The 115,343-nt window shown below is 28.5% G+C and carries 103 protein-coding genes and 1 pseudogene (1 of these 104 running past the window's edge); 31 read left to right on the top strand and 73 right to left on the bottom strand.

Going from position 1 to position 115,343, the window contains the following annotated elements:
• Positions 1-212 precede the first annotated feature (212 nt).
• Genes HRT41_05020 through HRT41_05035 form a run of 4 tightly spaced genes read right to left on the bottom strand, consistent with a single transcriptional unit; the run spans position 213 to position 11,732 of the window.
• Positions 213-887, bottom strand: coding sequence for a hypothetical protein (locus HRT41_05020; protein ID NQY23370.1), 675 nt, complete (start codon positions 885-887; stop codon positions 213-215).
• Positions 887-9,115: a hemagglutinin repeat-containing protein gene (locus HRT41_05025; protein ID NQY23371.1), complete on the bottom strand. Its 8,229-nt coding sequence runs from the start codon at positions 9,113-9,115 to the stop codon at positions 887-889. The genes HRT41_05020 and HRT41_05025 overlap by 1 nt, the downstream gene beginning before the upstream one ends.
• Positions 9,112-10,101 carry a hypothetical protein gene (locus tag HRT41_05030; GenBank protein ID NQY23372.1) on the bottom strand — a complete coding sequence of 330 codons (990 nt, stop codon included), beginning with the start codon at positions 10,099-10,101 and terminating at the stop codon, positions 9,112-9,114. Before HRT41_05030 ends, HRT41_05025 begins: the two co-directional genes overlap by 4 nt.
• A 2-nt stretch (positions 10,102-10,103) precedes the next feature.
• Positions 10,104-11,732, bottom strand: coding sequence for a ShlB/FhaC/HecB family hemolysin secretion/activation protein (locus HRT41_05035; protein NQY23373.1), 1,629 nt, complete (start codon positions 11,730-11,732; stop codon positions 10,104-10,106).
• A gap of 336 nt (positions 11,733-12,068) precedes the next feature.
• Here HRT41_05035 and fumC point away from each other — a divergent pair, with 336 nt between their 5' ends.
• Positions 12,069-13,466, top strand: a complete 1,398-nt coding sequence (fumC, locus tag HRT41_05040; protein ID NQY23374.1) for a class II fumarate hydratase — start codon at positions 12,069-12,071, stop codon at positions 13,464-13,466.
• Positions 13,467-13,477: 11 nt separating this feature from the next.
• On the opposite strand, the gene HRT41_05045 is transcribed toward fumC, so the two are convergent.
• Together HRT41_05045 and HRT41_05050 are read right to left on the bottom strand one after the other, a co-directional pair.
• Positions 13,478-14,422 carry a glyoxylate/hydroxypyruvate reductase A gene (locus HRT41_05045; protein ID NQY23375.1) on the bottom strand — a complete coding sequence of 315 codons (945 nt, stop codon included), beginning with the start codon at positions 14,420-14,422 and terminating at the stop codon, positions 13,478-13,480.
• On the bottom strand, positions 14,419-14,832 hold the full coding sequence (locus tag HRT41_05050; GenBank protein ID NQY23376.1) for a VOC family protein: 414 nt from the start codon (positions 14,830-14,832) through the stop codon (positions 14,419-14,421). Before HRT41_05050 ends, HRT41_05045 begins: the two co-directional genes overlap by 4 nt.
• Positions 14,833-14,981: 149 nt before the next feature.
• Between HRT41_05050 and HRT41_05055 the strand changes: the two genes are divergently transcribed.
• A complete protein-coding gene (locus HRT41_05055; GenBank protein ID NQY23377.1) occupies positions 14,982-16,403 on the top strand; it encodes a multicopper oxidase domain-containing protein in 1,422 nt (473 codons plus the stop codon).
• 1 nt (position 16,404) lies between these two features.
• On the opposite strand, the gene HRT41_05060 is transcribed toward HRT41_05055, so the two are convergent.
• The 6 genes from HRT41_05060 to HRT41_05085 all read right to left on the bottom strand — a co-directional run bounded on the left by HRT41_05060 (position 16,405) and on the right by HRT41_05085 (position 21,668).
• Positions 16,405-16,584: an entericidin EcnAB gene (locus tag HRT41_05060; protein NQY23378.1), complete on the bottom strand. Its 180-nt coding sequence runs from the start codon at positions 16,582-16,584 to the stop codon at positions 16,405-16,407.
• Positions 16,585-16,638: 54 nt separating this feature from the next.
• Positions 16,639-19,626, bottom strand: a complete 2,988-nt coding sequence (locus tag HRT41_05065; GenBank protein NQY23379.1) for a DEAD/DEAH box helicase — start codon at positions 19,624-19,626, stop codon at positions 16,639-16,641.
• Positions 19,626-19,913: a hypothetical protein gene (locus tag HRT41_05070; protein ID NQY23380.1), complete on the bottom strand. Its 288-nt coding sequence runs from the start codon at positions 19,911-19,913 to the stop codon at positions 19,626-19,628. The genes HRT41_05065 and HRT41_05070 overlap by 1 nt, the downstream gene beginning before the upstream one ends.
• 99 nt (positions 19,914-20,012) lie before the next feature.
• Positions 20,013-20,642, bottom strand: a complete 630-nt coding sequence (locus HRT41_05075; GenBank protein NQY23381.1) for a hypothetical protein — start codon at positions 20,640-20,642, stop codon at positions 20,013-20,015.
• A 66-nt stretch (positions 20,643-20,708) separates the two neighbouring features.
• Entirely contained in the window at positions 20,709-20,954 is a 246-nt protein-coding gene (locus tag HRT41_05080; GenBank protein ID NQY23382.1) for a hypothetical protein, read from the bottom strand.
• Between the two features lie 6 nt (positions 20,955-20,960).
• Positions 20,961-21,668, bottom strand: a complete 708-nt coding sequence (locus tag HRT41_05085; protein NQY23383.1) for a DUF445 domain-containing protein — start codon at positions 21,666-21,668, stop codon at positions 20,961-20,963.
• Between the two features lie 140 nt (positions 21,669-21,808).
• On the opposite strand from HRT41_05085, the gene HRT41_05090 reads away from it, so the two are divergent.
• Positions 21,809-23,515 carry a lysophospholipid acyltransferase family protein gene (locus tag HRT41_05090; GenBank protein ID NQY23384.1) on the top strand — a complete coding sequence of 569 codons (1,707 nt, stop codon included), beginning with the start codon at positions 21,809-21,811 and terminating at the stop codon, positions 23,513-23,515.
• A gap of 12 nt (positions 23,516-23,527) precedes the next feature.
• Here the strand turns inward: HRT41_05090 and HRT41_05095 are convergent, their stop codons facing one another.
• The 10 genes from HRT41_05095 to HRT41_05140 form a co-directional block, all read right to left on the bottom strand.
• Positions 23,528-25,138, bottom strand: a complete 1,611-nt coding sequence (locus HRT41_05095; GenBank protein ID NQY23385.1) for a cation:proton antiporter — start codon at positions 25,136-25,138, stop codon at positions 23,528-23,530.
• Entirely contained in the window at positions 25,139-27,229 is a 2,091-nt protein-coding gene (locus HRT41_05100; GenBank protein ID NQY23386.1) for a DEAD/DEAH box helicase family protein, read from the bottom strand.
• Positions 27,207-27,659, bottom strand: coding sequence for a polymer-forming cytoskeletal protein (locus HRT41_05105; protein ID NQY23387.1), 453 nt, complete (start codon positions 27,657-27,659; stop codon positions 27,207-27,209). The genes HRT41_05100 and HRT41_05105 overlap by 23 nt, the downstream gene beginning before the upstream one ends.
• A complete protein-coding gene (locus HRT41_05110; GenBank protein NQY23388.1) occupies positions 27,605-28,507 on the bottom strand; it encodes a M23 family metallopeptidase in 903 nt (300 codons plus the stop codon). Before HRT41_05110 ends, HRT41_05105 begins: the two co-directional genes overlap by 55 nt.
• On the bottom strand, positions 28,497-29,591 hold the full coding sequence (locus tag HRT41_05115) for a bifunctional folylpolyglutamate synthase/dihydrofolate synthase (protein NQY23389.1): 1,095 nt from the start codon (positions 29,589-29,591) through the stop codon (positions 28,497-28,499). Before HRT41_05115 ends, HRT41_05110 begins: the two co-directional genes overlap by 11 nt.
• A 50-nt stretch (positions 29,592-29,641) precedes the next feature.
• On the bottom strand, positions 29,642-30,154 hold the full coding sequence (locus HRT41_05120; protein NQY23390.1) for a hypothetical protein: 513 nt from the start codon (positions 30,152-30,154) through the stop codon (positions 29,642-29,644).
• Between the two features lie 15 nt (positions 30,155-30,169).
• Positions 30,170-32,635, bottom strand: a complete 2,466-nt coding sequence (locus tag HRT41_05125; protein NQY23391.1) for a leucine--tRNA ligase — start codon at positions 32,633-32,635, stop codon at positions 30,170-30,172.
• A complete protein-coding gene (locus tag HRT41_05130; GenBank protein ID NQY23392.1) occupies positions 32,635-32,979 on the bottom strand; it encodes a hypothetical protein in 345 nt (114 codons plus the stop codon). The genes HRT41_05125 and HRT41_05130 overlap by 1 nt, the downstream gene beginning before the upstream one ends.
• 118 nt (positions 32,980-33,097) lie before the next feature.
• Positions 33,098-33,676: a hypothetical protein gene (locus tag HRT41_05135; protein ID NQY23393.1), complete on the bottom strand. Its 579-nt coding sequence runs from the start codon at positions 33,674-33,676 to the stop codon at positions 33,098-33,100.
• 87 nt (positions 33,677-33,763) lie between these two features.
• The gene (locus tag HRT41_05140) at positions 33,764-34,312 is read right to left on the bottom strand and encodes a dihydrofolate reductase (GenBank protein NQY23394.1); all 549 of its coding nucleotides are present in this window, start codon (positions 34,310-34,312) and stop codon (positions 33,764-33,766) included.
• Positions 34,313-34,462: 150 nt separating this feature from the next.
• On the opposite strand from HRT41_05140, the gene HRT41_05145 reads away from it, so the two are divergent.
• Positions 34,463-35,290: a helix-turn-helix domain-containing protein gene (locus HRT41_05145; GenBank protein ID NQY23395.1), complete on the top strand. Its 828-nt coding sequence runs from the start codon at positions 34,463-34,465 to the stop codon at positions 35,288-35,290.
• Positions 35,291-35,324: 34 nt separating this feature from the next.
• On the opposite strand, the gene HRT41_05150 is transcribed toward HRT41_05145, so the two are convergent.
• The 6 genes from HRT41_05150 to HRT41_05175 all read right to left on the bottom strand — a co-directional run bounded on the left by HRT41_05150 (position 35,325) and on the right by HRT41_05175 (position 40,043).
• Positions 35,325-36,023: a hypothetical protein gene (locus tag HRT41_05150; protein ID NQY23396.1), complete on the bottom strand. Its 699-nt coding sequence runs from the start codon at positions 36,021-36,023 to the stop codon at positions 35,325-35,327.
• 13 nt (positions 36,024-36,036) lie between these two features.
• On the bottom strand, positions 36,037-36,510 hold the full coding sequence (locus HRT41_05155) for a redoxin domain-containing protein (GenBank protein ID NQY23397.1): 474 nt from the start codon (positions 36,508-36,510) through the stop codon (positions 36,037-36,039).
• 196 nt (positions 36,511-36,706) lie between these two features.
• The gene (locus tag HRT41_05160) at positions 36,707-37,255 is read right to left on the bottom strand and encodes a YbhB/YbcL family Raf kinase inhibitor-like protein (protein ID NQY23398.1); all 549 of its coding nucleotides are present in this window, start codon (positions 37,253-37,255) and stop codon (positions 36,707-36,709) included.
• 65 nt (positions 37,256-37,320) lie between these two features.
• Positions 37,321-38,172, bottom strand: a complete 852-nt coding sequence (locus HRT41_05165; GenBank protein NQY23399.1) for a helix-turn-helix transcriptional regulator — start codon at positions 38,170-38,172, stop codon at positions 37,321-37,323.
• A 97-nt stretch (positions 38,173-38,269) separates the two neighbouring features.
• Complete coding sequence (locus HRT41_05170; GenBank protein ID NQY23400.1) at positions 38,270-39,169, bottom strand: DMT family transporter; 900 nt, start codon at positions 39,167-39,169, stop codon at positions 38,270-38,272.
• 64 nt (positions 39,170-39,233) lie between these two features.
• The gene (locus HRT41_05175; GenBank protein NQY23401.1) at positions 39,234-40,043 is read right to left on the bottom strand and encodes a helix-turn-helix transcriptional regulator; all 810 of its coding nucleotides are present in this window, start codon (positions 40,041-40,043) and stop codon (positions 39,234-39,236) included.
• A 260-nt stretch (positions 40,044-40,303) separates the two neighbouring features.
• Between HRT41_05175 and HRT41_05180 the strand changes: the two genes are divergently transcribed.
• Positions 40,304-41,854 carry a BCCT family transporter gene (locus HRT41_05180; GenBank protein ID NQY23402.1) on the top strand — a complete coding sequence of 517 codons (1,551 nt, stop codon included), beginning with the start codon at positions 40,304-40,306 and terminating at the stop codon, positions 41,852-41,854.
• 139 nt (positions 41,855-41,993) lie between these two features.
• Entirely contained in the window at positions 41,994-42,488 is a 495-nt protein-coding gene (locus HRT41_05185; protein NQY23403.1) for a redoxin domain-containing protein, read from the top strand.
• 1 nt (position 42,489) lies between these two features.
• Here HRT41_05185 and HRT41_05190 read toward each other — a convergent pair whose 3' ends face one another.
• Complete coding sequence (locus HRT41_05190) at positions 42,490-42,849, bottom strand: RidA family protein (protein NQY23404.1); 360 nt, start codon at positions 42,847-42,849, stop codon at positions 42,490-42,492.
• A gap of 256 nt (positions 42,850-43,105) precedes the next feature.
• Between HRT41_05190 and HRT41_05195 the strand changes: the two genes are divergently transcribed.
• Complete coding sequence (locus HRT41_05195; GenBank protein NQY23405.1) at positions 43,106-44,221, top strand: hybrid sensor histidine kinase/response regulator; 1,116 nt, start codon at positions 43,106-43,108, stop codon at positions 44,219-44,221.
• Between the two features lie 4 nt (positions 44,222-44,225).
• Here HRT41_05195 and HRT41_05200 read toward each other — a convergent pair whose 3' ends face one another.
• The 3 genes from HRT41_05200 to HRT41_05210 are packed head-to-tail and all read right to left on the bottom strand — an operon-like array spanning position 44,226 to position 48,151.
• Complete coding sequence (locus HRT41_05200) at positions 44,226-45,485, bottom strand: response regulator (protein NQY23406.1); 1,260 nt, start codon at positions 45,483-45,485, stop codon at positions 44,226-44,228.
• A 36-nt stretch (positions 45,486-45,521) separates the two neighbouring features.
• Positions 45,522-47,411 (bottom strand): HAMP domain-containing histidine kinase, encoded by a 1,890-nt coding sequence (locus HRT41_05205; protein NQY23407.1) that lies wholly within the window; start codon positions 47,409-47,411, stop codon positions 45,522-45,524.
• A gap of 8 nt (positions 47,412-47,419) precedes the next feature.
• Positions 47,420-48,151: a transporter substrate-binding domain-containing protein gene (locus HRT41_05210; protein NQY23408.1), complete on the bottom strand. Its 732-nt coding sequence runs from the start codon at positions 48,149-48,151 to the stop codon at positions 47,420-47,422.
• Positions 48,152-48,429: 278 nt separating this feature from the next.
• On the opposite strand from HRT41_05210, the gene HRT41_05215 reads away from it, so the two are divergent.
• Together HRT41_05215 and HRT41_05220 are read left to right on the top strand one after the other, a co-directional pair.
• Positions 48,430-49,449, top strand: a complete 1,020-nt coding sequence (locus tag HRT41_05215; GenBank protein NQY23409.1) for a hypothetical protein — start codon at positions 48,430-48,432, stop codon at positions 49,447-49,449.
• Between the two features lie 243 nt (positions 49,450-49,692).
• Positions 49,693-50,445, top strand: a pseudogene (locus HRT41_05220) (tetratricopeptide repeat protein).
• 24 nt (positions 50,446-50,469) lie between these two features.
• Here HRT41_05220 and HRT41_05225 read toward each other — a convergent pair.
• The 6 genes from HRT41_05225 to yajC all read right to left on the bottom strand — a co-directional run bounded on the left by HRT41_05225 (position 50,470) and on the right by yajC (position 56,062).
• Complete coding sequence (locus HRT41_05225; protein ID NQY23410.1) at positions 50,470-51,030, bottom strand: DNA-3-methyladenine glycosylase I; 561 nt, start codon at positions 51,028-51,030, stop codon at positions 50,470-50,472.
• 17 nt (positions 51,031-51,047) lie between these two features.
• Positions 51,048-51,848, bottom strand: coding sequence for a DUF4197 domain-containing protein (locus tag HRT41_05230; protein ID NQY23411.1), 801 nt, complete (start codon positions 51,846-51,848; stop codon positions 51,048-51,050).
• Positions 51,849-51,967: 119 nt separating this feature from the next.
• Positions 51,968-52,612, bottom strand: a complete 645-nt coding sequence (locus HRT41_05235) for a small multi-drug export protein (GenBank protein NQY23412.1) — start codon at positions 52,610-52,612, stop codon at positions 51,968-51,970.
• Positions 52,613-53,190: 578 nt separating this feature from the next.
• On the bottom strand, positions 53,191-54,162 hold the full coding sequence (gene secF, locus HRT41_05240) for a protein translocase subunit SecF (GenBank protein NQY23413.1): 972 nt from the start codon (positions 54,160-54,162) through the stop codon (positions 53,191-53,193).
• Positions 54,162-55,730, bottom strand: a complete 1,569-nt coding sequence (secD, locus tag HRT41_05245) for a protein translocase subunit SecD (GenBank protein NQY23414.1) — start codon at positions 55,728-55,730, stop codon at positions 54,162-54,164. The genes secF and secD overlap by 1 nt, the downstream gene beginning before the upstream one ends.
• A 62-nt stretch (positions 55,731-55,792) precedes the next feature.
• Positions 55,793-56,062, bottom strand: coding sequence for a preprotein translocase subunit YajC (gene yajC / locus HRT41_05250; protein ID NQY23415.1), 270 nt, complete (start codon positions 56,060-56,062; stop codon positions 55,793-55,795).
• 114 nt (positions 56,063-56,176) lie between these two features.
• On the opposite strand from yajC, the gene HRT41_05255 reads away from it, so the two are divergent.
• A complete protein-coding gene (locus HRT41_05255) occupies positions 56,177-57,400 on the top strand; it encodes an apolipoprotein N-acyltransferase (GenBank protein ID NQY23416.1) in 1,224 nt (407 codons plus the stop codon).
• On the opposite strand, the gene HRT41_05260 is transcribed toward HRT41_05255, so the two are convergent.
• From HRT41_05260 to HRT41_05295, 8 genes are all read right to left on the bottom strand, one after another.
• On the bottom strand, positions 57,390-58,781 hold the full coding sequence (locus tag HRT41_05260) for a hypothetical protein (GenBank protein ID NQY23417.1): 1,392 nt from the start codon (positions 58,779-58,781) through the stop codon (positions 57,390-57,392). The two genes, HRT41_05255 and HRT41_05260, sit on opposite strands and share 11 nt — an antisense overlap.
• Positions 58,756-59,556, bottom strand: coding sequence for a mechanosensitive ion channel (locus HRT41_05265; protein ID NQY23418.1), 801 nt, complete (start codon positions 59,554-59,556; stop codon positions 58,756-58,758). The genes HRT41_05260 and HRT41_05265 overlap by 26 nt, the downstream gene beginning before the upstream one ends.
• Positions 59,557-59,668: 112 nt before the next feature.
• Complete coding sequence (locus HRT41_05270; GenBank protein ID NQY23419.1) at positions 59,669-61,375, bottom strand: proline--tRNA ligase; 1,707 nt, start codon at positions 61,373-61,375, stop codon at positions 59,669-59,671.
• A gap of 9 nt (positions 61,376-61,384) precedes the next feature.
• Complete coding sequence (locus tag HRT41_05275; protein ID NQY23420.1) at positions 61,385-62,656, bottom strand: glutamyl-tRNA reductase; 1,272 nt, start codon at positions 62,654-62,656, stop codon at positions 61,385-61,387.
• 2 nt (positions 62,657-62,658) lie between these two features.
• Positions 62,659-63,555 carry a polyprenyl synthetase family protein gene (locus HRT41_05280; protein ID NQY23421.1) on the bottom strand — a complete coding sequence of 299 codons (897 nt, stop codon included), beginning with the start codon at positions 63,553-63,555 and terminating at the stop codon, positions 62,659-62,661.
• Positions 63,556-63,631: 76 nt separating this feature from the next.
• Positions 63,632-64,924 carry a histidinol dehydrogenase gene (gene hisD, locus HRT41_05285; GenBank protein ID NQY23422.1) on the bottom strand — a complete coding sequence of 431 codons (1,293 nt, stop codon included), beginning with the start codon at positions 64,922-64,924 and terminating at the stop codon, positions 63,632-63,634.
• Position 64,925: 1 nt separating this feature from the next.
• Complete coding sequence (locus tag HRT41_05290) at positions 64,926-65,441, bottom strand: shikimate kinase (protein NQY23423.1); 516 nt, start codon at positions 65,439-65,441, stop codon at positions 64,926-64,928.
• A 65-nt stretch (positions 65,442-65,506) separates the two neighbouring features.
• Complete coding sequence (locus HRT41_05295; protein NQY23424.1) at positions 65,507-66,418, bottom strand: 1-aminocyclopropane-1-carboxylate deaminase/D-cysteine desulfhydrase; 912 nt, start codon at positions 66,416-66,418, stop codon at positions 65,507-65,509.
• Between the two features lie 47 nt (positions 66,419-66,465).
• On the opposite strand from HRT41_05295, the gene HRT41_05300 reads away from it, so the two are divergent.
• Positions 66,466-66,942, top strand: a complete 477-nt coding sequence (locus HRT41_05300) for a MotA/TolQ/ExbB proton channel family protein (GenBank protein NQY23425.1) — start codon at positions 66,466-66,468, stop codon at positions 66,940-66,942.
• The gene (locus tag HRT41_05305) at positions 66,939-67,322 is read left to right on the top strand and encodes a biopolymer transporter ExbD (protein ID NQY23426.1); all 384 of its coding nucleotides are present in this window, start codon (positions 66,939-66,941) and stop codon (positions 67,320-67,322) included. Before HRT41_05300 ends, HRT41_05305 begins: the two co-directional genes overlap by 4 nt.
• 19 nt (positions 67,323-67,341) lie before the next feature.
• Here the strand turns inward: HRT41_05305 and fbaA are convergent, their stop codons facing one another.
• Together fbaA and HRT41_05315 are read right to left on the bottom strand one after the other, a co-directional pair.
• The gene (fbaA, locus tag HRT41_05310; GenBank protein NQY23427.1) at positions 67,342-68,409 is read right to left on the bottom strand and encodes a class II fructose-bisphosphate aldolase; all 1,068 of its coding nucleotides are present in this window, start codon (positions 68,407-68,409) and stop codon (positions 67,342-67,344) included.
• An 11-nt stretch (positions 68,410-68,420) separates the two neighbouring features.
• Positions 68,421-69,230 (bottom strand): peptidylprolyl isomerase, encoded by an 810-nt coding sequence (locus HRT41_05315; protein ID NQY23428.1) that lies wholly within the window; start codon positions 69,228-69,230, stop codon positions 68,421-68,423.
• A gap of 301 nt (positions 69,231-69,531) precedes the next feature.
• Between HRT41_05315 and hsrA the strand changes: the two genes are divergently transcribed.
• Together hsrA and HRT41_05325 are read left to right on the top strand one after the other, a co-directional pair.
• A complete protein-coding gene (gene hsrA / locus HRT41_05320) occupies positions 69,532-70,224 on the top strand; it encodes a homeostatic response regulator transcription factor HsrA (protein NQY23429.1) in 693 nt (230 codons plus the stop codon).
• Between the two features lie 11 nt (positions 70,225-70,235).
• Positions 70,236-71,531, top strand: coding sequence for a HAMP domain-containing histidine kinase (locus HRT41_05325; protein NQY23430.1), 1,296 nt, complete (start codon positions 70,236-70,238; stop codon positions 71,529-71,531).
• A 3-nt stretch (positions 71,532-71,534) separates the two neighbouring features.
• Here HRT41_05325 and HRT41_05330 read toward each other — a convergent pair whose 3' ends face one another.
• From HRT41_05330 to moaA, 12 genes are all read right to left on the bottom strand, one after another.
• The gene (locus tag HRT41_05330; protein ID NQY23431.1) at positions 71,535-71,963 is read right to left on the bottom strand and encodes a CoA-binding protein; all 429 of its coding nucleotides are present in this window, start codon (positions 71,961-71,963) and stop codon (positions 71,535-71,537) included.
• Positions 71,964-72,024: 61 nt separating this feature from the next.
• On the bottom strand, positions 72,025-73,074 hold the full coding sequence (locus HRT41_05335; protein ID NQY23432.1) for a phosphoesterase: 1,050 nt from the start codon (positions 73,072-73,074) through the stop codon (positions 72,025-72,027).
• Positions 73,071-73,472 (bottom strand): Rrf2 family transcriptional regulator, encoded by a 402-nt coding sequence (locus HRT41_05340; GenBank protein ID NQY23433.1) that lies wholly within the window; start codon positions 73,470-73,472, stop codon positions 73,071-73,073. Before HRT41_05340 ends, HRT41_05335 begins: the two co-directional genes overlap by 4 nt.
• 206 nt (positions 73,473-73,678) lie before the next feature.
• On the bottom strand, positions 73,679-74,488 hold the full coding sequence (locus tag HRT41_05345) for an AraC family transcriptional regulator (GenBank protein ID NQY23434.1): 810 nt from the start codon (positions 74,486-74,488) through the stop codon (positions 73,679-73,681).
• Positions 74,489-74,582: 94 nt separating this feature from the next.
• The gene (locus HRT41_05350; protein ID NQY23435.1) at positions 74,583-75,755 is read right to left on the bottom strand and encodes a TolC family protein; all 1,173 of its coding nucleotides are present in this window, start codon (positions 75,753-75,755) and stop codon (positions 74,583-74,585) included.
• A complete protein-coding gene (locus HRT41_05355) occupies positions 75,755-76,471 on the bottom strand; it encodes a hypothetical protein (protein NQY23436.1) in 717 nt (238 codons plus the stop codon). The genes HRT41_05350 and HRT41_05355 overlap by 1 nt, the downstream gene beginning before the upstream one ends.
• Positions 76,471-79,548 (bottom strand): efflux RND transporter permease subunit, encoded by a 3,078-nt coding sequence (locus tag HRT41_05360; protein ID NQY23437.1) that lies wholly within the window; start codon positions 79,546-79,548, stop codon positions 76,471-76,473. The genes HRT41_05355 and HRT41_05360 overlap by 1 nt, the downstream gene beginning before the upstream one ends.
• Positions 79,545-80,177 (bottom strand): hypothetical protein, encoded by a 633-nt coding sequence (locus HRT41_05365; GenBank protein NQY23438.1) that lies wholly within the window; start codon positions 80,175-80,177, stop codon positions 79,545-79,547. Before HRT41_05365 ends, HRT41_05360 begins: the two co-directional genes overlap by 4 nt.
• Positions 80,167-80,574, bottom strand: a complete 408-nt coding sequence (locus HRT41_05370) for a hypothetical protein (GenBank protein NQY23439.1) — start codon at positions 80,572-80,574, stop codon at positions 80,167-80,169. Before HRT41_05370 ends, HRT41_05365 begins: the two co-directional genes overlap by 11 nt.
• 170 nt (positions 80,575-80,744) lie before the next feature.
• Positions 80,745-81,683: a DUF2860 family protein gene (locus tag HRT41_05375; protein ID NQY23440.1), complete on the bottom strand. Its 939-nt coding sequence runs from the start codon at positions 81,681-81,683 to the stop codon at positions 80,745-80,747.
• 304 nt (positions 81,684-81,987) lie between these two features.
• A complete protein-coding gene (gene rpsO, locus HRT41_05380) occupies positions 81,988-82,260 on the bottom strand; it encodes a 30S ribosomal protein S15 (protein ID NQY23441.1) in 273 nt (90 codons plus the stop codon).
• Positions 82,261-82,342: 82 nt separating this feature from the next.
• Complete coding sequence (gene moaA, locus HRT41_05385; GenBank protein NQY23442.1) at positions 82,343-83,311, bottom strand: GTP 3',8-cyclase MoaA; 969 nt, start codon at positions 83,309-83,311, stop codon at positions 82,343-82,345.
• A 252-nt stretch (positions 83,312-83,563) separates the two neighbouring features.
• On the opposite strand from moaA, the gene cobA reads away from it, so the two are divergent.
• A complete protein-coding gene (gene cobA, locus HRT41_05390) occupies positions 83,564-84,289 on the top strand; it encodes a uroporphyrinogen-III C-methyltransferase (GenBank protein ID NQY23443.1) in 726 nt (241 codons plus the stop codon).
• A gap of 6 nt (positions 84,290-84,295) precedes the next feature.
• Here the strand turns inward: cobA and HRT41_05395 are convergent, their stop codons facing one another.
• Genes HRT41_05395 through HRT41_05405 form a run of 3 tightly spaced genes read right to left on the bottom strand, consistent with a single transcriptional unit; the run spans position 84,296 to position 86,398 of the window.
• Positions 84,296-84,922, bottom strand: a complete 627-nt coding sequence (locus HRT41_05395) for a Crp/Fnr family transcriptional regulator (protein NQY23444.1) — start codon at positions 84,920-84,922, stop codon at positions 84,296-84,298.
• A complete protein-coding gene (locus HRT41_05400; GenBank protein ID NQY23445.1) occupies positions 84,913-85,476 on the bottom strand; it encodes a bifunctional precorrin-2 dehydrogenase/sirohydrochlorin ferrochelatase in 564 nt (187 codons plus the stop codon). The genes HRT41_05395 and HRT41_05400 overlap by 10 nt, the downstream gene beginning before the upstream one ends.
• Before the next feature lies 1 nt (position 85,477).
• Positions 85,478-86,398 carry a glycosyl transferase gene (locus HRT41_05405; GenBank protein ID NQY23446.1) on the bottom strand — a complete coding sequence of 307 codons (921 nt, stop codon included), beginning with the start codon at positions 86,396-86,398 and terminating at the stop codon, positions 85,478-85,480.
• Positions 86,399-86,591: 193 nt separating this feature from the next.
• Here HRT41_05405 and napA point away from each other — a divergent pair, with 193 nt between their 5' ends.
• From napA to HRT41_05440, 7 genes are read left to right on the top strand one after another with little or no spacing between them, the layout of a single operon-like run.
• Positions 86,592-89,387 (top strand): nitrate reductase catalytic subunit NapA, encoded by a 2,796-nt coding sequence (gene napA, locus HRT41_05410; GenBank protein NQY23447.1) that lies wholly within the window; start codon positions 86,592-86,594, stop codon positions 89,385-89,387.
• 2 nt (positions 89,388-89,389) lie between these two features.
• Positions 89,390-90,172: a ferredoxin-type protein NapG gene (napG, locus tag HRT41_05415; protein NQY23448.1), complete on the top strand. Its 783-nt coding sequence runs from the start codon at positions 89,390-89,392 to the stop codon at positions 90,170-90,172.
• Positions 90,165-90,980 (top strand): quinol dehydrogenase ferredoxin subunit NapH, encoded by an 816-nt coding sequence (gene napH, locus HRT41_05420; GenBank protein NQY23449.1) that lies wholly within the window; start codon positions 90,165-90,167, stop codon positions 90,978-90,980. The genes napG and napH overlap by 8 nt, the downstream gene beginning before the upstream one ends.
• On the top strand, positions 90,970-91,605 hold the full coding sequence (locus HRT41_05425) for a nitrate reductase cytochrome c-type subunit (protein ID NQY23450.1): 636 nt from the start codon (positions 90,970-90,972) through the stop codon (positions 91,603-91,605). The genes napH and HRT41_05425 overlap by 11 nt, the downstream gene beginning before the upstream one ends.
• Positions 91,605-92,075 carry a 4Fe-4S dicluster domain-containing protein gene (locus HRT41_05430; GenBank protein ID NQY23451.1) on the top strand — a complete coding sequence of 157 codons (471 nt, stop codon included), beginning with the start codon at positions 91,605-91,607 and terminating at the stop codon, positions 92,073-92,075. Before HRT41_05425 ends, HRT41_05430 begins: the two co-directional genes overlap by 1 nt.
• Entirely contained in the window at positions 92,068-93,018 is a 951-nt protein-coding gene (locus tag HRT41_05435; protein NQY23452.1) for a WD40 repeat domain-containing protein, read from the top strand. Before HRT41_05430 ends, HRT41_05435 begins: the two co-directional genes overlap by 8 nt.
• Positions 93,019-93,027: 9 nt before the next feature.
• On the top strand, positions 93,028-93,423 hold the full coding sequence (locus HRT41_05440; protein ID NQY23453.1) for a chaperone NapD: 396 nt from the start codon (positions 93,028-93,030) through the stop codon (positions 93,421-93,423).
• Between the two features lie 17 nt (positions 93,424-93,440).
• Here HRT41_05440 and hutG read toward each other — a convergent pair whose 3' ends face one another.
• Positions 93,441-94,397, bottom strand: a complete 957-nt coding sequence (gene hutG / locus HRT41_05445; protein NQY23454.1) for a formimidoylglutamase — start codon at positions 94,395-94,397, stop codon at positions 93,441-93,443.
• Positions 94,390-95,607 (bottom strand): imidazolonepropionase, encoded by a 1,218-nt coding sequence (locus tag HRT41_05450; GenBank protein ID NQY23455.1) that lies wholly within the window; start codon positions 95,605-95,607, stop codon positions 94,390-94,392. The genes hutG and HRT41_05450 overlap by 8 nt, the downstream gene beginning before the upstream one ends.
• 97 nt (positions 95,608-95,704) lie before the next feature.
• Between HRT41_05450 and HRT41_05455 the strand changes: the two genes are divergently transcribed.
• The 4 genes from HRT41_05455 to HRT41_05470 all read left to right on the top strand — a co-directional run bounded on the left by HRT41_05455 (position 95,705) and on the right by HRT41_05470 (position 101,103).
• The gene (locus tag HRT41_05455; protein NQY23456.1) at positions 95,705-97,018 is read left to right on the top strand and encodes a YjiH family protein; all 1,314 of its coding nucleotides are present in this window, start codon (positions 95,705-95,707) and stop codon (positions 97,016-97,018) included.
• 93 nt (positions 97,019-97,111) lie between these two features.
• The gene (hutU, locus tag HRT41_05460) at positions 97,112-98,770 is read left to right on the top strand and encodes a urocanate hydratase (protein ID NQY23457.1); all 1,659 of its coding nucleotides are present in this window, start codon (positions 97,112-97,114) and stop codon (positions 98,768-98,770) included.
• An 8-nt stretch (positions 98,771-98,778) separates the two neighbouring features.
• The gene (hutH, locus tag HRT41_05465; protein ID NQY23458.1) at positions 98,779-100,311 is read left to right on the top strand and encodes a histidine ammonia-lyase; all 1,533 of its coding nucleotides are present in this window, start codon (positions 98,779-98,781) and stop codon (positions 100,309-100,311) included.
• 72 nt (positions 100,312-100,383) lie between these two features.
• On the top strand, positions 100,384-101,103 hold the full coding sequence (locus HRT41_05470) for a UTRA domain-containing protein (GenBank protein NQY23459.1): 720 nt from the start codon (positions 100,384-100,386) through the stop codon (positions 101,101-101,103).
• 13 nt (positions 101,104-101,116) lie between these two features.
• On the opposite strand, the gene HRT41_05475 is transcribed toward HRT41_05470, so the two are convergent.
• The gene (locus tag HRT41_05475; GenBank protein NQY23460.1) at positions 101,117-101,299 is read right to left on the bottom strand and encodes a hypothetical protein; all 183 of its coding nucleotides are present in this window, start codon (positions 101,297-101,299) and stop codon (positions 101,117-101,119) included.
• On the bottom strand, positions 101,292-101,672 hold the full coding sequence (locus tag HRT41_05480) for a transcriptional repressor (protein ID NQY23461.1): 381 nt from the start codon (positions 101,670-101,672) through the stop codon (positions 101,292-101,294). The genes HRT41_05475 and HRT41_05480 overlap by 8 nt, the downstream gene beginning before the upstream one ends.
• Positions 101,673-101,774: 102 nt before the next feature.
• On the opposite strand from HRT41_05480, the gene HRT41_05485 reads away from it, so the two are divergent.
• Both HRT41_05485 and HRT41_05490 read left to right on the top strand, forming a co-directional pair.
• Positions 101,775-102,650 carry a zinc ABC transporter substrate-binding protein gene (locus HRT41_05485; protein ID NQY23462.1) on the top strand — a complete coding sequence of 292 codons (876 nt, stop codon included), beginning with the start codon at positions 101,775-101,777 and terminating at the stop codon, positions 102,648-102,650.
• Between the two features lie 2 nt (positions 102,651-102,652).
• Positions 102,653-104,065 (top strand): DUF1007 family protein, encoded by a 1,413-nt coding sequence (locus HRT41_05490; GenBank protein ID NQY23463.1) that lies wholly within the window; start codon positions 102,653-102,655, stop codon positions 104,063-104,065.
• A 40-nt stretch (positions 104,066-104,105) separates the two neighbouring features.
• Here the strand turns inward: HRT41_05490 and HRT41_05495 are convergent, their stop codons facing one another.
• Genes HRT41_05495 through HRT41_05505 form a run of 3 tightly spaced genes read right to left on the bottom strand, consistent with a single transcriptional unit; the run spans position 104,106 to position 106,943 of the window.
• Complete coding sequence (locus HRT41_05495; GenBank protein NQY23464.1) at positions 104,106-104,921, bottom strand: metal ABC transporter permease; 816 nt, start codon at positions 104,919-104,921, stop codon at positions 104,106-104,108.
• Positions 104,915-105,643 (bottom strand): ABC transporter ATP-binding protein, encoded by a 729-nt coding sequence (locus tag HRT41_05500; GenBank protein ID NQY23465.1) that lies wholly within the window; start codon positions 105,641-105,643, stop codon positions 104,915-104,917. The genes HRT41_05495 and HRT41_05500 overlap by 7 nt, the downstream gene beginning before the upstream one ends.
• A gap of 4 nt (positions 105,644-105,647) precedes the next feature.
• On the bottom strand, positions 105,648-106,943 hold the full coding sequence (locus tag HRT41_05505; GenBank protein NQY23466.1) for a zinc ABC transporter substrate-binding protein: 1,296 nt from the start codon (positions 106,941-106,943) through the stop codon (positions 105,648-105,650).
• 170 nt (positions 106,944-107,113) lie between these two features.
• Here HRT41_05505 and ribA point away from each other — a divergent pair, with 170 nt between their 5' ends.
• Entirely contained in the window at positions 107,114-107,689 is a 576-nt protein-coding gene (gene ribA / locus HRT41_05510) for a GTP cyclohydrolase II (GenBank protein ID NQY23467.1), read from the top strand.
• A 21-nt stretch (positions 107,690-107,710) separates the two neighbouring features.
• Here ribA and serS read toward each other — a convergent pair whose 3' ends face one another.
• Positions 107,711-108,955 carry a serine--tRNA ligase gene (serS, locus tag HRT41_05515; protein NQY23468.1) on the bottom strand — a complete coding sequence of 415 codons (1,245 nt, stop codon included), beginning with the start codon at positions 108,953-108,955 and terminating at the stop codon, positions 107,711-107,713.
• Positions 108,956-109,077: 122 nt separating this feature from the next.
• Here serS and HRT41_05520 point away from each other — a divergent pair, with 122 nt between their 5' ends.
• Positions 109,078-110,370, top strand: coding sequence for a TAXI family TRAP transporter solute-binding subunit (locus tag HRT41_05520; protein ID NQY23469.1), 1,293 nt, complete (start codon positions 109,078-109,080; stop codon positions 110,368-110,370).
• On the opposite strand, the gene HRT41_05525 is transcribed toward HRT41_05520, so the two are convergent.
• Entirely contained in the window at positions 110,363-111,514 is a 1,152-nt protein-coding gene (locus tag HRT41_05525; protein ID NQY23470.1) for a cyclic nucleotide-binding domain-containing protein, read from the bottom strand. The two genes, HRT41_05520 and HRT41_05525, sit on opposite strands and share 8 nt — an antisense overlap.
• A gap of 188 nt (positions 111,515-111,702) precedes the next feature.
• A complete protein-coding gene (locus HRT41_05530; protein NQY23471.1) occupies positions 111,703-112,857 on the bottom strand; it encodes a cyclic nucleotide-binding domain-containing protein in 1,155 nt (384 codons plus the stop codon).
• Between the two features lie 326 nt (positions 112,858-113,183).
• Here HRT41_05530 and HRT41_05535 point away from each other — a divergent pair, with 326 nt between their 5' ends.
• Positions 113,184-115,343, top strand: the 5' portion of a protein-coding gene (locus HRT41_05535) for a TonB-dependent siderophore receptor (GenBank protein ID NQY23472.1). The gene runs 75 nt beyond the window's last position; only the first 2,160 of its 2,235 coding nucleotides appear in the window; it begins with the start codon at positions 113,184-113,186; its stop codon lies beyond the right edge, outside the window.

Genomic DNA, 115,343 nt, shown 5'->3' on the forward strand with positions numbered 1-115,343 from the left:
AGAAGAACTTACGAATAAATCCTTTGTTTCAATAACTATATTTTCTTGGGCAACAATATTTGAGCCACTTATATTTATATTTGTATTTGTATATCTTCTTTGTTTATCACCCAATTTCTTGGCTTACGAGATTTATTATCATCTTGATAAACCCATATCCAATGTGCCTATTTTGTCGTTGTAAAGGAAATTTTTAGCTTAGCATTCCAGAGTTACATAACAGCATCTATCTCACTATTCAATAAATATTCATAAAGGTACTGTTCTTCATAAAATTTTATATGTAATTCCCAATTACTTTTATCTGGAGTGTCATTTGTTCTTTCAGGAAATATCCAATATTCAAATATCTTTTTTTCTTTATCAAAGAGCACTGCTCTTTCCCAGTAGGTTTCATTTTCTTCTTTTAAAATAGGAATAAGTTCTCCATATATATTTATTCCACTTCCACAATCTTCTTTCTTATTTATAAAAACAAGCATCTCTCCATATCTAGTAATATATTTTCTTTTTTTTATTTCTGATAACTCTTTTGTGGCTAAAAGTAGCCTTTCTTTAAATTCTTTAAAATTTTTCATTGGTGGTTTTACCATGAATTTCATTGATTCATATATCTCTGCTGAAGACCTCTTACTGGGATAATCATGTTTTAGATTTCTAGGTAGTAGTTCTGGGTGTTTTCTGTATTTTTTTAGGAAGAGCCATAGTATACTATACCCTCTACCTTTTGTAGATACATGAGTTAATTTCCCATTCTCATTTACATAAAGTTCATCTTCTTTTTCATTAACTAATTCAATAGTATCGTAAGATTTCCAATCACATTCTAAACTTTTGACTAATATGCCTTTCGAATCACCTAAATTATATTTTTCTACAATGCCCATTATTTATATTCTCCTATTAACTTTAATTTAGGGGTTTCAGTAAGTGATACTTTCGCCAACTCAGAAATACTCTTATCAAACTTATTCTGAACTCCACCACCAACTTGATCAAACCAAGGACTAACTAAACTCTGTTTTGTGGGTATATCTTCTAAGACTTCTATTTTATAAGCTACATAATCCTCTTTTTTACCTGGAAGAGATAAACTCTCCCAGCTTTCGCCTGGTTTTGTTGTATATGTACCATTTTTATCATTAGCTAAGTTATACTCACCATCATAGTGTTTTAAAGAATCTTTATTAACATACCGTACAAGTATATCTCCTTTTTGTAAAGTATTATCTTTAATAGTTCCAGGAATTGCATCGAAATCTTTTTTATTATTTGGATATATCCATTTTCCATTTCCATCTTTAAAGTTTGTTTTTTTTGCTTCTATATGTACTTTAGAAATTTCGAATTTTTTAGCTATTAGAACAGATTTTCCAACAACAACCTTCCCACCCACAACAGCTAACTTACCAATACCAGCACCTGCAATTGTAGTTGCCAAATCTGCTATTAAACTTGCTTCTGCTTGGGCTTGAGATTCTATTGCTTTGGAATTATTTGTGAGTAATCCTTTTCCTATATCTTTTGCATTGTCTCCTAGTTGTTTTATATACTGTACTATAGCTTCTTGTAAGAAACTTGGAAGTTTTTTAATCTCTTCTGGGTGATCATATAAAAAGGCTATTGTTTTGGGTAGATTTTTAGCCATCTCTATAACTTCTTTACCTTGGTTAAAAAGTTTTTTTCCTGTTAATTCTACAATTCGTATATCTTGTCTAGCTTCTTGATTAAGTAGTTCACTTACAGATACTTTTCCTCCAAGCGCAAGCCACCTTATATAAGCTGCTCCTGGGATTACACTGTCATCCATTTTTCCATTACTTACATCGGCTTTTGCTTTATCATTGAAGTAATCTTTTGTATTATCTACTAAGGTATCAACTGCTTGGGTTGTTCTTATAATTGGTTTTGAGGAGGGATTAGTATTTAAATTTACATTGTTGTATGTTTCTGAGCTAAACTCCATACCTTCAGAAGAATACTTTCCAAAAGTATCTCCATATTCTTCTGCTAAATCTCCTGTTCTTTCTCTTGTTTGTCCTTGATTTATTCTTACATGAGCTATTTCATGCCCCATAACATTTGCAGTGTCTAGGGCTCCTTTATTTTTAACATCGTCTATGAATATTTTTGAGCTACTATTATCTTGAGTTGCATACACTGCGCCATACTTATCAGATATTATTGCACTTTTTGCATTTTCTATACTAATTTCATAATGTTTTGCATAAATTTGAGCATATTCATTTATTGCAGAATCTCTTTCTTTTTGAGTATATTTATCTCTATTTTTATCATCAAGAATGGCAATAAGTTTCCCATTATCTTTTAATGAAAGTTCTTTTTGTACATCAAGATCTTTTTGCACATCAAGTATATGATCAAAGGTATCTCCTAATATAATAGAGTCTTTTGTGGCTACATCACCTATAGCTTGAAGCAATCGACTACTTCTTTCAAAATCTTCTTGTATACTAGCACGTCCCTCTTCACTTAATATTCTAGTATCCAAAGTAGCATCAACTTTAACACCAGTTGAGCTTTTATATAAATCTTTTACCAACTTCGACGTATCTGTATTTAAAGCACTTAAATCATCTGAGTTTTCTTTATCAGAGATTTGAATATTTCCCTTTCCTAAGGTTGCTAGAGATTTTGTTTTTGAAAAGCCTAATTCATTGTTTAGTTTTAAAGAGACAGTTGAATCTCCTGCTCCTACAGTCACACCTTGGCCTGAATTAAAAGTAGTATTGGATGAGTTTTCATAACTTAGTGTTTTTGTATTTAGATTAAGGTTTTCATTGTCTGCAAAGGTATTGTTTTTATCAAACAAACCTGCTGCTATTAGGGAGCCTTTGATATGAGTATTGTTTCCTACATTTATATCTACAGTATTTCCTGTCAGCGTTGATAATACGGTTTGTTTTGTTTTTGTTCTTCCTTGATTTACACCATAAGAAGCATTTCCTCCTGAGACTTCACCATTTCCTGTTCTTGCACCTACTTGTTGATTAGCTGTTGTTCTTGAAGCCACAGTAGAATTTCCGCTTGCATCTTGTCCTGCATCACTACTACTAGCTCCTAAAGACATACTCGCACTAACATTAAAACCTTTTGAGTTTGAGCTGCTTTGGTTTCTTTGTGATTTTAAAACTAAGTCATTTCCTACATTTACTACTAAAGCTTCATTAGCATCTATATTTGCGCCTTCAAAGATGGCATCATTTTTTGCTTCAATAGTAATATTCTTTGCTTTTAGTTGTGAGTTATTATGTTTTAAACTATCACTCTCATTGTTTTGTTTTCCAAATCCTAAGCTTATTGTAGGTCCAGAAGATGCTCCATACATAGTCATAGAAACAGAACCTGAAATATCTTTTGTTTCTTTTTTATTTTGAGTAGTATCCGTAGAAGAACTTACGAATAAATCCTTTGTTTCAATAACTATATTTTCTTGGGCAACAATATTTGAGCCACTTATATTTACATTTGTATTACTGTCTTTATCTGTAATGAGAACAATATTTTTAGCTTTTAATTGGGAAGCTATGCTTTTTATATTTTCATCTTCTGATTTTGTTTTTGAACCTTCTAAATCAAAAGATAAACCAGCTGAAAAACCATAAGTTCCTGAACTTTGAGCAGCTGTTGCCATTTGTTTAGCAACGCCTAAGGCTTTTGTTGTTACATCTACAGCAGCCGCAGCTATTGCCATGGTATAGAATTTTTTGTCATCGTTTAAATCATCTAATAAATCAATTAAGTCTGAAATATCGTCTTTATCAATTCCTACTGCTTTATTTTTATATTCTTGTTTTAAATTACTAAGAATATTGTTTAGTTTTTTTACTTCTTTTTTATAGTTTGAATAATCTTTTTTTACTTTTGAGAGTTGTTTTTTTGATTCAATTAATGCTTTTGCAGCTGTTGCTATTTCTGCATATTCATTTTGAATGGTTAGGTTTATTTCAGCTTTTGCATGGGTTTCTTTTTTGCTTATTTTCTTTGTATCAACATCTTCAATGATATTGATATTTCCAACTTCTGATTTAATAGCTATAGTTTCACCTGCACTTAAATTACTGGCAACTATATTTACATCATCCGTAGCATCTAATACAATATTCGCATCTTTTGAAGTGATATTTGATTTTATATTTGTGCTTTGACTTGTAACTTCTGCTTCTTTATCATAAGTAGCAGAAGCAAGATTGATTTTAATTTTTGTATTTTCAGTATCTCCTGCTTGTTCAAAAAGGCTACTTACCATATCCATGATATTAGATATTTTAATTTCGATTTTCTTTTGTAACGTTGAAACATCCAGTTTTTCTTTTCCACTTAAAATTTCAATTTTTCCCGTATCTGCTAAAATTTTTACATCATCATTAGCACTTAAATTGGAAGCTACGATTTTTGTACTACCTGAATCTATACTAATATTTGAACCAGCAGTAAGTGAAGAAGATTTAATTTTTGCATCGTATTTTTCATTCTTGTCTATTTCTTGAGAATAAATAGGTCCCATATCAACACCTGGAATGATGTTTAATAAACCTAAGATATTAAAACTGCTTTTTTCTCTTATTTTTTTATTGGCTTCTAATTCTTCTCCCGCTAATACATTTACTTCATTTAAAGCAGTGATTTTGAGGTCTTGTGCTGCATCAAGATTTGAAGCTAGAATATTTATATCATTTCCTGATGTTAATTCTATATTTTTTGCTTGCGCTTTTAAATTAGCTTCATTTAATTTAAGAGCATCGTGTTTATCTAAAGCATAGCTCTTTTTAAGTCCACCCCATGAAGATTTACTTACCTCATGCAGACTTCCTTCTTTATACTCTTTTGCAGAAATTATGATGTCTTTTTTAGCATCGATTTTTATAGTTTCTTGTGCTTTTAAATTAGCAGCTTCCAAAACAATATTTTGATCACTGCTCATAATAATATTTGTAGCATCAAGTTTACTTGATACTACAGTTTCTTTATAGTTCATATCTCTTGTAGTTTTTGACCCCATAAAACCACTTGATGTTTTTATCTTTGTGTCGGTGTATTCTAAATCATTCGCCGCTAAAATATTTATATCTTTTACACCTTCAAGTGAAATAGTTTCTTTAGCACTTAGTTTTGAGGATTTTATTACTAAGTTATTGGCGTCTAAATTAATATTTTTAGCTTCTATGCTTGAAGCTAAATTCTTAATGCTTTTACCCTTACTATAACCATTTGAGAATTTGAAAGAATAATCTTCTACTGATTCCAAAGATGAAATATTAATATTTCCATCTTTGGAACCTAAATCTATATTTTCATCTGCTGTAAGCTTTGAAGAAACAATATTAATATCATTATTCGCTTTTAATTCAATATTTCCTTTGGCTTGAATAAAAGACTCTTGTCCTTTTAAGCTTAGATTTTCTTCTCCTTGTGCATACTTATTTGTTACCTTACTAGAAGCTCTTAGAATATTAATCATTTTAGCTTCTAAAGTGATATTTTCCTCACTTATGATTTTTCCACTTATATTGTTTATTGCATTACTGGCTTTTAAGTTAATGTCTTTATTTGCTTTTATTATCCCTGCTTGATTTGTAATATCTCTTGCATTTATGTTTATTTCTTCACTTGCTGATATTTTTGAATCATTGATAAGTGTTTCTTCTATATTTAATGCTATGTTTGTAGCTTCTAATTTAACACCGTCTGCTGTTTTTACATTTGTTGCTAAATACACTTGTGGAACTAAAACAAGCTCACCAGCTACCATTTTTTCTTCTAACCAAACAATATTGTTATCTAACAAAGCAACTTGCTCTTTTGATAAGGAAACACCAAAAGATAAATTCAAATTCTTTTCTTCTAAAATTGCATTATCCATCAAGGCTTGAAACTGTGAGATATCAGAAGAAAAACCACTCAAGAATCTACTTCCCGTTGCTTTAATGATAGAATCTCTTACAAAATTCGTTTCATACATTGCATCACCCAGTCTTTTTATTATTTTTTCTGGGTCTAAATTCAATTTCGAAAGCATATAGTTTGAGCTTAAAAATATTTTATAGTTTGTAAAAAGAGGATTGGATTCTATTAAGAACTTATGTCCAGGTTTAGTAATTTTTACAAAAATTCCAAACTTAGAACTTGGTACAAAGATTTCATTAATAGCAGCACTTGGATCACTTTTAATTGCATCATCTACTGTTTTTGTTGATGTCGAAGAATTCGTTTGATACAAACCTTCGTCTTTTGAAATTATTTTGTATTTGATATCACTTTGTAAACTAAGAGCTAAATTTACCTCATCTCTCAGTGTATTTTCCCTACTTTCAAGTGAGCTTACTATATTTGTAATATTTCCCTTGTTTCCAAGACTTGTTAAACTCTCTTCATTAGAAGTATAAATAGTTTTAATACTGTCTTCAATATCAATGAGACTTTGTTTGTTGTTTGCTACATCTTCTACTGTTAAAATCAAATCATTAAGATTTTCGAAGTCACTTAAGTTTTTTTTATTTAAAACAATGTTCTCTTTTAGACTTTCTATTGTGTTTTCAATACTGTTTATATCTTCCAAAGAAACATTTGATGTATTATTGTTTTTAATATCTTCTAAGCTTGTACCTAAAGAAACAATTGTTGTTTCATCATTTTGTATTATGGCACCAAGATTATCTTTATATGAGTTTAAATCACTCTTAAACACATCTAAGTCTTCTTGTGTTTCAACATTTGAAGCAAGTGTTTCCAAATCTTCTTGAGAGTTAATCAAAGAGATTGCTTCCCTAATACTTGTATCTAAAACTTTATTCAAATCTTGCAAAGAAGTGCTTCTATTTGAAAGTAAATCAATAACTGCTTGTTTTGTACTTATTTCGCTATTACTTAAAGAACCAGCTAATTGATCACTGACATTCTTTAAATTAATAACATTTCCAGAAATACTATTTTTTGCTTGTATTCCAAAGTTTACAATAGGTGTTTTTGTAGTAGTCGTTGATGTAGTAGTACCTCTATAGGCAGCTCGATTTTTATGTTTAAAACAAGACCCTGAAGGTCCACCCCAAGAACAATATCTTTCAGATCTGTATTTTTTTGTTACTGTTGTAATAGTTGAAACGATTACTTTTCCTACATTATTCACAGTATTTGCATTTAAAGTAATATCTTTATTTGATGCTATTAAAGAATAGAGGTTATTTAATGTTTCAACATCTATGTTTATATTTCCATCGCTTAAAATAAGAGAGGGGTCAAGAGTGTTTATATTAAGTACTTGAGATTTTGTTGTTTTAGTGATTAAATCATAGTTGTTTCCACTTCCTGATTTTCTACTGGTACTGGTATTTGTATTCGTAACTTCAACAGCGTTTGCAGTATTATTTAATACTTTTGCAAAAATATTGATATCTCCTTCTGCTTGAATGATGCCTGTGTTATTAATCGTATTTTTCTTATCACGTGCTTCATTAGATGCTAGTGTTATAGTACCATCAGCATAAATCATATTTTCATTGTTAAGACTATTTTCAATTAATAAATCAATATCTTTATTACTTCTAATAGTTTCGTAATTATTTAATTCTTTTGCTTTTACAAGTAAATTGTTTCTTGAATATAAGGCACCCTTATTGTCTATAACCTTTGTAGCTGTAATATTTAAATCATTTGCAGTTATAAAACCATTATTGGTTAAAGTGTCAACATTTATTTCTGCTTTTGTTGAGTTATCAACATTCCCTAAATTTTTGTCATATCCAGAATAAATATATCCCTCATTTTCTAGTATTTTTGCATCAATATTTAGGTTTTTTTCACTATGAATAGTATTGTTATTGATAAGTTTTTCTAATTTTTCATTTTTGTCGTTTTTTGCTATTACTAAATTTGAAGCGGAAGAAATTATTTTGTCATTTACAAGTAAGTCCTTAATATAAAGTTCAGCTTCTCCTTTACTCTCGATGGTTTCGCTGTTTCTTAAAGTAGTGGCTTCTATTATCATTTTTTCTTCTGATAATAATGTTCCTTGATTGTTTACATCTTCGGCTTGTATTTTTAAAACCTTTGCTTTTACAAAAGCATTGTTATTTAATGTTTTTGAATGTAATGACAATTCATTGTTGGATACAATCGATAAATTTTCATCTTTTTTAATATCTATTTCATTTTTTGCATCTATACTTATGTCATCAGATAAAATACTATCTTCTACATGTACTGATTGCGATATTGATTCTATTTTTATACTATTCTTAGCTTGGATTTTTTTGGTAGTTATTGTTCCATCTGCATTTAAAATTAAACTATTAGAAGCGATAACTTCAGGAGGTAAAGTAACCCCTACTCCTTTATCATTACTTATTAACACAATACTGTCTGCGTAAATTCCACCCAAAATTGAAGAATCAATTGAAATACCACTTCCACTTACTTCATTAGAGCTAATAACTCCATCTAAAGTAATGCTATTACTTCCTGTGACTACTTTTAAATCTTTTGCGTAAAACTTGGCATTTAAGATAAGTGCTTTTGAATAAAGTTCAACTTTGTTGATGTCACTCACATTAAAACCATCTCCTTCAATTAAAATATCGCCCTTGTTCACAGTAAAACCATTTACAAAACCATTTAAGTAATTACTACGCCCTGTGGTTAAAGTGACTTTATTCGTATTTATAAAACCTCCTCCATTAATAGTAATTCCATTAGGGTTTGCAACAATTACATCTGCTCTGCTTCCTGCTACTTCTGTATAACCTCTAAGCAAACTTTTTGATGTTCCTGTTACTTCATTTAATATAACTCTTGCATTGTTTTTAAGATTTGGATTAAATGCTATTTGTCCAGCTAATTGCGTTTTCACAATTACTTTTGAATTGTTTAAAATTAAACCACTTTTATTTACATTATAGGTTTTAAACTTATTGTGTGACATCCCTTTTGAATTTGGATTTACAATATCTACTATTTGTATTCCACTGGAGGACTTTAATAAAGTTGCTTGATTTTTAGCAGCTGCCGTTTTATCAACTTCAATAGAGGCTGCTAACATTAGGTTTGTAAAAATTAAGTTAAAACTTAAGATTAAAGATACTATTTGTTTTGCATTCATAGGGATTCTTTCTTTTGGGATTTTATTGAACATTCTTCAAGTGTATTATCAACTTCATCATGACAGTTATAAGTAAGGGCATCAAAGTATTTTTCACTTCTTTCTTGGATTCTTTTTTTAACACATTGTGAAAAGATCAATTCATCGGAGTTTTTATACTTAGGGGCAACTTTTTTGCAAATTGATTGATTAAAATATCTTGAATTATTAATCACTTCTCCCGTACCATTAAAATAGTTTAAATAATCATTTGCATATAAACCCCCACACTCATTGCTTGTACATAAAAAAGAGTGGTAATAGGTATCTAAAGTAGCGGAGCATTCATACACATCATTTTCGCTGGTTTCGTTTAGTTGTTTTAAGTTTTCTATGATGTCATAGTCATTTATCTTGCTAATCCATTTAGATGCTTTTGGGAAATATATACCTTCTTGGAAATGTATGAGTCCCGTATCTTCATCATAGAAACCTCCTCCATATGAAAACATCACTTTAAAAGCTTTATTCGTATCTAAAGTAATATTTCCAGAAGAATCATATTTAAGAATCTTAATAATTTTTCTATTTTCATCTAGTACCAGTTTTAAACTGTTCATTTTGTTATATATTAAAAAATATTCTTTTCCATTAACTTCCATACTACTTGCTAAAATGTCATTTTTATTTTTGTAATTATATTTCTGTAAAATTTTGTCATTTTTATCTAATACAAGATGTATTTGATTGTGAGCTAACCAAAGGTATTTTTCTTTGATTTTATTGTTTACTTTTTTTGCAGTAATTTTAAGATCTTTACTTAAAATATATTCAAGAGTTTTGTTCTTATATATTACTTTAATTAAATTATCCTTTTCATAGATAAAAGATATGTCTAAATCTTTTATCTTATGTACTAAAGGATATATTTTTGTTCTGTCTTGATTAAAGTAAAATAAAATGCCAATAAATAAGATAATAAATATGCTCAAAAGTATTTTTTTCATCCTTAAAACCTATATACCATATTCGCAGCTAAAAAACTTTTATTATTTTCCACATCATTTTTTTTCAAAGCAGTAGAATAAGAAAAATCAAAGGAGAGATTTTTATGAGATAATTTAACTCCAAAAGAATTTCCTAATAAGATTCCTCCATTAGTATCTTCTTCATTTTTTATATATCCTCCATCAATTGCAAGATAATAATTAGAAGTCAAACTTTTAAACCACTTCTCTTTCCCCCTATAAGAAAATTCATTTCTGTAGTAATATCCCGTATTTCCACTTAATCCTTCTTCTTTAAAACCTCTTACACTATAAGGTCCTCCAATACTTATTTGATTATTACTAAAAAGTGCATCTTTACTGTATTGAAGGTGCAAATCTAAATTGTATTTTATTGAAGCAATTTGTTTACTAAAGGTATAATCCAGACTGTATTTTTCAAATATTTCTTCTAAATCAGTTGGATTAAAATCACTAAACATATGCAAACCTTTTGTATAATACAAAGTAAGAGAATTATAAAAAGAAGAAGATTGATACAGATAGTTTAGGTTAAAACCGCCTTTTGACAAATTATAAGTGGATGTTTCAATAGTAGCTTCGTCAATATAGTTTTTACTTTTATAAGCATTAAGAAAAAAACCAAGACTAATTTTGTTATTTTGATTATGAAACACTTTATAGTTTAAATCAAAGTCATAGTTTTTACTTGAACCATGGGCCTCATATTCATTGAATGAAGCTTTAATTAATTGCAAATATCTGGATTTAGAATAAGAAAATGTATAACGAAGCCGCCCCAGTGCCAAAGTATAAGCATAAGAATTTCCTTTTGAATATTCTTGTTTATTATGATGACTACTGCTGTTAAAACCTACAGAGAACTTGTCTCCAAAACCAACTAAATTATCAACATTTAGCGTTCCACTCCCTTGGTATTTTCCTGTATTTTTCTCTCCATAGTTATTAAACATAAGATACCCATTCAAGGGAGATGTTTTTTTGTTTTCAATCTCAATAATAGTACTTCCAATAGAAGAAGATGGCTTTAGTTTTAATTTTGCATGATTTGAGGACAAGCTGTTTAGATTCTCTATACCAATCTCAAGATCTCGTAAATTTAGGTTCTTTTTTTCTTGTAAAAAAAATGCCATTTGTATTTCTAAGTCTTTATTTGAAAACTCACTAATCTTTCCTTCAATTGCGTGTATTTTCACTAGACCAGAAGAAATATTTTGTGGTTTTAAATAAACTTTAGAAGTAATGAATCCTTTTTTAATATACAAAGATGTTAGCTCATTTGTTAAGTTTTTCAGGCCCTTCATTCCATTACATTTATGTATATATTTGGAAAAAACACTGTCTTTTTCTTCTTTTGATAATAGTGTTAATGTATTTTCTTCAATTTCTTTTGTAATGAAACAATGTTTATCTTCTTCTACACTTAGGATAGGTTTTTCTATTTTAAAATGAAGAATTTGATTTGATTTTTGTTTCTCAATTCTGTCAAAAGCTTTTTTCTCATTATTTAATATTTTCTGTTGTTTTGCTATATCAGGTAATGTGCTAATTGCAGGCAAAATAAATGGCGTAATAATCAATAAATATATAAATGGTAATAGTGTTTTCATGCTCAACTTTAAATAATTTTTAAAGTTATATCATAATAGTAGTTAAAGTTACTCATTAATCTACACAAAATATTCTCTAAATAATGATAAAATCTTCTTTTAAATTAAAATAATATAAAAAAGAAGGGAAACTAATACTTTAATAAAATTAATAATAATTATTAATAATTATTATTGATATTACAAATTTACTAAAATTACAAACTAATATAAAAATTTAAATCTTTATGATTCTTACTTAGTTTATAATTAAGATAAATGTTTTTGAATTTAGAAAATTTAAGCGAAGAATATACACAATAATGATAATCTATATCATTAATTTAAGGATTTAAAATGGATTACAGAATAGAAAAAGATACTATGGGAGAAATCCAAGTACCTATTAATAAGTACTGGGCAGCTCAAACACAAAGAAGTATTGAAAACTTTCCTATTGGCGATGAGAAAATGCCAAAAGAAGTTGTTATTGGTTTTGCTTATTTAAAAAAAGCCTGCGCTATTGTTAATAATAAATTAGAACGTTTAGATTCTACTAAATGTAAAGCAATTTCACAAGCGTGTGATGAAGTAATTGATGGAAAACTTGATGAAAACTTTCCTTTAGTTGTATGGCAAACGGGTTCTGGAACACAATCCAATATGAATATGAATGAAGTTGTATCTTCACGTGCCAGTGAAATTTTAGGAGATGATTTTAGAGTTAAAAAAAGCATTCATCCAAATGATGATGTAAATAAAGGTCAAAGTTCAAACGATACTTATCCTACTGCTATGAGAGTAGCTTTTGTATTAGAAATTGAAAAAAACCTACTTCCTTCTATTCATTTATTAAAAGCAACTTTCGAGACAAAAGTAAAAGAATTTGAAAATGTTGTTAAAATTGGACGTACTCACTTGCAAGATGCAACACCTTTAACCCTTGGACAAATGTTAAGTGCTTATGTTGATATGTTAGATAAAGGTTTAAGTCAAATTGATGATGCTATTAAATATATCCTGGAGCTTGCAATTGGAGGAACAGCTGTTGGAACTGGTCTTAATTCTCATCCTGATTTTTCACCTCTGGTAAGTGCTGTTTTAAATGACATTACAAAAACATCTTATACTTTTAAATCTCACCCTAATAAATTTCATGCTTTAACTTCTCATGATGGAGAAGTAGTTTTAAGTGGAGCATTAAATGCCCTAGCCGCCAATTTAATGAAAATAGCCAATGATATTAGATGGTTAAGTTCAGGCCCTAGATGTGGAATTGGGGAGCTTAATATTCCTGCAAATGAGCCAGGTTCTTCTATTATGCCAGGAAAAGTTAATCCTACACAAAGTGAAGCTATGACTATGGTAGCTGTTCAAGTTATGGGAAATCATACTTGTGTATCTATTGCAGCTTCTCAAGGAAACTTTGAGCTTAATGTATTTAAACCTGTAATTGCTTATAATATCTTACAATCCATTAGATTGTTAAGTGATACAATGAAAGCCTTTAATGATAAATGTGCAGTTGGTATTGAAGCCAATGAAAAAAATATTGATAAGTATTTAAATGAGTCTTTAATGTTAGTTACAGCTTTAAATCCTTATATTGGATATGAAAATGCAGCCCTAATTGCTAAAACTGCCCATAAAAACAATACAACACTAAAAGAAGAAGCGGTAGCTTTAAATCTTTTAAGTGCAGAAGATTTTGATAAATATATCAAACCAAAAGAAATGACCTCAGCAAAAGCCTAAGTATTAATAAACTAATAGCCTTTATTTTTATCCACAAATAAAGGCTCTTTGTTATTTACAAAATACTCATTTATATTCTCATACGCAATTCTTGAAGCTGTTTTTTTATTCGTAGGTGCTGAAATGTGAGGCAAAATTGTAATATCTTCATGTTTCCATAAAAAAGATTCTTTAGCTAAGGGTTCTTCTTCAAATACATCTAACACCGCATGTTTTAAATGTTTTTTATCTAACAACAAAGCCAGTGCTTTATAATCAAAAATAGCAGCTCTGGAAAAATTAATTACAGAAGCATTTTTCTTTAATAGTTTTAATTTTTTTTGATCGAATAAGTTTTTTGTTTCTTTGCTTAAGGGCAATAAAGAAATTAGAATATCGCTTTGTTTTAAAAGCTCTTCCAACGCATCATTTCCACAATAAGTAGAAATACCTTCTATTTCTTTTTTACTTCTACTCCATGATTTTACATTAAAACCATTGTATTTTAATTTTAAAGCAGAAGCAAGACCTAATTCTCCAAGTCCTAAAACAGTAATTGTAATCTCACTTTTTTCTTTTATCTCATGTTCAATCCATAGAGTTTGATTTTGCTGTTTTTTATACAAGGGCATATCTTTATATAGATAAAAGCTCCAAGCAAGAACCGAATCACTCATAACGTCACTCATGTTTTTATCAATCATTCGTGATATATTAAAATCTGTTGCCTCAATCTCATTCACTAGTTTTTCAACCCCTGCCCATAAACTTTGAACCCATTTCAAGTTTTTTAAATTTAGTAATTCTTGAACATTGGGATTAGCAACAATAGCTACTTCTATCTGCTTATAATTTTCTTCTTTTAAATCTTTGAACAAAACTATTTCATAGTTTTTAAATACAGGTTTTAAGTGTTCTAACCACAAAATATTTACTTCTTCCTCTAATGAAGATACAAAAACAATAAGATGTTTCATGAATCAAAAACTTTTGATAAATCCTTAAAACCTTTTGCTTCAATTGGATTTCCAAAAGGATCTTTAAAAAACATAGTATATTGTTCTCCTGGTAAACCTTCAAAACGAAGTACTGGTTTTATTACAAAATTCGTCTTTTTTTCTTCTAGTTTTTTTGCTAAATTTTGCCAATCTTTGTATTGAAGAATAATTCCTAAATGAGGCATAGGAACAATATGTTCTCCTACTTTGCCTGTTGTTTTAGTAAGAAAAGGTTCTCCTATATGTAAAGACAATTGATGTCCAAAAAAATCCAAGTCTATCCACGTAGCTGCAGATCTTCCTTCTTTACAGCCTAAAGTATTGACATAAAACTCTCTTGCGTCATCTAGGTTTCTTACATTATATGCTAAGTGAAAAATTGATTTCATATATATCCTTTTATTTACTATAAGGGATTTTTATCCTTAAGTATAGAAAAAAATTGACATTAGCACTTTATATTTATATATTGACCTTTAAAAATAATATTTGCACAGTTTTTACACAGAATTTAAATATAATTGATCAAAGGAAAATCATGAAAAGACGTATTTTTGTCAAATTGGGTATTTTATCTTCTTTATCTGCAAGCTTATATGCAAAAGAAAAGAACAGTGTTCGTTTTTATAAAACATTTTCACAAGCACTTCTTATTCCTCCTCTTGCAAAATTCAGTGTTTTAAAAGATGGCACAAAAGAATTTAATTTAAATTTACAAGAAGGAGAAGTCTCTTTTTTACAAGGAGCTAAAACCAAAACTTACGGCATTAATGGTAATTTTTTAGGCCCAACTATTAAAGTAGAAAAAAACGATACCATTAAAATCAATGTGAAAAACTCTTTAAAAGAAGAAAGTGTAATTCACTGGCATGGTTTACACTTAGAAGGGCATAATGATGGAGGCCCAAATAGAAGTATTAAAAAAAATACTTCTTGGAGCACTACTTTTAAAATACAACAGCGAGCTGCTACTTATTGGTACCATCCCCATACTCATGAAAAAACAGGAGCACAAACATATAAAGGCCTTGCTGGTTTATTTATCATTGAAGATGAAGACTCAAAAAAAGCAAATTTACCAAAAGAATATGGAGTAGATGATATACCCCTAGTAATACAAGACAGACGTTTTGATAAAAATGCCCAGTTTGTTTACAAATACTCAATGCATGATGAAATGATGGGAGTTAAAGGAAAGGTTTTTTTAGTTAATGGTGTTAATGCGCCTTATGTAGATGTCTCTCCTAAAACAATACGCTTAAGAATATTAAATGGTTCAAATGCCAGATTTTATTCTTTGGTTTTTTCCAATAAACAAGACTTTTACCAAATAGCAGGAGATGCCAGTTTTTTAGAAAAACCCTTAAAAATAAGGAAATTATTATTAGCCCCAGGCGAACGTGCAGAAATACTAGTTGATTTAAGTAGCTTAAAAAATACCAGTATTTATCTAGGAGATGGTTTAAGCAATAAAGCCTTAATAAAAATCAATATTAAAAATGAGAACAAACAGAATTTTATTTTACCATCACGCTTAACTACTATACATGAATACTCTAATATTAGAAAAGAAAAAGCTTTGAGAATTAGACACTTTTCATTGGATATGAGAATGATGTGGATGGGAATTAATGGTAAACAAATGGATATGTCTTATATTAATGAAAAAATAATTCTAGGAGAAACAGAAATTTGGCGTATTAAAAACAATAAAGAAATGCCTCACCCTTTTCATATTCATGGTTGTAGTTTCAAAGTACTTTCAAGAAATAATAAGGGTATTTTTCCTAATGAAACTGCATTAAAAGATACGGTAGTAGTTTATGGGGAAGAAACACTTGATTTATTAGTGCAGTTTAATTATAAAGCAAGTAAAGAATATCCTTTTATGTATCACTGTCATATTCTGGAACATGAAGATGCAGGAATGATGGGACAATTTACAGTAGAAGAAGCTTAAGCTATTTTGCTTCTTCTTCACTGCTTACTGAATCTTTAACCGAGTCATAAATTTCTACAGACTTATCTTTTGTACTTTTCCAAGCGGAAGAACTGTCTTTTTTAATACCCTTCCACGTTGCACAAGAGCTTAAAGATATACTAAGAAATAAAGCCATGCTTATAAATAAAATACTTTTCATATCAATCCTTCATTTTTTTCTTTAGTGTAGTAAAGCCAAGCTTAAAATCATAGTTTATACAGCTGTTTTTTCTTTTTTTCTTAAATATTGAAGTGTTGTAATAATCAAATCATCATCATCTCTGCTCTTAGATTTAATAGTTGTTTTAATATTATTAGTATCTATAAAAGTAATATTCATTTCATAAGACATAATGGTTTTAATATCTAAATTCAATGCCATTATTTTAATAATAATTAATTCAATAAATTGTTTACTTGGAAGATCAAGTTTTCCAAACCTATCTTCCATTTCATCTTGAATTAAATATACTGCATCTTTAGATGTAGCTTTTGAAAGACGTCTGTACAATTCTAAGCGTACTCGGTCTTCTGCAATATAATCACCTGAAATAAAAGCAGAGATTGAAAGTTTAATATCAACATTTTCTTTAGTAGGTTTTTTATCCCCTCCTAAACTAGCAAGAGCCTCTTCTAACATCTTAAGATACAAACCATAACCTATTTGTTTGATATGTCCACTTTGAGCTTCTCCAATAATATTTCCACCCCCTCTTATTTCTAAATCTTGGTGAGCTAAAGCAGTTCCACTTCCTAAATAAGAATTAGATTCCAGTGCTAATAATCTTTTAATAGCATCTTGTGTAATAGTTTTTTTATCTTCTACTAAAAAATAACAAAAACCTTCTTTGTGTCCACGCCCAACACGACCTCTTAATTGATGTAAATCTGCAATTCCAAATCTGTCTGCTCCATCAATAATAATAGAATTTGCATTGGGCAAATGAAGTCCTGACTCAATAATAGACGTAGCTAATAATATGTCAAATTTACCTACGGTAAAATCTGCTAGGATTTTTTCACTTTGCGCTGCGCTTATTTTTGAATGAATAATTTCTATTTTAATATTAGGAATAATATCTTCTAAGTCTTCTTTTTTAGCTTGCATAGAAGCTATATTATTATGAACAAAAAAGATTTGTCCCCCTCTTCTTTTTTCTCTTAAAACAATTTCTTTAATGAGTTTGTCTGAGAATTCTTTAACAAAAGTACGAACTCCAATTCGTTCACTTGGTGCTGTAAGAAGGGAGCTCATTCCTTTTAGTTTTGATAATGCTAAATTTAGCGTTCTTGGAATTGGGGTTGCACTCATAGAATAAATATGAACATCATCTCTTAGTTCTTTTAATTTTTCTTTTTGTTTTACCCCAAATTTATGTTCTTCATCAATAATAACAAGACCTAAGTTCTTAGCTTTTATTCCTAAGAGAGAATGAGTACCAATTACTAAATCTATATCCCCTGATTCAAGTAGTTTTTTAATACGTGTTTTATCTTTAGCAGATGTTCTTCCATCCAGTTTTTCTACACTAAAACCTAAAGGAGAAAGCCTCTGTTTTATACCAACATAATGTTGTGCACACAATAGCGTTGTAGGACAAACAAAAATCGCTTGATTCTTATTTAAAAGTGTGCTTAATAAACCATTCATTGCAACTTCTGTTTTTCCAAAACCAACATCTCCTGATAATAAGCGGTCCATTACTCTACCAGAGGATAAATCTTCAAACATTTCATTAATTGAGCGTGTTTGATCTTTTGTATAATCAAAACCCGCACTTAATTGAAAGTTTTTAATCGCTTCATGTGGGGTTGGAATTTTAATTCCATTGATCAGTTCTCTTGCCGCTGCTAGTTTAATAATATCATTTGCAATGGCAAAAAGTTTATCTCTTACTTTGTCTTTTAATTTAGCAAAACTTCCTTTTCCAAGTTTGTCAAGCGTAGCATAAGAACTTCCATCTACAACATATCTGTCAATTAAATCAATATTCTCAACAGGTATTAATAATATATCTTCGCCTGCATACTTAACAATAACAAAATCTCTTTTAGAACCCATTACTACTACTGGTTTAATACCTGTATATTGCCCTATTCCATGACTTTCATGAACTACAAAATCGCCTACTTTAAGTTCATCTAGTACTAATTTAACCCGTTTTTTTCTTCGTTTTTTTATTTCTTTGTTTAATGAAATTACAACTTCATCATTACTTAGAATATTAATAATAAAAGGATTAAAAGAATAAGTAATATTTTTATCATTCAAATCCAAATCATGACTTTTAATCTTAGCTTCAGAACTTGAAATTATAGTGATTTTTTTATCGCTGTGAAAAGAAATAAATTCTTTTACATTGGCAGCTTCAATATGTTTGTAATTATTTGTTTTAGGGATTTTAGGAAGGGTTAAAAACTTCTCTTTAGCTATTCTTTTTGCTTCAAAGATATAGGCTTCTTCTAATTCATCCAAAGCATTATACGTAACATAAGAAGTTAATTTAGAAGGTAAATACTCTCCCAAATCATTTAAATACCAAAAACCCAAAGAATGAATATCTTTTATAAACGCATCATTGTCTATTTTTTGTATTTCTTCATTTAAAGCATCTAAGTCGTCTTCACTTAGGGCCAAAAAAGCTGGACTGATAGAAAAAGAAGGCAATTCTTCTTTTAGTGATTTTTGGTCTTCTATATCAAAGTATCTAATAGATTCTACTTCATCATCAAATAAAGAAACTCTAAAACCCTTACTTACCCCTAAAGGACAGATATCAATAATATCTCCTCTAATAGAGACTTCGCCTTCACTTGTAACAATATCTACAAAATAATATCCCCAGTTAAAGAGTTTGTTTTTTAATTCTTTTATATTAATGGTAGAAGCGAATTCAATTTCAAAAGAATCAAAACACTTTTCTTTAGGCATGGCATAAGAAGCTGTTCGTAAAGGAACAATAAGCACTTTGTTTTGTTTTTTATAAGAATAATAATCTTGAAGAACATTAGTAATAACCTGCAGTTCTTCAGAAAAAGACAGTAAATCATCTCCATAATTGGCTCTGAAATCGGCTAATACAAAAGGCTTTTTTCCTTTAAATTCAAGAATGTCTTTTGCAACTTGCGCTTCTTTGTCATCACTAACAATTAAGAGTTCACAGTCGTTTTTATTGGAAAAAAAGTGATATAGATTATTCACTATTTTTCTACTTCAAATTCTTTTGTACTTTTATTGTATAAATAAGAAGGATAAGGTGTTTCATCCAGTAAAAAAACCATAGAACAACTTGAAAATTCACTAAAATCCAAAGCCTCTTTAAACGTAGCTAAAATATATGCTTGTGTTTGCATAGCAGTGGTGCTTGAACTACCACCATAAACATACTCATCGCCCTCAATAACTAAAAAACCTTCTTTTTTAATATAGGCTTCAAAAATCTCTTTTTTATTTAAGTCTTTTACATCTAATAATATTAATACTTCCATTCTTATCCTAAATTACATAGTTGTGCTCTTTAAAGCATTGTTTTCTTTAAACATATTGTAGTTAAAAAACGTTTAATATGGGGTTGAAAGCGTAAATAACTACTCTTCACAAAGCTCAATTCCTATTTTTAAAAAGCCCGTAAAAACCGCGTTATCAAATTTTAGAGATTTATGAACTTTTGTTTTCATTTTCTTTAAATGTTTTGTATATTTTCTATAAAACTCATAACTTGGTTTTGGTTTATACTGGACATCTTCTAATTCAAAATACTTAATAATCATTTTTGTTGTTGTTGGTTTAATAAAAAACTGCGTTTGTCTATTAATACTATAAGGTACTATACTAATAATAGTCCATTTAGCTAAGTTATATTGAGCTAAGAATTCTACTAAACCTTCAAAACCCTCTTTTTGATTGCCATATAAAAGCTCGTATATTTCAATACTTAGCATGTCTTTTTCATAAGAAGTAAGCGTGGACAGCGCATCTTTTAATTTTAATTTATCAAAAAGTGAAACCATAACTGATTTTTGTACTGTTTTAAAAAAAGCCTCAACAATTAAATTTGGATTTGAAAAGTTCTCTTTTTTAAGTGCTTCTTTTGCAAACTCTTCCAATTTTTCAGGTTTAAATTTTTTCATTGTAGGGAAAAAATGCTCATCTTCAAAACCTTTTGGATAACAAGATAAAAAGACTGCTTCTAAATTTTTTAGCTTTTCTAGCTTCATTACTTCTCTTTTCTTTACTGTTTTACACTAAGGAACAATAAGCCTTATTCTTTCTTATTGTATCAATTATTTACAACAACCACTTCCGCAGCATTTAAGTGTTTTATCTAAAGATTTTTTAAAGCTAATATTTAAAATATCAAAAAATTTAAGAATCTCAAATGAATGTTTAGAACAAAATTCATCATTCATTTTATCTTTTATTTTTATGGCAAAATCAATTGCACTTGATTCATCTTCAAATTCATTAGATACTTTTAAATCACTATTCTTAAAACAAGTACATTGATTTGTTACCATAACTTTATACATAAGATACTATTTAATTAAAGTAGTAATAAATCCAATTAAACCACCAAAAACGGCACCCCAAACAACTAACCATCCCAAATGTTCTTTTATCATTTTTTGAATGATTTCTTTAACCATTTTGGGACTTAACTCTTCTAAACGTTTATTTACAATATTAGAAACTTTTTCGTAAATATCATCACTAATATCTTTTGTAGATATACTTGCATGTAAAGCTTCTTGAAAAGAATTTTCTTTAGAAATTTCAATAATAGATATTTTCAACTTCTCAATAAAGGGCTCTTTGAGAGGATCTAATGCGGCTTCTCCTCCCAACATTTGCAACATTCCACCAAAAGAAGATTCAACGACTGCTTGTTTCAAAGAAATAAAAGCAGGGCTTAAATCTGTTTTTTCTAAAACGCCTTCTAAATTAAAAACTTCTTTTTTTTCATTGATTTCATCTTCAAAAAAACGTTTTAAATTCTCTTTAGTAAAAAATTCATTCATCATTAAAGAATGAATTCCTACTTTAAACTCTTCAAATCTGTTCTCAACTACACCAGATCCATATAAAAAAGGAACTTTCTCAAATAACATATGAATAGCAAGTGCATTTGTAATTGCCCCAGAAAATGCAAATAAGCCCACCATATAAACAATATTATTATCCAAATAAAATCCAATAAAAATTAGAGCCAAAGCAAGAGCATTTGCTAAAAACGATTTATTCATTAACTATCCTTATGACTACTAGAGTCTAAATTATTAGAAGAATTTTAGCATAAATAAAATTCCAAGAACGTTAGAGCAAGAAAAAATTTTAGTAACTTATTTGTAACCATCAAAGAGTAGAATTATTGAAAGGATAAGATATGATTGACCTAGAATATGAAATTAAAAAGAAGTTTCCAAAATTAGACATTGAATCTTCTTTTATAAAAAAATCACTTATTAAAATTGCAAAAAAATTAATCCATGAAGATTATATTAATGAATTTTTATTAGAAAATGCCCACCTTAAAGGTTTGGAATTTGTAGATGCTGTATTAGATGATTTTGATTTTGATTATGTAGTATCTTCAAATGACTTACAAAATATACCAAGTACTGGAAAACTGGTAATCATTGCAAATCATCCTTTAGGTGGTTTGGATGCTTTATGTTTGTTAAAACTAATCTCCTCTATTAGAAAAGATGTAAAAATTGTTGCTAATGATTTTTTAGCGGGCATTGAAGCACTTTCTTCTTTGTTCATTCCCATTAACAATTATAAAAACAGACAAAGTAAAAAATCCATTCAAGAAATATATGCTGCTTTAAACAATGAAGAAGTTATTATTGTTTTTCCAGCAGGAGAAGTAAGTAGGGCCAGTGCAAAAGGAATTCAAGATCCTGCTTGGTCGAAAGGATTTTTAAATTTTGCCAGACATTCTAATTCTCCTATTCTACCAATCTTTTTAGATGGAAAAAACTCTAAAGTTTTTTATACTATGAGTATTATTAATAAAAGTCTTTCTACTTTATTATTATCAAATGAAATGTTTAAAAACAAATCAAAAAATATTGATATCAAAATTGGACAAATTATTCCCAATGAAAATATTAACCCAAAAGGACTTAGTCCTAAATACCTAATTTCTTTATATAAAAAACATCTTTATGCCCTTAAAAAAGGAAAAAAATCTTATTTTCTTACTCAAAAAGCCATTGCTCATCCTCAAAAAAGAAAAGCACTTTTACATGAATTAAAATCTGCCCAACTTTTAGGAAAAACAGGTGATGGAAAAAAAATCTATCTTTACGATTATATTCATGACAGTATTGTATTAAAAGAACTGGGACGTTTAAGAGAGCTTACGTTTAGAAAAGTAGGTGAAGGTATTAATAAAAAAAGCGATACAGATAAATACGATATTTATTACCAGCATATAATTTTATGGGATGAAGAAGAATTAGAAATTGTGGGTTCGTATAGAATTGGGAATGGTGCTTTTATTTATAAAAACATTGGAGCAGATGGTTTTTATTCCAATACCTTATTTAAATATAAAAAAGAAATGTTTCCTTATTTAGAAGACTCAATAGAATTAGGAAGAAGTTTTGTACAGCCCAAATATTGGGGTACTAGAGCGTTAGATTATCTTTGGTATGGCATTGGTTCTTATTTACATGCAAACCCACAAATTAAGTATATGTATGGGCCTGTTAGTATCTCAAATTCTTATCCAGGCATTGCAAAAGACATGATTGTTTTTTATTATTCGCACTACTTTAAAGCCAAAGAAGAATTAGTTGAATCAAAACTATCCTACCAATATGGAAATGATATTTCTTATTTTAAAGATCTTTTTGTTTTAAATGATAGAAAAGCAGATTTTAAAATTTTGAAATCATCTTTAAGTACTATTGGAGTGAGTATTCCTACTTTGTACAAACAGTATGGGGATTTATGTATTGAAGAAGGGGTTAGTTTTCATGGATTTAATATTGATGAAAATTTCTCCGATTGCATAGATGGATTTATTCTAGTAGAAATAGATAAAATCAAAGAATCACAAAGAAAAAGATATATTAAGTAAAATATAGATTTTCTATATTTTACAAAACTTTGTTTCTGCAACCAATGCTTTTGCAACAATATCGTCTTCTACAATAATATGCTCTAAGTGAAGATATTTAAGCGCTTTTTTATCGCTTCCTTTTGTTATTTTTACAATGGTTTTTGTATTGTGGGTTAAATCATCAATCACTTCACATATTAAGTGTAATTTTTCTGGATTATCAATAGCTACAATAACTGCACACGATTGTCTTATATTCACTGATTCTAAAATATGTTTACTTGAAGCATTTCCGAAAATAATATTGTCACCTTTTTTTATACCTACATCGTAATATTTAAGATTTTGCTCAATAATAACATATTCCATAGCATCTTCTTTTAATTTTTTTGCAACTGCTTGCCCAATATGACCATAACCTAAAACAACAATATGTCCTCTCGTGTCTTTTTTAACAAGCATAGTATTCTTTATTTGTAAGACATCTTTTGGGACTAAAGTAGCTGCTAAAGAAGAAAGGTTCTTTAATACAATTGGTGTTAAAATCATAGAGATAACAATGGTAACTATTAAAATTTGTGAATGAAGAGGATCAATTAAACTTCCACTTCTTGCAAGCTCTAAAATAGCCAAAGAAAACTCTCCTATTTGTATTAAAGAAACTGCTGTTTTAAAAGCCACTCTTTTAGTATCATCAATTCGAACAATAAAATAAATAATAAGATATTTTATTCCTAATAATACTGGCAATAAAAATAGAATAGTACCTATGTTCTCTAAAATAACAGTAAAATTAATTTGCATTCCAACTGTTATAAAAAAGAGACCTAAGAGCAAATTACGAAAAGGGGTAAGATTAGATTCGACCTGATGTTTGAACTTAGTCTCAGAAATCATCATTCCAGCCACAAACGCGCCTAAAGAATAAGAGAACCCAAAAGAATGGGCTAAATAAGACGAACCAATAGCAATAAGTAAAACAGATGCTACAAACAGTTCTTCACTGTTTGATTCAGATACCAAAGTGAAAAAAGGCTCAATTAAATATTTTCCACTTAAATACAAAACAAGTAATAAGATACAAGCAGCTAAAAAAGTTTCCCCAATTATATAAATAACACTTTGATCCCCTTTAATAGTAAAAATAGAAATCATTAATAAAATAGGAATAACAGCAATATCTTGCATGATTAAAATACCCAATACTCGCTGACCATGACGTTTTTTAATCTCTTTTGTTTCATTATAGGTTTTTAAGACAATAGCAGTTGAGGATAAGGACAAAGCAGCCCCTATAATTAAAGACGTTTGAAAATCAAAATCTAAAATAAATACACAAATAAGTACTACAAAAACTGTTGTACAAAATATTTGAAGAGTTCCCGTAAAAAAGACTTCTTTTTTCATTCTTTTTAAATGTTCAATAGAAAATTCTAATCCAATAGTAAACATCAAAAAGACAATACCAAACTCTGCCATTTCTTTAAGGGTATGATTATTAACAGCATCATGCAAAGAAAAGGTATATGCAATAATTGTACCTGTGACAATGTAACCAATAATGGTGGGTAAGTGAAACTTTTTTAAAATAAGATTTACAACTATTGCAATTAAAAGCGTTGCTACAATAATTCCTAACATTTATTTTCCTTTTTTGTAATGCATTTCTTTATAACCATCTAATCTTTTTTTATACGTAGATTTAAGCATGCCATTATTTAAATCATAAAAATCCAAAGCCAAACATTCTTGTCCATTACGTCCAACTCTTCCTAAGTACTGAACCAAACGTCCGTAATAAGATATAGGAGTTACAAACATAATAGTATTTAAATGAGGAAAATCAATACCCTCCCCAAAATACGAAGTAGTAGCTAAAATAAGACTCTTTTCTTCAACCAAGGCTATGTTTTGTTTTTGTTCTTTTTTGCTAAGTTGTCCATGAATACTCACATAATCAATGTTATCTTCATCTAAAATATTTTGTAAAATACTTATATGTTCAATTCTATCGCTCAATAATAATATTTTTCTGTTTAAATTTTCTTTTATTTTATCAATAATCAAATGATTTCTTTTATCATCAAGTATTATTTCATTTATTAGTGTAGAGTAATTATCACTATTACTGCTGAATTCAGTCTCAATCAATACATATTTATGAATAATATCTCTTTTTTTTCTAAATTCATAAGCAACTTTTCCTACTTGTTCATATAATATTTCTTGCAAACCATCTTTTCTTTTAGGTGTGGCACTTAAACCCAAAATATATTTGCCTCTAAAATTTTTGATTATTTGTTCAAAAGTTACTGCTGGAATATGATGGCATTCATCTACAATAACAAAAGAATAATCTTTAATTAACTCTGGCTGATTTTTTAAACTTTGCATGGTAGCTATATCCAAGCGCTTATTTAAGGTATTTTTACTTTTTCCTAAAAAACCAATGTCTTTTTTACTCATGGAAAAATAATCAACAAAACGCTCAATCCATTGATCCAATAACATATTTTTATTAACCAATACCAAAGTATTAGCTTGTCTTACTTCTATCATTTTTGAAGCAATAAGTGTTTTTCCATAACCAGGAGGTGCAACACATAAAGAAAAATCATACTTACTAATTTCTTTTATAGCCTCTTCTTGTTCAGGTCTTAAAGTAAATACAATGGAAGGAAAAAGTTCTTTGTTGTAAAGGCGTTTATCTTCTATAGAATAATTAACACCATTGTTTTTAAGATAATCTTTTATTTTATACAATAAACCCCTTGGTAGTTTTAAAAAATGTTCATCTTCTTCATAGTTTTTAATAACACGAGGAATATTATAAAGAGGTTTTCGTAAGTTCAATAATATTTTCACCTGAGGATTAGGGAAAGATGCAAAACCTTTAAAAACATTCATTAAACTTGCTGATAAATTTTTTGTTTTGATATAAATATAATCATGTAAGGTTAATTCTAAAATAAAAGAAGGAAACTCTACTTCTTCAAAGGCCATTATTTTTTCTTGTTTTAATAAAGAATAGAATTGTTTTTTTGGAATTTTTTTAATGGCATTCAAGAATTTCCACTGATCTTTTATAACTTCATTCTTAACATTAATAAATACTGTCTTATTATCATTTCTAGCGCTTAAAAACAAAGGAAGTTCAATATAAGCACCCAAAGTAGAAGAATTCACAAAATTACTTGAGGGATAGGTTTTTCCTGAGATATATGCTTCTTTTAAAAGCTGCATAGCGAATACGCTTACATCTTTTGCCAAAATTGGCTCTTCTAAAAAAATCCACATTAATAAATTAGCTTGTGAATCTATTTCAAAATATGCATTTAAATCATACTTTTTTAATAATGTAACCAAAGCAGCTTTAGAATCGTAAGAGATTTCTAAAAGAAAAAAACGACAAAAGTTATGTTGATTAATTAAATAAGAAGCAAGAAAAGAGTGCCCTCTTAAGTGGTCTTCAATATCTTTATTAGAGAGAGGTGAATAAACACCACTTTTAAAAAAAGTCTCAACTGGAAAAAAATTCGCTTTATTTTCTTTGTTTTTCCACTCTTTTGCAAAAACATCTTCTCTGCAAATAAACAAAGATCTAAAAAGATTTATTTTTTCATCTTTTGAAAAATTTTCTTTACTAAGACTTTCTAAATGATGTATTTCTTCATTGATTTTATCTCGTTGAAGATACAAATCATCAAGTTTACTTCTTTTTACTGTCTTCAACTTCTTGCTCTATTTGAAATTGGTTACCAACGATATTATTGATTTTTTTCTCAATTTCCCCATACCTTGAAGTAAGCTCAGAACCTTTTCTAATTCCATGTCCTTCAAATTTTCCTTTAGAGTCAATCATTAATTCAGTATAAACAATATCTCCAATTACTTTTCCATTGGATAATATTTGTATGGTTTCACAATCAATTTTTCCATCAAATAAACCATTAATAACAATACTATTTGCTTTTACATCTCCAATAACTTCTCCAGTAGTACCTACTGAAATTAAATCAGCATCTAAAATTACACCTTCAAACTTACCATCAATATGAACAGAACCTGGAGTATTAATACCCCCAATTATTGTTGTTCCTTTGGCAATTATTGTAGCCCCAGCTTGTGTTGTTTGTGTATCATCATTATTAAAGATTCCCACTGTACTCTCCTTTGTTTTGTAAATAATAAATCATATTGTTTTAAATTCCATTTCATAAAGTCTTTTGGATTTAAAACTTTGCTTGCATATTTTATTTCATAATGCAAATGAGGGCCAGTACTTCGTCCTGAGCTCCCAGTTAATGCTATTAATTGATTTTTTTTAACTACGTCACCTATTTTAACTTTAGTTTTATTTAAATGCGCATAAACTGTTTCAAAACCATAATTATGGGAAATAATCACCACCCTACCAAAATCTCCCCTGTCACGCGATTGTACATAACGGACAACCCCATCAGCTGTTGAAAAAACTTTTGTATTTCGTCTTGCTCTTAAATCAATTCCTCTGTGGAATTTTTTCTTTTTAGTAATGGGATGAATCCTATAACCAAAGCGTGATTTTGTAATAGTATCTAAGAGTGGTGAACCATTAGGAATCACCATTTGCATATAAATCTTTTCAACAGAAGTAATTTTAGCTAATGTTGCTCGTGTAATTTCATCTTTTGTATCGTCTTTTTTAAGGCCAATAATTTCTTCAATATCATCTAATTTTGAGCTTAACTCTTCTATGTCTTTAACTTTACCTTCAATTTGTTTTGAATAAAAACTATTTTGTGCTAAAAGTTTTTTTTCTTTTTTTGTCAAAACCATTATTTCTTTTTCTTTGGTAATTCGTAAATCTACAATTTCATCATTTAAAAAAGTGATAAACCATATAGAAGAAGCAATTAACAATACTGCAATGATTGCAATGATTATAATTGACTTTCGTACAAGTTGATGTATATTATAGGACTTTGTGCTATTTACATCGGATACTGTTATTATTAATCTATCTTTCATATATTCCCATAAACTTTTCTACTACTAAAAATGAACCAAATACTAAGTATTTTTCATTATTATCAATGTTCTTAAAATCACTAACCATTATATTTAAATTTCCACATAACTTGATTAAAGTTTCTTTTTTTAGCATTCTTTCGTCATTAATAGACAAAATCTGTACTTCTTTTATAATAGGTTTAAGTATTTTTAATACCTTTTCATAATCTTTATCTGCATAAGAATTATAAATTAAAATAATCTTTTTATTTTTATAGAGTTTTTTTATTTCACTTGCTGCTAAAGGGTTATGCCCAACATCAAGGGTAATATTATCATTTAATGCTTCAAATCGTCCTTTTAAATGTAATGATTTGAATACTTCTATATTAAGGTCAATGCCTAAAAACTGTAAAGCACTTAAACATAAATCTAAGTTTTTTAATAAATAAGCAGGTAAATTTAAATCAATTTTAAAACTACTTAGATCAAAATCATTAATGCAAAACAGTTCATAATTTCTCTCTTTTATTAAATCTTTTGCATGCAAAAAAACTTCTTCATGTATTTGATGTCCCACAATCATATTTTTATCACAGGCTCTCATTTTAGTATAAGAAATTTCTTTAATGCTGTTTCCTAACAAGACAACATGGTCTAAATCTATTGTAGTAATTAAAGAAAGATCATTTTTAATTACATTTGTTCCATCAAACTCTCCACCCAAACCAGCTTCTAAAACCAAATAATCCATATTATTGGCTTTATATAATGCCAAAAGTGTTGTGTATTCAAAATATGTTAGTTTAGAGAGTAAAACAAGAGGAAGAATATTTTGTATTTTTTTATGCGTTTGTTCTAAGTCTTCATCGCTTATATCTTCTCCATTAATCCATATTCTTTCATTAAATTTTTTTATATGAGGAGAGGAATAATGAAGTACTTTTTTACCTATTTTATTTAAATAATGGGCTAAGAATCTTCCCGTACTGCCTTTTCCATTTGTACCAACTAAATGAATAACATAAGGTACTTCTATGCAAGATTTAAGAATTTTCCATGATTCTTCAATAATAGAAAAATCTATTTTGTCATAATACATTGTTTTATTGGCTAAGAGTTCTTCTAAACTACAGCGTTGAAAGTCGCACACTACTTTTCCTTAAAAGACAAAATAGCTAGTTTTGATAATACCAGTTCCATTGCTTTATTAGAGGCATTTTTAATTGCAGAAAAACGACTTGCTTCACTAATAGTGTCGGAATCATCAACAGAAAAATCATACGTCCCCGAAACATTAAATGTTTTTAATTTATTATTTGAAAAAACTTTTACATTTATATTAGCCGTAGCTCTATACAATTGTGTATAACCATCTTCATCGTATTGTATTTCACTCATTGAAACAGAATTTAATTTAACAAACATAATGGTATTAGCTTCTGCTCTTACTTTAACCAGTTTTGATCCCAAACGTGTTATTAACAATTTGTTCATTGCATCTTTTATCAATACTGAGTTTTTTGGATCTTCGACATTAACACTTAAATCAACGTAAACATTTTCTCCAACACTTTTTTTTGCATAAAATGACGTTGCTTTATAACCACAAGCAGAAAAGCTTAAAATGAAAAGTACCAATATTACTTTTTTTAAAATCTTTATACTTTTCATCAAACTCTATCCTTTTATTACTAAGTTAACTAATTTATTTGGAACTAAAATTTCTTTTATAAGCTCTTTATCTTCAAGCCATTTTTTACTTGCGATTTTTGCAAGTGTAAGAATTTCTTCTTTAGAAGCACTTGGGCTTACTTCAATTTCACATCTTTTTTTACCATTAATGGTTACAGCTAAAATAAATACATCTTGAATAAAAACTTCGTCTTTTATTTCTAAATCAACATTAAAGTTTTTTAATTCAAATAAATTATCTGCAATTTCACAACAAATATGAGGAATAATTGGCTCTAAAATATTGCTTAAAATATAATAAGCTTCTGCCCAAACTACTTTGTTATTCTGTCCGCCCAAAGCATTTAATGCTTCCATTGAAGCAGCAATAAGTGTATTAAAGGTATAGGTTTTAGTATAAACATCTTGTGCTTTTTGTAAAGCCAGATATACTTTTTTTCGTGCTTCTTTTTCATCTTTATTTAAAGAATCGTGTTTGATGTTTAAAAGTTCATCAATACTAACACCTTGTGCTTCGTAAGATTTACTTGCAAAACGTTTGATAAATCTAAAAGAACCTTCAACAGCAGAATCATTCCATTCTAACTCTTTAGTAGGAGGTGCTGCAAACATCATAAATAAACGTGCAGTATCTGCTCCATATTTTTCAATAATAGAAGAAGGATCAACTACATTCCCTTTAGATTTACTCATCTTAGCCCCATCTTTTAAAACCATTCCTTGTGTTAATAGTTTTTTAAAAGGTTCAGTTGATTTTGTATATCCCATTTTATTTAGAATTTTTGTAAAAAATCGTGCATACAAAAGATGTAGAATTGCATGTTCTATTCCACCAATATATTGATCTACATCCATCCAATATTCAGTATCTTCTTTGGAAATACCTTCTTTTTCCCATTTTTTATGAGAGGTGGCATAACGCAAAAAATACCAAGAAGACTGTACAAAAGTATCTAAAGTATCTGTTTCACGAAGCGCCTTTTTATCACATTTAGGACAAGTTGTATGTTTCCACGTAGGATGAGTATCTAAAGGATTACCTTCTCCCGTAATTTCTACATCATCAGGTAAAGAAATAGGTAAGTTTTCAATTTTTTCAGGTACTAAACCACAAGAGTCACAATGAACAAAAGGAATAGGTGCTCCCCAATATCGTTGTCTTGAAATTCCCCAGTCTCTTAGTTTATAATTAACTTGTTTTTTCCCTAAAGAGTTTTTCTCAAAATGATAAATAACTGCTTTTTTTGCTTTATTTATTTTCAAACCATTAAAAGATTCTGAATTAATTAATTCACCCTCTTTTGTATACGCTTCACTCATATTATCATCAATACCAGCAGGGCCTGCAATAACTTGTTTTAGAGGTAAATTGTATTGTTTTGCAAATTCATAATCTCTTTGATCATGAGCAGGAACAGCCATAACAGCTCCTCCACCATAAGATGCTAATACAAAATTAGCTACCCATACAGGAATATCTTCCCCAGTAATTGGATGAATAACAGTAATTTCTAAAGAAAGACCTTCTTTATCTTGAATAGCTCTATCTCGCTCGCTTACTTTTCTCATAGCTTTAATTTGTGCTATTTTATCTTCACTTAATAATTTATTGTTAATTATATATTCAACAATTTCATGCTCAGGTGCTAAAGCAGAATAGGTTACTCCATAAATAGTATCTGGTCTGGTTGTAAACACTGTAAAATTATCAAACTTCGCATCCAGTTTTGTTTTACTAGAAGAATTTAAAAATAAATCAAATTCTAAACCTTCACTTCTACCAATCCAATTTTCTTGCATGGTTAAAACTTTTGAAGGCCATTGTCCTTCCAATGTTTTTAAATCATCCAATAAAACTTGAGAATAATCTGTAATATTTAAATAATATCCTGGCATTTCTTTTTGAGTAACTATTGTATCACATCTCCAACAAGCTCCATCTTCTACTTGTTCGTTTGCTAAAACAGTATGGCATTCATCACACCAATTAACAGTAGTAGATTTTCTGTACAATAAACCATCATCAAACATATTAATAATAAACTCTTGTTCCCACTTCGTATACAAGGGGTCAGAAGTAGCAAATTCTTGATTCTTTGAAAAAGAAAGGCCCAGACCTTTTAGTTCATTTCTCATATAATCAATATTTTCATAGGTCCATTTTTTAGGATGAGACTTGTGTTTTATTGCTGCATTTTCAGCTGGCATTCCAAAACTGTCCCAACCAATTGGGTGTAAAACATTAAAATCTTTTTTTCTAAAATATCGTGCAAAAGCATCTCCAAGACAGTAATTTCTTACATGTCCCATGTGAATACGTCCACTTGGATAAGGAAACATACTTAATATGAATTTTTTTTCTTTACTTTTATCATCTGATGGCTCAAAAGAATTATTTTTGTCCCAATATTCTTGCCATTTTTTCTCAACTAATCGTGGATTATACTCCATTAGTACTCTTCCTTATCTTCGCTTTTTGAACTTTCTATTAATGCTAGAGCAATTGAAAAAAGATTCGCAACCACTGCTCCAATAGCTAAAGCCATTGCTAATCTTTCATCACCCATAAATACTAAGGCCATGAATGCAGGAATCAAGTGAAGATCCGCCACCAGTGAACTTGCCAATAACTCAGCCGCCAATAAATTTCTAACACCAATTTTTAAAATGGTAGAAATGATATTAACCGAAGCTGCTATAAAAAGAGGAACAGCGTGTGGCTCATATAAAAATCCTGCTGTTGTTGTTAGTGACATTAGTGAAAAGAATATATACGTAACTTTACCCCAATCCATGTGTATCCTTTGTTTGTTTTATTAATTTGCCATAATATCTAAAAATGCATAAAAAAGCCATTATATAAGAAGGTCTAAGCCAACAATAAAAAGCCTGTAAGCGCTTTAGAATAATCTTTTAAACCTTAGTTTTAAGCATGTATTTTAATATTTTATACAGAGGATAAAAAAGTATGATTTTGTATGCCAAAGTAAAAGGATTTTCAACAATGGTAAAAGGATTTAAAATTTCTATAAGTAAAAGTAAAAAAACATCCGAAGTCCACCAAAAATATAAAAAGATAAAAGCCAAAATTATTATAAGCAAAAAACGTTTGAGCGTAATTTTTAATAAAAAATACAAACAGGATGCTGTCATAAGCACAATAGCCAAAGCTTTAAAAAAATGGATTAAAAAAGGAGATAAAAAAGAAGGACTTAAAATGTTTTGATCCTTGTTACTTAAAAAACTGTATTGAAAAATAGCAATAAAGATAAGAAGAAAAACAAAGATATAAAAATAAATAAATGCTTTTTTAGAATTATTAAAAAAGAGTTTTAAACTAGAAAAATAAAGTTTTGAAGAAAAATGATCAGCCCATGTATAATCGTTTTTTTGGGTAACTTTTTTTGCATGGTAAAAACATTTTTTTAAGGTTTTATTAAAAAACCTATTTCCAAAACGTTTATTGCAAACCTCACAAATATTATCACTCATAATATTACTCCTAGCTAATCATCTATTATAAATCAAGTAAGATTAAAACATTTTAAAATAAGACAAAATATTTATTTTTGTCTTATTTCACTGCTCTATAATTTGATATTTCATTTGAACAAATCCAAAATCATAGGCTTTAGTGTTTTGTAGTTTTAGCTTAATATCTTTGATCAAAGAAGAAAATAAAGGTTTTCCTTTTCCTATTAATACGGGGATTATTGTAAGCGTTAAATCCTTAATTAATTTAGCAGATAAAAATCTTTGAATAGTTATTCCACCGTCAACACAGATGCGCTTTAAGCCTTCTTTTTCCAAAGAAGCACATAATTCTTTTCCAGATAAAGAAGAATGTTCAATATAAGTACTTAAGTCATTTGGAATCTTAAGTTTAGTACTACTTAAAACAATTACTCTTTTATTTTTGTAAGGCCACTGCTTAAATGTCAAAACTTTTTCATAGGTATGTCTTCCCATTACCAAAGCATCAACACCTTGCATAAACTTTTCATAAGCACAATCTTCACCTATAGGAAGTGTTTTATTAGCATCATCTAACCAATCTAAAGAATCATTTTCTCTTGCTATAAAACCATCTAAACTTGTTGCTATAAAAACCGAAACAATTAAACTCAAAATATTATTCCTTCTAAAAATAATTTGAGTACATCTTACACTTAATTTAGATGATTTAATCAAAAATAAAATTTATTTTATTCTTATATTTACTGTTTTTATTATTTCATTTACTGTATAATCACAGAAGAAAAAAATAAAGGTTTTATAATGAGTATTTTATATAAAAAGTTAGAATGTAATAAACAATTTGAATTGTTTTATATAAAAGATGAATATAAGAATAATATTTTCAAAGAATGCAGGCATGATTTTTATCAACTTATTTTTATTACTAAAGGAGAGGGAAAACACTGCATTGATTTTGAAGAATATGAATTAAAAAGAGATTTGGTGTATTTAATAAAACCCTCACAAGTCCATAAATGGCATTTAAATAATTTTAATAATGAATACGATGGTTATATATTTAATTTTTCAAAAGAGTTTTTTCATGATGATAAAATCATTAACAATTTATTTAATAACAATGTAGAATCTTCCATTAATATTTGCAATAAAACAAAAAAGAATTTGACCTTATTGGTTGAGATGATTAAAGAAGAATATCTTAATAATGATGATTTTTTACTTCTTTCTCATCTTTTTTCTTCTTTCTTAAAATATATAATAAAATCAAAAACAAATATAGCAAAAAGTTTGAATACTGATAAACGTGTAGAAAATCTCAAAATACTCATTGACCAACATTATAAAGAAGAAAAAAGCGCTTCCTTTTATGCCAAAAAATTTGATCTTACGACCAAAAGATTAAATGAGATTATTCAAAATAATATCAATAAAACAGTTTCAGATTTAATAAGTGAAAGATTAATTGTAGAAGCAAAAAGAGAGCTAATTTTTAGTCAAGAATCTGTAAAAGATATAGCAGAAGCACTTGGTTATTTTGATGCTTCTTATTTCTCAAGGTTTTTTAAAAATCATACAAAACTTTGTCCAAAAGAATTTAGAGCAAATAATCTAAAAATTTATACCTAAGTTTTTTCCTCTTAAAAGAGGAAAAAACATATATTTATTTAACGTTTGTCACTTTATTTTTCAAATTAAGTGCACCATCTAAAACAGAGTATACTTTATACACTCCAAGTAAAGCTACCTCTTTACTGGTATTTACTTTCATTAAAACAGAAACAGCATCATAAGAAAAATCTATCTTATTATTCACTCTATTTGCTGGAACTAAGGCTTTAATCGTATCATTTTGTATTACTACAGAAAAACCAGGAGAATCCATATACATTGGCATTCCAGGATTCGTTGGAGGTAAAATCACTTCTTTGTCGGCTTTTTTAAATTCTTTTACTTTTAATCCACCTTCCAAAGATTTATCTTCTACTAAAACAACCCAATGGGGATGCCATACTTTTCCATCGTTTTTAAAGTTTTTATCATTGTTTTCATCCCAAAGAGGAGTATCATCAAAATCAGGATGGCTCGTAAGTGCAAGAGCTACTATTCCTTGTGTAGCATTAAAACCAACATCTGTTGATTTTAGGCTTGTTGGAAAAACATAGCCTAAAACACTTGCTCCATTTAATGCTCCATTAAGATCAGGTGTCGTATTCCCCGCTTTTCCCGCTACTTTTTGCGAAAAAACCAATAAATCAAGAGCTTTGATATATTCAACTTTTGCTTCTTTGATTTTAAAATCATCATTTGCATGCATTATTATGCTTCCTGCTATCAATAAAGTACTTAAGCTCTTTTTCATTATATTTTTCATTTTAATCCTTTTTTTCTTCTAATAATTTTCCAAGTAATAAGCCAATATCAAGCTCATTAACTAAACCAAAAGCGTGCATTCTTATTTTACTTTCTTGATCAATAATAAGTAATGTTGGTGTGCCTTGCATATTATATTTTTTCATTGTTGCTGGCATAAAATCTTTTTCTACACTCAAGTCAATTGCTACAGGAAAATTTATATCATTTTCATCTACAAATACTTTTAGTGCTTTAGGACTCATCACCTCATGATGTTCAAAAACACTGTGCAAACCCAAAATAACTATTTCTTCATTTAAAAATCTTTTGAAAAGTTTTTTACTTTGAGGAATACTGTGTTGAACACAAGCAGGACATAACATTTGGAATACATAAATAAGAACGATTTTGCCTTTTAGTTTTTCAAGGCTAATGTCTTTTTTTGTATTTAACCATTCAAGAACTTCAAGTTCCTGTGCTTTTTGATGTTTCATTTTCTTCCTTTCTTTCTGTCTGTAAAAGTATAGGAAATATAAGAGAGAATAAAAATAGCATTTTTCTACATTAAATAGGATAATTTGTACATTTAAAAAAAGAGGAGAATTAAATAGAAGTATTGTCTAAAATAAAGAGATAAAAGAATAAAAGAAATAAAGTCTTATATCCTCTTATACTCTTCTTTAATAGAATTTATCGTTTGTAATATGTCACAAGTGAACTTTTTTTAAGGGTGTGAGCATTAATCATATAACCAACTAAAGCAGGATTCGTTTTATTATCTAAACCTAAGGTAGCTACATCAAGTGCATAAATAGTAGTTAGGTACATATGTGTTTTATCTCCTTTGGGAGGACAAGAACCACCAAAATTAGTTGTGCTGTAATCATTTTTACTTTCTATACTATTTTGTGGAAGAGTATTTCTTGCACTCGCATTTGTAGCTATATTGCTGGTATTTTTATCAATGTCAAAAACCAACCAATGCCACCAACCACTTCCAGTAGGAGCGTCTTTGTCATACATAGTAATAGCAAAACTTTTAGTTCCTTTGGGTGCATTTTCCCAAGACAATTGAGGAGAAATATTATCTCCTTTACATCCAAAACCATTAAACACCTGTTTCATTGAGGTTTGACCTCTTAAATCTTTACTTTTTAAAGTAAAACCTTCTGCAAAGATGCTTGAGCTACATATTGTAAGAGAAAGCCCTAAAATTAATTTTTTAAATTTTACGTTCATATTATTCCTTTTTGTTTACGTAAGGACATAATACAAAAAAGAAAAATCTCAAAGTACAAGAAAACTTACGTTTTATATCGGAATTCTTTAGGAGTAATACTGTAGTGTTTTTTAAATTGAGAAATAAACCAAGATACAGTGGAGTAACCAATATCGCTTGCTATTTGGCTTATTGTTTTATCGGTATTTTTTAACATCATAGACGCTTGTTCTAATCTTTTTTTATCCAACCATACTTTTGGACTTAATTTATATTCTTGTTTGATATAGTTTCTTAGTTGATTGGGACTCATTCTTACTAGTTTACACATATCATCAAGATTTTGAATTAAATCAAGATTTGATTCAAGAATAAACTTATTTCTACTTCCACTGCTAAGTTTTATTGCATTTAAATACGCTAAAAAAGCCATTTTATTTGTTCTAAGGCTGTGTAAAATAATTTCTTCTATTTTGAGTTTTAAAATATTTTCATCTAAATTTTGTTTAACATACTCTTGCAAAACATCAATACTGTTTTTTAAGAATTTATCATTTAAGCTCTGTACTTTTACAATATCTTTTTCTGTTGTAGCAGTGACTTCAATCTTATATTTTTTTAGAAATTCAAAAATAAATCTATCATCAAAATATATTACAAGGGATTTATACTGGGCATTTTTTGCCAGTCTTTCACTCATAAAATAGTTATTTTGTGTTAAAAAACATACTTCATTTTCTTCAACAGCAAAATCTTGATCTTTAAAATGTATTACTTTTGAACCCTCTAGTAGAACAATAAAACAATGCATGGTAGTTCTAAAAGAAATAAAATCATTCTTTTTCTGTGTACTATAATCTAAATAATATAAATCATCTATTGCTCTTAGCTTAACATCTTTATTTTCTATAAAAGTATTAGGAACGATATAAGTCAATTGTTTTGTCCTTCTTTTATTTTATTCTAACATTTATATTCTTTTTTTGAATAGTTAGATTGCATCATTTTATATCAAAAAAGCATTAAAAATATAGTTAAGTTTTCTCTTTTTTTTTCTTTATTATAAAAAATAAACCCAATAAAATAAAAACAAATCCTGGAACAATAAAAATACTTGGTATTTCTTTAATAAATATCACGGCTAAGCCTATTGCAATAAAAGGCTCTAATAATAAAATACTTGTTGTTTGTATGGGTTTTAAATATTTTGAGGCAAGGCTATAAGTAATAGTAGGAAGAGCAGTTGAAAATATTGAAATAGCAAGTAAATATCCGACATTCGAGTTTGATAAAGCACTTATATTATTCTCCCAAAAAGTATCTATAAAAAAAAGCAGTAATACTATTCCCATAAAAAAAGTAGCAAAAGCAATACTAAAAGAATGGGGGGCTTTATTTTTTTCATTCATAGCTTTATAAATAATAGCATATAAAGCAAATAACAAAGAGACTAAAAGAGCAAGTGCATCTCCTAAAAGTCTAGAAGAAGCAAGAAAATCTTTGAAAGTGATTTCATTAAAAGTGATTAATAATACTCCTAAAAAAGCAAGTATTACGCCAATAATTTCAAAAGCCGTGATTTTTTCTTTTCTTAAGTATTTATATAAAATAACAAATAAAGGTGAAGTGGTCATAAGAATAGTAACTTCTCCTACAGGAGCTAAAGCAAATGCCAGAGTTCCAAATAAATAACATAAAAACAATACAAAACCCAATAACCATGTTCTGTAATTGTTTAGTTCACTTAAATACTTACGAATATTTTTCTTTAAAAAAAATACAATAAAAAAAAGTGCAAATAAAGAAACACTCAAGCGTATTCCTACAATTAACAATATAGGTAAAGTATCTAATAAGTTTATAAATATTCCTGCAGATGCCCATGCAAATATTGTAAAAAGTCCTGCTGCTATTCCTAATTTTGTCTCTCTCATACACTCTCCAAAGTCTTATTTTGAAGTATTATATAAAAATTACTTTTTTAAGTATTGTATGAAATTAACATTTTAGTATATTGTCTTGATACTCTTTAGGGGTGAGTGAAAAGACACGTTTAAAGGCTTTATTTAAATGACTTTGATCATAAAACCCACTTTGCAAAGCAATATTTAATATCGTTTCTTTACTTCCTAAAAGCTCTCTTGCTTTATGTACTTTTTTATTCAAGAGATATGAATGAATGCTTAAATCAAATTCTTTTTTAAACAAGCGTATTATATGAACTTCACTAATCAAAAACTCTAAAGAAAGTTCTTTTAAGGATAAGTTATCTTCTATATTTTCATCAAGATAATCTTTTATTTTTTGTGCTTTACTTGTTGTATTGTTTTTTTCTGGTTTTGAAACAGACAAAAAATCTAAGAATAATGTCTTCATAAAAACAACTAGGTCACGTTCTTTTTCTAAAGAAGAATCCGTACTTAAAAGTTTATTGCAAAGCACAAGGAAGTTCTTGTTAATATTTTTTGTATTAAGTAAAACTTTTTGCAAAGGAAGATAATCATCATTAGAGAATAATTCTTTTTGAAGTTTTGCACACCAACTTTTATCTAAATGAAGCACATAATCTCCGAAAGATTTTTTATCAAGTACCTCTATACAATGAGCCGTATTGGGATTCAAAAATGCAATTGTTTTATTATTGAGTATTTCTTCTTTTTTATTTAGAATTAAATTTACTTTTCCTTCTTTAATAGCAATTATAGTGATAAGCTCATGGGTATGGCTTTTAGAACATCCTCTTACCACTTGGGCATAACGCAACTCTACAAAAGGCAAGTTTTTATTCTTAAATATTTTATGTTCCACTAAAATCCATCCTTTTTTTATCAAACCTTCGTATATTTATATTGATGATATTATATATAAATAAAGCCTAGAGAATATTTAATTCTTCACAAATAAGAACAGCACCCTAGCTTGAATATTAAATCAATATCTTTTTAATTCTAAGGGGGTTGATGTTTTATTTCTTTTAATAATATTTTCAAATTTCTCCTTTTATAGCTTAGATGAAGTATTTTATGTTATTTTAATCGGTAAAATTATTTACCGATGGAGGAAAAATAATGGAAGAAAAAATAAAATACAGGCTTGGCCAGGACAATATTAGAAAGTTTGGTCTTGATATGCATAATCCGGTATTTATTATAAGTGCTATATTAATTTTAGTATTTGTAATAGGTACTATTGCTTCTCCTAAAGAAGCAAAAGAAATATTAGATGGAGCTAAATGGTGGTCAATCAATCATTTTGATTGGTTATTTATGTTATCAGGAAACATTTTTGTAGTGTTTTGTTTGGCATTAATTGTTTTACCTGTTGGTAAAATACGACTTGGAGGAGAAGACGCAAAACCTGAATTTTCAAGATTTTCATGGTTTTCTATGCTTTTTGCTGCGGGTATGGGAATTGGGCTTATGTATTGGTCCGTAGCTGAACCAGTAGCTTATTATACTTCATGGTGGCATACGCCTTTAAATGTGCTTCCAAATACACCAGAAGCAAAAGAATTAGCAATGGCTGCAACTATGTTTCACTGGGGTTTACATCCTTGGGCGATATATGCGGTAGTGGGATTAGCTTTAGCATTCTTTTCTTATAATAAAAAACTTCCTTTGACAATGAGATCAGTATTTTATCCTTTATTAAAAGAGCGAATTTGGGGTTGGCCAGGACATATAATTGATATACTTGCCGTATTTGCAACTATTTTTGGACTTGCTACTTCTTTAGGATTAGGAGCGCAACAAGTTTCTTCTGGTCTTAATTTTTTATTTGGTATTGAAAAAGGAGTAAACACTGAAATCTATATTATTTTAGCAATTACTGCTTTAGCTGTTGTTTCAGTGGTACGTGGTTTAGAGGGTGGGGTTAAAGTATTAAGTAAATTTAATATTATTCTTGCTTTGATACTGCTTGTATTTATTATTCTTGTTGGTCCTACTTTATTAATCATTACAGGAGTTGGCACAACACTTAGTGATTATGCTTCAAATATTTTTGCTTTAAGTAATTTTGTAGGACGAGAAGATAGCGAATGGTATCATGGCTGGACAGTATTTTACTGGGCATGGTGGATTGCGTGGTCTCCTTTTGTAGGAATGTTTATTGCAAGAGTTTCAAAAGGTAGAACAGTAAGAGAATTTTTAATTGCCGTTTTATTAATTCCTACTTTTGTAACTTCTATTTGGATGAGTACCTTTGGATTAACGGCACTTGACCAAGTAATTGGAAAAGTAGGTGCATTAAGTAATGGTATTACTGATAAATCCTTAGCAATGTTTCAAATGTTAGAAAACCTTCCATTTTCAAGTATCACATCATTTATTGCAATTTTATTAGTAATTGTATTTTTTGTAACTTCCTCTGATTCTGGATCTTTAGTAATTGACAGTATTACCGCAGGTGGAAAACAAGATGCTCCAGTAGCGCAAAGAGTTTTTTGGGCGCTTACGGAAGGTTTTGTTGCCATTGCACTCTTATACGTAGGTGGGGCAGATGCACTAAGTGCCCTACAAGCAGGTTCAATTACTACAGCTTTACCTTTTACTGTCATTTTATTAATTATGACCTATAGCCTTTACAGAGGTTTACAGTCTGAATTAAAAACAAAATAATTACTCTCTTTAGTTTCATGATACTTTCTTATCATGAAGCTAAACTATTCCCCCAAAAACCGTCATCAACTTTAAGCTTTTAACACTTTCTTAACAATAAAAAAATATAATTACATTAATATAGCTTAAAAGGTAAAAAGTGAAAAACAAATTAAAAAAATATTTTAAAGAAAGTATTATCTTTATTGTTGTCCTTACCATTGTATTAAATGCTTTAAGTTATTATCGTTCACTTGATTTAAATAAAAATAATCTTGAAGAAAACCATTTTACTCTTCTTGATAATAGTAAATATTTTGTTAAAAAAGACAAACCACTACTTGTTCATTTTTGGGCTACTTGGTGCCCTACTTGTAGTTTTGAAGCTTCCAATATTGAAGCACTTTCAAAAGATTATGAGGTAATTACTATTGCAGTGCAATCAGGCAGTAAAAAAGAAATAGAAAAATACTTAGAGGAGAACAACTTATCTTTTAGAGTAGTAAATGACGAAGATGCTTATTATTCACGTAAATTTAATATTCAAGCTTTTCCCACTTCTTTTATTTATGACAAAAATAAAGTCTTAAAATTTACAGAAGTGGGATATACGACTAAAGCCGGTTTATATTCTAGAATGGCATTAAGTAAATAAACTATTCAATAATAGAAGTAACAGCTGTAACAGTTACTTCTATTAGAGTATTTCCTTCTAAGTCTACACCCAAACAAGCTCTTTGCGGCCAATGGTCTGGGTTCGTCCCTATCCATTGTGTCCAAATCGCATCCATTTTATTTTTATCTTTCATATTTGCTATAAATACTTGTGCACTTAATATTTGTTCTTTATTGGAATTTAGTTCATTTAAATTATTTTCAATTGTTTCTAGGGTTAATTTTGTCTGACCTTCTATATCAAGACTTAAATCAGATGATGTTGCAACAGTGAAAACCAAATCTTTATATTTGGAAGATTTATTTCTTCCCGTATATTTACCTCTAACTCTTTTTATCATAAAGCTTAATCCTTTTATTTTTTCTATCTATATCTTAATTATTTAGCACTAAGTATCTGCTAAAAGCTCATCTCTTTTTGAAGCAGGGATAAATTCCTAAGAAGGAAATAATTTATAATAACACTATTAAAATAAGTTCCTTATTTATTTCATTTTACTATTTATGAACTCTCTTATGTTTCCTTCTTAATTCATAAATAAAAATGGAAGAAACTAAGTTAAATAATTTTATAATATTATTATATAAGGACATAAAATGGAAAAATTCTCTATTCTTTTACTTGACGATGTGGAACAAAATATTTATACCTTAAAAATGATGATTGAAGATAGTTTCGATTTAGATATTTATACAGCACTTAATGCTCAAGATGCTATCGAATTGTTAATGAAGAAACCTGTTGATTTAATATTAAGTGATATTCAAATGCCAGATATTGATGGTTTTGAATTTTTAGAATATTTGAAAGGAATAGAACAAACAAAAAATATTCCTGTTATTTTTATTACTGGAATTTTTGATAACAGTGAATACAAAAAAAGAGGTTATGAACTAGGAGCCATTGAATATATTTCGAAACCCATTGATGATATTTTATTATCTTCCAAATTAAAAGTATATATAGATCTTTTTGATTCACAAAAACAACAAAGTCTTGAACTGCATAAAAAAGACGAAATCTTGCTGCATCAATCAAAAATGGCCACTATGGGAGAAATGATTGGCGTCATATCTCATCAACTAAAACAACCTCTTAATGTCATTTCTTTATATTGCAGTGATATAAAACTCTCTCATGAATACAATGAAATAAATGATGATTTTGTGAAAGAATTTGATATAAATACCAAAAAACAAATACACTTTATGAACGATACTATTAATGGTTTTATGAATTTTTTCAATCCCGATAAAGTAAAAAAAGAATTTTTATTAAAAAATGCCTTTGATGAAACCATAGAACTTTTATCTTCACAATTTAAAAACAATAATATAAATATTCATTGCCATATAACAGATCAAAAAGTATATGGGGTAGAAACAGAACTCGAGCAAGTTTTTTTAAATCTTCTTATTAATTCAAAAGATGCTTTTATAGAAAAAGATATAAAAAACAGAGAAATTCATATTAATGCACTTACAAAAGATGCTTATACTGTTGTAATATTTGAAGACAATGCAGGAGGAATCAAAGAAGAAAATATTGAGAAAATCTTTGACCCTTATTTTACAAATAAAGAAAAAGGCACGGGTACTGGCCTTTATTTGGTAAAACTAATTGTGCAAACAAGTTTTCAAGGCAAAGTAAAAGTACAAAATATAGTTTCTGGTTTAAAGTTTATATTTTTATTAGCCAATAAAAAAGACTAGTTTTTTAAACCATAATACCTGGTTTTAATTTTTTCAATTGATCTTCTCTGTGTTCCAATACATCTTTTAAATCTACAATCTTTTTTTTAGACAGTTCTTCATTTTTTTCTAATTTAGAAATAAGAGTTAAACTGTCTTCTAGTTTTCTTTCTAGTTTATGAATATCAAGAAGTAAGAGTCTTTTTTCATCTTTAACTCTTTTAACATCATTAAGACTATCTTCTATCTCTTTGTTTTTATGTATCAATCTTTTGTCTAACCTGGAATCAATACTTAATAATTCATTCTCATAAAACTTAATTTGACTGCTTTCATCAAGGTGCTTTTGGTTCTCAATTTCGATACTCTTCTTAAGTTTACGTATAAGGAATTCGTATCTTTCTTTTTCTATTATTAAATTCTGAACTTCGTTTTTTGATTCCTTAATTTCTTTGCTACTGTTTTTAACATTTTCAATGATTTTTTTATGGAATTCTCTTTTTTCATTGACCTCTTTAGTAGATACAAAACCTATATTGATATACTCAATATTATTTTCATTATATACTTTAAAAACAGTACTATTTATATAAAAAAAGTCATTTTCTTTATTTTGGTATTTAATATTTTTATTCCAGATTTCATCTTTTTTAATATCTGTCCACATAGAATCAATAAAACCTTTAGCCATATCTTTATGAATAATATTTTCAAAACTTTCACCTAAAACTTCATTTTTTTCACATTGAAAATGCTCTAAAAAATGCTGATTTGCAAAAGTAATTTTTCCGTTACCATCCATTTTTAAAATAGCGGCTACATTATTAATGATATTTAAATACTGTTGTAACTCTTTGTTTTTACTCTCAATTAATTCTTCTAAATAATTTTTTTCACACACTTTTTGAATTTTATTTATTACATCTTGTAAATGTATAGGTTTTATCACATAATGATCTGCATGTAACTCAATTGCTTTTAAAAGAAACTCTGTTTCAGTTCTAGCCGTGGTATAAATAATAGCTATATTATTATCAATTTTTCTTATTTCTTCCAGCATTTCTAGGCCGTTTAATTTAGGCATATTTACATCAGATAAAATTAAATCAATTTTTATACCCTCTTTTTTTGCTTTAATATATTTTTCAAGCCCATCGAAACCATTGTTAGCAAGAATGACATTTTTAAATAATCTATTTAGTGTTCTTGCCAACTGATTTCTGGCCATTTCATCATCTTCTACGTACAAAATACTAAGTTTTTTTAAAAAATCATTATTAAACATATTTATTCCTTATCTTAAGTGTATATCTATAATCATCTAGTGTTTTAATGCAATAACTTTATCTATAAAATCAGTTTTATTGATGGGTTTTTTCATAAAATCACTGGTTTTATTTTTGATATTATCAAAAATTTCATCCTCATAGATTATGAAAAGTTTATTCTTTAAATCTTTACTTATTATTTCACATTCTTCTTTATTTAAACTAGAAATATCAATAACGACTAAAGAAATATTTTTATTATTCCAAAGCTCTTTTAATTCTTTTAAGTCATTGACTTGTATTACATTTGATTCTTTTTTAAGTTCAATTATCAAACTTAAAAATTCTATAGGTGCGTTATTTAAAACTAAAATATCCTCATATTTTGTTTTTAGTATTTTTTTGCTTTTATTTTCTTGTAATTTTTTAATACGTGGAAGAGCTGTTAGTTCATCTAGTTTTTTAGGAATAGTAATAACAAAAACACTTCCCACATTCATTTTACTATTAACATGAATATCTCCTTCTAATAACAGCGCAATTTCTTTACAAATAGCAAGTCCTAAGCCCGTACCTCCATATTTTCTGGTTGTACTGCCATCCACTTGTTTAAATCTATCAAAAATATGTTTTAGTTTGTTTTCTTCAATACCAATACCCTCATCTTTAACAAATATTTTTATATTATCTTTCTCATCTTTTACGAGTAAACTGATACTTCCTTCTTTTACAAACTTCAAAGAATTGCTTAATAAGTTTTTTACCATTTGTTTAATTCTTTGTTTATCAGAATAAATATAATCTATACTTTCATCCACTTCAAAAATAAAAGTAAGGCCTTTGTCTTCAATTTGAGGCAGAAACATATCTTTAAGTTCACGCATTGTTTCATATACGTTTAAATCTTCGTAATTCAAAATCACTTCTTTTGCTTCCAGTTTAGAAATATCTAAAACATCATTAATCAAATACAATAAATCATTGCCACAAGCATTAATAATCTCTAAATTTTTTACTTGTTTTTCATCTAATGTATCTCTTTTATTTTTCATCATCACAGAAGAAATAACATTAATAGAATTTAAAGGCGTTTTTAATTCATGACTCATATTTGCTAAAAAAACATCTTTATGTTTATTCACTTCTATTAACTCATTTTTTTGTTTTTCTTGTACTATTGTTAATTCTTTTAAATCTAAATAAGACTCATTAATTCTTTTTGACATTAGATTAAAATTTTCTACAAGCGTATTTAATTCATGTTTTTTTTCTGTACTTAAACTTATTTCAATCTCTTTGTATTCTTTAATCCGAAGTTCTTTACTGGCTTCTGATAACTGCCTTAAAGGGATGGTTAAAATCTTATTTGCAAAATATAAAAATAAAATCCATAAAACAAAAGAGGTACTTAAAGCATTAATGAGAATCAGATAAATACTTTCTTTTGCAAGTTCAAAAATAACATTCTTTTTCGTATAAAACGTTACTTTTGCTAACACTTCATCAGGAGAGTTTTCATAATTGATTAAATCAAATTCATGAAAAAGCAAATCATCTAAAAAAACAATTTCTTTTTTTCCCTCAAAAATGAAATTTGTATACTCTTTTTGTTTTTTTAAAACCGTTCCTTTTAAACTCAATACTTCATTAAGTGGAGTAAGCACAGAAATACCAGTAATTGTTTTTGCCGAAATAATTGCATCAACATCTGATTTAATTTTAACTTCATCAAAATGCCAAATACTTGTTGCTAATACCTTATAAAAAGACTTCTCTGTATTAATTAAATCCTTTAATACAATATTTTTAGCAAAAGAATATTGTGTGTATATTTGATAAGAGGTAAAACACAAAACGAGTAAAATATATCCAAAAAATATCTTTTTAAATAATATAAACCCTATTGTATTTTTTAAATCTTTGAAAAAGTCTTTTATAAACATAAAGTTTCCTATTTAAATATTTCACTTAGATCTAAACTGTTGAAATAGGCAATTAATTCTTTATTTTGAGGTACTGTCATAATATTTCTCATATAATCTTGATGAGATACATCTGATGCATATAATTTCTTAAATTCTGTGTTTGTTTTTTGATAATATTCAAATGTTGATTTAGGTAAAAGTGTAGCATCTACTCTTTTAGATAAGACTACTTTTAAGTTCTCAACTTCTGTATTTCCATTAATTCTTTTTATTTTTCCAGAATCAACTAAATCATCAATTCCAAGATATCTATGGCCTGCCATTCCTGCTAGTTTTTTCCCTATTAAGTCTTCTGGTTTTGTATAATAAAAATCTGCTTTACTTGAAGAGATAATAACATTTGAGTCTTGCAAGAGCGCTGTCCAAGAAAAGTTACTTAAAGAATCTTGACCAAAGCCCCACTTCTGATTAACCCATAGAACCATCCAGTTAGCGTCACATTTACGTATTTTCAAGCAGTCTTTATTTATCCATGGTTTTAAAATATAATTTAATCTAGAACGAGGAATAACTTTTAATTCAAAAAGGTATTTTCCTTTTGCTTGTGTATTTAAATACCTAACAACATCATAGGATAAACCACTGTTTTGACTATTAATAAAAGGCGAATGATTGTGGTAAGTATAAATTATAAACTTTTCTTGTGCAAACAAAGAGAGTGAAAATACAAATAAAACAAGTAAAATAGCTTTTTTCATAATAGATCCTTTAAATTTTAAATATATAAATAATAACATAATAATAATAATTAAATATAAAAATCATTACTAATATGAAACTTTAAATCATTTAATTTAGCTATCAGCTATTATATCTTGATTCCAAAATTTTGTTTTACTTTTTTATTTATATATACACTTTTCGCTTAGATATATTTTCTATTAAAATAATCTTATTTTTTATTTATACTCAATAAGTTCAGCGCATCATTATATTTCTTGTAATAAAATTTATAAGCAATAAATAGGGGTAAACTATGAAACTCTTTTTTTTATTATTAAAAATCACACTAATGGGTATTTTCTTAAGTAAGAATCTTTTTGCACATGATGATATAAAAAAACTATTAATTATTGACTCCTTAAAAGGAGAACCCTACAATACAGTAAGGAAATCTATGATTAATACCCTTGAAAATTTGGGTTATGTTAAAAATAAAAACCTAATTATAAAATACTACTCCTTAGGAAATTTTACAGATATAGCCAAGAATATTTGGTTGCACAGAGAAAAAAACAACAAGTACAATGTTATCTTTTTAAATGGAACCATTGCTACAAAAGCATTTAAAGAACTTGCTTTAAATGATAAAAATAAGTTTGTTTTTGCTAATGTCACGGATCCCGTTGGCTTAGGAGTAATTGAGAACTTTAACACAGCACCTAAGTACAATTTTACAGGTGTTTCTTATCCTGTTCGAATAGAAGAGCGCTTGCGTTTTATTAAAGCGATTTTCCCAAATATAAAAAGAATTGCATTAATTTATGGAAATCTTCCTCAATCCCATAGTTACAAGTCTTGGATTCAAAAAGCTCTTTTATTGGATGAATTTAAAGATATTGAAGTGATTTTTAGAGAAGTACCTTTTGTTGGAAGTGAAGGTGGACATAAACGTATGGCAATAATTGCAAAAAAATATGTTTTGGAATTAAACAATAAAGTTGATTTATTTATTAGTCCTAATGATACTATGGGAGTACAAAAACCTTTTGCAAAAATGGTCTATGAAAATAGTACTAAACCCTTACTTGGATTAGGAAGAAAAGACGTAATGGAAGATTGGGGAGCTAGTATGTCAATATACCCATCTTTATCTCAAGCAGGACAAACAGCAGGAGAAATGATTGACAAATTATTTAATGGTTCAAAAATAAAAGATATTATTCCTACATGGCCAAACACGGGGCTGGCCTTTGATTTACAAAAAACAAAAGCTTTTGGAATTAATATTCCAGCAAAACTTATAAAAGAAGCCGGACAAAATATTAAAGAGTAGTTCAAAATCAAGCAGGACAAAACATTTGAAAATACAAATCACTTATCATCCTTATAATATATTTTAGGCTTTTATTAACTTAGCTATTTACTCTTTATTTTTTTAAATAGATTCGTTATAATAATTCAAATTCTGCTACTAAGGTTTCTTATGAAATTATCATTTAAATTTTTTCTTATTGTTTCTATTTTATGTTTATCTTCTGTGTTAAATGCAGAACAAAAAAATGCGCAGGGCTTAAAAGAAATATTGGAAAGACCCCTAATGGAACGATATGTTTTAGATGAACTAAAAGACTTACGTATTGAAAATATGAAACTACGCATACAAGTTGAAAAAAGATTAACAAAGAATGAAGTAGGTCAAACCGATCGAGCCGCTCGGTACATGACAGATACCATTGGAAATATTTTTTATTTAATTGCAGCAGCTACTTCTGTACTAATATTCGCAGGATGGAATTCTTTTCGAGATATTAGAATTAAAACAGAAAGTATTGTAGAAGAACGTCTCAATATAATTACAAAAAAGTACAATGAAAAAATGGAAAAACTTCAAGAAGAAATGACCTTACAATCAGAAAAAATCCTTGACAATCAAAACAAAATTTACAATACCCAATACATTCACTCCTTATGGATGCGTTCAAACCTAGAAACCAATCCTCAATCAAAAATTGATATTTATGATGAGATTATAAATATTAATCCAGATGATGCTGAAGTTTATGCTTATAAAGCAGATGCTGTTTTAGATATGGATGAATATGAATGGGCATTAAATCTTAGCAATAAAGCCATAGAAATTGATCCAGAATATGGATATGCTTATTGGCAACGTTCGTGTGCGAATGCTGTATTGCATAATAACAATGAAGCCATAGCTGATTTATTAATAGCTATTAAACAAGCTCCTAATTTAAAAGATGAAATAGAAGGCGAAGAACTCTTTGAGAATCTAAAAGAGATTGAAGAATTCAAAGACTTATTGAGCTAAAAAAATTTAGCTCCAAAGCTGTAATTAATTTACTTGTTTATACCTGAAACAAGAGATTACGTGATCATTCACCATTCCAATGGCTTGCATATATGCATAACAAGTTGTTGGACCTACAAATTTAAAGCCTCTTTTTTTTAAATCCTTGCTCATCTTAATAGATTCATCACTAGAAGATGGAACTTCTGATTCAGTTTTCCATTTATTTATAAGTGTTTTCCCTTCTAAAAATGACCAAATATATGTATCAAAACTACCATATTCTTTTTGAATAGTTAAGAATACTTTAGCATTTGTAATTGTTGCATTAATTTTTAGTTTATTTCTAACAATACTCGTATCATTGATTAGTTCTTCAATTTTCAACGAAGTGTACTTTGATATTTTTTTTGTATCAAAATTATCAAAAGCTTTTATATAACCCTCTCTTTTTTTTAAAATTGTTGCCCAACTAAGACCAGATTGCGCACTTTCTAAAATTAGCATTTCGAAAAGTAATCTATCATCATGAATAGCTACACCCCATTCTTCATCATGATATTTCATTTCCAAGGGATTTTTACAAGCCCAAGCACATCTATACATTGAATCTCCTAAGTATTTTAATTTTTTGTAAAAACATCTTTTAAAATTTGGGTAGTTCTCTCAATTGGGTTTTCTCTTATTCGTTTTTCTTCTTTTTCAATCATTAAAAAAAGACCATCTAAGGCTTTATTTACTATATATTCATCAAAAGACTCATCACTAGAACCAGGTATATAAGAATCCACTCCAAGAGTTTTAGCATAAGAAGTAAGTGAGCTTGAATCCACATAGGATTTTATATTTTCTTTGTAAAAAGAATTAAAAGAAGAATAATATGAAGCCACATTATTAGCAGCCATTGTTTCTTTAATAATAGGAGTGATTAATGTTTTTAATGATTCTAGGGTATTTGTTTTAAAATAAGTCGTTGCAGAATTATCTGCACCCTTTAGAATATTAGAAGCGTCTGTTATCGACATATTAGAAATACTATCGGCAAATATTTTAGCAGTTTTGGGAGCTGCTTGTGTAGCTGCATTGTTCATGGCTTTTTCTAAATCGTTAATATAAGACTCACCACCTATTTTACTAATCAAAACTTTTGCTTTTTCTAAATTTGACGGAAGTGGTATTTTTACTTCAGCGTTATTTAAATAGCCATTATTAGCACCTAATATTGTAACAGCAGATGTCACTCCTTTGTTTAAAGCTTCTTTCAAGCCTTTAATAATCGTTTCATTGCTCAATGAAGAAGATGAACCCGTTTGCATTTTTACTACTTCTTTTGCTTCTTTAACAATACTGTCTGTTAAATCAGAGAAAGAAAAAGAAAAAGCATAAGTGCTCAATAAAATCATTATAATTAGTGTTTTTTTCATTTTCGGATATTCCTTTTAATAATATATTTGTTTATTATATTGAAATTTTTGATAAAAGAGATTAGCTCATCTACTTTAAGTAAAAGACAGGATTTATAATCTTCTTATAAAGAATCGGACTATCTTTTAAATCTGTATATTAATAAAATACTTAATAATACAAATAAAACCAACCAAATAAATTCACTGTCAAAAGCCAACAAAAAGTCTATTATTTCTTGTAAAAAAAGTCCCCATAAACTAATGGCGATAAAAGTAGAAAAAGCTACAACAGTTATAATCGTATAGTGTTTTAGACCAATTAAAAAACCAATAATAGCCCCAACTATTGGCCCAGTCATCCAAAAAGGAATAAAAACAAAAAGAAAAAGACCAAAACTTCCATATCTATCAAAACTTTTTTGATGTTTTTTCTTTTTTGTTTTTATAGTATTAAAAAAATTCTCCAAAAGTTCAATTTTTAAAATACCATTAAAACTTAATACAAATAAAGGATAAATAATACAAACTAATATTAATTCAATTAGTACATTAACAGAGATTGCAACTATATGAGACAGTTCTACTGCATAAGCAAAAGATAAAGCAGGAACACGACCTACAAGTACATTAGTAAGCACTATTCCTGTAATTTTATTTGCAAAAGTAATATCAATTCGATAAGAGATTATTATAAATAAAAGAAGGCAGAAGAAAAGGAAAAGGCCGAAAATAAAAATATTTCCAGCTTTTCCTTGAAAAAGTTTTTCTAAAAGTTCCTTCATAATAAACTCCGGAGGTTTTTATATATATTTTATCACATAGAAGATAAGAGAATTTTAATAAAATGGATTTACTGTGTAGGTATAATATTGCAAATATTATGGATAGTTTTTAATTGTGATAGCTCCCATTTTTCTTTAATCTTACCATATGGCAATAAATTCACTTTAAAAAATATAGTTGGGATTTATTTTTTGTTTTAGAGCTCATGAAAGCTATCGCATTCGTTCTTTACTTTTCTTTATTGAAAGAAACGTAACAAAAGAAGCAACTGCCACGTTGTTGAAAGCAAAGCTACCTTCGCTTATTGTTTTACTTAGTAAAGTAGAGATTCATCTCTTTTTTACATCATATAACAAATAAGGTTAATTACATTAACATCTAAATACAAAAAATAAAAGGGACAGGCAAGTTTAAATTTTTGAATAATAAATTTTATTTAATCGCTTAGAAATTTTGAGATTGTGTGTTAAATCAAGGCGGAGCTTGAATTGAAAAGCGGAGTGTACAATGAGTACGTGAGTATTTAAATTTGAGCTCCAACGCAGAGTTAGCGCAGAAGCTCAAAAATTATAAGTGCTTAAACTGTTCCTTGCTCGAACTGAGCTCTTAACTTATCTTTTTCTTTTTGTCTTTTCACTTTATCGGCTTCTTTCTCTCTAAAATCTTTCAATGAAAATTTCAGTTGAACTAAAAACGATGCTGCTACAAAGATAGATGAGTAAGTACCTACAATTACCCCTACAAGCATTGTAAATGCAAAACCATGAATAATCTCTCCACCATATAAAAACAGTGTTAAAACAACGAAGAAGGTTGTTAATGAGGTAAGAGTTGTTCTTGATAACGTTTTTGAAACAGAAAAGTTTACTACTTTTTCTAAAACAGTTTCTTTGGTCGTACTAACACCTTCTCTGATTCTATCAAATACAATAATTGTATCATTTAGTGAATATCCTAAGATGGTTAGAATGGCTGCTAAAATATCTAAGTTTACTTCTACTTGGAACAAAGAAATCATTCCTAAAGCAATAGTAATATCATGTACTAATGCAAAAATAGAAGAAAGAGCAAAACGCCATTCAAATCTAAACGATACATAAGCCATAATAACAAGAAGAGATAAAGATAAAGCCATAAGACCTTTTTCTCTTAGTTCACTTCCTACTTTAGGACCTACCATATCTACTCGTCTTATTTCATATTTTCCCGTATTTACAAGTAATTTTGAAATCTCATCACCTACATCATTTGCTAAGTTTGATGAAGAGTTTGTAAGTTTAATTACAATTTCATCAGGACTTCCAAATTCTGTAATCGTAGAATTATGAAAATTTTCAGTTTTATTTAAAATATCTCTGATATTTTGAATAGGTGCTGTTTCTTGGTATTTAACTTGAACAATTGTTCCACCTACAAAATCAACTCCGTAGTTTAAACCTTTAGTTAAAAGTAAAACCAAAGAGACAATAACTAATACAGCAGAGAAACCTAAAAAAGGTAATCTTTTTCCCATAAAATCAAATGTTTTATCGCTTTTAAAAATTTCCATTATTTAATACCAAACCATTTTCTTAAATTTTTGTCTTTTTGCATTTTTTGACCCAAGGCTTCATAAACACCATGAGTTCCTAAAATAGCTGTTAACATAGAAGCTAAAATACCAATAGAAATAGTTACAGCAAAACCTTTAATAGGTCCTGTTCCATATGCATATAAAATTATAGCAACTAAAAGCGTAGTAATATTTGCATCTAAAATAGCTCTCATTGCATTTGAATAACCATCTTCAATTGCTTTAGGAATGGAGAGACCTTGTTTTAATAACTCTCTGATTCTCTCCGTAATAATAACATTTGCATCAACAGCCATACCAATAGTTAATACAATTCCTGCCATTCCTGGGAGGGTCAAGGTTGCCCCAAACATTGCCATAACTGCAACTATTATAAAAATATTAGTAACCAAAGCAAGATTTGCAATAATTCCAGCATATCCATAATATACAATCATAAATACAAATACCAGTAAAAATCCAAAAATTAAAGCCATCATTGAAGCTCTAATACTATCAGCTCCCAAAGAAGGTCCTACTGATCTTTTTTCAAGTAAATTAACAGATGCTGGTAATGCTCCTGAACGAAGGGCAATTGCAACAGAACCTGCTTCACTTAAAGTAAAACCACCAGAAATTTGACCACTTCCTCCACCAATACGTTCACGTATTACGGGTGCAGAATAAACTTTTCCATCTAAAACAACAGCCAATCGTTGTCCCACACTTTTAGCAGTATAATCTCCAAAAATTCTAGCACCACTTGCATTCAGTGTAAAATTAATAATGGCTTGATTACCTTGATCAAAAGCTACACTTGCATCAATTACTTGTGAACCAGTTAAAATAGGAATTTCTCTTACTAAAAATTTTTGAGTAGGATCACTTGAGTGTTCTAAAATAACATTTCCATAAGCAGAAGCTTGTGCAGCAGTCATATTAAATACTTGGTCCATTCTGTCTTCATCAACAGACATTAATTCTAGTTTTGAAGGTTTTGAAATTAATTCTCTTGCCGCTTTTTCTTCTGCTTGAGTTTTAATACCAGGAAGTTCAACTACTATATCAACCGCACCTTGTCTTACAACTGTAGGTTCAGATAAACCAAATTGATCTAATCTGTTTCTTATAGTTTCAACTGCTTGACTAACCGCTAAATCTTTAGTGATTTCAATCTCTTCTTGACTTAAGTTAAGTTCATATTCAAGTTCAGTATTAAAATTAATCTCTAAACCTTTTATTTTTCCTAACATTTCATCCAGTTTGATTTTTTCATCCGCATCTAAAAGTACAAATCGAACCACTTCTTTTGTAAATTTTAGTTCATCAATAACAATATCTTCATCATCCGTAAAATATTTAACAGAACTTGCTATTGTTTTTATCTTAGATACAACTGCTTCTTGGGTATTTACACCAAGTAACATGTGTAATCCACCTTGTAAGTCTAATCCTAAATTGATTTTCTTACCTTGGTCAGTTTGCACAAAAGAAGGAAGAGCAAAAACAATTCCAAAAATAATGCTTAACATAAATATTACGAGTCTATAATTAAAGATTTTCAATCTCTTTTCCTTAGATTGGATTAAGTAGGTAATTTAACTCTTTAAAAAGAGTTAAATAAATATTAGTCGAATTTTTTAGAAACAAATTCTTTAACAAGTTTCATTTCTGAATTGTCAGAATTTTTAACTGCAAAAAAGTCATCTTCAACTTTTACAATTTCAACAATAAGACCACCACTTGTAACTACTTTGTCACCTTTAGCTAAATTAGCTAACATCTCTTTATGAGTTTTTGCTTGTTTTTGCTGTGGTCTAATAATTAAAAAGTAAAAAATTGCGAATAACGCAACTAGGGGTAAAAGAGAACTTATTAAGTCTGCACTTCCATTCATGTATAATCCTTTTGGTATTTTATAAAGTGGATTATTTTATCGAAAACTACATTAGACTAGCTTAAAACATATATTTCATAAATATTTTGCTACAATATTGCAAAAAGACAATGTATGAAAACAAAGCAAACCCTTCTTCTCTCCATTTTAATAGCTTTATTTATTTCTTTTTTATTCTCTTCTTCTTTGTATTTAGAATATTTTTCTTATACTAATATCTATTTAAACAGCTTTTTATCTCTTTTGGCTATTTTTGCCATTTTAAATTCATCTAAAAAAATATTGTTTTTTACTGGATTTTTCATAGGGATTTTATGGTTTTACTGGCTTAGTTTTTCTTTTATACATTATGACTTAAGTTATTTAATACCCTTTGTTATCCTAGGTATTGCTCTTATTTATGGAATTATTTTTTATTTAATGGCTTTATTTGAGAATATTTATTTTAAAGCTTTTGCTTTATTTGTTTTATCTTTTGTCCATCCTTTTGGTTTTTCTTGGTTACAACCAGAGATTTTATTTGTTAATTCTATTTTTTCGATTCAAAAAGAAGCATTTATTTTAATTATTCTTTCTATGCTTGTTTTGTCTGTTTTTAAAAAATACTATAAAGTTTTATTTCTTTTTCCCTTATGTTTTGCACTGGATCAAAAAGTTGCTTTAAGTGAAGATGTAAATCTTAAAATATTTATGCCAGAAATTAATATCAAACAAGAAAATAAATGGAAACAAGATAAACGTAGTGAGATAATAGCTCTTAATAACAGACTCATACTAAATGCAATTGAGCATAATTATGATTTAATTGTTTTACCTGAAACTGCTTATCCTTTGGTGCTTAATAAAAATGAAAAATTAATGAATTTTTTATTAGAACAATCTTCTAAAATAGATATTGTGCTTGGTGCTTTAAACAAAAAAGACAATAATTATTACAACTCTTCATATCATTTTTCAAAGAATAAACTAGTCATTGCAAACAAAGTAGTTCTGGTGCCTTTTGGAGAAGCCGTACCTCTTCCTGAAGTTATTGCAAATTATATCAATGATATTTTTTATGAAGGGGCACAGGACTTTTTAAAAGCCTCTAAAGCCACGGATTTTAATATAAAAGGCTTAAACATAAGAAATGCTATTTGTTATGAAGCAACAAATGATATTTTATTTGAGAATTTAAATGGAGTTAAACACATGCTTGTAATTTCTAACAATGCTTGGTTCACACCCTCAATTGAACCAATCTTACAAAAACAGCTCTTAAGATATTATGCTAAAAAATATGGAATTACTATTTATCACAGTGTAAATGGAAGTCCAAACTATATTATCAAACCTTAAACTTTTTTTGGATTTCTAGTAAGATTTCTTCTTTATTTTTGTTTTCATCAATTTGTAAATCATAAGCAAAATCCAAAATAGTTTTAAAGGTTTTTCCAGGCTTAAAAGCAAGCCTTAATAAATCTCTTCCAAGTACGAGTTTTTTTAAAGGCTCATTGTGGATATCGAGTTTTTTAGCTTCATTTAATAAATACGCTATGGCTTGGGGACATTTTTCTTTGTCTTTTATATCTCTGCCTAAACAATCAGCCAAACATACCAAACATAAGTTTTCAATATTGACTTTCGTAGACAAACGTTTAATAGCTTTAAGGCTTGGTTTTTGTTTAAAAAAAGCAAAAGGAAGTAAGTGGTATTTAACCATCAAACATACTTCTTCTATTAGTTTTTTATCATCAAGTAGTTTATTTAAAAAAGAGATGGTAGGTTTTAATCCCAGCGTTTCGTGTTTATAGGAAGTAATATGTCCATTGATTTCTTTTGTACAAAAGGGTTTTCCTAAATCATGGCAAAGAAGGGATAAAAAAAGCATTAGGTCTCTTTTATTATTGCCTGTTTTAAGCTTGCTCATTTCATCCAAAGTCATTAAAGTATGTATCCAGACATTGCCTTCTGGATGATATTCTTCATCTTGAGGGCAGCTTATTAACGCTTCTAGTTCTTCATAATATTTTAATATGCCTAAGTCTTTTAAAAGTGTAAAACCAAGAGAAGGTTTGGCAGCTTTTAAAAAGAGCTTTTTAAACTCATCATATATACGCTCTTTGGGTAATTCTTCTAAGGCATTATTATCAACTAAAGCTCTGCACAATAAAAAGGTCTTTTCATCTAAGTTAAATTCAAAACGCGCACAAAATTGTATGGCCCTGTATACTCGTAAAGGGTCTTCGACAAAGGTTTTTTCATTTATATGTTTTAAGGTTTTAGTTTTTAAATCATTAAGACCATTATGATAATCCAAGATTTCATCCGTATTATAATCATAACCCAAAGCATTAATAGTAAAATCTCTTCTTAGACTTGCTTCTTTAAAAGAAAGTTGTGGATTAATTTCTACATCAAAACCTTTGTGACCTAAGCCAATTTTTGTTTCAAGTCTGGGAAGAGCAAAATCAAATTCATGGTTTTTTGTTTGTAATTTTAAGATACCAAAACTTTTTCCAACAAGATTTATTTTGCCAAATTTTTCTAGTTTTTTTACAAGGGTATCGTAGTCTTTGATATTAAATACTTCAATATCATAGTCTTTAATAGGAAGGTTTAAGAAAGAATCTCTTACACAGCCACCTACAAGAACGGCTTTAAAGCCTTCTTCTTGTAAATAAGCTAAGATTTCTCTTAATTCAAGGGGCAGTTTAATCTTTTTTGTATAAATGCACATCTGTTTGTGGGTAAGGAATAGAAATACCTTCTTTATCAAAACGTAATTTGATTTCTTCTGTTAAATAAAATTTAACATCCCAATAATCAGGTGTTTTAACCCAAGCTCTTACTACAAAGTTTACACTTGAATCAGCAAGTTCAGAAACGGCAACGGTAATACCATCTTTAACTAAAACTTTTTCATGGGCTTCTACAATATCATTTAAAATATTTTTTGCTTTTTTAATGTCATCGTCATAACCAATTCCAATTACTAAATCAACTCTTCTTTTATTGTGAGCATTGATATTAGTAATAGCTCCACTTGTAATTGCTGAGTTAGGTACTAGAATTTTTTGATTATCTGGCGTTGTAAATTCTGTATTAAATAAGTGAATATGAATTACTTTTCCAGTAACCCCACCTGCATTAACAACATCTCCAACTTTAAAAGGTTTAAAAAAGACAAGCATAACACCAGAAGCAAAATTAGATAAAGAATCTTTTAGTGCTAAACCAATAGCTAAACCAGCAGCACCAATGATTGCTAAGAAAGAAGTAGTATTAATGCCTACTTGATCCAATGCAGCTAAAAGCACCATTACAAGCAATGCGTAATACATTAAACCAGAGAAAAAATTAAGTAAGGTTTGATCCACCCCTTTCTTTTTTCCTAAGAGTGCAATTACAATATCTGTTGCTTTTCTTGCTAAAAATTTACCTATCACAAAAATTGCCAATGCAAACATAATATTTAATGCATACATGCCAAAAACTTCAGAAAAATCTTCCATTTTAACTCCTTGATTTAAAAACAATAAGAGTAAATATTAACATATTTATCTCTTTTGTTTTATTTTAATTGCAGAATTATAACTAAAAAAATCAATAAAATATCTAAAATAATTATTTATTTAAAATATTACTTATTTTAGAAACTATTTCTTCTATTTTTACTTCTTCTTTTTCAAGTGTTCTTCTGTTTACTAATTCAACCAAACCATCTTGTAGTTTTTTTCCTACTACAATTGCATAAGGAAAACCAATAAGCTCAAAATCACCCATTTTAAAACCAAATCGCTCTTTAACTCTGTCGTCAATAATAGTTTCAATACCCTGCTCTTTTAATTCTTCATAAATTTTAAGGCCAGCATTTAATTCTTCTTCTTTTTTGGCATTAGATACAATTACATCTACTTGAAAAGGAGCCGTTTCTTTGGTCCAAATAGAACCTTTTTCATCGTGATTTTGTTCAATTACCGCTGCAACCAGTCTTGAAACACCAATACCATAACATCCCATTTCAAAAGGCTGTGTTTTTCCATTTTGATCTAAAAATTTAGCATCCATTGCAAGCGAATATTTAGAACCCAATTGAAAAATATGACCTACTTCTATTCCTTTTGTATATTCTAATTTACTTTGGCAAGATGGACAAGCATCACCTTCTTGTACAGCAATTAAATCTACATAATCCAAATCAAGAGAAGTCAAATCAACGTTTTTATAGTGATAATCTACTTCATTTGCTCCACAAACAAGATTATTATCTCCTTGCAGTTCTTTGTCAAATACTACTTTAATATCTTTTGGAAAATCAACTATTCCACAAAAACCTGCTTTTAAATTGGCTTTTTCTAAATCATCTTCACTGGCATCTTCTAATTCTGAAGCCCCAATTGCACTTGCTGCTTTTGTATCTTCTAAGTTATCTGTTCCTCTTATGAAAAAAACCACTGTTTCAACTTTATCTTCATAAATTGCTTTTTTAATAACCGCTTTCATTGTGTAATAAGAATAAATGTTTAAAAATTCACTTACTTCATCTATTGTTTTTAAAGCAGGTGTATGTACTTTTTCTAATCTTTTACTCTCAAGTTTATCTTGTTTTTTAGGCGTTCTTTTGGCTGCTTCAATATTAGCTCCATACTCACAAGAAGGACAAACAACAATAGTATCTTCTCCTGAATTAGCTACAACCATGAATTCTTTTGAACCAGATCCACCAATAGCTCCTGAATCAGCTGCTACTACTCTAAAATCAAGACCTAAACGATTAAAAACATTTTTATACGTTTCTTCCATTACGTGAAATTCACGTACTAAATCTTCTTTAGAAGCATGAAAAGAATAAGCATCTTTCATTAAAAACTCTCTACCCCTCATAAGACCAAATCTTGGTCTTGCTTCATCTCTAAACTTAGTATAAATTTGATACAAATTAAGTGGTAAATTTTTATAAGAAGTAATTCTGTTTTTTACTAAATCAACTGCTGTTTCTTCATTAGTAGGTGAAAGCACATATCCTGTGTTTTTTCTATCAGAAAATTGCAGTAATTCTTTTCCCATTGTTGAAGCACGACCAGATTGTTCCCAAAAACTTAAAGGTGTAACAAAACCAAACTGTACTTCATTTGCCCCAGATTTATCCATCTCTTCTTTTACAATTGCTCTTATTTTGTCTAAAACAATTTTTCCTAAAGGAAGATAATTATAAATACCTGAACCTGTTTGGTTAATAAAACCTCCACGTACTAAATATTGGTGTGATGCTAAACTTGCATCTTTTGGCGCTTCTTTTGTTGTTGGAATAAACATTTTTGAGAATTTCATATACTGTTCCTATTTTTTATTGTTTTTATTGTTTTTACTGTCTAAGGCAAAAATATTTTGAATACTTGATAATACTGCATCTGATTCAAGGCTTTTTGATATTGTTTTTAATTGTTTTGTGGGTTCATGCAAAAATTCATTTAAAATTGTTTCACATAGTTTGGTAATATTTTTTTCATCTTTTGCATCAATATAACCCTTAGCTATTGCATTAGAGATTTTTTTCTCTATTACAGTGTTTGCTTTGACATACATTTGTTTTACAACAGGGTCAATTTCCAAAGATTTAAGCCAGGTAAAAAACTCTTTAGAATACTTGTTTACTATGGTATAAGCTTCTTTTGCTTTTTCTGCACGTATTTTCATATTCTCATTTACAATTTCTTGTAAATCATCTACCGCAAAGACTTCTAAATTTGAACTTTTTATACTGTCAATATCTCTTGGAACTGCTATATCAAACCAGTAACGATTAAAAGAACACTCTTTTACCATATCTTGCGTGATAATAGGATAAGGTGCTGATGTTGCCGTAAATAATAAAGGAATATCATTTAATAAAGCATTGATATTATCGTAAGATTCAACTTCTATTTCTTGGTCAAAATTTTGAGCTAACAAGGTAGCTTTTTTTAGATTTCTACTTACAAGGACTACAGAAAAACCTGATTTGTGAAGATGTCTTATGGTTAACTCACTCATTTCACCAGCGCCAATAACCAAAGCTTTTATATTTTTAGTTTCAGAAAAAAAAGTTTTGGCTTTAGCTACAGCTGTTGAAGCTACAGATACAGACCCCGTACCTAATTGAGTGGCATTTCTTACTGCTGCTGAACATTGAAAAGCGTAATTCATGGCTCTTGTTAAACCTTGATCACAATAACCTTTATTTAAAGCCATTCTATAGGCATCTTTTAACTGGCCTACTATTTGAGTCTCCCCAATTACTAAAGAATCCAAAGCAGAAGAAACAGAAAACAAATGATGAATAGCTCCTGCATTATCATAAATATCAGCGCGCTCAAATAATTCATCAAATTCAATATTTGAATAGTTTGACAAAGCATTAATAACATATTCTTGCGATTTGGCAATATCAGAAACAGAAGCTATAATTTCAACCCTGTTACAGGTTGATAATAAAATCACTTCATCTATAGACTCTTGGTTTTTTAGTTTTTTTAAAAATTGTTCACTGGCACTTTCATCAGGGAAAGCAAGCTTTTCTCTCATTTCTATGTCAGTATTTTTATGGGTGAAACTAATGCTTAGATAACTCATGTTTAAAAATCACGCTCAATCATTGCTTTCATAATAAGAACTAGGTCCATTGAATTTTCATCTTTTAACGCTTCAATTGCTTCATTTCCCAGTTTTTTTGCCATTAAAATAGAATCTTCTAGCGCTTTTGTTTCTATCATTTGATTTTTAATCCAAGTAATGTTTTTGTCATCTAAGGGTTTTTTATATAAAGAAACAAGCGCTTCTTTATTCTCTAAACGCTCATGAAGCAATAAATAAGGAATAGTAACTTTTCCTTCTTCAAAATCATGCATAGCTGGTTTCCCTAGTGTTTTTGAATCTTGTGTAATATCCAAAATATCATCAATCATTTGAAATGCAAGACCTAGGTTTTTTCCATATGTGGCATAAATTTTTTCATCTTTATTACTTAAAATTGCAGCTGCTTGAGCACTTGCTTCTATTAAAGAAGCTGTTTTTTTATAAATCATATCTAAGTATTTATCATAAGAAGTATTAAACTCTTGTGTTAAATCAACATCAAGCATTTCACCAATACTTAATTTTGTAACAGCAGTTGCTACTAAATGAGATATTTTTTTGGGCATTAAAGAAAGTTCTGCAAATGCTTTTGAATATAAAACATCTCCAAACATTATGGCTGTTTTATTATCAAAAAGTGCATTTACAGAAGCTTGTCCTCTTCTTGTTGTTGCATCATCAATAACATCATCATGTAATAAAGAAGAAGCATGAATCATCTCTACTACTGCACATAATTTGATACTCTCATTGCTAACTCCAGCAATTTTTAAAATTAATTTAGAACGCAACATTTTACCTGTTGCTAATTTGTCTAATAAATAAAGGCTTTTTTCATCCTCACATTCTATTACATATGTTTTAATTTGTTCTTTTACTAAATTTAATTCTTCCACTTAAAGCCTTATGAATTTAATTGTCTCGATATGAAGCCCTAGGCTTCACTTTTATCTTCATCTAAACCGCTTTGGTTTATTTCTCTAACCTTGCTCTTACAGACTTGGCATGAGCATCCAAACCTTCTGTATCTGCTAAAAGTGCACAGGCTTCACCCAGTTCATTAATAGCTTCTTTTGAAAAAGAAATGACTGAAGATTTTTTCAAAAAGTTTTCTACATTTAAAGGGGAATAAAACTTAGCCGTACTTCCTGTTGGTAAAGTATGATTTGGACCTGCTATATAATCACCAATTGGTTCAGGCGTATTCTCACCTAAGAAAATAGCTCCCGCATGTTTAATTTTAGGTAAGAGTTCAAATGCATTTTGAGTCATTATTTCTAAGTGTTCTGGTGCAATTTCATTCATTAAATCAATAGCTTCTTGCATCGAAGAAGCTACAATAATTGCCCCTCTGTCATCAATAGATTTTTGTGCAATTGCTTTTCTTTTTAAGGTTTTTAAATATTCTTTTATTTCTTTAAAGGTTTCGATTGCTACATTTTCATCGGTAGTAATTAATAAAGAACTTGCCATTTCATCATGCTCTGCTTGAGAGAGTAAATCAATAGCTAAATATTTAGGCTTAGCAGAAGAATCAGCTAAAATTCCAATTTCAGAAGGCCCTGCAATCATATCAATATGCACTTCACCAAATACCAGTTTTTTAGCAGTTGCTACAAAAATATTTCCAGGTCCTGTAATAACATCTACTTTAGGAATAGTAGCAGTACCATAAGCCATAGCAGCAATTGCAGACGCCCCTCCTACTTTATAAGCTTTTTTGATATCACAAATATGCATGGCTGCTAATAACAGCTCATTGATTTCATCATTTGGTGTTGGAGTACACACAACAATTTCTTCAACGCCAGCCACAATAGCGGGAATAGCATTCATTAAAAGTGAGCTAGGATAAGCTGCTTTTCCACCAGGAATATATAAACCAGCACGATCAACTGGACTTACTTTTTGTCCTAAAATGGTTCCATTTTTTTCAAATTCAAACCATGATTTAGGAATTTGTTTTTCATGATAGGCTTTGATTCTGTCATATGCTATATGCAAAGCTGCTTTTAGTTTTTCATCAATATTATTATACGCTTCTAACATAGAACTTTGTGAAATTTCTAAATCTTTATCTTCTTTTACGTCCCACTTATCAAATTTCAAAATATGTTTTTTCAAAGCTTCATTACCATCTTCTATAATTTCATCAATAATAGAAGTAACCACTTTAGAAACGCCTTTGATATCTGTTTTAGCCCTAGCTAAGATATTTGCAAATTCTTCTTTAAAGTTTGCATCCTTAGTATTTATAATTTTCAATTTATTTCCTTAATTTAGAAAAGATTTCAGAAGCAATATCTTTGGGCTCTTTTCTTTCAACATTTATAATAAGATCAGCTACTTTTCTATAAGCATCAACACGAGAATTAAAAAGTTTTTTTGCTTCTTCTAAGTTCTGTAATAAAGGTCTTTTTTCTAGTTTTTTTTGTGCATTGGAGGAGCTGTTAATTCTGTATAATATTTCATCAAAAGAAGATTCCAAATAAACAACTGTGCCTATTTCTTTAAGCTGTTCTTGTTTATAAAAACCTCCACCCGTTGAAATAACAGTATTATTAATACTCTTAATTAACCACGAAGCACAGTCTTTTTCAAGTGCTCGGAAATGCGCTTCACCCTTACTTTCAAAAATGTCTTTTATTTTTGTTTTCGTAAGGCTTTCGATAACATCGTCAGTATCAATACAAAAGCTTCCATTTAATGCATATATTGCACGTGCAACAGTACCTTTACCAACACCCATAAAACCAATTAATATTATATTATTTTTATCCATAAGCGTGATTATATCTAAACATAGGTAAATTTACTGTCATAGGCTGTATATAAATACAATGAGTTTTACTTATTTTTGGCTGTATTTTTAGGAAATTTTCTTTCATACCGTGCTAACATTGACTCATTTCCTAGTATTCCACCTTGATGAATATACAAATAAGTATAAGCCTCATCTTCATGTTTTTTTGCATATTCTTCTAAACATAACCACGCACTTGGATCGTATAAAAGTTCAAATTCAAGCTGTGTTTGTTCTAAAAGGTTTTGATAGATTTCATAGAACTCTTTATAAAGTTTTCCAAAGTGATATTTTTTCTTTTGAGGCAAAATAAAAGGATGTTCTTTTTCATTCTTATTTAAAGAAATAAATTGTTCTTTTAAATATTTTTCATCTCCTACACAAACACAAGTTAATACTTCAAAAGCAAGATATTTTTGTAAAAATAAAGAAGTGGTTCCTGTGCCGCTAGGTAAAACAATCTTTAAATTATTAATCTTGTTTTGTAAAGCCCAAGAAGAGATTTCATCTGCAAGTATTTTAATACCTACTTGTGCTTCTTTTACTCTGGCACCTTCATCAATAAAAAGCGCAGTAACTTCTGCTTTTAAAATATTCTTAATTAAATATTCTTTTATATTTTCACAATCAATTTCTATAATATTAGCACCCAAAACAAGAGCTTCTTTATAATTCCCTTGAATATTGTTTTTCAAGTAAGAAGGAATTTTATAGACATAATAATCTAGCTCTAAATTCTTTATTTTTGCCAAAGCACTTAAAGAATACAAAGAATTCGCCTGAATGGAACCATAAGATATAATTTTTGTATAAGTACTTAAATCTTTTTGTAAAAAATAATAGAGTTTTCTGGCTTTATTTCCAGAAAACTCTTTGTCTAATAAATCATCTCTTTTTATATAAACATCAATATTATTGTATTTGATTTTTTCTATGGGGGAGTTTATGCATTTCATTAACTCTATTATACTAAAATAATGAAAATTATCATAAAAGAGTAAAAATGGACATACTAGATTATATTGATAAGGGTGGTATTATTGTTACTGTTCTTATTGTTTTAAATTTTTTTGGTTTTACAATTATTATTTGGAAATTTTTAACACTTCCACGAAAAAATACTATGATTAAAAAAATAAAAAATAAAATTGATTTTTCTAAAAGCACTACAGTGGAAATTCAAATTGAATATCATACAAAAAAACTAGAAACAGGTCTTACTTATATTAAAAATATTGCTTCAATTGCCCCATTATTAGGTTTATTAGGAACTGTATATGGGATTTTTAAATCTTTTGAAGTAATGACGTCACAAGGCTTAGGGGATCCAAGTATTTTTGCTCATGGTATTTCAATTGCTTTAATCACTACTATTGCTGGTTTAATTGTAGCCATTCCCCATCATATTTCGTACAATCATTTTATTGCACTTATTGATGAAATAGAATTAAAAGCAAAAAAAGAGATTCTTTCTTTATGAAAAGAAGAGAAACACTGGGAATGGATTTAACTCCAATAATTGATATTGTATTTATTCTTTTGATATTTTTTATGCTTACTTCTGTTTTTAAAAAAGAAGAGTTTGCATTAAAACTAACCCTGCCCTCTGCGCAAGCTAAAGAACTGGAAGTCACTCAAGAAGAGATATTTATTGAAGTAAGTCAAGATAAACTTGCTATCAAAGGAATAAGTGTTTCGTTTAACTCACTAGAAGATAATCTAAAAGAAATAAAAGATAAAAACAGAACTATTATTGTAAGAATTGATAAAAAAGTGATGTATGAAAAAGTAATAAAAGTATTGGATTTATTACAAAAATATGAGCTTCATAATTTGGCGTTAGTAACAAATCCAAATTAAAAAAGCAGCCAAAGCTGCTTTAGTTTTTGTTTAAACCTTGAAGATCACTGTAAGCAACTTCTAATCTTTCAATCAAAGTAACTTGACCTGCTCTTAAAAGTTTTCGTGGGTCATAATACGATTTATTAGGCTTATCTTCTCCCTCGGGGTTTCCAATTTGAGCTTGTAGATAATCTCTATTTTTTGCCTCGTATTCTTTCACACCTTTCCAAAATGCCCATTGTGTATCTGTATCAATGTTCATTTTAACAACACCATAAGAAATAGCTTCTCTTATTTCTTCAATATCAGAACCAGAACCACCATGAAAAACAAAACTTACTTCATTTTTAGCAGTAGAAAATTTCTTAGCTATGAAAGCTTGAGAATTTGCTAAGATAATAGGAGATAAATGTACATTTCCTGGTTTATAAACCCCATGAACATTACCAAAAGAGGCTGCTATTGTAAAGTTTTTACTAACTTTTAACAATTCTTCATAAGCATAAGATACTTCTTCTGGTTGAGTATATAATAAAGAATTATCAATACTTGTATTATCTACTCCATCTTCTTCCCCACCAGTAATCCCAAGTTCAATTTCAATCATCATATCAATTTTTGACATACGTTTGAAATACTCAACACAGGTTCCAATGTTTTCATCTAAACTTTCTTCACTTAAATCAAGCATATGTGAAGTATATAAAGGACGTCCATTTTTTTCAAAAAAGTCTTCCCCAGCTTTTATTAAACCATCAATCCATGGTAATAATTTTCTAGCCGCATGATCTGTATGCAAGATAACAGGAACCCCGTAAGCTTCTGCCATAGCATGTACATGCATAGCGCCAGCAATTCCACCTAAGATTCCAGCATCTTTGTGTTTTAAACCCTTACCTGCGTAAAACGTAGCTCCCCCATTTGAGAACTGAATAATAATAGGTGAATTAACTTTAGCTGCTACTTCTAATACGGCATTTACAGAATCAGTTCCTACTACATTAACAGCAGGAATTGCGAAATTGTTTTCTTTTGCATAATCAAAAAGCTTTTTAGCCTCACTACCACTTAATACACCGGGTTTTACAATATCTAATACAGACAAATCTGTCTCCTTTATTTAATTACTATCTTTGATTTTTTTCTTAAACTATCAGCTGTGTTTTTAAGAAAATCATTAAACTTTTTTGCTAAAAGATTTTGAGATATTTTAGCTTCTACTTGCTCAAATTTTACAAATCCAGCAGGCATTCTATCGTCTAAGTATATTACATGATATCCAAATTGTGTTTTAACAGATTTTTTTGTGTAGTTTCCTTTTTTTAAAGCGTTTGCAGCGTTTGCAAATTCAGGAACCATTTTATCCAAAGTAAATATACCTAAAGCTCCACCATTTTTTCCAGAAGGACCAACAGATTTACTTTTTGCTAATTTAGTAAAAGTTTCTTTTTTATTTGTAGCTTTGTCTAATTCTTTGATTAGCGCTATTGCTTCATCTTGTGTTTTAACTAAAATATGTGAAGCACTTAATTGTAAAGGTGTTTCAAACTTATTTTTATTGTTATTATAAAACTGTTGTTTTTCTTTTTTAGATACTTTTATTTCTTTTAACTTTTTTTGTACCCAAAATTCTAATGCTAAGTTCTCTGTTAATTTAGCCAAAGCCATTTTATATTCACTGTTTTTTTTGATTCCACTTTTTATAGCTTCTTGAGCAAGTAATTTTTGATCAACCAGTTTATTTAACAATTTGTCTTTTTGTACTTTATCCAAATTATCAAATTTAATCTTTGGGTTTCTAATAACTAAAGCAATATCTTCTGAAGTAATTTCAGATCCATTTACTGTTGCATATACAGTCCCTGCGTTTAATGAAGCAATACATATTGTAAGCCCTGTTATAAAACCAATCACACTTTTATTCATAAATATCCTTAGTATTATTAAATTGTGATATTGTATCTATTTTATATTAACAAATAGTTGAGATAAACTAATATTTAGCTTAATTTTTACTTTTTAATAATATTATTATCTGTTTTATTTTATGTAATATATAAGACACTTTACAAATTCATTTTTTCTTAGACCGCCGTTTTTATCGTTCTTAGAGTAAATTTTGAAATTTAGCTTAATTTTCCTTTAAATTTCTTTTAATTTATGTTATAATTCGGAAAATTTAAACTTAATTTAAGTATAAGATTAATCAGAATAAAGGGAAATATAAATGAGAATTTTAATTATTGAAGATGAAATTACTTTAAACAGAACATTACAAGAGGGTCTTAGTGATTTTGGTTATCAAGTAGATGCAGCTGAAAACTATAAAGATGCTGTTTATTTTATTGATATCAGAAACTATGATCTGGTATTAACTGACTGGATGTTACCAGATGGTGACGGTATCGAGTTATGTAAACTTGTAAAAAACAGATCTTCAAGAACAGCTGTAGTAGTTGTATCTGCAAGAGATGACAAAGAAAGTGAAATCGAAGCTTTAAGAGCTGGTGCAGATGATTATATTAAAAAACCATTTGATTTCGATATTTTACTTGCAAGAATAGAAGCAAGATTAAGATTTGGTGGAACGAATGTAATTGAAATTGATGAATTAGTAATCAATCCAGATGAAGAAAAAATCACTTACAATGGTGTAGAAATAGAATTAAAAGGGAAACCTTTTGAAGTATTAACTCACTTAGCACGTCACAGAGAACAAATTGTTTCTAAAGAACAATTGTTAGACGCAATTTGGGAAGAGCCTGAATTAGTTACTCCGAACGTAATTGAAGTTGCTATTAATCAAATTAGACAAAAAATGGATAAACCATTAAATATTTCTACTATTGAAACTATTAGAAGAAGAGGTTACAGATTCTGTTACCCAGTAAAAGATGAAGAAGCTAAAGCTAAAGCTTAAGTTCTAAAACAATGAACAGTGATCAAAGTATATATAAACAGTTTTATACAAAACTGATTTTAGCTACCTCACTGTTCATTGCTATTTTATCCCTACTCTTTTATGGATATACGAAATCCACTATTTACGAAAGCATCCAAAACTCTTTATTAAATGATGCAAAACTCATTGTAAAAACAAGTAAAAACTCTAAAATTGATATCAATAACTTTTTACTAATACGTAGTTCTGGTGTTACAATTGATTTGATTCAAATTAAAAACTTAGATAGGGTTACTTACAGTAGATTCTCTAATGGGCAGGATTATTTTGCGCAGATTTTATATCCCCTTGATTTAAAAAACAAACATTTTATTAAAATTACAAAAAATATTAATTCTTATATGCATATGTTAAATCAAATATTCCAAAATTTATTATTTATTTCTTTATTTGGATTATTTTTGGTCGTTTTTTATGCAGTTACAGTATCTAAGACTTTGTTAAAACCTATTCTATTAATCAATGACAAACTTTCAAAAATGAATGAAAATTATATGACTCAAATTGATAAAAAATCCTTACCAAAAGAGTTTCATCCTTTGGCTGATTCTATTAATGGTTTAACCAATAAAATTCAAACCTTTGTAAAATTTAAAAAAGAGTTGTTCATAGGTGCGGCCCATGAATTAAAAACACCCTTAGCTGTTATGAAATTAAAAAATGAAGTTACTTTGATAAAAGACAGAGATATATCAAGATATAAAGAAACGCTTCAATTATCAATTAAACAAATCAATGATATGAACTCCATGATTAGCTCAATTTTAGATATTGGAAGACAAGAAGGTGCACAGTTTGAAAAACCTATTGAATTAAACTTGGTTGAGTTTTTGCAAAGAAAAACCAATGATTATAGAATGTTAAGTTCACAAAAAAATATTACTATTACGTTTTATGCCAATGTTAATAAATATATTACCCTAATCCAACCCACCTTATTAATTCAAATTATACAAAATTTTGTACAAAACGCAATTAAATTCACGCAAGATGATGGTTCCATCTCAATACGCTTAGAAAAAAGAAAAGATACAATAGAAATATCAATTACAGATAATGGAAGTGGTATTGATGAGAGCATAGATTTATTTGCTCCTTTTAAAAGAGTAGGTACTCAAAGTGGTGCTGGGCTTGGATTATTTTTAGCAAAAAGTGCAGCAGATGCGCTGGGAGCTCAAATATATTTAAAAAACAGAACAGATACACAAGAAGGAACAATAGCTACATTAACGCTATTGGTTAATCCTCGTTGCGATTTATTCTAGGTATTATACTATTTTAGCGTGTTCAATTTTTGTACATTTATCTTGAACAATTTTAATAGAAGCATCATGTGCTCTTTGGCAAGCTTCATTATTAACAAGACCTAATTGTGTCCAAAGACAATCAATATCACCTCTTTTAATGGCCATATCTACAATAACATCAATTTCTTTTGCTTTTCTAAAAATATTAACCATATCTATTTTAAAAGGAATATCTGCTAACGATCTATAAACATCTTCCCCTAAGATTTGTTCTTCTTTTGGGTAAACAGGCACGATTCTAAAGCCAACACTTTGCAAATATCTTGCAACTCTATTAGAATCTTTTTCCTCTTTAGGAGAACAACCAATTATAGCAATTGTTTTAGTATTTTCAAAAATTCTATAAATCTCTGTTTCACTTGAGTTGATACTTGCTTCTTCATAATCCATGTTAACTCCTTAATAATATCGGTAATTATTTATTATTATACCTTTATTTTTGTCTTTTTAACTAAGAGATTTTATCTAATTTATTTTGCAAGAATGCTCTTGTATCACTTAAATTAATGGATTCTCTGAAATCATCAAATTTACAACCAGAAGCATTTGGATGCCCTCCACCATTTGCTAGTTTAGTAGCAAGCATTGAAACATCTACTTTGCCATCCGCTCGTAAAGAAGTATTTCCTTTTCTTGAGATATCAATAAAAAAATCATAATCTGTATTGGCTTTCAAAAAAGCATTTGCAGGAATAGAAATACCCCCTAGTGTATAAGTGAAGATCCCTTTATGGCCTTTATAAGAAAGCGTTAAATCATCTTTAATAATATTTAAACAATGAACTAAATACTTAGATGATAAATTATCTATAGTGTCATTTTTAGCATCTTGTTGTAAGTATTTTTTCTTTAAAAAATAAATCTTTTCATCCAAAACAATGGCTGCATTTTTTTCGTTAATTAATTTTCCCGCTTCTTTTAATAAATAAATTCTAAAGTCTCTGTTTTCTTTTGCAAAAAGAATATTATTAATTTCTCGCACCTTAGAAATCATTGTTAAAAGTACTTTTCCAAATTCAAAATTATCTACTTCATCATCTAACCAAATATCAACAGCATTAATAGCAGCTACTAAAGGATCTAATATTTTTTTTTCATTTTCATCAAAAGCTTGAAATTTATCTTGCAAATATTCATAAACAATTTTAGTTGCACATCTTTTGGTATCTAAAAAATACCAGTCATATTTATCTGCGCTTTTTTGTCCTGTTCCATGATGATCTAAAAGCTGAAGTTCAATGTTTTTGCCTTCTTTATTTAAAGCAGATACTTCTTTATCTAAATCTTTAGCTTCCCCTGATGTTAAATTAACATCTGTAATCAAAAAAAGAACACTCTCGTTGTTTTCATTTTTAATTTCTTCTAAAACTTTTTTAATTGCCAATTTTACTTCCTGACCATAATTAGCATTTAAAAATGTTCCTGTTTTAAAATGTTCTTGCGTCAACATATGACAACCGTAACCATCTAAATCGGTATGCGAAATATGAAAAAGTTTCATGAAGTAAGATCTTTAAGCGTTAATTCTTCTAAGAAATTATTTACTTTACCTTGTAGGTTACTTAATAAAGGCCAGATAGTGCAAGTGCTTGCTATATCAGTGGGACAATCATGAATTGAGTGAGAACACTCAAAAACAGAAGGAATTCGCTCTTCTGCAGCAGTAGTAATCTCTAAAATAGTTAATTCATCGTGTGCTCTTGCTAAAATAAAACCACCGTTAACACCTCTTTGAGAAATAACGATTTTATTTTTGGCTAAGTTTTGCATTATTTTTGCTAAAAAAGACTTAGGGATATTGAGCTCTTTTGATAATTCATCTACATTCTTTGCTTTATCACTTTTAGTAATAGAAACTAAAGAAAGAAGTGCATACTCACTTTTTTTGGTTAATAACATTTTGGTCCTAATTTATATTCTTAAATTTATAACATTATAGCGAAACTCAATCAAATTACATAAGTAAACAATATCTAAGGCCATACATGATAAAAACTTGATAACAGAGATATCTTTGATAGGAATAACAAAAGAGACTAGAAGGGTACATTAAAGACTAAAGGCTTAGGCCTAAAAAAATCGACTTTCTTCAGGCTTAAGTATAACTAAACAATAGCAATCCATATTTCTGTTCTTAAATCTTGATCTTTTACATCAGCTACAGTATATTCTTCAATAGGAGCTTCATTTCTTAGTTCTATATTGTTTTCTTTAATCCACGACCCATATATTGATATATACGTAGTAGCTAAACTTTTATAAGAACCTTTATGAAGAAATTTTGCATACTTTCCTCCCCCAATTGTTAAAATCTTAATATCATTTTTAAGAGCTACATCCTTATTTTTTTGTATACAAGCATCGTATCTTAGTTTATTTATTTCTACAAAATCTGGATCATCGTAGGTAATGCCAAAACATCTAGTATCATCATCTAAGACTTTATTACTAACACCAAAATATACCAATTTTTCCCAAGCAGAATCACATTTCATGTAATCCCCAAGGTGACGTAAAGAATATACTTCAAACTCGTTTATCTTTTCAATTTTGATAGGTTCAATCATTTTAATATCCTGTAAGAATCTATTCGATTCTTTAATATAAGCACTAGGAGAACATGAAAACATATTTTTAAAAGCTTTGTTAAAAGACGAAGCGGTATTAAAGCCAGAATTCATTGCAATAGAAGTAATACTTCCTTGTTTTAATTGTAACTTCATTACAGCTTCCTGCATTCTAAGGCGTTTAATGTATTTTTTAATACTCTCTCCTGTACATCCCAAAAAAATACGATGAAAATGAAAATATGAATATCCAGAAATCTTTATCAAGTCTTCGATTTCAACATATTCCAAATTTTCTTCAATTTCATTTAACACTTTAAACATAGTCTCTTTATATGTATTTTTCAATTTCTCTCCTAAAACTTGATAAATTATAACAAGATAGAAAAATTAAAACTTTTCCAAACTTGCTTTGTTTTAAACATTTTTACGACTATTCTTTTTATTCATTATAAGGCTTTAGTTTTTTATATATTTTGTTTATGATGAGCTTTTTATCTATTGTCAAAATTTTAATTTTCAAGGTATTGATTTTGATAGTATTCAACATTCTATTTACATCGTCTACTGTTTTTAAAGAATAGTGATGCATTTCTTTCACTGTTAAAAAAATATTTTCATATTTTCTTAAGATCTTCACACTATTTTTTATTTTGTTATTTATTAATTTTATATCTTCTTTGATATATTTATAAAAAAGAATTTCATCTTTTTTTCTTTCTGCTAATTTTTTACCAGCCAATTTAAAAGAGATATTTTTTACAGCACGTTCTTTTTTACTATTATAATCAAAAGGAATATTAAGTTTTAAACCATAAGAATAAAAAGTATCATTTTTTTCTCTTTCCATATTTTCATAACCATAAGTAGCATAGGCTGATATTTTTGGCAAAAATAAAGATGCTGTTATTTCACGATCTAAACCATTTTTTTCGTAGCTTAAAACATCTACTTTAATATTAATATTGTTATTCATAAAAATATCAAATGAAACCATTCTGTTTTGACTTACGTCTATATCTTTGTAATTTTCATTAGATATAGATGCAAGTTCTAATAATAAGCTGTTTTTTTTAATTAATAAATCTTCTTTTTCATTCTTATGTTCTACTACTTCTATAATACTTTCATCCAAAACAAATAATTCCAATAAACCATTTTTGTACATATTTTCTTGTTTAAGTATATCTATGTTTTTATTAGAAATAAAATATTCTACTTTTTCTATTTGTAAATCAATTTTACTTAAATTTAATACCATTTCATAAATATTTGATTCTAGGATTCTTCGATTTTTTATATATTCCAGAGTGCTTATTTTCTTAAGTATTTTGGCTTTATCTATTGTTTTAGTAATACCTCCACTTTTATAAATATCTTGTTCAATATTAATAAAAATTTTTTTATTTTTCATGCTTGCACTAGAATTTATATGTTTATTTTTTGATAAATCTACTTCAAATATCACAGGGTTTATCCAAGAATGTTCTAGTATATCTGCTTGATTTTGTTTGATTTTATTCTTATCGTTTAATATCTCAGTTTGTTGTGGGCTTAGTATTTCTTGTGAAAAACAAACAACATTTATAAATAAAAAAAGTATTAATGTTCTCATTATTTGAACTCCACACTTACTACTTTTCCAAAAGTAGTCTTTTTATTACTTTTTTTGTATAAAATAATTTTATGTGTAGAAACTCTTATTTCATCTTTTAATCTAGAAATATGAAAAACCTTATACAGCGATTTTTCTCCATTGATAAAAATATTTTTTTCCTTTATGTTGTTTAAAGCCTTAAAACTTAGATACAAAACAATTCTTTCTTTTTTTAGGTCATAGGTTTCATATAATAAATCTCCTTGTGAAACATAAGATCCTTTTTCAAAATAAATTTTACTTAAATAGGTGTTTTCTAAATAAAAATGTTTTTTTTCTTTAGTTCTTATTTCTATTTCCATTTCTTTTTCTAAAGTATTTAATTCCTGTAAACTTTCAAAAAAAGCTAGTTTTTCGTTGTTTTTATCATAAATACTGATTTGTTTAATTTTGGATTTTTTTATATATTTGTCTTTTTTTATTTCTACAATATTCTTTTGTGTTTTTAAACGTTGTTCTAAAAATTTAATATTTATATTTTGATCTTTATCGTTTATTTTTAATATTAATTCCTGCTCTTGAATATTTGAAAATATTTTTTTATCTTGCACATATTCAACCACTCCACTTATTTGAGACCTTACTTCAATTTTTTTATACGCTTCAATTTTTCCCATATAAATGTTAGCATTACAATACATAACAATAAGTATTAGGCAAAGTATTTTTTTCATTATTTTTCCTTTTTTATTTTAAATACCAAAACAAAAAATGTTGGCAAAAAAACCAGTGTTAAAACAGTTCCCCATAAGAGCCCAAAACCAAGAGAAACCGCAATAGGTTGTAATACTTTGGCCTGTCCACTTGCAAAAAAGATTAAAGAAATCAAACCTAAGAAAGTAGTAATAGAAGTAATTAAAATGGGTCGTAACCTTAATTTAGCTCTTGTTATGACCTCTTCAACTGTTGTACTATGTCGTACAAACTCTAACATCACAATAGCATCGTTTACAACAACACCAGCCAAACCAAGAAGCCCAATTATAGAAGTTAGGGATAAATTTAAATCAAGTATTAAATGTCCAAAAAGGGAGCCTAAAAAAGAAAAAGGGATTAATGCTAAAATCATAAAACTGAGTCTAAAAGAATTAAAAAGTAATAACAAGGTAAAAAATATTAAAAGTAACGCTAGTAAAAAAGCCATACTCATTTCTTCTAACATTCTGTCATTTTGTTCTTTTTCCCCCTCTAGCATAATTTTCACACCAAGTTTTTTATATTTATCCAAAGTAGTGTTCAATAAATCAAGCGTTTCTATTGCTGTTATGATTTTATTATTTACATTTGCACTTATTGTTTTTACTTCGTATTGGTTTATTTTCTCTATAAACTCAAAGGTATTCTTAAATTCAAAATCGCAGATATCACTTAGAAATATTTTTTTATTTGTATTTGGAATATTTAGTTCATACGCAATCAACATATTTATATCGTCTTTATTTTCATCATAACTTATAAGATCAAAAATACCTTCTTTGTTTAAGCCCTTATTTTGTACAGACTTTGAAAAAGAGGGTCTTAAACTATTGAATAATATTTCTTCATTGAACCCCAAACTCTCGCCATAAGAGTTCAATTTTAATTTTAATTCTTTTGTTCCAAGTTTTGTATTGTTGTTTACAGAACCTACACCTTTTATTTCTTTTAGTTTTTGCTCAATTTCTTTACTTGCTTGATTTAAAAGTTTCTCATTTTTAGAACTTAATAAGATTTCTATATCATTATCAGTAATACCTGTTTCCGCTTTTGACATTGTAAGTGTTTTTAAAGCATCAGTTTTATGCTCTTTAAAAAGGTTCTTTATTTTTTCAATAATTTCTTCATCACTCAAAACTCTTATTTTTTTTCTATCATCTTTGTTTAATGCCAAAAAAGGAGATATATATTCTTCCATAAAATTTTCAGGTTTTTTGTCATATAGTTCTAATTGAAAGTTAAAAAATGATTCTTTTAAGGTAAAATCATCTTCACTTACTTTATATCCAACCCCATAAGAAATTGTTTTTATAAACAATTCATTTTTATGCTTTAATAAAATTTCTTCAAATATTTTACTTTTTTCAAATGTTTCATTTACTTTGGTATTCTTTTTAAAACTGCCATCTATATTGATTTCATTAGAGTCAAATTCTGGCAGTAAATTATATTTCATGCTACTTGCTAAAAATATTGTTAGAAGAGGAATAAGGACTATAAATAATAATAGAAAAGTTTTTTTGTAATCAATGATTTTATGTAAAAAACTTGAATAAAAGTTTAGTGCTTTACTCCAATCTAATTCTTTATCTTCTTTTTTCAAAATATGCAAAGCATGTATGGGCAAAAATATATAACTTTCTATTAAAGAAGCAATCATTAGAATAACAACAGATACAGGAATCAATATTAAAAATTGACCCAATTCATTTGTCAATACCATCATAGGCAAAAAAGCAAAAACAGTTGTTAAAGAGGAAGCCAAAACAGGAAGCATTACTTCTTTGCAGGCCTCTTTTGTAGCTTGCAATTTATTTTCACCTAAAACAATATGTCTTTGTATATTTTCAGCAATAATAATTGCATCATCCACTAATATTCCTAGTATTAATAAAACACCAATCAAGGTAATCATATTAATACTATACGAAGTAAAAGACAAAAATACCAATGCAAACAAAATAGCAGTAGGTATTCCTAAAACAACAATAAAAGCAACTCTTTTATTTATTAAAATATATAAAGCCAAAGAAACCAAAATCAAACCAAACAAAATCCCTGAGACAATAGTATTAAGCCTATTTTTTATTAATACAGAAGAATCTTCAATAATTGATATATTAATGTTTTGATGCTTTTGATTTAAGTTATTTACATAGTTTCTGACTTCTTTTGCTAAAATTATTGCATCTGCTTTATTATTCTTATACATAGCCAATTGCACATTTGATTTACCATTTACTTTTGAAATAACTTTCTCTTCATTACGTTTATATTCAACTCTGGATATATCTTTTAGATATATTGTTTTATCATCAATTTTTAATAAGGTATTTAAATAAGCCTCAACACTTTTTTTTCCATTTATATTGGATAAAAAATAACTCTCTTTTTCATCATCAATCTGGCCAATAGGAAATATATTAGACAAGCGTTTTATTTCTTCAAATAAAATATTTTTATCAAGATTATAGAGTTCTATTTTTCTATTATCAAAAATAACTTCAAATACTTTTTTCGTATCTTCAAAAAGTATTATTTCTGAAACATTATTTAACAATAAGAGTTTATTTTTAATTTCATCTGCAAAAGTAATTAATTTATCTTTAGATACTGAATTAGAAGAAAAAATAACATTTAGCAAAGGTGCTTTCCAATCTGTTGTATAAGCACTTGGTTCCTTCATATCTGAGGGCAAATCAGATTTTGCATTAGAAATAATATTTTTCGTTTTGTCTAAAACTTTAGCTTCATTTGAGTATTCCTCCAAAGTCAAAACAATTGTAAAACTTCCTTGTGAAATATAAGATTCAATTTTTTGAATTCCGTCTAAGGCTTTTAATTCGTTTTCAAGGGGAATTACAGCCATCTTATTTAAAGCATCGTTACTAATATTTGTATAGAAACCACTTACAATAATTTTATCAATTTTAATAATAGGAAACACATCTTTGGCTATTTTTCCATAGGCAAAAAAACCTGCAAGAATTAAAATTAGAAACAGCGAATAATTTAGTTTTGTCCGTTTTAAAAAAAAATCTACTATTCTTATCACTTATACTCCTCTTTTTTAAGCAGAGAAGCTTGAAAAAAATCATTTTCAAAATAAATTAAAACTGCATTTTTAGTATAAACTCTAAGCTCTTTTTCTTTTCTGCTGTTTAATACTTCAAAAGTATAACTTTTGTTATTCTTATTTTTTAAGGTGTAATGTACTTGCAGTTTTTTTGCTTCAAAAGCATCGTAGGTTTTTATTGTAAATGATTTTTTACCTATATTTCTCGCTAAAAACTCTTTGTTAATTTTAAAAGCAGATACATCAATACCTTTAATATCTAATATTGTCTCATTTGAATATACAAGGTGATTACCTTTTTTTAAAGCTTTTATTTTTTTTATCTTTCCATCATCATTTTCCATAATCTCAAAAGATACTAATTCCTTATTCTTATAAAAAGATTTTTCGATATAAGTATAAAAATAAGTAAAAAAGACAGAAGAAATGTTAATAGTCATCTTTGTAATCAACTCATTTTCTTTCTCCACTATTGTCATTTTTCCAATTATTTTTCCTTCACTTTGTAATATGTATTCTAAATATTGTTTATCTTTAGCTTCGATATGTGTAAAGAAAATAAGTACAAGAAGCAGGTGTTTAAGGCCATATATAGTTTTACACTTCATTCTTTATCCAGTTAATTATTAATTCTTCATAACCATCAACAAAAGCATCAGTTCCTAATATATTTGGTTTAAATAAAAACCATAAATCATACTTTGTATTTTTGAAATATTTATTTTTGAGCATTGCGTGTTGGCTTTTATCAAAAACTTTTAGTGAAAAATTATTAAGATTTATAAGTTCTTTTTTTAATACGCGAATACTTTCATTGATATCTATATTCTCATCATCGCTTGCAAATATGCTTAATAAGTTTTTATTTAAAGGCAATATTAATTTACCCTCTATTTTTTCACTCTTGTGAACAAAGTTCAAGTTTCTTATCTCATAATTGTTTTCTTCTAGTAGTGAGATAAAAATTACAGAGATGAAAATGAATATAATAATTTTGATTTTCAATTTTATCCTTTAATTAATGTTAATACTTTTTTATGTGGGAAATATGTGTTTGATGATTGTATGAAAAAATAACGTTAAATACTTTTCCAAAACTGCTATTAAAGTAATATAATAAAAGAAGTAAATTAAAAATAGTACAGACCTGCACTATTTTTAAAGAATATTTTTGTTTAAAAAGTATAAGCAAGAGAGATAAGAAGAATATCCGTATTACTTTGAAAAAAAGCTATGTTTGAGTTTCGTGTGTTGCTAATATAGTCTGTATGGAATACTAGGTTTTTATAATTCAAAAAATTGCTTTTAGTATAATTAATTTTTAATGAAAAAACCTTTTCATCTCTTTCCTTATTAAAATAAGAATTTTTTTTATCATAGGTATAGACTTCATAGATATTTTCTAATGCTATTCTATGAGTATTTAAAAAATTTATTTCCATTTCATATTTTAAACCTACTTTTTTATAATCATTACTATTGCCATCAAATATCCCATTTCCTAAAATAAAACCCATAGCACCAAAAGAGTTTTGATTAAATTGTAATAAGGTGGCCATTACATTTACTTCATTACTATAACCACTTTGTTTCTCACTTTTATTTACTTCATCATTTATGTTTATCTTTTTAAAATGATACGTTAAATCTAGAAAATTATATATTCCTTTTTTCCCTAAACTTAGTTCTATAAGCTTTGCATTCTTACTTTTTCTTTTAATATTCAGAGAATAAGGATTGATATAAACATCTTCAAGCTTGTAATCAAGACTATAAAACATATTATTTTCAAAAGACTGTTTTATACCTAAACCCTTGCTTGTTATATAAACTGCATTATCTTTAGTCCAAGAATAACCTATACTTTGTTCGTTAATATTTCCATTTAAATAAAAATCGCCATATTCTAAGTTGAGTAAGGGAAAAATGATATTTTCATCAATTTTTTTGGCTTTTTTATTTAAAGTACTTATTTTGTCATTGTCTTTCGTACTATAAAAATTATCGCGTATACTTACCTTGCCAAGACTAAGACCTAGGCTTCCACTTACTTCATTTTGAGCAAACAATATATTTGTACATAATACTAAAGCAAAGATACTTTTCTTAATCATTATTAATCCTTTTGTAATATATTAAGCAAACAAAAACATGCCTGCTGGATATTGAAAATAAGTCTATAATAAAATACGTTTAAATACTTTTCCAAAATTGCTATTTAAATGAATTATATTAGCGATGTAATTTATTCATATAAAAAGTTTGTTTAATAAGATTCTTTATTCTGTGAGCTTAGATGCAGTGATTTAGAATACGGGATGGTGTAGTATGAGTTTGCTAGGGAATAAACAGATTTTATTTTTGGCAAAAAAAAAGCTTACAAGTTAACTTGTAAGCTTTTTTATAAACTAAATAAAATTATTTAGCTCTGATTCCTAAATCAGCAACCAGTGCTAAGAATTTAGTATAATCAGTTTTTCTTAAATACTTAAGAAGTCTTTTTCTTTTTCCAACCATTTTTAATAGACCTAATCTTGAAGAGTGATCTTTTTTATTGATTTTTAAATGTTCAGTTAATACTGCAACTTGTTTAGTTAAAACTGCAATTTGTACTTCACTTGAACCTGTATCTTTTTCATTTCTTTGATGCTTAACAATTATACTTGTTTTTACGTCCTTATCTAAAGCCATAATGACCTCCTAATAGGTATATAATCTCACTAAATTTTAGTGGAGCGATATTATATCTAAGACAACTTAAATTCTGTTTAAATCATCCTCCCGTTTCGTAAAAAGCTCTTGATGAAACTTCATTGTCATTTCCATCATTCCAATTGTTTTTTTCTGGTTTATTTGCAAGAACATCTTTTAAAATAGCAGCCGCTTTTTTAATATCTTTGTTTTGAATCGCTTCTTTGATACTTTGAGATTGTTCAAAAAACAAACAAGGAATTAATACACCACTTGCAGTTAAGCGTATTCTATTACAAGAGTCACAGAAATCACTTTTATGTGGTTCAATAATCCCAAAGACATAACCATCATCCAAGGCATATCCTTGAGAAGGAGAAGGTCCAGTTCGTGGAACCAGCGTAAAAGAGTATTTTTTCGCAATTATGTCTTGTATTGTTTGTGAATTTAAACCTTTTGCACCTGTATGGGCATGTTTATTTTCCATAAATTCAATAAAACGAACCTCAAAACCATTTTCTTTACAAAAATCTAAAATATCTATGAGTTCTGTTTCATTGTAGCCCCTCATAGGAACACAATTTATTTTAATCTTAAACCCCAAGTCTTTTGCTTTTTGTATTCCTGCTAATACTGTTTTTAATACATCTTTTTGTGCTATTTTAGCCGCAACATCTGGTTTTAAAGAGTCAAGTGAAATATTGATTCTTTTTAATCCAGCATCTTTTAAGGCTTGTGCCGCACGTGGTAATAAAAAACCATTGGTAGTTAAAGCCAAATCAATACTGGGATCATAATCATAAATCATTTTTAAAAAAGTATCTAAACCCGTTCTTAAAAGAGGTTCTCCTCCCGTAATCCGAACTTTTTTTATTCCTTCATCAATTCCGACTTTAATAAACTCAAATAATTCTTCATAGGAAAGTAAGTTTTCTTTAGGAACCCATGAAAATGGTTTTTCGGGCATACAGTATTGACATCTAAAATTACAGCGCTCTGTAACTGAAACTCTTAAATAATCTACTTTTCTACCATGTCCATCTATTAACATCATATTCTCCATATTCTTTGTATCTTAAGCATATTATAAATTTGCTTAATTAATTTTTATTTTGGTCAATAATTTTTGACTTAATTCTTTATTTACTATATTTGTTTCATTATAACCATTAAGATTTTTTTATATCTTGATTAAGAGCAATGTTTATTTTTACCCAATAACTTTTTTGTTTACTTTTTAAACATTTTAGCAAAAACTATGTATAAAAAATAGGCTATAATACAAAAAAACATAGGATGTACAATGGTATATTTAACAGGAGCAGGTCCTGGGGATATTGATTTATTAACAGTTAAAGCTTTAAAAATAGTAAAAAAAGCGGATATTATTATTTATGACAGATTGGTAAATATTGAACTATTAGAATATGCAAAAAAAGATGTAGTATTAGTATATGTTGGAAAAGAAAAAGACAATCATAAAGTTCCTCAAGATGAAATCAATGAAATCATCTATCAAGCGTCTTTAAAATATGAACATGTTGTAAGATTAAAAGGTGGAGATCCTTTTGTATTTGGAAGAGGGGCGGAAGAAGCCTTGTATTTAGTACAAAGAAATCAAAAATTTGAAATAATACCAGGTATTACCTCAGCTATTTCAGTTCCAGCTTATGCAGGAATTCCGGTAACACATAGAGGAATCACCCCTTCGTTTAGAGTAGTAACAGGGCATACTAAAAGTTCAAATGATGTTGCCAATATTAATTGGTCTTCTTTTGTTGAAAATGAAACCATTGTTTTTTTAATGGGTTTACACAATATTCAACTTATTGTAAATAAATTGCTTGACATAGGAAAACCACCTTCTTATCCCTGTGCTATTATTACAGATGGAACAACTTCTAAACAGCAAGTTTTAGTAGGCACGCTGGAAACAATTGTACAGCTGTCAAAAAAAGCAAAAAGTCCTTCTATTATAATAGTAGGAGAAGTAGTTAATTTAAGAAAAGAACTTAATTGGTTTAAATAAACCTATTTACATATAATAGGTTTTTAAGATCTCAATATTCATTGTTTTTTTACTAATATTAATTAAATTGCTGTCTTTAAATACTTTTAAGGTACGAGATAAGGTTTCTGGTGTCATATTCAACGTTTGAGCAATCAATACGTTTTTTGTTGTAAAAAAATCTTGTTTATTATCTACTATATACTTAGCAACTTTTTGTTTTGTATCTAAAATTAAGTTCATAAAAATAATATTCTGCAAGTTCTTAATTTTAGTTATTAAAGAAGATTGAATTCTCATAACAATGTCCACATTAGATAACATTATTTTTTTAAATGCTTCAAAATCAATTTTTAAAACATCTGCTTGTGTCATTGCTTCAGTAGTAGCAGGAAAAGTCATATTCTCAAAGTTTGCAAATTCACCTATCATTTGATCTTCATGAAAATATTTAAGAACCAACTCTTTATCACTAGAAGTTACTTTATATAATTTAATAGTTCCTTTAAGAACTATATGCAAATACTTAGGTTCATCTCCTTCATAAAAAAGAATATTTCCTTTGTTTAATTTCTCAATACGTGAAATGTTTTCTATGGATTTGATAGTCTCTTTGCTTAAACCTTCAAATAAAAAAATATTTTTTAATTCCATGATTTTAAATACTCCTTAACTTTTTCTTCAAAATAATTCATTCTTTCTTTTCCTTTTGGCATCGAAGTTCTTAAGTTTTTCATTTCTTTTAAGAACTCTGTTATATTTGAAGGGATTTTATTTCTTATATATACTTTTAGAGCTTTTGCTAAAGCAGGAGAGCTACCTGAAGTAGAAATTGCGATAACTAAGTCCTCTTTTTTAACATAAGAGGGGAAAATAAAATCACAATACTTTGCAAAATCTACACAATTACATAAACAAGAAGTATTACGTGTTTCTTCATAAATACTTTTTTGAACATCAAAATCATCAACTGCTACAATTATGATGTCATAGTTTTTATAATCCCCTACTTCATATTTGTTTTTTTTATAAGGCAAATCATATTCTTTAATTTTATTCTTCATATCATCATTTAATAATGGAGATATAATATCAATATCTTTTGTAAAATCAAGAAGTTTTTCCAGCTTTTCATAAGCAATATACCCACCGCCTATTAACAAAATATTTTTATTGTCTAAAGAATAAAACATAGGAAAATAAGACATGTTATTTCTTTAAAAGCATATAGCCATCTTTAATAGAATCAACTCTATTTGTTGCATACAATAAAATAGCTGCATTTAAATAAGCCAAATTCATTAAGTCCTCACTTGGATTCTTTAATTCTTTTAACATATCATCAAGTGTAATCGCTTTATATTCCGTCTCATAGCTAATTCCAAAGTCTTCTAATAAAACTTTTTCTTCAACAATTTCCCCGTCTTTTTCCAACCAATACTTAAAGTTAGAGAATACTTCAGGATTACCTTCATTGCCTTTTAATACCAATAATTTTTCATAATTATCTTTAAACAACATATTGTATTTTCTTACATAAGGTTTATGAAAAGCAGAAGTAAGTGCATACTTTGAATTGGCTGGATTAAACAATTTTTCTACGGTATTAAAAACAGAACGCATAAAGAGTTTTTTTCGTAAAGGAGTAAGTGCTGATAACTCTTTAAAATAGTCTTTTCTATCAAAAAAATGAACATTGTCTTCTAAAGTGATTTTTTCTATTAGTTCTTTAACCGTAATACCAATATTTGAAGGTTGGGGTTCATCTCCTGAAATAATTAAATCAAAACTTTTATATTCTTTGTTATTGACAAAGAAGTTTTTTAATATTTTTGAGTATAGAGGGAATAAATAGCTTTGTTTCTTTTTACCATCAAAAGAAAAACCTATTTCAATTGATTCTGGAATATTGTCTTTTTTGATATACGTATTACATGCTTGCAAACATCCTTTTAATTCGTCATCACTTTCTAACTTTACTCGCAAACACATTAGAAAAGCAGCACTTTGCTCAGGCTCACATTTTTGGTCTAAGATCATCTTAATAGCTTCAAAACACTCTTCTTTTTCTAAATCTCTGTTGGATTTAGGTCCTGTTGCTACGGCTTTTAAATATTTAAAAAAACTCATCTTCTTCCCTCTTATATTTTAAATATTTTATCATAATTAAGATTTTTCTATTGATTAAAAAACAGACAATCGAGGAAAATAATGAAATAGGACAAAAATAGTCTTAATTGAATCTTAAGAAAATTGATTACAATCAATATTTATGTTACAATTTAGTGATAGAATTTTTAGTATAGAACCAAAAGGAGATAGTATGGCATTAAACAGAAGAGACTTTTTAAAAAGCTCAGCAGCAGCATCAGCGGCAGCTGCTATTGGAATGAGTGTTCCTTTAGAGCTTCAAGCAAAAGCTAAAACGGCTGAAACTGGTTGGAGATGGGATAAAGCAGCATGTAGATTTTGTGGTACGGGTTGTGGAATTATGTTAGCAACCAAAGCAGGAAAAATTGTTGCAGTAAAAGGCGATCCAGCAGCTCCCGTTAATAGAGGGCTTAATTGTATTAAAGGATATTTTAATGCAAAAATCATGTATGGGGCAGATAGGTTAAAAAAACCACTTTTAAGAGTCAATAAAAAAGGTGAGTTTGATAAACAAGGAGATTTTGCAGAAGTATCGTGGGAACGAGCTTTTGATGAAATGGAAATACACGCTAAAAAAGCCTTAAAAGAAAATGGTCCTGAAGCTCTTGCGAACTTTGCATCGGGACAATATACTGTTATGGAAGGTTATGCGGCGCAAAAAATGATGAAAGCAGGCTTTAGATCAAATGCTATTGATCCAAATGCCCGACATTGTATGGCTTCTGCTGTTGTTGGTTTTTATCAAACCTTTGGAATTGATGAACCTTCTGGATGTTATGATGATATTGAAATCACGGATACTGTAGTTTCTTGGGGTTCTAATATGGCAGAAATGCACCCTATTTTATGGTCAAGAGTAACGGATAGAAAATTATCAAATCCTGATAAAGTAAAAATCATTAACCTAACTACCTATACACATAGAACATCTGATGTGGCAGATATGGAAATTATTTTTAAACCAAATTCTGATTTGGCTTTATGGAATTATATTGCAAGAGAAATTGTATATAATCATCCAGAATCAATTGATTGGGACTTTGTTAAACAAAACATTGTATTTGCAGCAAGTCCTGTAAATATTGGTTATGGAATGAAAAATCCAGACAAAGAAAAATCTATGGACAAATACACAGATTTAGAAATAGAAATCATGAATAAAGAAGCTAAGAAAGTTATTTCTAAAGCTGAGGCACCTGCACTTGCACCTTATGGGTACAAAGAAGGCGATGTGATGGTTAATAAACCAGCTGGTCTTAAACACTGGGAAATTTCTTTTGAAGAATATAAAAAATTCTTAGCGCCTTATACAGCTGAATATACAACAGAAGTTTCAAAAGGGAATCCTGATGAGAGTGATGAAGAATTTATGCGAAAAATCAAAGAACTTGCTGCTTTATACATTGAAAAAGGAAGAAAGGTAGTTTCTTTTTGGACAATGGGAATGAATCAACATACACGTGGTACTTGGGTAAATACGCTTGCTTATAATGTTCACTTTTTATTAAATAAACAAGCAAAACCAGGTTCTGGAGCATTTTCATTAACAGGTCAACCAAGTGCTTGTGGAACTGCAAGAGAAGTTGGTACTTTTACACACAGATTACCTGCTGATATGATGGTTAAAAATCCAAAACACAGAGATATTTGTGAAAAAGCATGGAAAATTCCTTCAAAAACCTTAAATGGTATTGGAAATCAACATGTTATGAAAATAATGAGAGATATTGAAGATGGTTTTGTAAAATTTGCATGGATTTCAGTAACCAATATTTTCCATACAACAGCATCTGCAAAACATTGGATTAAAGCAGCAAGAGAAATGGATGTATTTATTGTATGTTCAGATGGATATCCAGGAATTTCTGCAAAAGTATCTGATTTAATTTTACCAACAGCTATGATTTATGAAAAATGGGGAGCTTATGGTAATGCGGAGAGAAGAACACAACATTGGAGACAACAAGTTCTACCAGTAGGGGATTCTATGTCTGATACTTGGCAGTGGGTTGAATTTGCAAAACGATTTACTGTAAAAGATTTATGGGGAGCTTCAACATTAAGAAATGGAAGTAAACTTGAAGATGTACGTTCTGAAGCTTATAAAATGGGCTATTCGGATGATACAACGATGTATGATATTTTATTTGCTAATAAAGCAGCCAAAGCGTTTAAACTGGATTTAAATGATCCTATCCAAAAAGGTTATGACAATACTGATGGAGCAGGAGATAAAAGAAACGTTCTTGGTTCTGATGGAAAAGTATTTGACGGTTATGGTTTTTTTATTCAAAAATATTTATTTGAAGAATATGCTGACTTTGGACGAGGACATGGACATGATTTAGCTGATTTTGATACGTACCACAAAGTAAGAGGATTAAAATGGCCAGTTGTTGATGGTAAAGAAACGCAGTGGAGATTTAATGCAAAATACGATCCATATGCTGCAAAAGCAAATCACGGTGATTTTGCATTTTATGGAACATTGGCTAAAAAATTAGCTTATGGAGATTTAAAAGGTATTACTAACAAAGATAAAACAAGCTTAAAAAACAAAGCGAAAATCTTTGCTCGCCCTTATATGGATGCACCAGAAATGCCAGATGAAAGATATCCTTTATGGATGAGTACAGGTAGAGTTTTAGAACACTGGCATTCAGGAACAATGACTATGAGAGTTCCAGAATTATACCGAGCAGTTCCAGAAGCTTTATGTTATATGAATCCAGATGATGCAAAAAAACTAAACCTTACTCAAGGTGGTTTAGCGTGGATTGAATCACGAAGAGGAAGAGTAAAAGCCAGAGTTGAAACAAGAGGAAGAAACAGACCTCCTAAAGGTTTGGTTTTTGTACCTTTCTTTGATGAAAAAGTATTTATTAATAAAGTTTGTTTGGATGCTACTTGTCCACAATCAAAACAAACTGACTTTAAAAAATGTGCAGTTAAAGTATATAAAGCTTAAAAATGGAAATAACTAGAAGAGAGTTTTTCTTAAAATCTGCGAGAAGTGCAGGTTTATTAGCCCTTGGGGGTTTGGTTTGGAGTGCTTATGTTGATGAAGTAACAGCCTCTAAACTTATTTTACGGCCCCCAGGAGCTCTTAAAGAAAAAGATTTTCTAGCAGCATGTATCAAGTGTGGGCTTTGTGTTGAAGCCTGTCCTTACGATACTTTAATGTTAGCAAAACCAGGGGATAATAAACCCTTAGGAACACCTTTTTTTATACCAAGAGACATGCCTTGTTATATGTGTCCTGATATACCTTGTGTTCCTATTTGTCCAACCAATGCTTTAGATGAAAAACGTGTTAGTACTAATGGCATATTAGATATCAATACTGCTGATATGGGGCTTGCACTTATTGATGAGAGCGCATGTATTGCTTTTTGGGGAATACAATGCGATGCTTGTCACAGCGCTTGTCCACTTTTAAATGAAGCTATTACTTTAGAGTATCGAAAAAATGATAGAACAGGGAAACATGCTTTTATTGTTCCAATTGTACATGCCGATGTATGTACAGGTTGTGGTTTATGTGAAAGAGCATGTATCACACAAAAAGCTTCTATTTTTATTTTGCCACGTGACTTAGTTACAGGACGAGCTGGGGATCATTATATTAAGTCTTGGAGTAAAGAAGATGAAAGTCGTTTAAAAAATGCAAGAGAAATTAAAACAAAAACAAAAATAAGCAGCAGACCTGCAATAGATTCATTAAATGATATGAAAGGACTTTTAGATGATTAGAAAATACAGATATCTCATCTTAAGAAGATCGTTACAAGTATCATTAATGTTTTTATATTTTGCAGGAAATGCTTGGGGATTTACTTTTTTACAAGGTAATTTATCTTCCTCGTTGTTACTTGGATTTATTCCTTTAAGTGATCCTTATGCTGCTTTGCAAATGTTAGTTGCAGGGGCAGTTTTAAGCAGTGATTTATTAATAGGTGTTTTAATTATTACCCTTTTTTACATAAGCATAGGCGGACGTGCTTTTTGTTCTTGGGTATGCCCTATTAATATTATCTCTGATGCAAGTAATTATATAAGAAGAAAATTTGGTTTTAACAAAATCCAAAAAAAACAACCCGCAAGTAGAAATTTGCGTTATTTTGTTTTGTTTTTGAGTTTAATACTTTCGTATTTTTTAGGCCTTAGTGCTTTTGAATTTATTTCCCCTATTTCTATGGTTCATAGAGGTTTGGTTTTTGGCATGGGCTTTGGTTATGGAGCAATTGTTATTATTTTTTTATTCGATTTATTCGTTTTAAAAAATGGTTGGTGTGGGCATATTTGTCCTTTGGGTGCTTTTTACTCTATGGCAGCTAAATTTTCACTTATAAAAGTAGCTCATGATGCGCAAAAATGTACAGCATGTATGGAATGTAAAGATGTTTGTCCAGAATCGCAAGTGTTATTCATGATTAATAAAGAATCAATACCTGTATTAAGTGGAGAATGTACATCTTGTGCAAGATGTATAGAAGTATGCAATGACGATGCATTAAATTTTACAATTAGAAATTTTAAAGGAGAGAAAAATGAAACTTAGAAATATAATTTTAGGTCTTAGTGTTATAACGGCTGTTTTTATTACTGGATGTACGGATGCAAACAAAACCTATTCTACTGTTAAAGAAGAGTCTTTGGGTTTAAGAAAAACCAACCTTTATACAGAAGATACAACAACAGGTGATAAAACTATGTATGGTACAGGTGAACCTATGAGTGGCTATAAAATCAAAAGAGCCTACCAAGATGCACCACCAATGATTCCACATAGTACAGAAGGTTTAATGCCTATTACTATTGATAATAATTCATGTGTAGGATGTCATGATCCAGCAGTGGCTGAATCTATGGGGGCAACGCCTCTTCCTAAATCACATTTTATTAATTTTAGACCAGCTCATAGTTATTCGCTAAAAGAAGGTTTCAAAAAAACCATTGATGTGATGAAAAATGAAGTATCTATTCAAGAAATACCTACTTTATCAGGAGCAAGATTTTCGTGTACTCAATGTCATGCACCTCAAAGTACTGGAAAACTAGCAGTTGAAAATAATTTTAAAGCAAGTTTTTTAAGTAAAGATGGAGATAGTAAATCAAGATGGCATGAAGTATTAACAAAAGATTTAGATACATTAAAGAAAAACATAGATAGTTTAGAGAAATAATGAACAGAAGAGAGCTTTTTAGCTCTCTTGCTTTTAAAAAGCAAGAGAGTGTTATAAGACCCCCTTATTATAAAGATGATATTTTTTTGAATGAGTGTATAAGCTGTGAAGGTTTATGTAAGGATGTCTGTCCTACAAATATTATTTTCATTCAAAAGAATAAAACCCCAGCACTAAATTTTGAGCATGCTGGTTGTACTTACTGTGATGAATGTGCCATAGTTTGTCCCACACAAGCACTTTCTCTGGAGTTTAAACACACAATAAAAGCAAAAATTACTATTAATACAGAAAAATGTTTATCTTGGAATCGAACCATGTGTTTTTCTTGTAAAGATCCTTGTTTAGATACAGCCATAGATTTTCTGGCACTGTTTAAACCATCAATTAATGATAATTGTACTTCCTGTGGATACTGTATTAAAGCCTGCCCTACAGGTGCAATAGAAATAAGTACTTTAAATGAATAAGTTAAAAAAACTCTTTTTTATATTTTTATTCATCACAACATTAGAAGGCAAAGATATAGAAGCTAAGTATAGTTTTACACTTAGTTCTGGTGTTACAGATATGATAAGAGACAAAGAAAAATTATATATCTCTACTCTAGAAGGCACACTCTTTTCTTTTGATATGTATTCAAAAGAATTAAAAAACTTAGTAAAAATGCCCAAAACAAAAGACTTCTTAGACGAAAAAATGCCTTCAAAAATATACTCTGTAGATATTCTTAAAGATAAAATATTACTTTTAGCACAAGGTTTTAAAGGAGCAAGACAGCTTTTAATTTATGAAAATCAACAACTTAGAACGGTTCTCTCAGACCAAAAACATTTATTTATTTCTCAAGCAAAATTTATAAATAAAAATCTAATTATATTTGCAAGTCTTGCAAATGAGATTTATTTATACAATATTACGAGTAAAAAAACTCTTTATATCAAACAAATATCTGCTTCTAAGTTTTCGCATTTCGTATTAAATGAAAAAAAAGATGAGATAATTATTGCAGATGAAAGTGGAGATTTAAAAGTACATAACAGTTTTACTGGTTCTTTTATTAAAATCTATGAAAAACAAAACCTAGACAATGTTTTTCAAGTGGATATTAAAAATAATGTCATTTTAACAGCAGGTCAAGATCGCCGTGCAGTTGTTTATAATCAAGGAAAAACATTCTATAAAAAGGTAAACTTCTTAATATATGCATGTGCATTAAGTCCAAGTGGAAAGCTTGCGGCAATTGCCAATGATGAAGAAAACAATGTTTTGATTTTTGATACAAAAACAAAAAAAGAATTGTTTGAATTAAAAGGCAATAAAATGTTGTTAAACCATATATTGTTTATCAATGAAAAAGAACTTTTTATAAGTAATGATGGTAAAACCATCAATTATTATATCTTACCCTAAAGGAATAAAATGAATATCTCAAGCATAGTAGTAAAAACCCTAGTAAAGAATTTAGACGCAGTTGTAACAAGTTTAAAAAACTGTGAGGCCTGTGATTATCACATGCATGATGAAGAAGGTCGTATTATCATTACCATTGAAGGTGCAAATGTAGAAGAAGACTTAAAAAAACTACGAGTGGTTGAACAACTTCCTTTCGTAATAGCAGCAGAAATGCAAATGGCTTACAGTGAAGATGAACTGGATCAAAATATGGAAGTACTAAAAAACAGTGACGTTATTCCAAAAGGAATTAATGACAATGATATTAATCCTGAAGATATTTTATACAATGGTGATTTAAAGAAAAAAGATCTAGAAGCTTTTTCAAGACAATTAGATACAGCCCAAGTTCAAAAAGCATAAAGAAGAATCTCTCTTCTTTATTTTATATGCTCATCAATTAAATGCACAATATCAAAAACAAGTCTTGAAATAATTTTGGCTCCAATGGTTTTTTCATCAAAATGGGGATTAAACTCTGTTATATCTAGAAGTTTAATTCTATTTTTATATTTTTTGAAACAGTACTTTAAAACTTCATAAGTGATTTCTAAACTAATACCTCTTGAAGCAGGCGCTGATACTGCTTCTAGTATATAGGCTGAAAAAACATCTGTATCAATTGTAATATATATATTTTTTTGTTTTTGCAAAAAAACATCAATGTCTTTTTTAATTTGATCTAAATACAAAAGATTCATTTTTGTATCTTCTATAGAAACAACATTTAAATCTTTTGCTTTTTTATACAAAGCTTTTGTATTAGAAGCTTTTGATACTCCCAAACACATATACGAAAATTTTCTTTTATCTTTTTTACATAAAGCAGCTATTTGAGCAAAAGGTGTTCCTGAAGTAGCTTCTTTGTTCACTCGTAAATCAAAGTGCGCATCAAAATTAATGATGGCAATATCTTCTTTTAGATGTTTATGTAAAGCCAAAAAACTTCCATAAGCTGTTTCATGCCCTCCTCCTAAAACAAGAGGAAAGTGTTTGTTTTTTAATATTTTCTTCAAGGTTTTGGCATAAACCTTTTGAGATTTTTCTAAGTCTTCAGTGGCTACAACTTTTCCAGCATCATATAGAATCTTATTTTCTAAATGATAAGCAAAGTTTCCCATGGCTTTTTTCAAAGCATCCCCTGCTTTTGCAGCTCCAACTCTTCCTTTATTTCTTTTAACACCCTCATCGCAGTCAAAAGAAAAAAGACAAATACCTTTTTTTTTCGTAAAGGGCTCATTTATAAATTGTATTTTTTCATGCCAACGTTTTCCTAATTCTTTGTCTTCTACATCAACTCTTCCGCTCCATAAGTCTTTGTTTGCTTTTTTATACATTTACTTTTTCTCCTTGATACACACTAGAATGCAAAGCTGTTGGTCTAAAAGAACAAACTAAATCTCTAATATGATCAATATCCCAAATACAAAAATCAGCATCATACCCCAAAGCTAAGAGCCCTTTTGATTCTTGAAGCCCAAGAGCTTGAGATGCATGTTTTGTTACCGCTAAAAATGTCTCATTGACACTTAAAGAAAATATTACAGCGGACATATTCATCATTAATTGCATCGAACATAAAGCAGAGGTTCCTGGATTTAAATCACTAGCAATTGCTATTGGTACTTTATGTTTTCTAAAAAGATTAATTGCTGGCATTTTGCTTTCTCTTAAAAAATAATACGCACCTGGTAATAAAACAGCAACGGTATTACTTTCTTTCATTCTTTTAATATCTTCTTCTTGTGTAAATTCTAAATGATCTACACTTAATGCTTTGTATTCACATGCAAGTGTGCTTGCTCCCATTGATGAGAATTGTTCGGCATGAAGTTTTACTCTTAAATCTAAACTTTTAGCTTTTTCAAAAACTCTTTTGATTTGCTCTACTGAAAAAGCAAGATGTTCACAATACGCATCAACTGCATCTATTAGCCCTGTATTATGAACCTCATCTAACATTGTGTCGCAAATATAATCAATATAAGCATCTGCATTGTTTTTGTATTCCAAGGGAACAGCATGGGCACCTAAAAATGTTTTTTCTATATGTATTGGATAATTGTCTTCGAGTTTTTTCATTACTTCTAACATTTTGATTTCACTTTTTGTATCAAGCCCATAACCTGTTTTAATCTCAATACAGGTCACGCCTTCTTTAATTAAACAAATTAAGCGTTTTTCACTGCTTTCATAGATTTCATCAAAGCTACTTTCTCTTATGCCTTTAATAGAAGAAACAATACCTCCCCCTGCTTCTGCAATTTTGGCATAGGTTTCTCCATTTAGTCTTTTTTCAAACTCATTTGCTCTTGATTTTGCATACACTAAATGCGTATGACAATCAATTAAAGAAGTAGAAATCAGTCTGTTTTCAACATTAAAACTTTCTTTAGATGTAAATTTTGACAAATTTTCCATTTTATCTATTTTTACTATTTTTTTATTTTTTATTGCTAAAAAACTGTTTTCAAGCACCTCTATTTCATTATTCTTATTTAGAACAGTAATTCTTCCATGGGTCCAAACTTTATCAAAATCTTTCATTTTCAGCTCACTTCTAGGTATATATTATTTAATTGTATTGACAATAAGATTAATTGTGTATATAATTGTAACATAAAATATTGGAGGAGACAAATTTATGAAAAATACAGAAGAAAAAAACATTTTTGTTTTAGGAAACATTTTAAAGTTTTCTATATTAAGTATGCTTGGAATATTTATATTCTTTATTGCAATAGAGTTTAATGGGAAAACTACTATACCTTTAGATCATATGGTAGGTTTTTTCAAAACAAACTTGTCGAGTGTTTTACCTTATTATGCACTTATAGTCATTTTTTTAGGTGCCGTTTATCCTTTTTATAAAAAAGAATGGAATAAAGATACTGTTACAATTATTTTCTCAATTGCTAAAGTAATCGGTTTTTTTGTGGCTGTTATGGCAGTTACAAAAATAGGACCTGATTTTTTATTCCAAAGAGGAATGGTACCTTTTTTGTATGACAAACTTGTAATATCTGTAGGCCTAATTGTTCCAATAGGCGCAATATTCTTGGCTTTTCTAATTAATTATGGACTCTTAGAATTTATTGGTGTGCTCTTACAGCCTGTAATGAAACCCATTTGGAAAACACCAGGCAGATCAGCAATTGATGCTGTTGCTTCTTTTGTTGGTTCTTATTCTATTGGTTTGTTAATTACAAACAGAGTATATATGGAAGGGAAGTATTCAGCTAAAGAAGCAGCTATTATTGCTACTGGGTTTTCAACAGTCAGTGCTACTTTTATGATAATAGTTGCAAAAACATTGGGATTAATGGAGATGTGGAATTTCTATTTTTTCTCAACGCTAGTAATTACTTTTATGGTAACTGCAATTACAGTAAGATTGTATCCCTTATCTAAAAAATCCGATTTAAATTATAATAATGAAAAAATAATAGAAATAAAACAAGAAGGAAATATCTTTAAAAATGCTCTAAAAGAAGGTTTAAGTGGAGCAGCTAAAGCAGAACCCGTACTTAAAAACATAGGAACAAATTTTGTAGATGGTTTTAAAATGACTATGGCTATTTTACCTTCTATTTTATCTATTGGACTATTGGGATTATTACTTGCTAAATATACGCCCTTATTTGATATAGCAGCTTATATATTTTATCCTTTTACGTATATACTTCAATTACCAGATCCTCTAGTTACTGCTAAAGCCATTACCTTAGGAATTGCAGAAATGTTTTTACCAGCTCTTGCTTCAAAAGAAGCAGTTGAGATTGTACGTTATGTTGTAGGTGTTGTTTCTATTTCATCTATTTTGTTTTTCTCAGCATCGATTCCTTGTATTATGTCTACTTCTATTCCTTTAAGTATGAAAGAGATAATTATTGTTTGGTTTCAAAGAACGGTATTATCTTTAATAATAGCATCTGGAGTTGCTCATATATTTTTATAAAATCCGTAAAATTTTATATAAAAGGTTAATTGTATTGACAATTAACCTTTTTGTATGTATAATAAAGAATCAGAATGAAAAGAAGGAAATATTATGGAAAATAAAAGAGTAATAAGAGCAAATACAGGAACTACACTTGAAACCAAGTCTTGGCAAACCGAAGCAGTATTAAGAATGTTAAAAAACAACTTAGATCCTGAAGTAGCTGAAAGACCTGAAGATTTAGTAGTTTATGGGGGCATTGGAAAAGCTGCTAGAAACTGGGAATGTTTTGATAAAATTGTAGAAGTATTAAAACGACTTGAAGATGATGAAACGCTTCTTGTTCAATCTGGAAAACCAGTAGGTGTTTTTACTACTCATAGCAATGCACCCAGAGTTTTAATTGCAAACTCTAATATTGTTCCATATAAAGCGACCTGGGAAACCTTTAATGAATTAGATAAAAAAGGTCTAATGATGTATGGACAAATGACAGCAGGATCTTGGATTTATATAGGCTCTCAAGGAATAATTCAAGGTACTTATGAAACATTTTTGTCCATGGCTAAAAAACATTTTAATGGAAGTTTAGAATCTAGATGGATTTTAACAGGTGGACTTGGTGGAATGGGTGGTGCGCAACCATTAGCATCTACTATGGCTGGTGCTTGTATGTTAGCTATTGAATGTGACGAAACTAGAATTGATAAAAGACTTGAAACTGGATATTGTGATTATAAAGCAACAAGTTTAGATGAAGCATTAAAATTAATTAAAGACGCAACTGATAAAAAAGAAGTTATTTCTGTTGGTTTATTAGGAAATGCGGCTGAAATTTTTCCAGAAATTTTAAAAGGTGATTTTTTACCAGATGCAGTAACAGATCAAACTTCTGCGCATGATCCATTAAATGGTTATTTACCTATTGGTTGGTCTATGGAAAAAGCAAAAGAATTAAGAATTTCTAATCCTGATTTAGTTGTAGCAGAAGCTAAAAAATCTATGGGTGTTCAAGTTGAGGCTATGTTAGGTTTCCAAGCAAAAGGAATAGCTACTTTTGATTATGGTAATAATATTAGACAAATGGCTTTAGAAGTTGGAGTTAAAAATGCTTTTGATTTTAAAGGTTTTGTGCCTTTATATATTAGAGATTTATTTTGTGAAGGAATAGGACCTTTTAGATGGGTAGCACTTTCTGGTGATCCTACTGATATTTACAAAACAGATGCAAAAATGAAAGAATTATTCCCTGATAATGTTGGTTTACATACATGGTTAGATGGAGCAAGAGAAAAGATTCAATTTCAAGGACTTCCTGCAAGAATTTGTTGGATTGGAGCAGGAGATAGAGCAAAAGCAGGACTTGCTTTTAATGAAATGGTTAAAAGTGGAGAGTTAAAAGCTCCTATTGTAATAGGACGTGATCATTTAGATGCAGGTTCTGTAACAAGTCCTAATAGAGAAACGGAAGGCATGAAAGATGGTTCTGATGTAGTTTCAGATTGGCCTTTATTAAATGCTCTTTTAAGTACAGCAGGAGGAGCAACGTGGGTGTCTTTACATCATGGTGGTGGTGTAGGAATGGGATTTTCTCAACATGCAGGTCTTGTAATTGTTGCTGATGGAACAGAAGATGCGGCAAAAAGATTAAAAAATGTTTTAACCAATGATCCAGCGACAGGTGTTATGAGACATGTAGATGCAGGATATGATTTAGCCATTAAAAAAGCAAAAGAACAAAATTTAGATTTACCAATGATGAAAGAATAGGAGAAAGAATGTTTACATTAAATTTAGTACCAGGAAAGTTAACGCTTCAAGACTTAAGAAGAGTAAAAAATGAGCAAACTTTTGTTACTTTAGACAAAAGTGCGCAAGCGAAAATAAAAGCAGCCAATCAAACTATTTTAGACATAGTAGAAAAAGACCAAACTGTTTATGGTGTAAATACGGGATTTGGTCTGCTTGCAAATACAAAAATTGCTAAAGAAGATTTAGAAGATTTGCAAGAAAGAATTGTATTATCACACAGTGCAGGAATTGGTGAATATATTTCAAATGCATCTGTACGTTTAATGATTTTATTAAAAATAAATTCTTTATCATTAGGCTTTTCAGGAATTAGATTAAAAGTGATTCAAGCGTTGATTGATTTAATTAATAAAGAGGTTTATCCTTGTGTTCCTAAAAAAGGTTCTGTAGGAGCTAGTGGCGATTTAGCACCCTTAGCACATATGGCGGCTATTTTATTAGGATATGGTTATGTTAGATATAAGAATGAAATACTTCCAGCAAAAGAAGGTTTAGAAAAAGCAGGCATGACTACAATTGTATTGGGAGCAAAAGAAGGTTTGGCTTTATTAAATGGGACACAACTCTCCACTGCTTTTGCCCTTGAAGGTTTATTTTATGCAGAAGATTTATTTGCAGCTGCAGTTGTTGCAGGCGCTATGACTACTGAAGCAGTATTAGGAAGTCGTTCTCCTTTTGATAAACGAGTGCATGAAATAAGAGGACATCAAACGCAAATTGATGCAGCTTCTATGTATGTGGATTTATTAGAAAAAGAAAGTGAGATTTCTTTAACACATGTAAATTGTGACCGTGTACAAGACCCCTATTCTATTAGATGTCAACCACAAGTAATGGGCGCTTGTTTATCTCAAATCAGAAACACAGCCCACACTTTATTAGTTGAGTCTAATGGGGTAACGGATAATCCTTTAATTTTTGTAGATGAAGGAGATGTAATTTCAGGTGGAAACTTTCATGCTGAACCTATTGCTTTTGCTAGTGATAATTTAGCTTTAGCTATTGCAGAAATTGGAGCCTTAAGTGAAAGAAGAATGGCTTTATTAGTGGATAAACACTTAAGTCAATTACCTGCATTTTTAGTAAATAATGGAGGTATCAACTCTGGTTTTATGATAGCCCAAGTTACTTGTGCCGCACTTGCTAGTGAAAATAAGTGTTTGGCTCATCCTTCAAGTGTGGATTCACTTCCAACATCTGCAAATCAAGAAGATCATGTTTCTATGGCTACATATGCAGGAAGAAGATTAGCAGATATGGCTGAGAATACAGCTGGTATTGTAGGAATTGAATTATTAGCAGCAGCTCAAGGTATGGATTTTAGAGCTCCTCATAAATCAACGAATAAAATAGAAGCTGCTAAAAAAATCATTAGAGAAGAAGTAAGTTTTTATGAGCAAGACAGATACTTTACCGATGATATAGAAAAAGCTATGGCCGTGGTTCGATCAGGAAAATACAATAATTTTATCAAAAGTGACTTAATGCCAAGTTTTTAAGTTTATGCATCTACAAAGATGGTTTTTTACCATCTTTGTGATAAAATAAATAAAAAATCTGTCAAGGCCCACATGAAACAACCTCTGTTTAAAATCATAAAAGAACATATTATAAAACAAATTCTAAACCATGAATACAAAGAGGGAGAAAAAATACCCACTGAAATGCAACTGCTTCAAGAATTTAAAACAAGTAGGCCTACAGTTAATAAAGCTATTTCAGAATTAGTAATAGAAGGATATGTTGAACGTTTTGCTAGACTTGGAACGTTTGTAAAAAAACAAATATCACAAAGTTCTATTTTGGATTTAAAAAACATCGCAGATGAAATCAAAGACAGAGGGAATAACTACTCAAATGTTTTACTTTGTTTAGAAGAAATTAAAGCAAATGAAGAGATATCAAAAATTTTACATGTTGTAAAAGATCAGAAAATATTTATTTCTAAAATAATTCATAAAGAAAATGATGTTCCCGTGCGTTTTGATATTCGTTATATTAAACCTTCTTGCGTACCACATTATATAGAACAAGATTTTACGAATACTACTCCTACTCAGTACTTACAAAAAGTATGTCCTATTGATAAAGTAGAAAATACCATTGAAGCCAAATTAGTAAATAAAACGATTCAAGAATATTTAGATATAAGTGAGTTTGAACCTTGTTTATTAATATCAAGAACGGTTACTTCAAATAACGAAATTGCCTCTTATTCAAAACTGTATTACCCAAGTTCACGTTATAAATTAAACTCATCCTGGGAAAATGCAAAACATACTTTTTTATAAAAGTCCCATTTTTCTAAGGTTTTTTATTGTTATCATTTAAAAGTGTTTTTAATTTTTTAGAAATAAAATATAAAAATATTACAGATACTAAAATCATCGCATCAAATTGAATATTGTTATAATCTTCATGTAAATACGATGATACCATACTTCCAAGTAAAAAAATAACGATAAAAATAACGATATTTTTAATCATTAAGTTCTTTCATACAGAATTGGCAAATACCTTTTATGATGACATTTTCAATTTTATATCCAGGTAAAGAGATATTGGATTTTTCACTTAAACATTCAATTTTAGAACAAGTTGAACAAACAAAATGAGAATGGGCATTTTTTTTAATTTCAAAATATCTTTTTTTATCATTGCTTTCAAAAGAATTAACAATGTTTTCTTCTTCAAATTTTGAAATATTTCTATAAAATGTGGCTTTGTCCATTAATAAGTTTTCTTTGATATCTTCATAAGACAGTGGTTTGGTGCTTTTTGCAAATATTTCTAGAATTGCGACTCTTGCAGAGGTTAACTTTATATTTGTATTTAATACTAGTGCTTCAATATTTTTCATAAAGAATTATATCATAAATAACACTTGCAACTAAGTTGCATCAAAGCTAAGTTTTTATATTATTCACTTAACAATGCATCTTAGTTGCAAAAAAGGAAAAAAGTGAAAATATTTTTAATTTCAATATTTTTAATCATTCAAAGTTATGCTTATGAAGTAACAGTAAGTATCTTACCTCAAAAATATTTTGTAGAAAAAATAGCAAAAAATAAAGTAAATATCAATGTTATGGTCAAACCCGGTTTCTCCCCAGCAACCTATGCACCAAGAACATCACAAATGAGAAAATTAAGTAAGTCCTCAATATATTTTTACATAGGCGTTCCTTTTGAAAATGCATGGTTAGATAAGTTTGCTTATTCAAATAAAAAAATGCTTATGATCGACTCTTCCAAAAACATTAAAAAATTAGAAATGCTTGCACATGAGCATCATGAAGAAGAACATGAAGAAAACCACGAAGAAGAAAATCATCATGAAGATGATGAAGAACACACGGGACTTGACCCTCATACATGGACAGACCCTTCTTTAGTAAAAATTCATGCAAAAAATATCTTAGAAGCATTGATTAAAGTAGATGAAAAAAACACTTCCTTTTATACAAAAAATTACAATTCTTTTATAGAAGAATTATCCTTACTTGATAATAAAATAAAAGATATTTTAAAAGATAAAAAAGAGAGTGCTTTTATGGTTTTTCATCCTTCATGGAGTTATTTTGCACGAGCCTATCATTTAGAGCAAATTGCAGTTGAGAAAGAAGGAAAAGAACCCAAAGTTAAAGAAATTATTGCTTTAGTAAAAGAAGCAAAAGAACATAAAATAAAAACACTTTTCGTAAGCCCTCAGTTCTCACAAAATGCAGCAAGAAAGATTGCAAAAGCAATTAATGGAACAGTACTTAGTGTAGATTCCCTAGCCTATAAATGGGATGAAAACTTACTAAATATCGCTAAAACCATCAAAAATCAATAAAAATGAAAAAAGTAATATTTCTCTTACTTTTTTTACAAGCTTTTCTTTTATCTTGTGAGATTTGTGTTTTATCTACCCCTAAAACATCCGTTTTAGTAAACGTAGTCTCTAGTAAAACACATATACAAAAGATTGACTTTATCTGGATTGTATCAAAAGAATTCACCTCTAGTTTAAATCAAATTTATGATCAAAATACCAATAAAATATTGGATGAAAATGAGATAGAGAATATCTATAATGCTTTTATTTCTTATGTTAGACCTAAAGATTATTTAACAAAAATTTTTTATTATGAAAATAAAGAAACAAAAGTACTTGAAAAAAACATCATCTTAGCCGATGATGTTTATATAAAGAATGAGCGTTTACACTTAAGTTATAGTATAGAACTAAAAAAAGAGATTAAAAATAATTATAAATTGGATATCGAAGTTTTTGATGAAAATCAATATTTTGACTTAAAAATAAGCAAAGAATATTCAAGTTTCAAACAAGTTAGTACAGAAAAAGAAAGTGATTTAAGTGGCATTCTTTTTACAATTTCTACAAGAAATACAATCAAACCCCAAGTAGAAAATGAAGAAATAAAAATCACAGTAAATAAAGAAGAGAAAAAAGAACGTTCTTATCTGCAAAACTATTCTTTAAAAATCAAAAAATATTTACAAGATATAAAAGAAGGAAAAGACAATCTTGCTCTCGTATTTTTACTCTTTGTTTCTTTTATTTATGGAATAATTCATGCCATTGGTCCAGGGCATGGAAAATCTTTAGCTTTTTCATATTTTTTAATTAATAAAACTTCTGTATCAAAAGCGTTTGCGATATCTCTAGCTACTGCTTTCATTCATATTTTAGGAGCTTTTATTTTAGTATTGATTTCTGTTTTTATTTTAGATTCTTTTTTAAATTCGTTTGTAAATGACTCAATTTATATGCTTACTAAAATCTCAGCAGTTTTAATTATTTTACTGGCTTTTTTTATACTTTATAATAAAATATACAAAAAATCTTGTTTTTGCAGGTCTTGTCAAACTCCCAAAAAAGAGAATAATCTTATACAGGCAAATGATTTTAATAAAATGTCATGGTCAAATGTAAAAATAGATAAACAACAAAAAAGCAAAACAAATAAACAAGAGCTATATTTTGTATTAACAGCGGGATTAATACCCTGCCCAGGAACTGTTATTTTATTTATTTATGCTTTTGTATTAAAAACTTATTTTGCTGTAATCTTAGCTAGTATTTTCATTTCTTTAGGAATGGGATTGGTTATTTTTGCCTCAGCTTTTATGGGCTTGGGATTCAAACAATTATCACATAATTCTCACAAAATATCCTCTGTTTTAGAGTATGTAGCAATTCTAGTAATGTTAATACTTGGAATAGTATTATACTTCTCATTTTAATGTAAGTTTGTTTTGTAAGTAGTTAAATCTACTTACAAAACTATTTAAAAATTTTTGTATATATTTTTTCAACAATAATTTGTACAAACATACATAAAGATGAGATTAAGATGATAGAAGGACCTGAACTTAAATCATAACTATAGGATACAAACAGACCTAATATTGTGAAAACAGAAGAAAAAGAAGCAGAATAAATCATCATTTCTAATAAAGAATTAGCAAATCTTGATGCTATATAAGTAGGAATACTTAAGAGTGCAATCACCAATATAAGTCCAACTATTTTAATAGCAATAACTATACTAATCGAAGCCATTAAAAGTATTATTGTATAAAATACTCTTGTTCTTATTCCTCTTAACTTTGCATATGTTGTATCATATGAGACAGCCAGAATATCTCTGTAAAAACAACTCAAAATAATTAGTATTACAAAAAGTATGCTTGACATAAAAATAATATCATCAGAACTAACGGCTAAAATAGACCCAAATAAATACGAAATCAAATCCGCATGATAACCAGGCGTAATATCAACTAATAAAATACCAAAAGACATTCCAAGAGCCCAAGTAAGACCAATAACGCTATCAAGTTTTTCTCTATTTTTATAAGTTAACATTGCAATAAACAAAGTAACTACAATTGAAAATAAAGACGTAGTTAATAACATAGGAAGTGAAAAATAAATAGATAATCCAATTCCACCATAAGCACTATGTGCAATTCCTCCTGATAAAAATACCATTCTATTAACAACTATTAAGGAACCAATTATCCCAGAAATTATACTTATAATAAATCCTGAAATAAGCGCATTTTGAATAAAAGTATATTCCAGAGCTTCTAACATTTACATCTTCCTAACATTTGTAATAATTCAATTTCACAGGTATTTGAATTAAGATTGACAAACTCGTCTTTCATTTTACCAAGGTCGTGAAAAGTGAGTTCTTTATTAATATAAACAGCTTTATTTGCATATTTTAAAACCAAAGCTAAATCATGGGAGATTACAATTATTGTGATTGTTTCATTTAATTTTTTTAGTATTTTATAGATTTGTTCACAGGCTAAAATATCTAAACTTGATGTTGGTTCATCTAATAAAATAATTTTAGCATTTCCAAATAAAGCCCGTGCAATAAGAACTTTTTGTTTCTGTCCACCTGAAAGTTCTCCCATCTTTTTATTACAATAGTCTTGCATATTAACTTTTTTCAAAGCATTCAAAGCTTCTGTTTTTTCCTCTTTAGAATAAAAAAAGAATCTTTTTTTCATAGAATTTTGAGCCATCATAACAACTTCTAGTACCTTTATTGGAAAATGAGTATTTACATTGGTATTTTGGGGAACATAAGCTATATTTTGTGTTTCTTTAAAAAGCTCCTTATTAAAAATATGGATAGAACCACCTTGAAGTTTTTCAATACCCAAAATTAATTTAATCAAAGTACTTTTCCCTCCACCATTGGGGCCTAAAATTGTTAAAAAGTCTTTTTCTTTAACCTCAAGATTTATATTTTTTAATACGAAATCTTGATCGTATTTAAAATATAAATCTTTAATATTTATTGCATTATTTATAGTCTGCAATTGCTTTTGCCATATTAATTAGGTTTTCACTCCAGTTAGAAGCTAAAGGCGTTTCTTTTATAACTTGAATATTTAATTGATCTGCTATAGTTTTCGCACTTTTATCTGAAAATTCTTTTTGAGCAAAAATTGCATTTACATTTAGCTTTCTGGCTTCATCAATAATTCTTTTTAAGGTTTTTGGTTTTGGTTCTTTTCCTTCAATTTCAATAACAAATTGTTTTAATGAATAGTCTTTTGCAAAATATCCCCATGATGGATGAAAAACCATAAAGTTAGATGCTAATGGCAAGTCAAGGAAGATTTCTCTAATTTTATTATCAGTATATGAAATTTCATTTAAGAACTTAACATAATTCTTTTTGTAATATTCTTTATTTGTTGAATCCATTTTCACTAAAGCATTATAAATATTTTTTGCGATTAGTTTTACTCTAGAGGGACTGGTCCATATATGAGGGTCTTTATTTCCAGCATGATTATGCGCATCATGAGTAGCTGATTCAGGTTCTTGATGTATTGCTTCAATATCTGCGTTTTTATTATTTTTAAAAAAATGCGCATTATTTTCAAATTCACTAGGAAGATGTTGAGTAAATATTACATAATTTCCTTCTTTTTTAATCTCAATATTTATTTTTGTGATATCTTTATTTTGATTAAATTCAATATCATATAAAGTGTTTATTTTATTTAATACCGTTAAATCATGTTTTACAAGTGCTTTTTCATTAGAGAATATTTTATTGGCTTTTTTTTCTAATTTTTCAATTCCTTTTTCACTCTTATCATCTGTTCTTAAAATTAGCATTTTCACTTTATCATCTGCATATTTTGAATCAATTTTTGCAAAACTCCATGTATATGTAGATTTTTTAAGATTAAATAAACCCGCCCATTCATAAGAATTTTCTTCTTCATGCAGAGCATGTTCATTATGATGTTCGTTGTGTTTTGGCATTTGTATATAAGAAATCCCTTTAGTTATATCAATAACATTCATTTTTTTGTTTAGTTCAATAAACTTAGGTAACCATACATTTTCAAATTCAATTCCGATTGGAAAATAAATATCTGCTTTTGAAACTTTAATCATTTGAGAAGGTTTTGGTTCATAGGTATGAGGATCAAAACCTGGTTTTACCATTGAAGTTACATTCACTTTATTTCCTCCAATTTTTTCAACAAATGTTTTTTGAGGCAAAATACTCACAACTACGTTTGTTTTAGCGTATGCAAACGTTGAGATTAACAATACTACTGTAATTATATTTTTCATAAAATTCCTTTTCTTTTTTTTGCAACTTAGTCGCATATTTGGAAGAATAGCTACTTTTTTCTTTAATGCAACTTAGTCGCAAAAATATTCTGTTTTAATTTATTTTTCAGCAATAATGTTTTATCATTACATATGCAACTAAGTTGCAAATAAATATTAGAAGCATAAATATGGAAATCAAACAATCAGAAATAGCCAAACTACCCACTAAGTTTGGAGACTTTTTAATAAAAGCATATAATTATAATAATCAAGAACATTTTGTATTAATGAGCAAAGATTACAGTAAAAAGGAAAACATCAATGTAAGAATACACAGCGAATGTTTAACTGGAGATATTTTTTCTTCCCTTAAATGTGATTGCCAAAATCAATTAAACCAAGCCATAGAGTTTATTTCAAAAGAAAGTGGAATAATAATCTATCATAGACAAGAAGGAAGAAATATTGGTTTAGTAAATAAAATAAACGCTTATGCACTTCAAGATAAAGGACGCAATACAATTGAAGCAAATTTGGAACTTGGATTTAAAGAAGATGAAAGAGATTATTTTATTATTGGGTATATTTTTGAAGATTTAGACATAAAAAATATAAATTTGATTACCAATAATCCAAAAAAGATTTCTTATGTGGAATCCTTAGGAATTAATATAAATAAGATTCTTCCTTCGATTACAAAAATAAATCAATACAACAAAGAATACTTAAATACGAAAAAAGAACATTTTGGACATTTTTTGTAAAATAAGGAAAGAACCCTTATTTTACATATATTTTTTTAATACTTCTGGAATAGAAATACTTCCATCCTCATTCTGATAGTTTTCCATAATAGCAACAAGCGTTCGTCCTACTGCTAAAGAAGAACCATTTAAGGTATGAGTTAATACATTCTTCTTTCCATCTTTATATCTGATTTTTGCACGTCTGCTTTGGAACTCTTTAGTATTTGAAATAGAAGATATTTCTCTGTATTTATTTTGACCTGGTAACCATACTTCTAAATCTATTGTTGTAGCAGCTGAAAAACCTAAATCTCCTGTACACAACTGTACTTTTTGATGAGAAAGACCTAAAGAAGTTAATAAATCACTGGCACAAGCAACCATGTTTTCAAAAACTTCAGCACTTTGAGAAGGCGTTGTAATTGCAACCATTTCAACTTTATCAAATTGATGTTGTCGGATTAATCCTCTGGTATCTCTTCCAGCACTTCCTGCTTCTTTTCTAAAACAAGGAGTATAAGATGTTAATAACATTGGTAATTCTTGCTCTTCTAAAATTTCGTCATTATAAAGATTGGTTAAAACAACCTCAGCTGTTGGAATTAAATATAAATCTTCACCCTCAATTTTAAATAAATCATCTTCAAATTTTGGTAATTGTCCTGTACCTTGAAGTGCATTAGAATTTGCCATAAAAGGAACGTACCATTCTTCAAAACCTCTTTTTGAATTAAAATCAAGCATATAATTAATTAAAGCTCTCTCCATTTTAGCAGCCTGCCCACGCATAGCTACGAATCTTGTTTTAGCCAATTTAACACCACGTACAAAATCTAAGGTTCCATCTTGTTCACCTAAATCCCAGTGTTCTTTTGGTTCAAAAGAAAATGATGGTTTTTCACCAATAGTTTCTAAAACTACATTATCATCTTCACTTTCACCATTTGGAACACAATCATCTGGCATATTAGGAATAGCTAAAGCAATTGAGATTAATTCTTCTTCTAATACTCTAACTTCATCTTCAAGAGCTTGTTTCGAGCTTTTACAAGTAGCAATTTCTGCTTGTAAAGGAGCTATATCTAAACCCTCTTTTTTATATCGTCCAAACTCGCGTGAAAGTTGGTTTTGTTTTGCTGTTATTTCTTCCATGCTCATTCGCTTAGCTTTTGCATCTTGAGTCAGTGCTTTTAAATTATCTAAAGTAGCAGCATCTACTCCTTTTCTAATAAGGGCTGCTGATACTGTATCAAAATCTTTTTGTAATAATTTTATATCAATCATAGCTATACTTTCTGTTAATTTTTTGAGATTATATCTAAGATATCCTAGAAAATAGATTTGTAATACTATAAGCAACTTGGCTATAATAAATGCTATTCATACTTAAACTACTAGGAACAATCGTGAAAAGTAACTTCTTTAAAGTATCTGTCCCCGTAATCTTATTAATCATATCTTTGTTTTACATCACAAGTAAATTTATAGAACCCCCTGTTAAAAGAGAACTGACTATTGCAGCAGGAAGCAAAAATGGAACCTATTATAAAATGGCTATGAAATATAAAGAACTCTTAAAAGAACAAAAAGTTGAACTTAGAGTTTTAGAGACAAAAGGATCTCTTGAAAATATTCAATTGCTTAAAGAGAAAAAAGCGGACCTAGCGTTTATGCAAAATGGTATTGATGAATTAAAAGAACTAAAGAATATTTCTTCTTTGGGTAATATCTATTATGAGCCTTTATGGGTTTTTTATAAAGCAGAAAGTTTTGATGTTTCTTATTTAATAGAACTTATGAGCAAAAACATTTCGGTAGGACTTAATCATTCTGGTACTAGTAATTTAGCTTTAAAACTCTTAGATGCTAATGGTATAAATGAAACAAACTCAAATATTGTCTATATGAATTCACAAGACTCAAAACAATCTCTTTTAAAAGGGGATATTGATGCAATGTTTGTAGTAAGCTCTCAGCACTCAAAAATTATAAAAGAGTTATTAGAAAATCCAAGTATTAATGTATTAAATATAAAACGAGCAAAAGCCTATAGTAGGAAATATGCTTTTATTGAAGCCCTAGATTTATATGAAGGATCATTAGATTTATTCTCAAACATTCCAAATTCTAATATCAAATTATTAGCTACAACGGCTACGTTAGTTACCAATAATGATGTACCCCATGAGCTTATTAGAATATTTTTAAAACAAGTAAAAAACCAACATACACAAAAAGGGCTTTTTCAACAAGAAAACCAATTCCCTGATTTATTAAATATAAATATAGATATTAATGAAGAAGCAAAACAATATCTCACCTATGGAGATAATTTTTTAGAAAAAATCTTTCCTTATTGGATTGCCTCTAATATTGATAGATTAAAGATTTTATTAATTCCTTTAATTACCTTGGGAATTCCTTTATTAAAAGGTTTTTTTCCTTTATATATCTGGTCTATGCGTTCAAAGATTTATAAATGGTATAAAGAACTTAAGAAATATGACAGTAATTTAGAAGAAAGTTCTATAGAAGAATTAGAGGAAAAATTAAAACTTTTGAATGCTCTTAAAAATGAGATACAAGAAGAAACCTCTGTTACCTCATCTTTTATGGGGGAGTATTATAACTTGATTTTGCATATAGACTTAATTGATAGGAAAATACGAAAACGCATCAAAAATAAGAAGCTTATTTAACGGCTTCTTTTAGAATCTTAATCGCTTTATTTTCTGTTTTTAAATGTTTGGTAGCTTCATTGATTCTTCTTCCAATATTGCCTTTCATTTTTTCTTCTGCTGCGATTTTATGTACATTAGAATTATTAAGTTTTAAAATCAGGGAATCAATTACATTTTTAAATAACTGCGTAAAAGCATAAGGTATGCTCTCATATAAATCAAAGTTTAATTTAAAGCGTAAAACAGTCACTTTGTCATCATTTGCTTTAATTGTGGCTTTTCTTTTTTCACCTGTAATTGAAGAGAACTCACCAAAAATATTACCTTGTTCAATTACTGCTAAAGCATTCGAACCAACGATTACTCTTGCAACTCCACTTAACAAATAATATATCTCACTGCTGTCATCAAATTCTTCTAAAATAGTTTCATGTTTTTTAAATTTTATAAAATTAATATCTGTAATAATCTCTTTCATATCATCATCAAACATACCTTTAAAAAAAGCAATAGAATCTTTTGAAGATATTAGTTTTTGCAATAAAGGATTGGTATTTTTATCACTTTCATTGGGTAAGTTTTTAATATACTTAAGAATATTAGGCTCGTATATTGTTTTAACATTTTTATTTAAAGAGTTGTACGTAACTCTGACTTTACTTTTATTTTTAGAAGCTTTAAAAAACTCTTTAGTGGAAGTAATTAGTATTGGATTTTTTTGTTTTAAAAAGAATAAAATTGAACGTGATTTTGAAGCTTCTTTCCATATAAAAATATCTAACAAATACAGTTTGGTATTAATAAGTCCAATTACTTTCATTTTTAGGATTTTAAATTTTTTGGAATAGAGTTGATCAAAGTTTTCATAAGAGCCAGAGATGGTACTTGGTTTTTTAGCGTACAAGTTTATCAAAACTTCACTTGTTAATTTAAACTTATCAAAATAGTCTAAAATAGTAACTACATCTTCAAACAATAACAAAAGTTCTGCTTTGGCAAATTTTTGATCTAAAGAAGAGAATATCTGAATTAAATCAAAAATCTGAATTCTTAGATTTAAATAAGAAGTTGTAGAAATACTCTCATTTACTCCAAAAATACCTTGATGATGTTGCACTGTTTTATTTAAATCTTCAAGTAAAGCATTTACATATTTTTCCATAATAACTCTTTGTGATTTATTTAGATAATAATATTACTATGAAATATTATTTTAATAAATTACTATGAAATTTACTCAGTAAAATTAAGTTAAAATTAAGTTAAAACTACTACTTCTCCCTATTTTAAGCTTATGTATATATATTTTTCACTTGAAATAGATTATGAGTAATAAATTATTTTATTAATTTATACTTCTGACAATGCTTTTTTGTTTCGTTTTATTTCGGCATTGGTTTTTTCAAGTAAGCCTTTTGCTTTATTAATACTTGCATTAATGTCTGTTAACATCGTTCTTTCACTTTGTGTTTTATGTTTATTAGATGTTGTAATTTTATTAACCAATGAGTTAATTATATTTTGGTATAAAGTAGTAAAAGACTTAGGAATTTCATCTACTTTATCAAAAGTAAAATCAAATTTAATTACTGTTACATTATTATCATGGGCTTTTACTGTTGCACTTCTTCGCTCAGCCGTAATAGAAGAAAATTCACCAAAAATACTGCCTTTTTCCAAAGTAGAAACAGTATTCGTACCTACAATAACTCTTGTTTTTCCACTTAATAAATAATAAATCTCTCTGCTGTCATCATTTTGAGTAATAATAGTTTCATGCATTTTATATTTTATAAAACTTATATTTGTAACAATTTTTTTTATGTCATTGTCTGGCATATTTTTAAAAAAAGCAATTGAATTTTTTGCAGCAACAAGTTTTAACAATAAAGGATTTTCTTTTGTTTCTTCTGTATCTACTAAACTTACAAGATATGAAGAGAAATTGTCTTCATATTTAACTCTTGTATTTTTACTTATCGCAGAATAGCTAGTATTTAGGCTTTTTTCGACTTTTGTTTTAAAAAAAGTTTTTGTATTATTAATTGTTTCTTCACTTTTTTGTCTTAGATAAAAGTTTATAGAACTTGATTTATGTGCTTCATTCCAAATATAAAGATCCAAATAATACAATTTTGTATTTACCAAAGAAATTACCTTCATTTTTAATTCTTTAAAGGTTTTTGAATAGGCTTTTGTAAATTCTTCTTCTGCACAATTTACGCTTACTGGTTTCTTTTTATAAAGGTTTTGTGTAACATCAGAAGTAAGAGTAAAACTCCCAAAATATTCAATAATACTTAAAGCATCTTGAAGCAATAATCTCATTTCACTTTTTGCAAAATCTTTATCCAAAGAAGAAAATATTTCAAAAACACAAAAAATATCATCTCTTATATTTAAATACGAAGAGACTGCTAAATCGTCTTTAATTCCAAAAACATTTTGATGAAAAAGTACTGTTTCGTTCATTTCTTTTAATAATAAATCCACATAATTTTGCATGTTTTCTTCTTTTTATTTAGTATAACAAAATAGATAAAAATAATGCTGTATTAGTAAATAATATTATAAATATTTCATATAAATTATTATTTTTAAGTATTTTTTCTCATATAGTCCTAAACTTAGCCTTTTAAAAATTTATTTTATTTTTATCTTCTGAAGCTATTTTAAATTTCTTATATATATGCTTAATTAAAACTTCAATTTATAGTCTTTTTCTTTTACTGATTGTCTAGTGAAGTCAACAAATAATATTTTCTTTATATAAATTTGATTATCATTCTCAAAATTATAATTTTAAAGAAAATTATCAAAAGGAATGTTTTATGAAAAAAACAAATTTAAATAAATTATTATGCGCAAGCATTTTAAGTTTATGTACGGTTAATGTACTTTTTGCTCAAAGTACAAAAACAGATTTTACGCAAGAAGTAACATCATATGAAGAAAGTGCCTATGGAGAACTAAAAGGTTATGTAGCTACAAAAAGTTCAACTGGCTCTAAAATGGATCTAGATATTACAGATATTCCTCAAAGTGTATCTGTTATTACAAATGATATGATTGAAGATAGAAATGCAAAAACTATTATGAATATCACGTCATATACCGCTTCAATATTTCAGCCCTACAGTGAAAATTCTGAAAAACGAGCTAACTACGGAAATATCAGAGGTGTTGGTTCACTATATCGATCATCATTTTTAGATGGTTTAAAATTATTGTATGGAGGACATTTAATACCTAGCATTAATCCTTATGCACTTGAAAGAGTTGAAGTATTAAAAGGTCCTTCTTCTGTATTATATGGAGCAAGTGGGGTTGGAGGATTATTAAACCTGCAAAGCAAAAAAGCAAATACTAGCAATGAAAAAGAAGTTGGTATTTCTTATGGTACACATAAAAACAAGTCTGTATTTGCAGATGTTAATCATACAATCAATGAAAGAGTTTCTGTAAGGTTAACTTCTAAATTTAATAAAGGAGATAATGCATTAGACAAGTCATCTCATAATTCCTATTTTTTTAACCCTGCAATTAAATACAACATCAATGATACGACAAGTTTAGATATTTTATTATCCACTTCAAAAGATGAAATTAATGGTTTAGGATATGGGTTTTCGGGGACAAAACAAAAGATAAATATATTCAAGAATTTTTCATCTGCATACTCACATGTCCCAGGAATGGCTGCACAATATGCGCAAATTGTTAATGCAAATCTTTCTAGTTCAATGTACGTAGGTTTACCAGATAAAGAAAACTATGATAAAAAAAGAAAAGCAGTCACGTTATTATTACAAAAGCACATCAATGAAGATATGAAATTTAGTTCTTCTTTTAATTATACTAAAATGGATGGGAGTAATGGATATTCTGTACCTAATGCAGCTGGATTAACTGCTCTTGCTACAGATTTATCTGATTTACCTTTAACATTCATTCAGACTAAACATAAAGTAGATAGCATTGCTTTAGATAATTCTTTCCAATATAAATGGGATACTAAAAATACAACGAACACTAGTTTATTTGGTCTAGATATTCAAAAAATGAATCATGAAGAAAGAAATTCTACAGGAGTTAATTATAAATTTGATGTTTTAAACCCAGATTATTCCCAAAGAATAACGGATGCAACAACTCTTTCTTCTAATACAGATAATTCAAGTACTCAAATTGGTTTTTATGCACAAAATCAAATGACAATCAATGAAAAATTAATTTTATCTTTGTCTTTACGATATGATAAATTAAAAGAAGAAGTAGATAATAATTTAACAAATACTTCAAAGTCGTATAAACATTCAAAAGTATCAAATAGAATGGGGCTTACGTACAAGTTTGATAATGGCCTAGCACCTTATGTTTCTTACTCCACCTCTTTTGAAGGTAACCCAGGTTCAGCAACAGTTTCTGGAAAAAAATTCAAACCCTCAATTGGAAAACAATATGAAGCAGGTCTTAAATTCAAACCAAAAAATATAAATGCTTTTTATACCCTTGCTGTATTTGAAACTACACAGTCTGATAAAATCACACGAGATACATCTAGTACCGATGCAAGTGCAAGAATTCAAGAAGGTGGAGTAAAAGTTAAAGGAATAGAATTTGATGCAGTTTTTAAGCCTCTTGAAAACTCCAATCTTGTTTTTTCAATTGCAAAATTAAAAGGAGAAGAAATTGATATGCCATCTTCTGCTGATAATGGTAGAAAGCTTTCTAACCTTCCTAAATTAAATGCTTCTATTTGGGCCGATTACATCTTTAAAAATACAAGTATTGGTGATTTAAAATTAGGAACTGGAATTAAATATATTGGAAAAAGCAAATTGTTAGATACTAATTATTTTGCTGCTGGAACTCCACAAGAATTATATGAAAACCCTTCTTATACACTTGTGGATACAGTAATATCAACGGTATACAAAGATGTGAAAATTGCTTTAAATATTAATAACTTATTTAACAAAGAAGTTAAT

It is taken from the genome of Campylobacteraceae bacterium, assembly GCA_013215945.1.
Classification (GTDB): Bacteria; Campylobacterota; Campylobacteria; order Campylobacterales; family Arcobacteraceae; genus NORP36.

Excerpts from the sequence above, each read along its gene's own strand:
- HRT41_05455 (NQY23456.1), top strand. The coding sequence starts at position 95,705 with ATGAAAAATACAGAAGAAAAAAACATTTTTGTTTTAGGAAACATTTTA.
- HRT41_05110 (NQY23388.1), bottom strand. The coding sequence starts at position 28,507 with ATGAAAGATAGATTAATAATAACAGTATCCGATGTAAATAGCACAAAG.
- HRT41_05070 (NQY23380.1), bottom strand. The coding sequence starts at position 19,913 with ATGGAAGTATTAATATTATTAGATGTAAAAGACTTAAATAAAAAAGAG.
- hutH (NQY23458.1), top strand. The coding sequence starts at position 98,779 with ATGTTTACATTAAATTTAGTACCAGGAAAGTTAACGCTTCAAGACTTA.
- HRT41_05135 (NQY23393.1), bottom strand. The coding sequence starts at position 33,676 with ATGAGTGATAATATTTGTGAGGTTTGCAATAAACGTTTTGGAAATAGG.
- ribA (NQY23467.1), top strand. The coding sequence starts at position 107,114 with ATGGAAATCAAACAATCAGAAATAGCCAAACTACCCACTAAGTTTGGA.
- HRT41_05150 (NQY23396.1), bottom strand. The coding sequence starts at position 36,023 with ATGAAAAAGAGCTTAAGTACTTTATTGATAGCAGGAAGCATAATAATG.
- HRT41_05115 (NQY23389.1), bottom strand. The coding sequence starts at position 29,591 with ATGTATTATGACAAAATAGATTTTTCTATTATTGAAGAATCATGGAAA.
- HRT41_05235 (NQY23412.1), bottom strand. The coding sequence starts at position 52,612 with ATGAAGGAACTTTTAGAAAAACTTTTTCAAGGAAAAGCTGGAAATATT.
- rpsO (NQY23441.1), bottom strand. The coding sequence starts at position 82,260 with ATGGCTTTAGATAAGGACGTAAAAACAAGTATAATTGTTAAGCATCAA.
- HRT41_05230 (NQY23411.1), bottom strand. The coding sequence starts at position 51,848 with ATGAAAAAAACACTAATTATAATGATTTTATTGAGCACTTATGCTTTT.
- HRT41_05355 (NQY23436.1), bottom strand. The coding sequence starts at position 76,471 with ATGAAAAAAATACTTTGCCTAATACTTATTGTTATGTATTGTAATGCT.
- HRT41_05125 (NQY23391.1), bottom strand. The coding sequence starts at position 32,635 with ATGGAGTATAATCCACGATTAGTTGAGAAAAAATGGCAAGAATATTGG.
- napA (NQY23447.1), top strand. The coding sequence starts at position 86,592 with ATGGCATTAAACAGAAGAGACTTTTTAAAAAGCTCAGCAGCAGCATCA.
- HRT41_05490 (NQY23463.1), top strand. The coding sequence starts at position 102,653 with ATGAAAAAAGTAATATTTCTCTTACTTTTTTTACAAGCTTTTCTTTTA.
- HRT41_05265 (NQY23418.1), bottom strand. The coding sequence starts at position 59,556 with ATGGAAGATTTTTCTGAAGTTTTTGGCATGTATGCATTAAATATTATG.
- fumC (NQY23374.1), top strand. The coding sequence starts at position 12,069 with ATGGATTACAGAATAGAAAAAGATACTATGGGAGAAATCCAAGTACCT.
- HRT41_05025 (NQY23371.1), bottom strand. The coding sequence starts at position 9,115 with ATGAATGCAAAACAAATAGTATCTTTAATCTTAAGTTTTAACTTAATT.
- HRT41_05290 (NQY23423.1), bottom strand. The coding sequence starts at position 65,441 with ATGGATAAAAATAATATAATATTAATTGGTTTTATGGGTGTTGGTAAA.
- cobA (NQY23443.1), top strand. The coding sequence starts at position 83,564 with ATGGTATATTTAACAGGAGCAGGTCCTGGGGATATTGATTTATTAACA.
- HRT41_05060 (NQY23378.1), bottom strand. The coding sequence starts at position 16,584 with ATGAAAAGTATTTTATTTATAAGCATGGCTTTATTTCTTAGTATATCT.
- HRT41_05270 (NQY23419.1), bottom strand. The coding sequence starts at position 61,375 with ATGAAATTCTCAAAAATGTTTATTCCAACAACAAAAGAAGCGCCAAAA.
- HRT41_05425 (NQY23450.1), top strand. The coding sequence starts at position 90,970 with ATGAAACTTAGAAATATAATTTTAGGTCTTAGTGTTATAACGGCTGTT.
- HRT41_05450 (NQY23455.1), bottom strand. The coding sequence starts at position 95,607 with ATGAAAGATTTTGATAAAGTTTGGACCCATGGAAGAATTACTGTTCTA.
- HRT41_05090 (NQY23384.1), top strand. The coding sequence starts at position 21,809 with ATGATTGACCTAGAATATGAAATTAAAAAGAAGTTTCCAAAATTAGAC.
- HRT41_05155 (NQY23397.1), bottom strand. The coding sequence starts at position 36,510 with ATGAAACATCAAAAAGCACAGGAACTTGAAGTTCTTGAATGGTTAAAT.
- HRT41_05085 (NQY23383.1), bottom strand. The coding sequence starts at position 21,668 with ATGAATAAATCGTTTTTAGCAAATGCTCTTGCTTTGGCTCTAATTTTT.
- napH (NQY23449.1), top strand. The coding sequence starts at position 90,165 with ATGATTAGAAAATACAGATATCTCATCTTAAGAAGATCGTTACAAGTA.
- HRT41_05160 (NQY23398.1), bottom strand. The coding sequence starts at position 37,255 with ATGAACGTAAAATTTAAAAAATTAATTTTAGGGCTTTCTCTTACAATA.
- HRT41_05505 (NQY23466.1), bottom strand. The coding sequence starts at position 106,943 with ATGAAAAATATAATTACAGTAGTATTGTTAATCTCAACGTTTGCATAC.
- HRT41_05325 (NQY23430.1), top strand. The coding sequence starts at position 70,236 with ATGAACAGTGATCAAAGTATATATAAACAGTTTTATACAAAACTGATT.
- HRT41_05335 (NQY23432.1), bottom strand. The coding sequence starts at position 73,074 with ATGAAACTTTTTCATATTTCGCATACCGATTTAGATGGTTACGGTTGT.
- HRT41_05315 (NQY23428.1), bottom strand. The coding sequence starts at position 69,230 with ATGAATAAAAGTGTGATTGGTTTTATAACAGGGCTTACAATATGTATT.
- HRT41_05470 (NQY23459.1), top strand. The coding sequence starts at position 100,384 with ATGAAACAACCTCTGTTTAAAATCATAAAAGAACATATTATAAAACAA.
- HRT41_05050 (NQY23376.1), bottom strand. The coding sequence starts at position 14,832 with ATGAAATCAATTTTTCACTTAGCATATAATGTAAGAAACCTAGATGAC.
- HRT41_05170 (NQY23400.1), bottom strand. The coding sequence starts at position 39,169 with ATGAGAGAGACAAAATTAGGAATAGCAGCAGGACTTTTTACAATATTT.
- HRT41_05405 (NQY23446.1), bottom strand. The coding sequence starts at position 86,398 with ATGAGTTTTTTTAAATATTTAAAAGCCGTAGCAACAGGACCTAAATCC.
- HRT41_05400 (NQY23445.1), bottom strand. The coding sequence starts at position 85,476 with ATGTCTTATTTTCCTATGTTTTATTCTTTAGACAATAAAAATATTTTG.
- hutU (NQY23457.1), top strand. The coding sequence starts at position 97,112 with ATGGAAAATAAAAGAGTAATAAGAGCAAATACAGGAACTACACTTGAA.
- HRT41_05340 (NQY23433.1), bottom strand. The coding sequence starts at position 73,472 with ATGTTATTAACCAAAAAAAGTGAGTATGCACTTCTTTCTTTAGTTTCT.
- HRT41_05095 (NQY23385.1), bottom strand. The coding sequence starts at position 25,138 with ATGTTAGGAATTATTGTAGCAACGCTTTTAATTGCAATAGTTGTAAAT.
- HRT41_05080 (NQY23382.1), bottom strand. The coding sequence starts at position 20,954 with ATGTATAAAGTTATGGTAACAAATCAATGTACTTGTTTTAAGAATAGT.
- HRT41_05475 (NQY23460.1), bottom strand. The coding sequence starts at position 101,299 with ATGATTAAAAATATCGTTATTTTTATCGTTATTTTTTTACTTGGAAGT.
- HRT41_05350 (NQY23435.1), bottom strand. The coding sequence starts at position 75,755 with ATGAGAACATTAATACTTTTTTTATTTATAAATGTTGTTTGTTTTTCA.
- moaA (NQY23442.1), bottom strand. The coding sequence starts at position 83,311 with ATGTTAATAGATGGACATGGTAGAAAAGTAGATTATTTAAGAGTTTCA.
- HRT41_05225 (NQY23410.1), bottom strand. The coding sequence starts at position 51,030 with ATGTATAGATGTGCTTGGGCTTGTAAAAATCCCTTGGAAATGAAATAT.
- HRT41_05435 (NQY23452.1), top strand. The coding sequence starts at position 92,068 with ATGAATAAGTTAAAAAAACTCTTTTTTATATTTTTATTCATCACAACA.
- HRT41_05180 (NQY23402.1), top strand. The coding sequence starts at position 40,304 with ATGGAAGAAAAAATAAAATACAGGCTTGGCCAGGACAATATTAGAAAG.
- hsrA (NQY23429.1), top strand. The coding sequence starts at position 69,532 with ATGAGAATTTTAATTATTGAAGATGAAATTACTTTAAACAGAACATTA.
- HRT41_05295 (NQY23424.1), bottom strand. The coding sequence starts at position 66,418 with ATGAAATGCATAAACTCCCCCATAGAAAAAATCAAATACAATAATATT.
- HRT41_05130 (NQY23392.1), bottom strand. The coding sequence starts at position 32,979 with ATGGATTGGGGTAAAGTTACGTATATATTCTTTTCACTAATGTCACTA.
- HRT41_05440 (NQY23453.1), top strand. The coding sequence starts at position 93,028 with ATGAATATCTCAAGCATAGTAGTAAAAACCCTAGTAAAGAATTTAGAC.
- HRT41_05430 (NQY23451.1), top strand. The coding sequence starts at position 91,605 with ATGAACAGAAGAGAGCTTTTTAGCTCTCTTGCTTTTAAAAAGCAAGAG.
- HRT41_05195 (NQY23405.1), top strand. The coding sequence starts at position 43,106 with ATGGAAAAATTCTCTATTCTTTTACTTGACGATGTGGAACAAAATATT.
- HRT41_05530 (NQY23471.1), bottom strand. The coding sequence starts at position 112,857 with ATGCAAAATTATGTGGATTTATTATTAAAAGAAATGAACGAAACAGTA.
- HRT41_05480 (NQY23461.1), bottom strand. The coding sequence starts at position 101,672 with ATGAAAAATATTGAAGCACTAGTATTAAATACAAATATAAAGTTAACC.
- HRT41_05030 (NQY23372.1), bottom strand. The coding sequence starts at position 10,101 with ATGAAAAAAATACTTTTGAGCATATTTATTATCTTATTTATTGGCATT.
- hutG (NQY23454.1), bottom strand. The coding sequence starts at position 94,397 with ATGTATAAAAAAGCAAACAAAGACTTATGGAGCGGAAGAGTTGATGTA.
- HRT41_05035 (NQY23373.1), bottom strand. The coding sequence starts at position 11,732 with ATGAAAACACTATTACCATTTATATATTTATTGATTATTACGCCATTT.
- HRT41_05205 (NQY23407.1), bottom strand. The coding sequence starts at position 47,411 with ATGTTTATAAAAGACTTTTTCAAAGATTTAAAAAATACAATAGGGTTT.
- HRT41_05365 (NQY23438.1), bottom strand. The coding sequence starts at position 80,177 with ATGAAGTGTAAAACTATATATGGCCTTAAACACCTGCTTCTTGTACTT.
- serS (NQY23468.1), bottom strand. The coding sequence starts at position 108,955 with ATGATTGATATAAAATTATTACAAAAAGATTTTGATACAGTATCAGCA.
- HRT41_05300 (NQY23425.1), top strand. The coding sequence starts at position 66,466 with ATGGACATACTAGATTATATTGATAAGGGTGGTATTATTGTTACTGTT.
- HRT41_05075 (NQY23381.1), bottom strand. The coding sequence starts at position 20,642 with ATGAAGCTAGAAAAGCTAAAAAATTTAGAAGCAGTCTTTTTATCTTGT.
- yajC (NQY23415.1), bottom strand. The coding sequence starts at position 56,062 with ATGAATGGAAGTGCAGACTTAATAAGTTCTCTTTTACCCCTAGTTGCG.
- HRT41_05255 (NQY23416.1), top strand. The coding sequence starts at position 56,177 with ATGAAAACAAAGCAAACCCTTCTTCTCTCCATTTTAATAGCTTTATTT.
- HRT41_05495 (NQY23464.1), bottom strand. The coding sequence starts at position 104,921 with ATGTTAGAAGCTCTGGAATATACTTTTATTCAAAATGCGCTTATTTCA.
- HRT41_05190 (NQY23404.1), bottom strand. The coding sequence starts at position 42,849 with ATGATAAAAAGAGTTAGAGGTAAATATACGGGAAGAAATAAATCTTCC.
- HRT41_05045 (NQY23375.1), bottom strand. The coding sequence starts at position 14,422 with ATGAAACATCTTATTGTTTTTGTATCTTCATTAGAGGAAGAAGTAAAT.
- HRT41_05525 (NQY23470.1), bottom strand. The coding sequence starts at position 111,514 with ATGGAAAAATATGTAAATGCTTTACTTGAAGATTTAAATAAAACAGTG.
- HRT41_05260 (NQY23417.1), bottom strand. The coding sequence starts at position 58,781 with ATGTGCATTTATACAAAAAAGATTAAACTGCCCCTTGAATTAAGAGAA.
- HRT41_05305 (NQY23426.1), top strand. The coding sequence starts at position 66,939 with ATGAAAAGAAGAGAAACACTGGGAATGGATTTAACTCCAATAATTGAT.
- HRT41_05210 (NQY23408.1), bottom strand. The coding sequence starts at position 48,151 with ATGAAAAAAGCTATTTTACTTGTTTTATTTGTATTTTCACTCTCTTTG.
- HRT41_05375 (NQY23440.1), bottom strand. The coding sequence starts at position 81,683 with ATGATTAAGAAAAGTATCTTTGCTTTAGTATTATGTACAAATATATTG.
- napG (NQY23448.1), top strand. The coding sequence starts at position 89,390 with ATGGAAATAACTAGAAGAGAGTTTTTCTTAAAATCTGCGAGAAGTGCA.
- HRT41_05200 (NQY23406.1), bottom strand. The coding sequence starts at position 45,485 with ATGTTTAATAATGATTTTTTAAAAAAACTTAGTATTTTGTACGTAGAA.
- secF (NQY23413.1), bottom strand. The coding sequence starts at position 54,162 with ATGGAAATTTTTAAAAGCGATAAAACATTTGATTTTATGGGAAAAAGA.
- HRT41_05330 (NQY23431.1), bottom strand. The coding sequence starts at position 71,963 with ATGGATTATGAAGAAGCAAGTATCAACTCAAGTGAAACAGAGATTTAT.
- HRT41_05145 (NQY23395.1), top strand. The coding sequence starts at position 34,463 with ATGAGTATTTTATATAAAAAGTTAGAATGTAATAAACAATTTGAATTG.
- HRT41_05020 (NQY23370.1), bottom strand. The coding sequence starts at position 887 with ATGGGCATTGTAGAAAAATATAATTTAGGTGATTCGAAAGGCATATTA.
- HRT41_05215 (NQY23409.1), top strand. The coding sequence starts at position 48,430 with ATGAAACTCTTTTTTTTATTATTAAAAATCACACTAATGGGTATTTTC.
- HRT41_05395 (NQY23444.1), bottom strand. The coding sequence starts at position 84,922 with ATGGAATTAAAAAATATTTTTTTATTTGAAGGTTTAAGCAAAGAGACT.
- HRT41_05055 (NQY23377.1), top strand. The coding sequence starts at position 14,982 with ATGAAAAGACGTATTTTTGTCAAATTGGGTATTTTATCTTCTTTATCT.
- HRT41_05275 (NQY23420.1), bottom strand. The coding sequence starts at position 62,656 with ATGAGTTATCTAAGCATTAGTTTCACCCATAAAAATACTGACATAGAA.